Source organism: Novosphingobium sp. PhB55, from assembly GCF_004368805.1.
Lineage (GTDB): Bacteria > Pseudomonadota > Alphaproteobacteria > Sphingomonadales > Sphingomonadaceae > Novosphingobium.
Map to the genome: position 1 here is coordinate 346030 of NZ_SODQ01000004.1, position 115343 is coordinate 461372.

The 115343-nt window shown below is 65.4% G+C and carries 95 protein-coding genes (2 of these 95 only partly in view); 43 read left to right on the top strand and 52 right to left on the bottom strand.

Annotation, left to right across the window (positions count from 1 at the left end):
- From EDF57_RS11740 to EDF57_RS11750, 3 genes are all read left to right on the top strand, one after another.
- Positions 1-74: the final stretch of a TonB-dependent receptor gene (locus EDF57_RS11740; RefSeq protein WP_243841021.1), read on the top strand. 3103 nt of this gene lie to the left of the window's left edge; only the last 74 of its 3177 coding nucleotides appear in the window; its start codon lies beyond the left edge, outside the window; it ends in the stop codon at positions 72-74.
- Positions 75-141: 67 nt separating this feature from the next.
- The gene (locus EDF57_RS11745) at positions 142-1140 is read left to right on the top strand and encodes a nuclease (protein WP_134094390.1); all 999 of its coding nucleotides are present in this window, start codon (positions 142-144) and stop codon (positions 1138-1140) included.
- A gap of 35 nt (positions 1141-1175) precedes the next feature.
- A complete protein-coding gene (locus EDF57_RS11750) occupies positions 1176-2720 on the top strand; it encodes an alkaline phosphatase D family protein (RefSeq protein ID WP_134094391.1) in 1545 nt (514 codons plus the stop codon).
- A gap of 34 nt (positions 2721-2754) precedes the next feature.
- Here EDF57_RS11750 and EDF57_RS11755 read toward each other — a convergent pair whose 3' ends face one another.
- The 8 genes from EDF57_RS11755 to EDF57_RS11790 all read right to left on the bottom strand — a co-directional run bounded on the left by EDF57_RS11755 (position 2755) and on the right by EDF57_RS11790 (position 10189).
- Complete coding sequence (locus EDF57_RS11755) at positions 2755-3822, bottom strand: putative sulfate exporter family transporter (protein ID WP_134094392.1); 1068 nt, start codon at positions 3820-3822, stop codon at positions 2755-2757.
- 208 nt (positions 3823-4030) lie between these two features.
- The gene (locus tag EDF57_RS11760; protein WP_134094393.1) at positions 4031-4921 is read right to left on the bottom strand and encodes a LysR family transcriptional regulator; all 891 of its coding nucleotides are present in this window, start codon (positions 4919-4921) and stop codon (positions 4031-4033) included.
- A gap of 145 nt (positions 4922-5066) precedes the next feature.
- On the bottom strand, positions 5067-6845 hold the full coding sequence (locus EDF57_RS11765; protein ID WP_134094394.1) for an IlvD/Edd family dehydratase: 1779 nt from the start codon (positions 6843-6845) through the stop codon (positions 5067-5069).
- A gap of 131 nt (positions 6846-6976) precedes the next feature.
- Positions 6977-7741: a DNA-binding domain-containing protein gene (locus EDF57_RS11770; RefSeq protein WP_134094395.1), complete on the bottom strand. Its 765-nt coding sequence runs from the start codon at positions 7739-7741 to the stop codon at positions 6977-6979.
- Complete coding sequence (locus EDF57_RS11775; RefSeq protein ID WP_134094396.1) at positions 7738-8580, bottom strand: DUF692 domain-containing protein; 843 nt, start codon at positions 8578-8580, stop codon at positions 7738-7740. Before EDF57_RS11775 ends, EDF57_RS11770 begins: the two co-directional genes overlap by 4 nt.
- 75 nt (positions 8581-8655) lie before the next feature.
- Positions 8656-8925 carry a hypothetical protein gene (locus EDF57_RS11780; RefSeq protein ID WP_132266749.1) on the bottom strand — a complete coding sequence of 90 codons (270 nt, stop codon included), beginning with the start codon at positions 8923-8925 and terminating at the stop codon, positions 8656-8658.
- A gap of 86 nt (positions 8926-9011) precedes the next feature.
- Positions 9012-9653, bottom strand: a complete 642-nt coding sequence (locus EDF57_RS11785; RefSeq protein ID WP_134094397.1) for a DUF1109 domain-containing protein — start codon at positions 9651-9653, stop codon at positions 9012-9014.
- A complete protein-coding gene (locus EDF57_RS11790) occupies positions 9650-10189 on the bottom strand; it encodes a sigma-70 family RNA polymerase sigma factor (protein ID WP_134094398.1) in 540 nt (179 codons plus the stop codon). Before EDF57_RS11790 ends, EDF57_RS11785 begins: the two co-directional genes overlap by 4 nt.
- A 159-nt stretch (positions 10190-10348) precedes the next feature.
- Between EDF57_RS11790 and EDF57_RS11795 the strand changes: the two genes are divergently transcribed.
- On the top strand, positions 10349-10612 hold the full coding sequence (locus EDF57_RS11795) for a DUF2282 domain-containing protein (RefSeq protein ID WP_134094399.1): 264 nt from the start codon (positions 10349-10351) through the stop codon (positions 10610-10612).
- A 92-nt stretch (positions 10613-10704) separates the two neighbouring features.
- Positions 10705-11190 (top strand): DoxX family protein, encoded by a 486-nt coding sequence (locus EDF57_RS11800; RefSeq protein ID WP_134094400.1) that lies wholly within the window; start codon positions 10705-10707, stop codon positions 11188-11190.
- On the opposite strand, the gene EDF57_RS11805 is transcribed toward EDF57_RS11800, so the two are convergent.
- Positions 11162-13501, bottom strand: coding sequence for a GH92 family glycosyl hydrolase (locus tag EDF57_RS11805; RefSeq protein ID WP_134094401.1), 2340 nt, complete (start codon positions 13499-13501; stop codon positions 11162-11164). The genes EDF57_RS11800 and EDF57_RS11805 overlap by 29 nt on opposite strands.
- A 145-nt stretch (positions 13502-13646) precedes the next feature.
- Positions 13647-13874, bottom strand: coding sequence for a hypothetical protein (locus EDF57_RS11810; RefSeq protein WP_243841022.1), 228 nt, complete (start codon positions 13872-13874; stop codon positions 13647-13649).
- 254 nt (positions 13875-14128) lie between these two features.
- Here EDF57_RS11810 and EDF57_RS11815 point away from each other — a divergent pair, with 254 nt between their 5' ends.
- Together EDF57_RS11815 and EDF57_RS11820 are read left to right on the top strand one after the other, a co-directional pair.
- Positions 14129-14584: a DUF4126 domain-containing protein gene (locus tag EDF57_RS11815; RefSeq protein ID WP_134094402.1), complete on the top strand. Its 456-nt coding sequence runs from the start codon at positions 14129-14131 to the stop codon at positions 14582-14584.
- On the top strand, positions 14581-15966 hold the full coding sequence (locus EDF57_RS11820) for an FAD-containing oxidoreductase (protein ID WP_134094403.1): 1386 nt from the start codon (positions 14581-14583) through the stop codon (positions 15964-15966). The genes EDF57_RS11815 and EDF57_RS11820 overlap by 4 nt, the downstream gene beginning before the upstream one ends.
- A 116-nt stretch (positions 15967-16082) precedes the next feature.
- Here EDF57_RS11820 and EDF57_RS11825 read toward each other — a convergent pair whose 3' ends face one another.
- The 4 genes from EDF57_RS11825 to EDF57_RS11840 form a co-directional block, all read right to left on the bottom strand.
- Entirely contained in the window at positions 16083-18239 is a 2157-nt protein-coding gene (locus EDF57_RS11825; protein ID WP_134094404.1) for a TonB-dependent siderophore receptor, read from the bottom strand.
- Positions 18240-18454: 215 nt separating this feature from the next.
- Complete coding sequence (locus EDF57_RS11830) at positions 18455-19171, bottom strand: NAD-dependent deacylase (RefSeq protein WP_134094405.1); 717 nt, start codon at positions 19169-19171, stop codon at positions 18455-18457.
- A gap of 51 nt (positions 19172-19222) precedes the next feature.
- Entirely contained in the window at positions 19223-20185 is a 963-nt protein-coding gene (dmeF, locus tag EDF57_RS11835) for a CDF family Co(II)/Ni(II) efflux transporter DmeF (RefSeq protein ID WP_134094406.1), read from the bottom strand.
- 17 nt (positions 20186-20202) lie between these two features.
- On the bottom strand, positions 20203-20478 hold the full coding sequence (locus tag EDF57_RS11840; RefSeq protein ID WP_134094407.1) for a metal/formaldehyde-sensitive transcriptional repressor: 276 nt from the start codon (positions 20476-20478) through the stop codon (positions 20203-20205).
- Positions 20479-20688: 210 nt separating this feature from the next.
- Between EDF57_RS11840 and EDF57_RS11845 the strand changes: the two genes are divergently transcribed.
- A complete protein-coding gene (locus EDF57_RS11845; RefSeq protein WP_134094408.1) occupies positions 20689-22809 on the top strand; it encodes an ATP-binding protein in 2121 nt (706 codons plus the stop codon).
- Between the two features lie 57 nt (positions 22810-22866).
- Here the strand turns inward: EDF57_RS11845 and EDF57_RS11850 are convergent, their stop codons facing one another.
- On the bottom strand, positions 22867-24228 hold the full coding sequence (locus EDF57_RS11850; RefSeq protein WP_134094409.1) for a PLP-dependent aminotransferase family protein: 1362 nt from the start codon (positions 24226-24228) through the stop codon (positions 22867-22869).
- A gap of 154 nt (positions 24229-24382) precedes the next feature.
- On the opposite strand from EDF57_RS11850, the gene EDF57_RS11855 reads away from it, so the two are divergent.
- Positions 24383-25243 (top strand): DMT family transporter, encoded by an 861-nt coding sequence (locus EDF57_RS11855; protein WP_134094410.1) that lies wholly within the window; start codon positions 24383-24385, stop codon positions 25241-25243.
- 128 nt (positions 25244-25371) lie between these two features.
- Here EDF57_RS11855 and EDF57_RS11860 read toward each other — a convergent pair whose 3' ends face one another.
- From EDF57_RS11860 to EDF57_RS11880, 5 genes are all read right to left on the bottom strand, one after another.
- Positions 25372-25770, bottom strand: coding sequence for a hypothetical protein (locus tag EDF57_RS11860; RefSeq protein WP_243841023.1), 399 nt, complete (start codon positions 25768-25770; stop codon positions 25372-25374).
- 270 nt (positions 25771-26040) lie between these two features.
- Positions 26041-27039, bottom strand: a complete 999-nt coding sequence (locus tag EDF57_RS11865; protein WP_134094412.1) for a FecR domain-containing protein — start codon at positions 27037-27039, stop codon at positions 26041-26043.
- Complete coding sequence (locus EDF57_RS11870) at positions 27032-27565, bottom strand: sigma-70 family RNA polymerase sigma factor (protein ID WP_243841024.1); 534 nt, start codon at positions 27563-27565, stop codon at positions 27032-27034. The genes EDF57_RS11865 and EDF57_RS11870 overlap by 8 nt, the downstream gene beginning before the upstream one ends.
- Before the next feature lie 103 nt (positions 27566-27668).
- Complete coding sequence (locus tag EDF57_RS11875) at positions 27669-30560, bottom strand: TonB-dependent receptor (protein ID WP_166675253.1); 2892 nt, start codon at positions 30558-30560, stop codon at positions 27669-27671.
- 244 nt (positions 30561-30804) lie between these two features.
- Positions 30805-33537, bottom strand: coding sequence for a TonB-dependent receptor (locus EDF57_RS11880; protein ID WP_134094414.1), 2733 nt, complete (start codon positions 33535-33537; stop codon positions 30805-30807).
- Positions 33538-34047: 510 nt separating this feature from the next.
- Here EDF57_RS11880 and EDF57_RS11885 point away from each other — a divergent pair.
- Positions 34048-36423, top strand: coding sequence for a DUF3772 domain-containing protein (locus tag EDF57_RS11885; RefSeq protein WP_243841025.1), 2376 nt, complete (start codon positions 34048-34050; stop codon positions 36421-36423).
- A 45-nt stretch (positions 36424-36468) separates the two neighbouring features.
- On the opposite strand, the gene EDF57_RS11890 is transcribed toward EDF57_RS11885, so the two are convergent.
- The 3 genes from EDF57_RS11890 to EDF57_RS11900 are packed head-to-tail and all read right to left on the bottom strand — an operon-like array spanning position 36469 to position 40413.
- Positions 36469-38064: a HAMP domain-containing sensor histidine kinase gene (locus EDF57_RS11890; protein WP_134094415.1), complete on the bottom strand. Its 1596-nt coding sequence runs from the start codon at positions 38062-38064 to the stop codon at positions 36469-36471.
- Positions 38061-38798, bottom strand: a complete 738-nt coding sequence (locus EDF57_RS11895; RefSeq protein ID WP_243841026.1) for a response regulator transcription factor — start codon at positions 38796-38798, stop codon at positions 38061-38063. Before EDF57_RS11895 ends, EDF57_RS11890 begins: the two co-directional genes overlap by 4 nt.
- Before the next feature lie 16 nt (positions 38799-38814).
- Complete coding sequence (locus tag EDF57_RS11900) at positions 38815-40413, bottom strand: DUF4173 domain-containing protein (RefSeq protein ID WP_134094416.1); 1599 nt, start codon at positions 40411-40413, stop codon at positions 38815-38817.
- A gap of 115 nt (positions 40414-40528) precedes the next feature.
- Between EDF57_RS11900 and EDF57_RS11905 the strand changes: the two genes are divergently transcribed.
- Positions 40529-42256 (top strand): von Willebrand factor type A domain-containing protein, encoded by a 1728-nt coding sequence (locus EDF57_RS11905; protein ID WP_243841027.1) that lies wholly within the window; start codon positions 40529-40531, stop codon positions 42254-42256.
- Here the strand turns inward: EDF57_RS11905 and EDF57_RS11910 are convergent.
- Both EDF57_RS11910 and EDF57_RS11915 read right to left on the bottom strand, forming a co-directional pair.
- Positions 42238-43656: a HAMP domain-containing sensor histidine kinase gene (locus EDF57_RS11910; protein ID WP_134094417.1), complete on the bottom strand. Its 1419-nt coding sequence runs from the start codon at positions 43654-43656 to the stop codon at positions 42238-42240. The genes EDF57_RS11905 and EDF57_RS11910 overlap by 19 nt on opposite strands.
- A complete protein-coding gene (locus tag EDF57_RS11915) occupies positions 43653-44321 on the bottom strand; it encodes a response regulator transcription factor (RefSeq protein WP_207912989.1) in 669 nt (222 codons plus the stop codon). Before EDF57_RS11915 ends, EDF57_RS11910 begins: the two co-directional genes overlap by 4 nt.
- Positions 44322-44673: 352 nt before the next feature.
- On the opposite strand from EDF57_RS11915, the gene EDF57_RS11920 reads away from it, so the two are divergent.
- The 4 genes from EDF57_RS11920 (at position 44674) to EDF57_RS11935 (ending at position 48360) form a co-directional block, all read left to right on the top strand.
- The gene (locus tag EDF57_RS11920; RefSeq protein ID WP_208324853.1) at positions 44674-45390 is read left to right on the top strand and encodes a hypothetical protein; all 717 of its coding nucleotides are present in this window, start codon (positions 44674-44676) and stop codon (positions 45388-45390) included.
- A gap of 71 nt (positions 45391-45461) precedes the next feature.
- Complete coding sequence (locus EDF57_RS11925) at positions 45462-46190, top strand: nucleoside triphosphate hydrolase (protein ID WP_134094418.1); 729 nt, start codon at positions 45462-45464, stop codon at positions 46188-46190.
- Positions 46190-47542 (top strand): lipopolysaccharide biosynthesis protein, encoded by a 1353-nt coding sequence (locus EDF57_RS11930; protein ID WP_243841028.1) that lies wholly within the window; start codon positions 46190-46192, stop codon positions 47540-47542. Before EDF57_RS11925 ends, EDF57_RS11930 begins: the two co-directional genes overlap by 1 nt.
- Positions 47539-48360, top strand: a complete 822-nt coding sequence (locus EDF57_RS11935; protein WP_134094419.1) for a hypothetical protein — start codon at positions 47539-47541, stop codon at positions 48358-48360. Before EDF57_RS11930 ends, EDF57_RS11935 begins: the two co-directional genes overlap by 4 nt.
- Positions 48361-48433: 73 nt before the next feature.
- Here the strand turns inward: EDF57_RS11935 and EDF57_RS11940 are convergent, their stop codons facing one another.
- Positions 48434-49243, bottom strand: a complete 810-nt coding sequence (locus EDF57_RS11940; protein WP_134094420.1) for a hypothetical protein — start codon at positions 49241-49243, stop codon at positions 48434-48436.
- Positions 49240-49737 carry an RNA polymerase sigma factor gene (locus EDF57_RS11945; protein WP_134094421.1) on the bottom strand — a complete coding sequence of 166 codons (498 nt, stop codon included), beginning with the start codon at positions 49735-49737 and terminating at the stop codon, positions 49240-49242. Before EDF57_RS11945 ends, EDF57_RS11940 begins: the two co-directional genes overlap by 4 nt.
- Before the next feature lie 86 nt (positions 49738-49823).
- On the opposite strand from EDF57_RS11945, the gene EDF57_RS11950 reads away from it, so the two are divergent.
- From EDF57_RS11950 to EDF57_RS11960, 3 genes are all read left to right on the top strand, one after another.
- A complete protein-coding gene (locus EDF57_RS11950) occupies positions 49824-51083 on the top strand; it encodes a S8 family serine peptidase (protein WP_134094422.1) in 1260 nt (419 codons plus the stop codon).
- Between the two features lie 128 nt (positions 51084-51211).
- Positions 51212-52072: a hypothetical protein gene (locus EDF57_RS11955; RefSeq protein ID WP_243841029.1), complete on the top strand. Its 861-nt coding sequence runs from the start codon at positions 51212-51214 to the stop codon at positions 52070-52072.
- Between the two features lie 288 nt (positions 52073-52360).
- Complete coding sequence (locus tag EDF57_RS11960) at positions 52361-53326, top strand: sensor domain-containing diguanylate cyclase (RefSeq protein WP_243841030.1); 966 nt, start codon at positions 52361-52363, stop codon at positions 53324-53326.
- Positions 53327-53391: 65 nt separating this feature from the next.
- Here EDF57_RS11960 and EDF57_RS11965 read toward each other — a convergent pair whose 3' ends face one another.
- The 8 genes from EDF57_RS11965 to EDF57_RS12000 all read right to left on the bottom strand — a co-directional run bounded on the left by EDF57_RS11965 (position 53392) and on the right by EDF57_RS12000 (position 62792).
- Positions 53392-53637 carry a helix-turn-helix transcriptional regulator gene (locus tag EDF57_RS11965; protein ID WP_166675254.1) on the bottom strand — a complete coding sequence of 82 codons (246 nt, stop codon included), beginning with the start codon at positions 53635-53637 and terminating at the stop codon, positions 53392-53394.
- Positions 53638-53786: 149 nt separating this feature from the next.
- Positions 53787-54875: a nuclear transport factor 2 family protein gene (locus EDF57_RS11970; protein WP_134094425.1), complete on the bottom strand. Its 1089-nt coding sequence runs from the start codon at positions 54873-54875 to the stop codon at positions 53787-53789.
- Entirely contained in the window at positions 54872-55630 is a 759-nt protein-coding gene (locus EDF57_RS11975; protein WP_134094426.1) for an SDR family oxidoreductase, read from the bottom strand. Before EDF57_RS11975 ends, EDF57_RS11970 begins: the two co-directional genes overlap by 4 nt.
- A gap of 24 nt (positions 55631-55654) precedes the next feature.
- Positions 55655-57988 carry a TonB-dependent receptor gene (locus EDF57_RS11980; protein ID WP_134094427.1) on the bottom strand — a complete coding sequence of 778 codons (2334 nt, stop codon included), beginning with the start codon at positions 57986-57988 and terminating at the stop codon, positions 55655-55657.
- 157 nt (positions 57989-58145) lie between these two features.
- The gene (locus EDF57_RS11985; protein WP_134094428.1) at positions 58146-59483 is read right to left on the bottom strand and encodes an aromatic ring-hydroxylating dioxygenase subunit alpha; all 1338 of its coding nucleotides are present in this window, start codon (positions 59481-59483) and stop codon (positions 58146-58148) included.
- A gap of 157 nt (positions 59484-59640) precedes the next feature.
- Positions 59641-60309 (bottom strand): TetR family transcriptional regulator, encoded by a 669-nt coding sequence (locus EDF57_RS11990; protein ID WP_134094429.1) that lies wholly within the window; start codon positions 60307-60309, stop codon positions 59641-59643.
- Between the two features lie 276 nt (positions 60310-60585).
- Positions 60586-61878 carry a DUF2264 domain-containing protein gene (locus EDF57_RS11995; RefSeq protein WP_134094430.1) on the bottom strand — a complete coding sequence of 431 codons (1293 nt, stop codon included), beginning with the start codon at positions 61876-61878 and terminating at the stop codon, positions 60586-60588.
- A 2-nt stretch (positions 61879-61880) separates the two neighbouring features.
- Positions 61881-62792: a DUF4861 family protein gene (locus tag EDF57_RS12000; protein WP_243654259.1), complete on the bottom strand. Its 912-nt coding sequence runs from the start codon at positions 62790-62792 to the stop codon at positions 61881-61883.
- Between the two features lie 175 nt (positions 62793-62967).
- On the opposite strand from EDF57_RS12000, the gene EDF57_RS12005 reads away from it, so the two are divergent.
- From EDF57_RS12005 to EDF57_RS12030, 6 genes are all read left to right on the top strand, one after another.
- On the top strand, positions 62968-63702 hold the full coding sequence (locus EDF57_RS12005; protein ID WP_134094431.1) for a FadR/GntR family transcriptional regulator: 735 nt from the start codon (positions 62968-62970) through the stop codon (positions 63700-63702).
- A gap of 78 nt (positions 63703-63780) precedes the next feature.
- Entirely contained in the window at positions 63781-66639 is a 2859-nt protein-coding gene (locus EDF57_RS12010; RefSeq protein WP_134094432.1) for a TonB-dependent receptor, read from the top strand.
- A 152-nt stretch (positions 66640-66791) separates the two neighbouring features.
- Positions 66792-66917, top strand: coding sequence for a hypothetical protein (locus EDF57_RS26220; protein WP_279587443.1), 126 nt, complete (start codon positions 66792-66794; stop codon positions 66915-66917).
- Positions 66918-66939: 22 nt separating this feature from the next.
- Positions 66940-68082, top strand: a complete 1143-nt coding sequence (locus EDF57_RS12020; RefSeq protein ID WP_243841031.1) for a glycoside hydrolase family 88 protein — start codon at positions 66940-66942, stop codon at positions 68080-68082.
- Between the two features lie 12 nt (positions 68083-68094).
- The gene (gene kduI, locus EDF57_RS12025; protein ID WP_134094434.1) at positions 68095-68931 is read left to right on the top strand and encodes a 5-dehydro-4-deoxy-D-glucuronate isomerase; all 837 of its coding nucleotides are present in this window, start codon (positions 68095-68097) and stop codon (positions 68929-68931) included.
- 74 nt (positions 68932-69005) lie between these two features.
- Positions 69006-72179: a glycoside hydrolase family 2 TIM barrel-domain containing protein gene (locus EDF57_RS12030; protein ID WP_243841032.1), complete on the top strand. Its 3174-nt coding sequence runs from the start codon at positions 69006-69008 to the stop codon at positions 72177-72179.
- 103 nt (positions 72180-72282) lie between these two features.
- Here the strand turns inward: EDF57_RS12030 and EDF57_RS12035 are convergent, their stop codons facing one another.
- From EDF57_RS12035 to EDF57_RS12080, 10 genes are all read right to left on the bottom strand, one after another.
- A complete protein-coding gene (locus tag EDF57_RS12035) occupies positions 72283-73221 on the bottom strand; it encodes a metallophosphoesterase (RefSeq protein WP_134094436.1) in 939 nt (312 codons plus the stop codon).
- Positions 73222-73301: 80 nt separating this feature from the next.
- The gene (locus EDF57_RS12040; protein WP_134094437.1) at positions 73302-75794 is read right to left on the bottom strand and encodes a TonB-dependent receptor; all 2493 of its coding nucleotides are present in this window, start codon (positions 75792-75794) and stop codon (positions 73302-73304) included.
- 105 nt (positions 75795-75899) lie between these two features.
- A complete protein-coding gene (locus EDF57_RS12045) occupies positions 75900-76856 on the bottom strand; it encodes a DUF4880 domain-containing protein (protein ID WP_134094438.1) in 957 nt (318 codons plus the stop codon).
- Positions 76814-77386, bottom strand: coding sequence for an RNA polymerase sigma factor (locus EDF57_RS12050; protein ID WP_132266628.1), 573 nt, complete (start codon positions 77384-77386; stop codon positions 76814-76816). The genes EDF57_RS12045 and EDF57_RS12050 overlap by 43 nt, the downstream gene beginning before the upstream one ends.
- A 175-nt stretch (positions 77387-77561) precedes the next feature.
- A complete protein-coding gene (locus EDF57_RS12055) occupies positions 77562-79976 on the bottom strand; it encodes a glycoside hydrolase family 2 TIM barrel-domain containing protein (protein ID WP_134094439.1) in 2415 nt (804 codons plus the stop codon).
- A 145-nt stretch (positions 79977-80121) separates the two neighbouring features.
- A complete protein-coding gene (locus tag EDF57_RS12060; RefSeq protein WP_134094440.1) occupies positions 80122-80793 on the bottom strand; it encodes a GAP family protein in 672 nt (223 codons plus the stop codon).
- 70 nt (positions 80794-80863) lie between these two features.
- Positions 80864-82378: an arylsulfatase gene (locus tag EDF57_RS12065; RefSeq protein ID WP_134094441.1), complete on the bottom strand. Its 1515-nt coding sequence runs from the start codon at positions 82376-82378 to the stop codon at positions 80864-80866.
- A gap of 115 nt (positions 82379-82493) precedes the next feature.
- Positions 82494-83354, bottom strand: a complete 861-nt coding sequence (locus EDF57_RS12070; protein ID WP_134094442.1) for a Na+-dependent transporter — start codon at positions 83352-83354, stop codon at positions 82494-82496.
- A 175-nt stretch (positions 83355-83529) separates the two neighbouring features.
- Positions 83530-84930: a DUF1254 domain-containing protein gene (locus EDF57_RS12075; protein WP_134094443.1), complete on the bottom strand. Its 1401-nt coding sequence runs from the start codon at positions 84928-84930 to the stop codon at positions 83530-83532.
- Positions 84927-86324: a DUF1254 domain-containing protein gene (locus EDF57_RS12080; protein WP_134094444.1), complete on the bottom strand. Its 1398-nt coding sequence runs from the start codon at positions 86322-86324 to the stop codon at positions 84927-84929. The genes EDF57_RS12075 and EDF57_RS12080 overlap by 4 nt, the downstream gene beginning before the upstream one ends.
- A 354-nt stretch (positions 86325-86678) precedes the next feature.
- Here EDF57_RS12080 and EDF57_RS12085 point away from each other — a divergent pair, with 354 nt between their 5' ends.
- The gene (locus EDF57_RS12085) at positions 86679-87323 is read left to right on the top strand and encodes a response regulator transcription factor (protein WP_166675256.1); all 645 of its coding nucleotides are present in this window, start codon (positions 86679-86681) and stop codon (positions 87321-87323) included.
- A 145-nt stretch (positions 87324-87468) separates the two neighbouring features.
- On the opposite strand, the gene EDF57_RS12090 is transcribed toward EDF57_RS12085, so the two are convergent.
- Entirely contained in the window at positions 87469-87918 is a 450-nt protein-coding gene (locus tag EDF57_RS12090) for a GFA family protein (RefSeq protein WP_347876951.1), read from the bottom strand.
- A 66-nt stretch (positions 87919-87984) separates the two neighbouring features.
- Complete coding sequence (locus EDF57_RS12095) at positions 87985-88539, bottom strand: TetR/AcrR family transcriptional regulator (protein WP_166675257.1); 555 nt, start codon at positions 88537-88539, stop codon at positions 87985-87987.
- A gap of 231 nt (positions 88540-88770) precedes the next feature.
- Between EDF57_RS12095 and EDF57_RS12100 the strand changes: the two genes are divergently transcribed.
- The 6 genes from EDF57_RS12100 to EDF57_RS12125 all read left to right on the top strand — a co-directional run bounded on the left by EDF57_RS12100 (position 88771) and on the right by EDF57_RS12125 (position 96542).
- Complete coding sequence (locus EDF57_RS12100; RefSeq protein ID WP_134094447.1) at positions 88771-91290, top strand: TonB-dependent receptor; 2520 nt, start codon at positions 88771-88773, stop codon at positions 91288-91290.
- A gap of 150 nt (positions 91291-91440) precedes the next feature.
- Positions 91441-92712, top strand: a complete 1272-nt coding sequence (locus EDF57_RS12105) for a cytochrome P450 (protein WP_134094448.1) — start codon at positions 91441-91443, stop codon at positions 92710-92712.
- 13 nt (positions 92713-92725) lie between these two features.
- Complete coding sequence (locus EDF57_RS12110; RefSeq protein ID WP_134094449.1) at positions 92726-93487, top strand: SDR family NAD(P)-dependent oxidoreductase; 762 nt, start codon at positions 92726-92728, stop codon at positions 93485-93487.
- A gap of 107 nt (positions 93488-93594) precedes the next feature.
- Positions 93595-94449, top strand: a complete 855-nt coding sequence (locus EDF57_RS12115; RefSeq protein ID WP_134094450.1) for an SDR family NAD(P)-dependent oxidoreductase — start codon at positions 93595-93597, stop codon at positions 94447-94449.
- A 118-nt stretch (positions 94450-94567) separates the two neighbouring features.
- Complete coding sequence (locus tag EDF57_RS12120) at positions 94568-95782, top strand: Xaa-Pro peptidase family protein (protein ID WP_134094565.1); 1215 nt, start codon at positions 94568-94570, stop codon at positions 95780-95782.
- A 307-nt stretch (positions 95783-96089) separates the two neighbouring features.
- Positions 96090-96542 (top strand): hypothetical protein, encoded by a 453-nt coding sequence (locus EDF57_RS12125; RefSeq protein WP_134094451.1) that lies wholly within the window; start codon positions 96090-96092, stop codon positions 96540-96542.
- Between the two features lie 72 nt (positions 96543-96614).
- On the opposite strand, the gene EDF57_RS12130 is transcribed toward EDF57_RS12125, so the two are convergent.
- Complete coding sequence (locus tag EDF57_RS12130; RefSeq protein ID WP_243841033.1) at positions 96615-97544, bottom strand: AraC family transcriptional regulator; 930 nt, start codon at positions 97542-97544, stop codon at positions 96615-96617.
- A 150-nt stretch (positions 97545-97694) separates the two neighbouring features.
- Here EDF57_RS12130 and EDF57_RS12135 point away from each other — a divergent pair, with 150 nt between their 5' ends.
- A complete protein-coding gene (locus tag EDF57_RS12135) occupies positions 97695-98663 on the top strand; it encodes an SDR family NAD(P)-dependent oxidoreductase (RefSeq protein WP_134094452.1) in 969 nt (322 codons plus the stop codon).
- A 29-nt stretch (positions 98664-98692) separates the two neighbouring features.
- A complete protein-coding gene (locus tag EDF57_RS12140) occupies positions 98693-99685 on the top strand; it encodes an aldo/keto reductase (RefSeq protein WP_134094453.1) in 993 nt (330 codons plus the stop codon).
- Between the two features lie 98 nt (positions 99686-99783).
- Here EDF57_RS12140 and EDF57_RS12145 read toward each other — a convergent pair whose 3' ends face one another.
- Both EDF57_RS12145 and EDF57_RS12150 read right to left on the bottom strand, forming a co-directional pair.
- Positions 99784-100680, bottom strand: a complete 897-nt coding sequence (locus EDF57_RS12145) for a bestrophin family protein (protein WP_134094454.1) — start codon at positions 100678-100680, stop codon at positions 99784-99786.
- Positions 100681-100890: 210 nt separating this feature from the next.
- On the bottom strand, positions 100891-102177 hold the full coding sequence (locus tag EDF57_RS12150) for a DUF6683 family protein (RefSeq protein WP_134094455.1): 1287 nt from the start codon (positions 102175-102177) through the stop codon (positions 100891-100893).
- 243 nt (positions 102178-102420) lie between these two features.
- Here EDF57_RS12150 and EDF57_RS12155 point away from each other — a divergent pair, with 243 nt between their 5' ends.
- Complete coding sequence (locus EDF57_RS12155; protein ID WP_134094456.1) at positions 102421-103299, top strand: pirin family protein; 879 nt, start codon at positions 102421-102423, stop codon at positions 103297-103299.
- Between the two features lie 404 nt (positions 103300-103703).
- Here EDF57_RS12155 and EDF57_RS12160 read toward each other — a convergent pair whose 3' ends face one another.
- Together EDF57_RS12160 and EDF57_RS12165 are read right to left on the bottom strand one after the other, a co-directional pair.
- Positions 103704-104399: a peroxiredoxin-like family protein gene (locus tag EDF57_RS12160; RefSeq protein ID WP_134094457.1), complete on the bottom strand. Its 696-nt coding sequence runs from the start codon at positions 104397-104399 to the stop codon at positions 103704-103706.
- Between the two features lie 109 nt (positions 104400-104508).
- Positions 104509-105342, bottom strand: coding sequence for a LysR substrate-binding domain-containing protein (locus EDF57_RS12165; RefSeq protein WP_132266573.1), 834 nt, complete (start codon positions 105340-105342; stop codon positions 104509-104511).
- A 276-nt stretch (positions 105343-105618) separates the two neighbouring features.
- Between EDF57_RS12165 and EDF57_RS12170 the strand changes: the two genes are divergently transcribed.
- The 9 genes from EDF57_RS12170 to EDF57_RS12210 all read left to right on the top strand — a co-directional run.
- The gene (locus EDF57_RS12170) at positions 105619-106425 is read left to right on the top strand and encodes an ABC transporter permease (RefSeq protein WP_134094458.1); all 807 of its coding nucleotides are present in this window, start codon (positions 105619-105621) and stop codon (positions 106423-106425) included.
- A 35-nt stretch (positions 106426-106460) separates the two neighbouring features.
- On the top strand, positions 106461-107258 hold the full coding sequence (locus EDF57_RS12175) for an ABC transporter ATP-binding protein (protein WP_134094459.1): 798 nt from the start codon (positions 106461-106463) through the stop codon (positions 107256-107258).
- Complete coding sequence (locus EDF57_RS12180) at positions 107255-107875, top strand: cysteine dioxygenase (RefSeq protein WP_134094460.1); 621 nt, start codon at positions 107255-107257, stop codon at positions 107873-107875. The genes EDF57_RS12175 and EDF57_RS12180 overlap by 4 nt, the downstream gene beginning before the upstream one ends.
- On the top strand, positions 107872-109104 hold the full coding sequence (locus EDF57_RS12185; protein WP_134094461.1) for a rhodanese-like domain-containing protein: 1233 nt from the start codon (positions 107872-107874) through the stop codon (positions 109102-109104). The genes EDF57_RS12180 and EDF57_RS12185 overlap by 4 nt, the downstream gene beginning before the upstream one ends.
- A gap of 26 nt (positions 109105-109130) precedes the next feature.
- The gene (locus tag EDF57_RS12190; protein ID WP_134094462.1) at positions 109131-110222 is read left to right on the top strand and encodes an LLM class flavin-dependent oxidoreductase; all 1092 of its coding nucleotides are present in this window, start codon (positions 109131-109133) and stop codon (positions 110220-110222) included.
- Between the two features lie 106 nt (positions 110223-110328).
- Complete coding sequence (locus EDF57_RS12195; protein ID WP_134094463.1) at positions 110329-111663, top strand: LLM class flavin-dependent oxidoreductase; 1335 nt, start codon at positions 110329-110331, stop codon at positions 111661-111663.
- Between the two features lie 23 nt (positions 111664-111686).
- Positions 111687-112547 (top strand): TauD/TfdA family dioxygenase, encoded by an 861-nt coding sequence (locus tag EDF57_RS12200; protein ID WP_132266554.1) that lies wholly within the window; start codon positions 111687-111689, stop codon positions 112545-112547.
- Between the two features lie 3 nt (positions 112548-112550).
- Positions 112551-113489, top strand: coding sequence for an ABC transporter substrate-binding protein (locus tag EDF57_RS12205; RefSeq protein ID WP_134094464.1), 939 nt, complete (start codon positions 112551-112553; stop codon positions 113487-113489).
- 96 nt (positions 113490-113585) lie between these two features.
- On the top strand, positions 113586-115343 hold the 5' portion of the coding sequence (locus tag EDF57_RS12210; RefSeq protein WP_134094465.1) for a TonB-dependent receptor. The gene runs 765 nt beyond the window's last position; only the first 1758 of its 2523 coding nucleotides appear in the window; it begins with the start codon at positions 113586-113588; the stop codon falls past the right edge of the window.

The window sequence follows — 115343 nt, forward strand, 5'->3', positions numbered from 1 at the left end:
ACACCAAGGACCGCCTGACCAGCTCGGTCTACTCGGGTCGCCGCGCTTACGTCGGCATCTCGTACAACTTCTGACATTCCGGCCGGCCCGGCGCTGCAGGCGCCGGCCGGCCCTTTGCCTTTCTTGCGGAAACCTTCTCCCATGCGCAGACTTGCCTTTGCCGCCCTTTCGTTGCTTGCGACCGTGTACGCTCCCGCCGCTCTCGCCTGGGGCGGGCGGGGCCACGCGGTGATCGACCAGGCCGCGCTCGATACGCTGCCGGACGACGGCCCGGTGTTCCTGCGCCGATATGCCGAATATATCGGCGAAGAGGCGGGGGCGCCGGATACCTGGCGGTCTTCCTCGGAGCCGTTCTCCAAGATCGACGAGGATCCCAACCATACCTGGTTCGTCGAGCGGCTCCGTTTCCTCGATCCGGTGCCGCGCTCCCGCTATGCCTTCGTGCTGGCGCTCCACCGCGAGCATGAGCGGGTGGTCAAGACCGACCCCAAGGCCGCCGAGCGCCTCAACGTGCGCTGGACGGGCACGATGCCTTATGCCGTGATGGAAGGCTACGGCCGCATCGTGGCCGGGATGCGGAGCCTGCGGTCCAAGCGTTCGAAGGGGGAACCGACCGCGCATATCGAGCAGACGCTGGCATTCTACACCGCCTGGATGTCGCACTATATTGCCGATGGCACCAACCCGCACCACGTCAGCATCCATTGCGAGGGCTGGTTCGGCGACAATCCCAGGAACTACAATCGCAGCGGCGGCATCCATGGCCATTTCGAGATCGGCTATGCGGATTCCATCGATCTGCAACCGGCCGATTTCGAAAAGCGCATCGGCGTGCCGCAGCGGCAGGAAGGTGACCTCTTCACCCACGTCCTCACGTTCCTGAACGAGAGCAGCCGGGACGTGGAGACGATCTTCGCGCTCGACAAGCGCGGGGTGCTGGCAGACCCGGCGAGCCGCGAGGGCCGCGAATTCGTCTACCGCCGCAGCGCGGCAGGCGCCGCCATGCTGCGTGACCTGCTGACCCGCGCCTGGAAGGAAAGCGCCCGGCCGGGAGAGGGCGATCCGCGCCCGCAGGATCCCGCAGGTCCGCACTACGACCCGGAAACAGGATCGGCACCCGCGCCGCTCACTGCCCCTTGACCAGGAGAACCCCCATGCTTTCGTTCTCCCCTTTCATGAGCCTGGATCGCCGCACCCTGATGAGGGCCGGCGGCGGCCTGGCGCTTCTGGCGGGCGTGCCTGCCTCCGCCGCGGTACTGACCCGCCCGCTCGGCGCCGATCCTTTCACGCTGGGCGTGGCTTCGGGCGATCCCTGGCCGGACGGCTTCGTGATCTGGACCCGGCTGGCCCCGCGCCCGCTCGATGAGCACGGGGGGATGCCGCAGGCTGCCGTGCCGGTGGGCTGGGAAGTGGCCGAAGACGCGGGCTTCCGCCGGGTCGTGAAGAAGGGGCAGGCACTGGCGCGGCCCGAACTGGGGCATTCGGTTAACGTCGAACTGTTCGGCCTGCAGCCCCATCGCCACTACTGGTACCGCTTCACGGCGGCCGGCAGCGATACCAGCCCAGTCGGCATGGCCCGCACGGCGCCCGCCGCGCAAGCCGCCGTCGATCGCCTGCGCATCGGCGTGGCGGGGTGCCAGCACTGGGAGGCGGGCTTCTTCGACGCCTGGGGCGCCCTGGCGCAGGAGCCGGACCTCGACCTCGTATTCCACTATGGCGACTACATCTACGAAGGCCGCGGCAACCCGAAGGCCGTTCGGCAACATGCGGGCGACGAGATCTACAGCCTCGACGACTATCGTCGCCGCTACGCGCAGTACAAGGCCGACCCGCACCTCAAGGCGGCGCACCAGGCCTGCGCTTTCGCGGCCTCGTTCGACGATCACGAAGTGGACAACAACTGGGCGGGCGACTTCGATCAGGACGGCACGCCGCCCGAAGTGTTCCTGCTGCGCCGCATGGCGGCCATGCAGGCCTGGTACGAGAACATGCCGGTGCGCCGCGCGATGTTCCCCGGGACGCAGGGCATCACGGCCTATCGCCGGCTCGACTACGGGCAATTGCTGCGCACCCATGTGCTGGATACGCGGACCTTTCGCACCGACCAGTCCTGCGGCGATGTGGCGCGTTCGGATGCCTGTACGCCGGAGGCCCATGCCAGCCCGCAGATGCTGGGTCATGCGCAGGAAGCGTGGCTGGACGAGGGGCTTTCACGGCCCTCGACATGGAACCTGCTGGCCCAGCAGGTCATCGTCATGCCGCTTGACGTGCGCGCGGCGGGGGCCGGCAAGCCCACGTTCGAGACGGATCTCTGGGATGGCTATCGCCCGGCCAGGGCGCGCCTCGTGGAAAGCATCCGCAAAAACGGGCTGACCAATGTCGTGATCGCCACGGGCGATCATCACAAGCACGCGGCCGGCATCGTGCCGGAGCGCGACGAGGCGCCGGACGGCAAGGCCGTCGCGGTCGAGTTCCTGGCGACCTCGATCTCGTCCGGGGGCAACGGCCATGGCGAGGCCGGGCTGGCGCACGTTCTCGACAACAATCCCAACCTCGATCTCTACACCGATCGCAGGGGCTATCAGGTGTTCGATGTGACGCCGCGGCTTTGGACCACGCATGTGAAGGTGATGGACGACGTGGAAAAGCCGGACGGCACCGTGCGGACGCTGATGCGCTACGAAGTGGCGCCCGATGCTGCGGCGCTGCACCGGGCCTGACGGGCAACCTGTCTCCGGTCAGGCATGCAAGGGGTCAGGCCATGTGAAGGGTCAGGACCAGCGCCAGGCTCATCGCGCCCAGCACCAGCAGTGAAAGGACCACGGCGGCCGTGACCCGGCCGCCGGCGGACGCCACCGTGCGGACATCGACGCCCAGTCCGAGCGCTGCCATCGACACGACGGTCAGGCAGGTCGCCGTAGTCTCGGCGGGCGCGATCAGGCGCTCCGGCACGAGGCCGAACGAGCGCAGCGCGATCAGGGCCAGGAACCCGACGATGAACCAGGGCACAAGGTGATGAAGCGCCGGTCTCGCGCTGGCGGGGCGATCTCCGGCGGGGTCGCGAGGCGAGGTTCCTCCCGTTTCGTTGCAGAGACGCGGTGCGGCGAAGGAGAGCAGCAGGCACACCGGCCCGAGCATCAGCACCCGCACGAGCTTCACCAGCGTGCCCATCTGCACGGCCACCGAGCCCAGCGGCGCCGCAGCGGCGAGGACTTGCGGCACGGCATAGACGGTGAGCCCCGCGAGCGCGCCGTACTGCAAGCCGCCAAGGTGCAGGGCCGCTCCGAACAGCGGCAGCACGAGAACGACGACGACGCCCAGTACGGCGGTAAAGCCGATCGAGGCCGCCACATCGTCACTTTCGGCGCCGATCACGGGGGCAACCGCGGCAATGGCCGAGTTTCCGCAGATCGAATTTCCGCAAGCGACGAGCAAGGCCATGCGCGCGGGCAGATGAAGCAGGCGTCCGACCACGAAGCTTGCGGCAATGGCCAGCACCACTACCGCCGCGATGCCGAGCAGCAGGGCCGGTCCTGCCGCCAGGATCGTCGCGGCACTGACGGAAACGCCGAGCAGGACCACTGCCGCCTCCAGCAGGAACCGCGCGCTGAAGGCGATCCCCGCCTGCCAGCGCGGATCCGGCGTCCAGATGGAGCGCAAGGCCGTGCCGATCACGATCGCCAGCACGAGCGCCTCCAGCCAGGCTTCCCCCAGAAGCGCCTGCTCGGCGCGTTGGCAGAGGTAAGCCGCGCCGGTGACGGCCAGGCAAAGCGCAAGGCCGGGGATCAGGCGGATCGCTCCGGTGCGCAGGGTCGGTGTCACGGCTGTCTCCTTGGGTCAGGAAACAGATGCTCTGCGAAGACCGATCGTACTAATGGCGAGTTGTTGTCGTTCCAATCTGTCGGAGAGATTGATCGCGCGCCTTGGATCGGCGGTCCTGGCAGCCTAAGGCTTGCGCGAGACGTGTAAGCTGGCCGGCGTCTCCATCGGTACGATCGCTTCGGTCGATCGATTCAGGCCTGCTCGCGGATCAGATGATCCAGTCGGGCTGCGCTTCGTGGTCGCGGATGATGTCGAGCAAGGCATCGGCCGCCTTGCTGCGATAGCGCTCCTTCTGCCGCAGCCCGAAGAAAGGCCGCCGTGGCAGGTGAAACGGCAGGGCATGAAGGGAGCGGGCCGCCAGCGCGGTATCGACGACCAGCTTGGAGAGGACGCCGTAACCCGCGCCGGTCAGAACGGCGGCGAGGACCGCTTCGTTGGACGGCAGCGTCAGCACCACGTCGAGCGCGCCGGGATCGAGACCGCGATCGCGGACCGCCGCTTCGAACGTCGAGCGGGTGCCCGAGCCTTCCTCGCGCATGACCCAGGGCGCTTTCGCAAGCCAGTCGTTGGTGACCGCCTCTACCGGCTCCCGGCCGACCATGACCATCTGGTCGGCGCCGACCGGCCAGCGTGCCAGCGCCGGATCGTCGACGGCGCCTTCGATGAAGCCCAGTTCGGCATCGCCCAGATGGACGGCGCGGGCGCTCGCCTCGGTATTGGCGATGGCGACCGACAGCGCGATCCCCGGATAGCGGCGCTTGAATGCGGCAAGGCGCGCGGGCAGCCAGTAGCCGGCGATGGTCTGGCTGGCGACGAGGCGCAATGTCCCGCGCTTGAGGCCGCCATATTCCGCCAGGGCCAGTTCGGCGCTGGCGGCACGGGCGACGACGGCGCGGGCTTCGTCCAGGAACATCCGGCCGGCGTCGGTAAGCTCGATCCCGCGACCGACGCGGTTGAACAGCTTCACGTCGTGGCGGATTTCCAGCGCTGCAATCGCGCCGCTTGCGGCCGACTGGGTGACGTTGAGCGCCCTGGCCGCCCGAGTGACATGCTCCCGTTCGGCGACCGCGATGAAGATGCGCAGCTGTTCAAGCGTCATCCTGGCGATGTGCCCCGCGCCTTGGCGGTTGGCAAGGCGCGGGTGCAGGAAGGTGTTCGATATTCGGCGCGGCGGGGGATCGCTCCCCGCCCGGTGTTCGCCAATGGCGATACTCAGTGATTTGGCGCTCAGTGATTATGGGCGCTCAATGATTGTGACGGGGCGTTTTTTCGGCGATGCGGCGGTACTTGACGGCCATCTCCATCACCGCGCCGTCAGCCATCTGTCCGGTCTTTTCGCGGAACAGTTCCTCCCACGGCGTATGGCTCTCGGGGATCGGCGGCGGCCCCTCGGCTTTGCGGGCGGCGATCTCGGCCTCGTCCACCAGGGCGTTGCAGGTGCCGGCGCGAATGTCGATGCGGATGGTGTCACCGGTGCGCAGCCACGACAGCCCGCCCCCGGCGGCGCTCTCGGGCGAGCAGTTGAGGATCGAGGGGCTGTCCGAAGTGCCCGACTGGCGGCCGTCGCCCAGGGTTGGCAGCCACTGCACGCCCAGCTTGATCAGGGCATCTGGCGGCTGCATGTTGACGACTTCTGCCGAGCCGGGCCAGCCTTGCGGACCGGCGCCGCGCATGACCAGAATGCAGTCCGCATCGATCTGCAGCGCGGGATCGTTGATGCGGTGGTGGTAGTCCTCGCCCCCTTCGAATACGATCGCCCGCGCCTCGAACGCGCCTTCCGAGCCGGGGCGGGAGAGGTAGCGGTCGTGGAATTCGGCGCTGATCACCGAAGTCTTCATGATGCCGAAGTCGAACAGGTTGCCCGAAAGCACCAGGAAGCCGGCCTTTTCGCGCAAGGGCGAGGCGAAGGGCCGGATGACCTCGCGGTCGCGCGCTTCGCGGCCCTGGAGATTGTCGGCCAGGGTTTCGCCGGTCACGGTCAGGCACTGGTCGGCGAGGACGCCGGCCTGCTGCAGTTCCCACATGATCGCAGGGACGCCGCCGGCACGGTGGAACCGTTCGCCCAGGAAACGTCCGGCGGGCTGCATGTCGAGGATCAGCGGCAGGTCGTAGCCATGTTCGGTCCAGTCGGCCGCGGTCAATTCGACGTCGGCATGTCGGGCCATCGCCATGATGTGCGGCTGCGCATTGCTCGATCCGCCGATGGCGCTGACCACGCGGATGGCGTTGAGGAAGCTGTCGCGCGTCAGGATCCGCGAGGGGCGCAAGTCCTCGTGCGCCATTTCGACGATGCGGCGCCCGGTTTCATAGGCGTATTGGCCGCGTTCGCGATAGGGCGCCGGGATGGCGGCGCAGCCCGGCAGCGAGAGGCCGAGCGCCTCGGCGACGGCGTTCATCGTCGAAGCCGTGCCCATGGTGTTGCAGTGCCCGGCCGAAGGTGCGCTGTCGCAGGCACGCTGGAGGAATTCCTCCTCGTCGATATCGCCCGCCGCCAGCTTGCGGCGGCTGCGCCAGATGACGGTGCCGGAACCGACGAGATCGCCTTCGTGCCACCCGTCCAGCATCGGCCCGCCGGACAGGACGATGGCGGGAATGTCCACCGTGGAAGCGGCCATGACTTGCGAAGGCGTGGTCTTGTCGCAGCCGGTGGTCAGGACCACGGCGTCGATCGGATAACCGTAGAGGATCTCCACCAGCCCCATGTAGGCCAGGTTGCGGTCAAGCGCGGCGGTCGGGCGGCGGCAGTTCTCGAATATGGGATGAACGGGGAACTCCATCGCGATCCCGCCCGCATCGCGAATGCCGTCGCGCACTCGCTTCGCGAGGTCCAGGTGGATGCGGTTGCAGGGCGACAGGTCGCTGCCCGATTGCGCAATGCCGATGATCGGGCGGCCGGAGCGCAATTCGTTGGGGGTGATGCCGTAGTTCATGAAGCGCTCGAGATAGAGAGCCACCATGTCCGACCGCGCAGGATCGGCGAACCAGTCCTGCGAGCGGAAACGGCGTTCGGGAATAGCGGTCATGGTCTTCATCCTCTCTCGGCACTGCCGCTGGACACCTAGCACATCCTGGCGGCCCCAATGCAAGGGCCCCGGCGACCGCGGGGGAAGAATGGACGATGACTTGCGGATGGCGGGCCTGCCGGGCCCCGTCGTTACGCGGTGGTCGAAGGCGGGGCCGCGCCGATGATGAGGCCGTCGCCTATCCATTTGCCCAGAAGGGCGGCGGCGCGGGCCATGCCGGGTTCCTCGCCCAGCGTCTCGGCCAGCGACGCGCAGAGCGCCGTGAAATCCTGCCCCGCGGCGCAGAGGGCGATGGCCTGCTCTTCTAGGGCATCGATGGTGCGAAAGGTGGGGGCGAAGTCCTGCCGCCACACCAGAAGCGCGGCGGTTTCCGGCAAGAGCGCGGCTGCGGGCGGCGTTTCGCCGGCAGCCAGAGTCGACCAGATCGCGGCCGCATTCGTCGTGGCGGGAAGGATCTGCAGGCTGGGCGCGAAGTGGAGGACGGCAGTGTCCCAGTCGACCGCCGCGAGATCGGTCAGTGACATCGGCACGGCATCGGGCGCCGTGAACGCGCGGGACAGCGCCCATTCCAGCGCCGCCAGTTCGGACACTTCCGCATCACCGGGATAGAGGCGGGCCAGCGTCTCGGCAAAGCCGGCGGGATAGACGTCCAGCGTCCAGGCATGCGGCGGCACCGCGTCGATATGAGCGATGGAAGCGGCGAGAAACGCTTCGTCGCCCAGCCAGGCATGGGTGTGCCCCAGCGTTTCGGCCAGGCATGTGACCAGCTGCGTGCGATAGTTGTTCTGATAGACCGACAGGCCGGGCCGGGCGGCCGGGCCGATGCGGCGCGCCGCATGCTCGGAAGCTTCGACCAGCCATCCGCGAAAATCGCCCTGAAGTGCCGCGAGGTTCATGCCGCCGCCTTTCGCCGGGCCGCCGTACCGATGCGGCGCGCCGTCCCCAGTTCGGCCAGCAGCTCGTCCAGCGGGGGGATGGCGTCGTCCCGCTCGATCATCGTCGCCACCGGGCCGAGGCGGCTCATGGCATGTTCGTAAAGGGTCCAGACCGGGGTCGGGACGGGGCGGTCATGCGTGTCGATCAGCATGTCCTCGCCCTGGCTGTGCCCCGCGAGATGGACCTGGCGCACCCGCGCGGCGGGGATGCCGTCCAGATAGGCGACCGGATCGAAGCCGTGGTTCACGGCGCTGACGTGGATATTGTTGACGTCCAGCAGCAGGTGGCAGCCGGTGCGCTGGCACATGGCATCGATGAAGGCCCATTCGCTCATCGTCGATCCGTCGAAGGCGACGTAGCTGGAGGGGTTCTCCACCAGCATCGCGCGGCCCAGCACATCCTGCGCCAGGTCGATGTTCGCGCAGACCACGTCGAGCGCTTCGGCGGTATAGGGCAGGGGGAGCAGGTCGTGGGAATTGAAGCCTTCGAAACGCGACCAGCTGAGGTGGTCGGACACGAACAGCGGCTCGATCTCGTCGACGAGTGCCTTCAGCCTTTCGAGATAGGCGCGGTCGAGGCCGTCGGCCGAGCCGATCGACATCGAGACGCCGTGCAGCGCCACCGGGTGGCGTTCCCGCACGCGCCGCAGGATGTCGCGAGGGCGGCCGCCATCGACCATGAAGTTTTCCGAGATCACTTCCACGAAGTCGACGTCGACCTCGGTTTCGAGAAAGTCGCGGTAGTGCTCCCTGCGAAGGCCGAGGCCATAGCCGGAAAAAGTCGGGACGGATGCGTTCATGGTCATGCTCGCGGCAGGTTGGCGGGGGGAAGGCGGGCCCGGGCGGAAGCGAAACCGCCCGGGCCGTCCTGCACGTTACTTGGCCTCGGTGGTGCGGCCGCCGGCAGCGGCGCAGGCCTTGGCGGTCATTTCCTTGAAGCCGTGGCCCTTGCACACGTTCATGCCCTTGCAGTCGTTCTGGGCGGTCTTGCAGTCCGAAGTGCCCTTGCAGCTGTTGACGCCGTAGCAGTGGATGGCTTCGGCCTTCGCGTCCTGGGCGCTCGCGGGCACGGCATTGGCAGCGGCGCCGAGAGCGAGCAGGGCGGCCGTGGCGGCGAAAGTGATGCTGGTGGACTTGGCGTTCATGGATCGATCTCCCGACGGGTAGTGCCGGTTTGGCCCTTCCAGTTCGGCGCGGAGCGGGCCGAGGTTACAGCGCCGACGATTTCTTTTTACCAGCGCAGCACGCGAGGCCCCAGCAGGGCCCCGGCGCCCGCCGCCAGCGCGATGCCCAGCGTATACCACGTCAGCACGAAGATCGCCGAGACTTCCGGGCAGTGCAGGCAATAGAGGGTCGCCGCGCAGGACCCTGCGGCAAGCCCCGCTGCCGCCCCCGCCGCACGCAGCCGCGTGGGCGCCAGTCGGCGGAACGACCAGAGCAGGCCGACGAAGATCGGCGCGGCCAGCATCAGCACCAGCGAAGAACAGACCTTCCAGCTATGCCCCAGCCACATCGCCAGCCATTCCGCCTGCGGAACATGGGCCATCTCTACCACGCCGATAACGGCGAGCAGGCAGACCTGTACGGGCAGCAGCCATAGCCAGCGCGACGCGGACCTGCCCGGCCGCGCCAGTCGGGCGACCAGGATCAGCGCGCAGACCGTCAGCGAGAGCGTGTAGAGCCACTTCACCCAGAACGAATAGCCGCGCATCGCCAGGCCCAGATCGGGCCGGATGCCCAGGCCGATGGCGATCAGGATGGCGGTGGCCGCGCCGCCCATAAGCAGGCCCAGCGCGATCCGCCGGGCTACAGCGTGGCGGCGCACCGGCTTCACGTCGGCCGAGAGCGTGTCGATGAGAGTCTCGACGTTCATCGCCGCTCTCCCGCGATACGGGCGGCCAGCGCCTTGAGGCCCCGATGGACCGAGACTTTCACGTCCGACGCGCCAAGGCCCGCGCGGTCGGCGGTTTCGGTGATGCTGAGGCCGTCGATCCGAGTGGCGCGGATGGATTCCGCCTGCTTGGGCGGCAGGTCCGCAAGCAGGCGGTCCAGGTCCATGCGGGCGTTGCTGGCATCCTCGAAACCTTCGGCAACCAGGATTTCCTCCAATCCCTCGATAGGGCAATTGCGGCGGCGGAGCCGGAAGTGGTCGATCATCTTGTAGCGCGCGACCGCAAAGAGCCATGGGGTGAACAGGCGGTTACGGTCGTAAGTGGCGCGCCGGGTATGCACGGCGATCAGCGTTTCCTGCACGAGGTCCTCGATATCGTCTTCGCCGCCCTGCATGCGGCGGCGATAGAAAGCGCGGAGCAGGGGGACAAGCGCACGCAGCAACGCGGCATGAGACGGCGCGTGACCATTCAGCCCGCCGACCATCATCGCCCTCAGTTCGTCTTCGCTTGCCTGCATCGATGCTCCTCACCCCCATTCGGGAAAGCGGCCGCAAAGGTTACAGGTCTGTCTAGAATAAATTTCGGCGCCGCGCACTGTAACCTTCGTCGGCATCGGTCCGAACTGGCTTTCATGAAGCGGCCGAATGACCGGCCTGCACGAAAGGTGACTTCCGCCATGAACAAGACCCCCGCCGCGCTCGCCGCCGCCCTTGCCCTGTCCGTCGCCGGCCATGCCGCCGCGGCGCCCGCCGCCCCCATGGAAAAGTGCTACGGCGTCTCGCTCGCCGGAAAGAACGATTGCAAGGCCGGTGCGGGCACCAGCTGCGCCGGTACTTCGAAGACCGATTACCAGGGCAATGCCTGGAAGCTGGTGAAGGGCGGTTCGTGCGAGAAGATCAAGACGCCCAAGGGCCACGGCTCGCTGACGCCCAAGGCCTGAACCTTTCAGCGAACCCGTTCAGCCCGCATCCGGCCGGTGCCGTGATCGGCCCTGGCTCCGGATGCGGGCGCTCTTTCACGGAACACCGAGCCATGCCCAAGCTCCAAGCCTTTTCCGATCGCGCCGCCGCGCTGGCGGCCCGCCTCCTGCCCGAGGATCTGCTCCTGCTGATCGCCCGGCTGGGCATAGCGGCGGTCTTCTTCCAGTCCGGCCGCACCAAGGTGGAGGGCATCCTTACCATCACCCCCAGCACCTTCGAGCTGTTCCGCAGCGAATATGCGCTGCCGCTCGTATCGCCCGAATTCGCGGCCAGAGCGGCGGCCTATTCCGAACATGTCTTCCCGATCCTGCTGGTGCTGGGGCTGTGCACCCGGCCGGCCGCAGCCGCCCTGCTGGGCATGACCGCCGTCATCGAGATATTCGTCTATCCCGATGCCTGGCCGACGCATCTCAGTTGGGCTGCGATCCTGCTGCCGCTCATCGCGCGCGGCGGCGGAGCATGGTCGCTCGATGCGCTGATTAGAAACATGCCGGGGGCGGGGCGGACGGTCAGTGCGCCGACATCGAGAAGGGCCTGACCCCGCGACCTGAGCCCCAGGCCTTGTCGGGCCGGGCCTGCATCACGAAGCGAAGCGTGCCGCCGCCGCGTATTTCGGCATCGGAGATCCATGCGCGGTCGAGCGGGCGTCCGTTCAGTTCCACTTTGCCGACATAGAGATTGGCCTCGGAGAAGTTGTCGGTCTCGATGGTGAAGGTCTTGCCGCCGGGCAGCGTGATGGCGGCATGGCTCACAAAGGGGCGGCCGATCACATACTGGTTGGATCCGGGCGTCACCGGATAGAAGCCAAGTCCCGTGAAGACCAGCCAGGCCGACATCTGGCCCAGGTCGTCGTTGCCGGACAGGCCGTCCGGCGTGGGCTTGTACTGGCTCTCGACGATCTGCTTCAACCGCTCCTGCGTGCGCCACGGCGCGCCGGCATGGGCGTAGAGGTAGGCGACGTGATGGCTCGGCTCGTTGCCGTGGATATATTGACCGATCAGGCCGGAAATGTCCTCGGCATGGCTATAGTCCAGTTTCGAATTGTCGAAGTCGAACATGGCGTCCAGCCGGGCGATGACCTTGCCGTCGCCGCCGAGCATGCGGAACAGCCCGGCCTGGTCCTGCGGCACGAACCAGCTATATTGCCAGGCGTTGCCCTCGGTATAGTCCGAACCGTAGTTGATCGCGGTGGGATCGAACGGCGTGCGGAAAGTGCCGTCGCTCTTGCGGGCGCGCAGCCAGCCGCTCTTCGCGTCGAAGGAATTGCGCCAGTATCCGGCGCGCTTTGCGAACCGCGCGGCCTGGTCCTTGCGGCCCATGGCCTGCGCCATGCGGGCGATCGTCCAGTCGTCGTAAGCGTATTCGACCGTCTTCGATGCCGCCTCGGGTTCCTTGTCGATCGGCACGTAGCCGCGCTGGATATATTCGGCCAGGCCGCCGTAGGGCGCATAGTCGGCGCTGGCGACCATCGCGTCGAGCGCCCTGGCCGCATCGAACCCGCCGAGGCCCTTGAGATAGGCATCGGCGATCACCGGCGCGGCATGATAGCCGATCATTGTCCAGGTTTCGCGCCCGGCGAATTGCCACACCGGCAGGATGCCCCAGGGACTGTACTCGCGGCTGGCGACCAGCGAATTGACGATGTCGGACGTGGTCCTTTCCGGCTGTACCAGGGTCAGCAGCGGGTGCTCGGCGCGGAACGTGTCCCAAAGCGAAAAAGTCGAGCGGAACGTGAAATCGCGTGCGATGTGGACCTGATCGTCGGGACCGCGATAGCGCCCGTCGGTGTCGCTCCATACGCTGGGTGCGAGCAGGCTGTGATAGAGTGCGGTATAGAGACTGGTCCGCATCTTCGGCGGTGCGTCCATGCTGAGCCGGGCCAGGGCTTCGCGCCACTGCCCCTCGGTGCGGCGGCGCACGGTCTCGAAATCGGCGCCCTCGGCATCGAGATTGGCGATGGCGCCTTGCTCGTCCACCCCGGACAGCGCGACGCGCACTTCCAGCGGCCGGTCCAGCGAGCCGAAGTCCAGCCGGGCCTCCAGCGCCTTGCCCAGCTTCTCGGCCACGCCGTCCGCGCTCCGGCCCGGCAGCGCCTGCGGTGCGCGGAAGCCCTTGTAGGGAACGTGCTCGTCACGGTCGATGAAGGCGTGGTCTTTCAACGGCGCGGAAAAGCGCATCGCGAAGAACAGCTTGCGGCCCGGCGCCCAGCCGCGCGTCTCGCGAAAACCGGTGATCGTGCCGTCCTGGTGCACGTGCAGGCCCGACCACAGGATCTTGCCGGGATAATCGTAGAGGCTGCTGCGCAAGTCGATCACCAGGTGCGCGTCCGTGCCCCTGGGGAAGGCATAGCGATGGATGCCGACGCGGGTTCCGGCGGTCAGTTCCGCACGCACGCCGCTGTCGGCCAGGGTCACGGCATAGTAGCCCGCGCTGGCCACTTCGGTCCCGTGCGAGAAGCGCTGGCGATAGCCGGAACCGGGCCGGTCGGCGCTGCCGGGATCGAGCTTCACGGCGCTGGCCGGGCCGATGGCGGGCATCACCAGCAGGTCGCCCAGGTCCGAGTGCCCGGCTCCTGAAAAGTGCGTGTGGCTGAAGCCCTGGATCGTGCTGTCGTGATAGCTGTAGCCGGCGGCATGGGCGTAGCAATCGCGTATCTGGCAGGTCGCGTCGGTATCGGGTGAGAGCTGCACCATGCCGAACGGCGCGCTGGCGCCCGGGAAGGTATGTCCTTCGGGGCCGGTGCCGATCATCGGGTCCACCCAGCGCAGCACGTCGTCGTCCGGCGCCGCGGCCAGCGGTTGCACGAGAAGGGCGCTGGTCAGCAGAGCGACCGAAAGGAGAAGTTTCATCGCCGCATGATAAGCCGAGCCATGACGGCTGTTCAACCGCGCGGCGAACCTTCCTGGACGGCTTGCGAGGCGGTTCTGCTCATCGGCGGCGGTTCAGCAGGCAGGCAACCGCGCCGGTGGCCGCGATCGGCCCCATCCAGTCCACCTACTGATCGAGCTTCGGCCATACCCGCAGGTCCATCGGCGCCCACCACGGCATATTCGCCCTCAGCCCATGTCCGTAGACTTCGATCCAGCGATACTCCGCCTGCGCCACCTCACGCCCCAGGAAATAGGCCGAGGCCGCCACGGCCCCGCTCCACCAGTTTCCGGTGAGAAACCGAAACAGGCCCTGGATCGCCAGGGCCGCGAGGGTGTGTTCGAGAAGGCTCATCCGTGCCGTCTAGACCGATCGGACGGCCTGCGCATACGGTTCTTGAGCGAAACAGCCGAGGCCGCAGGATGCACATGGCGCCAGTCTGGATCTATCCATGATCTCCCGGCCTTGGCCTTTGGTGGAATGCCGGTATAGCTTTCGAACCGGCAGCGGCCCAAGCGATGTGCCGTCTTCTCCTGCCATGCCGCCGGCCAGAGTGATCCGCAGACGCGTTAAAGAAAAAGCGAAACAACCCATAAGGAGTTCGACTTATGCTCGTGCTGGCCTTTCTGATCGGGATCGTTGCGGGCCTGCGGTCGATGACCGCTCCGGCCGCAGCCGCTTTCGCGGCGCGTTTCGGCGGCCTGCATGTGGCCGATACGCCGCTCGCGTTCATGGGCTATGCCTTCACGCCCTGGATCCTCGGCGTCCTGGCCCTCGGCGAACTCGTCACCGACAAGCTTCCCTCAACGCCCAGCCGCAAGGTGCCGGTGCAGTTCGGGGGCCGTATCCTGACCGGCGGGCTCTCCGGGGCGACCATCGGCGCCGGCAGCGGCAGTCTGATCGCCGGACTTCTGCTGGGCGCGCTCGGAGCCCTCGTCGGCACGCTTGGCGGCGCGGCGGCGCGCGGGGCGCTGGCAAGGGCCTTCGGAAGCGACCGCCCGGCGGCCCTTCTGGAAGATGTCGTGGCAATCGCGGCGGCCGTCATGATCGTGAGCCAGATATGACCGAGCATTTCGACACCATCATCGTCGGCGCCGGTCAGGCCGGTCCGGCGCTGGCGGGGCGCTTGACGGCTGCCGGAATGACCGTCGCGCTCATCGAACGCCGCCATGTCGGGGGAACCTGCGTCAACACCGGCTGCAGACCCACCAAGACGATGGTGGCCAGTGCCTATGCCGCCCACCTCGCCCGCCGCGGTGCCGATTTCGGCGTGAGCAGCGGTCCGGTTTCGGTCGATATGGCCAAAGTGGCGGAGCGGGCACGCCGGATCATCCTCGATGCCCGTCACGGCAACGAGGATTGGCTTCAGGGCATGCCGGGGCTTGAGCTGGTTCGCGGCCATGCGGCCTTCCTCGGCCCGGGGCTCATGGCGGTGGGTGAGCGCCGTCTGTCGGCGCCCCGGATTTTCCTCAATGTCGGCGGCCGTCCGGCTATCCCCGATCTGCCGGGCGTCAAGGATGTCGCCTTCCTGACCAATGCCGATCTGATCGCGACCGACAGTCTGCCCCAGCATCTCGTGGTCATCGGCGGCAGCTACATCGGTCTGGAATTCGCGCAGATGTTCCGCCGCTTCGGCAGCCGGGTCAGCGTGGTGGAAATGGGACCCCGCCTGATCGCCCGTGAAGACGAGGACGTTTCCGAGGAAATCCGCAGTATCCTTGAAGCCGACGGCATCGAGGTGCGCACTTCGGCCACTTGCATCAGCCTGGCCCCGCACGAAGCGGGCGTCTCCGTTGGGGTGGACTGCCAGACCGGCGCGCCGTCGATCCATGGCAGCCATGTCCTGCTGGCCACGGGACGGCGACCCAACACCGACGACCTCGGCCTCGACAAGGCGGGGATCGCCACCGACGCCCGCGGTTACATCACGGTCGACGATCAGCTCGCCACTACATGCGAAGGCGTCTGGGCCCTCGGCGACTGTAACGGCAAGGGGGCTTTCACCCACACCGCGTGGAACGATTACGAGATCGTCGCTGCCAATCTGCTCGACGGCGAGGCGCGCCGCGTCAGTGCGCGGATCCCTGGCTATGCGCTCTACATCGATCCGCCACTCGGCCGTGTCGGCATGACCGAGAGCCAAGCCCGCGCCAGCGGCCGATCGTTGCTCGTGGCCAAGCGTCCGATGTCCCGGGTCGGCCGCGCCGTGGAGAAGGCGGAAACGCTGGGTTTCATGAAGCTTGTCGCCGATGCCGAAACGCGTGAAATCCTCGGCGCCGCCATTCTCGGCACGTCGGGCGACGAGGCGATCAGCGGCGTGCTCGACCTGATGAACGCAGGCGCTTCGATCGACACGCTGCGCTGGGCCGTGCCCATTCATCCCACGGTAGCCGAATTGCTCCCCACACTTGCCCTGGACGCGAAGCCGGATGGCGGCGCGTCATGATTGCCAGCGGGCGGGCATTTGGTAAGGCCGTGGGTCGGGCAGGGGCGCGGAAGGACGGCTCCTGACGGAACCGTCCTTCCCATTCGATCAGGCAGGAGACCTGGGGCGGCCTCGGATCACAGGCTTGCGCGCAGCGATGCGGTGAAGGCCCGCGGCGAACCGTAGCGCGCGCTGCCGATGAACAGGCCCGAATAGTAGGTCTTGTCGAACAGGTTATCGAGATGCACCGCCAGCGACAGCCGCTGCGAGAAGCGATAGCTTGCCAGAAGGTCGACAATCGCGAAGCTGCCTTGCGTATAGATCTCGCCGTTGGGGCCTTCGCCGTCTGCCGTCGTCTTGCCCTGCCACGTCAGGTTACCGCCCAGCGTCAAGCCGTCGAGGTCGCCGGGCAGGCGATATGTCGTGAACATCTTGAAGCTGTTCTTCGCGACTTGCGGCAGCTGGCGCACGCCGTCGCGATCCTTCGCCCGGGCGTTGGCGAAACCGCCCGCCACGCGCCAGCCGGGCAGCACCTCGCCAGTGACTTCCAGTTCGAAGCCCTTCGACTTCATGCCCGACACTGCGTGATAGGCCGTGCTGCCGTCCGGCGCGAAAATGCCGGCGCCGTCGGCCAGGGCATAATTGTCCTGCTTCATGCGGAAGACCGCCGCACTGGCGCTCAGCTTGCCGTCGAGGAAATCGGCCTTGAGACCGGCCTCGTAAGTATTGCCTTCAAGCGGCGCGATGATGTCTCCGTCCACCGTGCGCTTGGTCTGCGGTTCGAACACGCTGGCGTAGCTGACATAGGCGGAGATGGTCTTCGTGAAGTCCAGCACGATACCCGCATAAGGCGTGAAGACGGCTTTCTCGTGCGTGCCCGGCGTCCAGATCCGGGCTGCGCCTTCGTCCTGCGAATAGCTGTCCTGCTTCCACCATGTCAGGCGTCCGCCGGCGATGATGGAAAGCGGCGCAATCGGCTTCAGCCGCGCCACGCCTGCCGCGCTGGTGGTCCGAACGCGATTGCCGCCAAGGGCGCCCGTCGCCGTCAGGTCGGGCTTGGGGTAGCTTCCGGTCTCGAAGAACTCGTAGGCGTTGATGGAGGAGTTCATGTATTCCGGGCCGTCCCACCAGCCGGGGTAGAGCGTCTGGTCGTCGTCGAACTCGGCGTGGCTCAGGTTCAGGGCGATATGCTGTTCCTGGCCGAGTACTTCGAAGCTGCCGCGCAAGTTGGCATAGACGGCGTCCAGCGTCAGGTCCGATGCCCAGCGCGTGGAATAGAGCGTGCCGCCAAGGCCGGTATCCTTGTCGATCGACGAGCCGAAGAAGTACCCGATCGTCTCGTCGTAAGAGCCGGACTTGTGCTCGGCGCTGACCTCCAGATGCCAGTCGCTGCTGAAATCATGGGCCAAGGACGCGAAGAGATTGACGCTCTTGCGGTGGAAGTCCGACCAGTCCGTGCCGCCATTGGTCGACCGCGCGAAATGCGTCTTGGTGCCATCGGTGAAGTAGAGCGGGACCCCGCCGCGCGAGGCAGCTTCGTTGCGGAAGTTCTGGTATTCCACGCCGGCGGTAAGGAGCGTGTTGGGGGTGAGGTCGGCTTCCACCACGCCGTAGAGCGCCTGGCGCTTGACGTGTTCGCGGTCGATGAAAGTGTCGTTTTCCTGCAGGGCCCCGGCCACGCGGGCCCGCACTTTTCCGTCGGACGTCAGCGCTCCGCCAACGTCGCCCTCGAGCCGGTACATGTCCCAGGAGCCGACCGTTGCGGCGGCGGTGGCGCGGGTGGTCGTGCCGGGGCGCTTGCGGACCATGTTGATCGCCGCGGAGGGCTGGCCGGTGCCGGTCATCATGCCTGCCGAACCGCGGATGACCTCTATCCGGTCGTAGGCGATCATGTCGGCCGTGTCTTCGGTGAAGCCATAGATATTGATGGGCCGGGCCACCCCGTCGACGAGGTAGTTCTGCACCGCGAAGCCGCGCGCGGTGTAGTTGGTGCCGTCCGTTCCCAAGGCGCTGGAGCGGTTGGACTGGATGCCGACGATCTGCTCCATCACTTCGGAAATGTCGTAAAGGCCCTGTTCTTCCATGCGGGCGCTGTCGAGAACCGTCACCGACTGCGGCGTCTCGCGAGAGGAGAGGCTGAGACCGGTCGTTTCCGTGGCCCCGGTGACGACGATGGCGTCAGGTTCGGGATCTTCCGCAGTGTCTTCCGCACGGGCGGCGGTGGCGGTCAGCAGACCTATCACCAGCATGGATGGAACGGAATAACGGGCGCGGATCGTGCTTCGAACGGACATCTTTTAGCCTCCCCTGGCTATGGCTCAGGCGGGAAGCTCCCTGCCTCCCCATCTGCGGGCGGCGGACTAATGCGAATGAGTTGCAGATGCAATATCAGCTAAGCATTTATTTTGTAAGGGACAGGAAACCGTTGCGAAACGAAGAGGCTCGCATTGTCGCTGGCTTTGCCGGGGACTGACGGACGTGCCGCTTGACTGGGACCGGTGTGACGAGGTCAGCCTTCCGCGCCGGTCTCGATCGTCAGGTAATCGACCAGCGCCGGAACCTCGCGCGTTGCCGGACCTTCGAAAAAGCGGCGGAAGTCCGGGCTGTCCGAGCGCCGCAGATTGACCTCGATCGTGATCGCGCGGTTGCTACGGGCGTGCTTCACCAGCCCGGCGGCCGGGTGCACCGTCGCTGAAGTCCCGATGGCGATGAACAGGTTTGCGCGAGCCGACAGCTCTTCGCTGCGCTGCCGGTGATAGGGGGTTTCTCCGAAAAGGACGACGTCCGGTCGCAGCGCCGGTTCGTCGCAGGCCGGGCAATCTTCGCGAACGGCGAGACTGCCGGTCCAGGGGAAGCTGCGGTGGCAGCTTTCGCACCGCGCCGCGTCCAATTCGCCGTGCATGTGCAGGACTTGCCGGCTTCCCGCACGCTCGTGGAGATTGTCGATGTTCTGCGTGATGAGCGTGAATTCACCCCGGTTCTCGCGCTGCCAGTGGCGTTCGAGGCGGGCGAGGGCGAGGTGGGCGGCATTGGGCTCCACTTGCGCCAGCTGGGCCCTTCTGGCGTCGTAGAGATCATGCGCTTTGTATCGGTCCGCCGCGAAGCCCTCGGCCGAGCAAAGTGCTTCACGTGCGCGATCGTCCCAGCGCGGGGTGGAGCTTCGGAACGTGACAATGCCGCTTTCGGCGGAAATCCCGGCTCCCGTGAGGATGACGATGTTGGTCAAGCTGTCCCGCGCTGGTTTCGAGGTTCAGGTCGCTGTCCGATCTGCCGCACGTCAGACGTGTGCGACTTCGACCGTCAGGTGTTGCAGCTCGTGAACCGGCACCAGCCGGCGACGGATTTCGGCGGCGTCGATGCCCGGCCTGGCCGCCACGCTGACGATCGCCGAGTGGGCTTCGGGGCCGACCTTCCAGACGTGGAGGTCGGTGATCTGTGCGTCGCCGGGCGTCTCGATCAGTTCCCGTGCTTCCTCTGCGACGTGATCGTCGGTCCGGTCGAGCAGGATCGTCGCCGTGTCGCGCATCAGCGACCACGACCACCGTGCGATCACGACCGCGCCGACGATGCCCATGACGGGGTCCATCCACACCCACCCCAGGTAGCGGCCAGCGAGAAGCGCTGCGATGGCCAGCACCGATGTCAGGGCGTCGGCGAGCACATGGACGTAAGCCGAGCGCAAGTTGTTGTCGCCGCCGTGGCCATGATGATGCCCGTGCTCATGGTGGTGGCCGTGCCCGTGATGGTGGCCATGTCCGTGATGGTGACCATGATCATGACCGCCGGAAAGAAGGAAGGCGGAGGCGATGTTGACCGCGAGGCCGAGGACCGCGATCCACGTCGCTTCGGCAAATGCGACCGTGATCGGCTCGAACAGGCGCAGGAGCGATTCCGCGCCGATCGCAAAGGCGACAATGCCCAGCACGAGCGCCGAGGCGAAGCCAGCCAGGTCGCCCACTTTGCCGGTGCCGAAGCTGAAGGCGCTGCTGCGCGCGTGGCGCTTCGCGTAAGCATAGGCGGCGGCCGCCACGCCGAGCGCCCCGGCATGCGTGGCCATGTGGAAGCCGTCTGCCAGGAGCGCCATCGATCCGGTTGCGTAGCCGGCGATGATCTCGCCCACCATCATCGCCGCCGTGAGTGCCACCACCCAGCGCGTCCGCCGCGCATTCTCGTCATGCGCAGCGCCCAGGAAGACGTGCTCATGGGTGAGGTGCGTGAAATTGCCCAAGGGGGCGGCCATGGGGGGTGCTTGTCCGCTCACTTCGTATACCTCCGGATCACGGTCGCCAGATCCTCCGCGCCCTTGTGACGCTCCTCCTCGGACAGGCCCGGCGCCGCGACATGCGCTTCGAGATGGTCGACGATGACTTCGTCCAGCAGGCCGTTCACGGCCCCGCGCACCGCAGCGACGACGTGGAGGACTTCGCTGCAGTCGGCGTCCCCGGCGATCGCCCGTTCGACCGCCGCAATCTGCCCGGCGATTCGCTTGACCCGTGCCAGCAGTGCGTCGCGGTTTTCGCTGATGTGCGCCATTTCTTCCTCAGGTTTCCACTTTCGCCACCGGAATCGTCGATCCGGTCATGGCGAGCCAGATAGCCTAGGGGGGTATGGTATGCAAGCCTTCGGACCCGCTCCTGCGCTCGGCACGTCCGGGCTCGCTATCGGGCAAGAGGCCGAACCGGCTGCATTTCCCCGTCGCACCGGGCCGGACACTATGTTAGCTGTGCGGACTGAAAGGCGTTCATGACCTACAGCCACGCTCCCTCGCCGCAGTCCACGAATTCGCAGTCTTTTCTGATCGAGGCCAGCGAGCGCCTGGCGACGGCCCGGTCCATGGCCGCGGTTGTCGACATCCTGCGCGATACGGCGCGGAGTGCCGTGGGGGCCGAAGGGATCGCGGTCGTGCTGAAGGACGGTGATCTATGCCACTATGTGGCGGAGGACGCCGCTGCGCCTTTGTGGAGCGGCAACAGGTTCGATGCGAAGCTCTGTATCTCCGGCTGGGCGATGCAGCACGTCGAGACAGTGTCGATTGCCGATGTCCGCAACGATCCGCGCATTCCGCAGGCAGCCTATGCGCCGACGTTCGTTCGCAGCCTTGCGATAGCACCGATCGGCCGGCCCGAAGCCATCGCGGCGCTCGGCGCCTATTGGTCGAAACCGGAGCCGCCGGACGCGGCCAGCGTGGCGCGCCTGGAAAGCCTTGCCGCGCTGGCCGGGATTGCGGTCGAGAACGCGCGGCTGCTCGATCGCAACCGGGAAGACGCCCGCCTCAAGGCCATCATGCTGGCGGCGGGGCGAATGGGAACCTGGTCGTTCGACGTCGTTTCGGGCACGCTCGATGCTTCCGAAACCTGCCGCAAGAATTTCGGACGCGATCCCGCCCTGCCATTCACGTACGAGGACCTCCATGCCTCGATCCACCCTGACGACAGCGCCTGGGTCAATGCCGCCATCGGCACGAGCCTGAAGACGGGCTGCGATTACGATGTCGAATACCGGGTCCTGACGCAGTCCGGCGAGACTCGCTGGATCGGCGTCCGGGGGCAGCCCGCGTTCCGGCCGGACGGTTCTCCCATCGGCCTGTCCGGCGTGTCGATCGACATCACCGAGCGCAAGCGCATGGAAGAGGCGCTGAAGACTTCGGCCGCCACGCTGGAGCACCTTGTCGAGGAGCGCACGCGGGAACTCGTCCGGACGCAGGAAGCCCTTCGCCAGTCGCAGAAACTGGAAGCGATGGGGCAGCTGACCGGCGGCGTCGCGCATGACTTCAACAATCTGCTGACGCCGATCATCGGCAGCCTCGACATGCTGCATCGCCGGAAAGTCGGCGGCGAGCGCGAGCAGCGCCTGATCAATGGCGCCTTGCAGTCGGCGGACAAGGCCCGAACCCTCGTCCAACGCCTGCTGGCCTTCGCCCGGCGCCAGCCGTTGAAGCCCGAGCCGGTGGACATGACCGCGCTGATCATCGGGATGTCCGAGCTGATCGGCACGACGATGGGCCCGCAGATCCAGCTAAGGCTCGATCTGGCTGCGGATCTGCCGATGGCGAACGCCGATCCCCATCAGGTCGAGATGGCCTTGCTGAACCTGTCGGTCAACGCGCGCGATGCGATGCCCCAGGGCGGCGGGCTGGTCATCACCGCGCAGCTTTGCGATTCCGCGCAATCCGTGGCCGCGGGCATGGACGGGGCTGCCTATGTGGTGATCCGCGTCTCGGATTCGGGTCATGGCATGGACGAAGAGACTCAGCAGCGCGCGATCGAACCGTTCTTCTCCACCAAGGGCGTAGGACAGGGAACCGGGCTGGGCCTGTCCATGGCGCATGGATTGGCGCGGCAATTGGGAGGCGCCCTCACGATCGACAGCGCGCTCGGCACCGGCACGACGATCGCGCTCTGGTTTCCGGCGACCTCGGCGCCGCAAGCGCCTCTCGATGCGGTGCCCGTGCGGCAGGTCCGCGCTGCGGGCGTCGCGCTTCTCGTCGACGATGAGGACCTGGTCCGGGCGAGCACGGCCGATATGCTCGTCGATCTCGGTTTCGAGGTCGTCGAGGCCGGTTCCGGCGCCGAAGCCCTGGCGCTCGTGCAAACGGACGCGCGGATATGCGTCATGGTGACCGATCACCTGATGCCGGCGATGACCGGCGTCGAACTGGCAAGAGCATGCCTGGCACTCAGGCCCCTGATGCCGGTGCTGATCACCTCCGGCTACTCCGATGCGGTGGGCCTTGCATCGGATCTGCCGCGGCTGGAAAAGCCTTTCCGGCAGGCCGAACTCTCCGAAGCGCTGGAAAAGATCATGCCGGCCATCGAAGCCGAACCGATCGCCTTCACCCTGATCGAGCCTCCCCCGGCCGAGTGATGGCTCGGTTCCGCGGGCGGCTCGGCAGGGCGCTCCGGTCCGCGCGCCATGCTGCACCTACCCGCTTTCATCGATGGCGGCGCGAAGGGTGTCTTCGACACGCTGACTGTCGGATTGCGCGACGTTGAAGCGGAGATAGGGCGCGGCCGACTGGGACACGCTGAAGACGTTCCCCGGCGCCAGCACCACGCCCTTTCTCAGGCATCGGTTTGCAATGTCCGCCGAATCCAGCCCGTCTGGAAGCCGGCACCAGAGATAGAAGCCGCCTCGCGGCATGGTCCAGGGCGTGATCCCAAGTCTGTCCAGCCGCGTCGCCGTCCGGTCCATGGACACGGCCAGCCGCTGGCGAAGCTCGCTCATGTGCTTGCGATAGCTGCCGCCGGCCAGCACACTGGCAATCAGTTCCGTCGCCACGGGGCTGGGGCCGCCGAAACTCGTCGCGACCTGAAGGTCGATCAACCCCTCGATCCAGTCCGCCCGGGCGGCGATGTAGCCGCAGCGGACCGACCCTGACAGCGTCTTGGAGAAGCTGCCAATCCGAATGACGCGGTCGAAACCGTCCAGCACGGCCAGCCTCGCCGAGGCAGAGGGCTCGAAATCGGTGAAGATGTCATCCTCGACCACGATAAGATCGTGCGCGGCCGCCGCGCTCAGAAGCCGGTGTGCCGTCTGCGGCGACATGGTCGCCCCGGTCGGGTTATGGAGGGTTGAATTGGTGATGTAGAGGCGGGGCTTGTACGCTTTCAGCGCGGCCTCGAACGCGGCCGTATCGGGGCCCGTCTGGGTATAGGGAACCCCCACCAGCTCGACCCGATGCGCGCGCAGCAGAGCCTGGAAATTGAAGTAGCCGGGATCGTCCACCAGCACGGTGTCGCCCGGTCGCAGCAGAAAGCGGCAGATCAGGTCGATGGCCTGCGTTCCCGAGCCGGTAAGCAGCAGTTGATCGGCGCCGGCTTCGATCCCCTCATCGGCGAAGCGGCCGAGAAGCAGCCGTCGAAGCGCCAGCGATCCTCGCGTGCCGCCATAGTCCGTCAGAATGGAGGCCTGCCCGCGGGCGAGGCTGCGCAGCCCTTTGCGCAAGGCCTCGTTCGGCATCCACTCGGCGGGGAGCCATCCGCAACCGGGCTTTGCCATGGTGTCATCGGCGTCCAGCGATTGCCGCGATACCCAGAAAGGATCGACGGCGCGATCGCGGCGCGGCCCGAGTTCGCCGATGGCGAGCGGCGGCATGTTCGATCCGGTGACGTAGAAGCCGGACCCCCGCTTGGCCCGGATCACGCCTTCGGCGGCGAGACGGTCGTATGCCTCCACGACCGTCGAAGGCGAAACGCCCATGGTGTCGGCAAAGCTGCGCACCGAGGGCAGGCGGTCGCCCGGGCCGAGCACCCGGCTCGCTATCCGCGTTCGAATGGCATCCATCAGCCCTCGGGTCCGAGATCCTGCAAGCTGTCGTTCGATCGTATCGGACATTTGTATGGGCACCTTCAGGCATACAATTATGCCATTTTGTAAGGTTCTGTTCCTGTTTGAGCCAGCGAATTCGTTCTACCCGGATCGCGAAAGCGAGGGATCTATGGAACGCAGTACCGCCGGTTGGGGCAGTGGCCTTCTGGGCGTTATCATCTTCAGCGGTTCGCTGCCGGCCACGCGCGTGGCCGTATCGGATATGAGCCCCCTGTTCGTGACATCGGCGCGCGCGGTCGTCGCCGCGCTGCTGGGCGCGTTCTTCCTGGCCGTCCTTCGTCAAAGCAGGCCCGCGCGGGAGGACGTGCCATCTCTCGCCATTGTCGCGACCGGGGTGGTCGCCGGCTTTCCGCTGCTCACGGGCCTGGCTCTCCAGCACATAACCGCGGCGCATTCCGTCGTCTTCGTCGGCATGTTGCCGCTTTCGACGGCGATCTTCGGCGTCCTTCGCGGCGGCGAACGGCCCAAGCCCGCCTTCTGGCTATTCTCCACGATGGGCGGGGCGGCGATAGCCGGTTTCGCGCTTCGCAGCGGTGGAGGCGGGTCCGGAACCGGTGACTTGCTGATGGTGGCCGCGATCGTGCTGTGCGGCCTGGGGTATGCGGAAGGGGCAAGGCTGGCGAGGCGGCTGGGCGGCTGGCAGGTCATCAGTTGGGCGCTGCTGATCGCGCTGCCGATCATGGCTCTCGTCGCTGTCGCGGCAAGACCGGCCAGTTGGTCCGGGATCGGCTTCAGCGCCTGGCTCGGCTTCGGCTATGTCGCTGTCTTCTCCATGATGCTGGGCTTCGTATTCTGGTATCGCGGGCTGGCGCTGGGCGGAATTGCAGGCGTCGGCCAACTTCAACTGCTCCAACCGTTCCTGGGCCTGGTCCTTGCAGGCGCGGTGCTGGGAGAGACGGTGGGCTGGCCCATGATTGCCTCCGCCGCGTTCGTCATTCTCTGCGTAGTCGGCGCAAAGCGGTTCGCCTGATTTCGATCGGGCTCTGGCCGGAGGGCCGTGACCTTGGCGATGCGAGCAGCGTCCCGGCTTGAACCGAACCCGGATTGCTAGACGACCCGCGCTGCTTCAGCCGGTCATTGCCCTCCGAAGGGCGCCTCTCACTTGGCCGGGGGGCACTTCACGCGCGTCAAGGTGTAGTCCGCGAAAGGCTGCTCGGCCTTCCTGGCTTCACGCGCGACGATGCTCCAGTGGATGTGATCTGCCTGAACCTCCCAATGGTTCACGAATTGCGCATCCGCATAGGCATAAGTGATGTCGAAGCCGCCGACCTGGCTGGTGCCGGTTCCGGTCGACGTCATGGCGCCCCCGAAGCTGTCGGCCCAATAGCCCGTGATGTCGTTCCTGCTGCCGGGCAGCACCATCGTGCCGCCAAAAACGAGATGTGCGGCGTAGCGGTCGGCGGTATCGTCCCTGGCCGTGCTTTCCGTGTCGACGGAGAACATGGCGCCAAGGAGGATCGAGCGTCCCTCCAGCGTGGTCTTGACGGGTTTTCCCATGACTTCGCCGGTGCCAGCCCAGCAACCGGAAAGCGCCGTGACAGAGGGCGGCGCAGCAGGATTTCCAGGTTCGCCCGCCTGGGCAGTGCCTGTGGCGAGCGCCAGAGACGCGCCGATTGCGATCCAAAGTTGATGCACGATTTCCCCCCGACATGCCGATCCGCTGCCTGACCGAGCGCGGCCCATCCTGCAACTGGAAAGACGAATCGTGAGCCGATTCAAGGCGCCGGGAAAAGTCGCCCCCGGCCGGTCGGCATGACTTCCGGAAACCTACACAAGGTAGAGCGCGTCCTTCCGCTGCATCAGTTTCAGGCCGAACAGGGCGCCGATCAGTTCGAGCGACTGGCGCGGGTTGTCCAGGCGGAAGCGGCCGCTGAACGTGAGGCTGGCGAATTTCGGATCGGCGATCCGCACGGGCGCGGGGCTGTAGCGGGCCAGGCGCTGGACGGCGAAGCCCAGCGGCATGGCGTCGGCGTCCAGCCAGTCGCTCTGCCAGTCGGGATGCGTGGCGGGATCGAACGAGCCGGTCGAGAAGGAGGCGCCGTGCACAAGGGCCCAGCGGTCGGCGGGCACGACGCGGGCGGCCTGGCCCGCCACGTCAAGGCGCACGCGGCCGGAAAAGACGCGCAGTTCGCTGGCTTCGGCCAGATGATCGACGCTGAAGCTGGTGCCCAGCGCGACCATGCCGGCATGCGGCGTGCGGACTTCGAAAGGCCGCAAGGGATCGTGGTGAACGTCGAAGCGCGCGGCGCCTTGTTCCAGGCGGACATGGCGGCGCCCTTCCGAGAAATCGACCGCAACCCGCGATGCCGCGTCCAGCAGCAGGCCGGACCCGTCTGGCAGCTGGAAGCGCCGCCGTTCGCCTGTGCGGGTGGCAAAGCGCAGGCTGGGGGACGTTTCCGCAGCCTGCTCTCTCGCGAACCAGAGACCAGCGAAGGGCAGGGCGAGGGCACCGGCAAGTCCGGCCGCAATGGCCTGACGTCGGCCGACCAGCGGTCCGCGCCGATCGGAGCGGCCGTATTGGCGCGTTCCCGCGCCCGAACGCAGTTGCTGCAGCAGCGGCAAGTCCTGAGTAGGGGTATCTTCGCCATCAAGCGCATCGATCAATGCGGGATCGCCCAGCAGCCGGCGCATCCGGGCAAAGGCGGCGGCATTCTTCGGCGTTTCTCCCAGCCAGCGCGCCAGTTCACGGCGCTCGTCGGCGGTCAATTCATCGAAGCGGTCAGCCCAGTCGGCGGCGAGTTCGAGCGTGGTCAGCTTGTCATCCATTGTTTTTGTGCCCCTCTCCGGCCGTGTCCAGATCGCCCTCCAAGGCTTGCGTCAGGTCTGCCATGGCGCGCACGAGGTGCTTCTTCACGGTCTCCAGGTTCAGCCCGAGTTCCGAGGCGATCTCCTGCCGGGATTTTCCATCGACATGGCGCAGGCGGAAGACCCTGCGCCGCATCGGGGTCAGCCGGGCAAGCGCGGCTTCGAAGCGGGCGAAACGCTCCCGGTAGTCCAGCACCTCGTCTGCCAGCGGCATGTCGCAAACGAGTTCCAGCAGGTCGAGTTCGCCGCCCGGCCGGTTTGCCTGGCCGCTCTTGCGCACATCGGCGAGGATTACCGAATCCGCCACGCGAAAGGCATAGGCCAGCGGATGTTCGATGGCCTGCCGCTGTTCCTGTTCCATCACCCGGGCAAGGGTTTCCTGCACAACGTCCTCCACACCGTCGGGATCGCGCATGCGCTTGCGCACATAGCTTTTCAACCGGCCTACCCCGGCCAGCAGTGGGCTGGTGGCATTGCTCATGAACATGCGCGGCATCCCGGTCGAAAGAAGCGCGGCAGAGAAAAACCGCCGCGCTCGAAGTGTAGAGGCATGAGAGTGCCCGGCGGGGACAGGAGCGATTTTTGCGTCATCAGAACGTGCAGCGCATGCCAAGCGAGAAGACCCGGCCGGAGCGGGTCCGCGCCAGCAGGCGTTTGGCCTCCCGGTCGGTATATTGCGTGATCGGCGCGTCAGTGAGGTTGCGGGCCTCGAACATGGCCTGCAGGTTCCCCGTGAGCTTGGCGTGAGCCGCGAAATCCAGCGTCATCGCGCCCTCGATCCATTCGCCGATGTTGCCGTTGTTGCCGATGTCGATGCGATAGGTGCCGCGCCATGCCGCTGCCACGCGGGCGTCCCAGGTCCGGCCGGTGTAGTAGAGCGTGGCATTGCCCGACCAGCGCGAGAGGTCGATCAACGGCAGCTCCATCGCAGTTCCGTCGTAGATCACCTCGCTGTGGCCCGCGGCATATGTCAGGTTGGCCTGGATACCCAGCCGGTCGAAGGGCGCGGGCAGGAAGCGCAAATCGCGCTGGACCGCCGCTTCGGCACCGACGATGGAGGCGCCCTGGCCGTTCAGGGGCCGCACCACGTTGTAGAGTGCCGATCCGTCCAGCCCATCATAGAGGAAGGACAGCGGCAGCCCGGTCTCGGCATAAGCCATGACCGTGGTTTCGGAAGTGATGAAGGACGCCATGCGCTTGTAGAACAGGCCGAGCGAGGCATAGCCATCGTGCCCCATGTAGCGTTCCAGCGAGAGATCCAGCGCGGTCGCCGCGAAAGGCTTGAGCGCGGGGTTGCCCGTTTCGACCGTGCCGCCGAACGGGGTCGAGTTGACCGACGCAGCGGCGCGCACGTCGGCGACGTCGGGCTGGTTCAGGTTGCGGCTGGCGGAAAGGCGCAGGCGCACGTCGGGCGCCAGGTCAAGCCTCGCCTGAAGCGAAGGCAGCCACGCCGAATGGCGGCTGCGCTGCCCTACGGCGATCAGCGTCGTATCGTCGCTCGCTTCGCCCGAGGACAGGGTGTCCATCCGCAGGTACTGAAGGCCGAGTTCTGCCTCCACCGGGACCGTGCCCAGCGCGAAGTCGAACTGACCGAGGGCGAAGACGGCGTAACCATTCTCGCGCACGCGGTAGGCCGTGCCGGGAAGGTTGGAGGTGGCGGTGAGGTCGCGGGCCTGGCCGAGCGCGGCGAAAGTGGCGTCAAGATCGGCGACGACGTAGCGCGCGAGAGAGCGCGCGTGGATCAGGGCGGTGGCCGCCTGTTCGGCCTCGCCGCGATAATCGGCGGTAACGCGGCGTTCGTAGCCGCTATTGCCGAAAAACCGGTAGCTGCCGCCCATGCGCAGTTCGACATGCGCGCCGAGCCGCCGAACCAGTTCGACCCGGGCCGTTGCATTCTGGTTGAGGATGGCATCCTCGCGCACATCGGCGCGCATGAGGTTCCAGTTCGCCGCTTCGGCAATGTCGAAGCCATAAGCATTTCGCGGATGCGCGCCAGTGGCGACATAGGCGAAATCCTGGCCCGGGGCTTCCAGGAACACCTTGTCGAACACCGGTTCCTCGAAGTCCGATCGGGCATAGCCGGCGCGAACCTCGATGCGGGTCGAAGCGCCGAGCGGGCGCTGCAGGGAAAGCACGGCCTGGTTGAAGTCGGTGTGATCCTCGGTGATCTTGCGCTCGGTCCGCATGTCGATGCCGCTGAAATCCGCTGCGACCATCGTGTTGCCGACGATCTTCACCGAATTGAGCACTTGCGTTCCGTCCACGGTGCCGCTTGTGAGGCCATTGGTGCCGGCCGCCGCCAGCGAATATTCGCCGCGGTGGTTGGACAGGCGCGCGTGGATCAGGTCGAGCGTGACATGCAGGCCATCGTCGCTCTCATGCTCCAGCGATCCGACAAGGTTCAGGCGGTCGAAGCGGTTGGTCCATGTCGAGTAGGTCTGGCCCCGCGACATGTAGACGGGATCGCCGTCGCCGGTCAGTCGCGCCCGGTCTGCGGCGCCGACGCCGGGGCCGATGTTCGCCGTCCTGAACGTCACGGGCACCCAGTCCCAGTTGCGATAGCCGTATTCGGTCACCGCGTTGCGGCTGTAGGAGGCGGCGAACAGCGCGCCCCAATTGTCGCCCCGGCGCGAGATTTCGGCCGTGATCTGCGGGGTGACGGCGCTATCGTTCCCCGATTTGCGGGCCTGGACCGAAAGCAGGGTTACATCGCCCGGCCGGTCGAACGGCCGCAACGTGTGGAGCGCAACGGTACCGCCGATGCCTCCGGCGTCGAGATCGGCGGACCAGGTCTTGCGCACTTCCACCCCGGAAAACAGCCCGGCATCGAAAACCGAATAGTCGAAGCGCCGCTGGCGGCTGGCGGAGCCGCGATTGTCCATGCCGGAAGCGGTCGTCGCCAGCGCTTCGATCCCGTTCAGCGTGGTGCGGGTGAACAGCGGGCCCAGCCCGCGCAGCGAGATCTGCCGTCCTTCGCCGTTGTCCCGGCTGATGGCGATGCCCGGCAGGCGCTGCAGGGCATCGGCGGCGTTGTGATCGGGAAAGGCGGCAATGTCCTCCGCGCGCGTCACTTCCAGGGTGGAGCGGGCGGCGCGTTTCACGGCGACGGCCTGGCGCAGGCTTTCGCGGTAGCCGGTGACGACGATCGGTTCTGCGGGAGGTTCCTGCACGACCAGCTGGCCTGGCCCCGGCAGGGGCACGGTGACGGGCAAGGGCGCGGGAGCCGGGGTAACCAGATAGCCGCCCGGCACTTGCCTGACCGTGACGGGCAGCCTGTCGGTCACTTGCCGGATCGCCTCTGCCACCCCGAAGCGCCCCCGCACCGGGTGCGTGGTGCGCAGGTCGGCGGGTACCGAGGTGACGATCTGCACGCCGGAGCGGCGCGAAATCTCCGCCAGGGCGTCGGCAAGGCGGAGCACCGGGACGTGGAGCGAAACTTGTGCTTCGCGCGCCTCGGCGGCCACCGGGACGATGGCAAGCACGAGGCATGAGGCAGCAAGGCGGCGCGACCGGGCACCGGGGAGGAGCGAAGACACGGGGAGCGCCCTTTCGAGGGCGCGCCTAGCGCGGTCAGATGACAGTCATGTGAAATGGATGTGACTGAAAACCGGGAAGCGAGGCTCGATGAAAGCCGGCCCGGACGCGGCGGGGTCCGGGCCGGAAACGACAGGCAGTTCCGGGTGAGCGGCCTGTCTGTCGGGTGGGCTGTTACAAGGGCATAGGCGATCAGAATTCGAAGCGCACGCCGCCCATGATCGTGGTGCCCGAACGGGTGTTGACGTAGAGGCGCTTGGTGCTGTCCGAGTATTGCCTCTCGTGCTGGTTGGTGAGGTTGATCGCGTCGAGCGTGAGCTGGACGCCCTCCATTACCTTGTAGTGAGCCGAGGCATCGACATAGATCGTCGCGGCATAGCCGGAGAGATCCTGGTCCAGGCCCAGCGTGCTGGTGATCGGCGCCGCGCTGTAGACGTAGCTGCTGCGATAGTTGGCCGATCCGCGAATGTCGAACTTGGCATCCTGGTAGTAGAGCGTGATATTGCCGTTGTACTTGCTCAGGCCCTCCAGCGTGGTGTTGGCGCCGCCGGTGTACATCGTCGAATAGTCGTACTTCGAATTGACGTAGGTGAAGTTCACCGCCGTACCGAAGTGGTCGAAGGGCGCGGGCAGGAACGTGAAGTCGGTCTGCGCGGCCAGTTCCAGGCCCCAGAGGTCGGTCTTGCCCAGGTTCACCGGGCGCGAGAACGAGGTGACGACGGTGCTGCCCGTCACGCCCGAGACGAGGTCGGTCGAAAGTCCGGTCTCGCTGTAGGGCACGTCGTTGACGGTCTGGGTGGTGATGAAACCGTCCAGCGTCTTGTAGAACAGCGCCGCGCTGACCGATCCGACTTTGCCGAAGTAATATTCGAGCGAAAGGTCGAGGTCGGTGGACTTGTAGGGCTTCAGCGCCGGGTTGCCGACCGAGACGGACAGTTCGCCGTTGTCACCCACGGAAACGGTGCCATTGACCGCCAGCGAGCCGAGCGAAGGCCGGTTGATGTTGCGCGCGGCGGAGGCACGGACCACGAGGTTCTTCGTCGCGTCGAAGATCAGGTTCATGGCGGGCAGGAAGCCCTGGTAGCTCGAAGAGACGGCGATCGGGGTATCGGTTCCGCCCACCGTGCCGATGCCCGCGGAAAGGATGTCGGTGTGGTAGTAACGGCCGCCGACATTGCCGCGGAACGGCAGGTTTCCGAGCATGTGGTTCCAGTCATACTGGACATAGCCGGCAGCAGTACGCTCTTCCACCGCGAAGACGCTGTTCTTGGTGGTCAGATAGTCGCTACGGTCGATGCCGAGCACGTCGAGCGCCTTGTCGTAATCGACGATCACCCAGTCCTGGCCCTTGTAACCGGTATAGACCTTCGAATAATCGCTGATATCGGCGCTGACAGTGCCGTTCTTGAATGCGGTCAGCAGCGCGTCGTTGTAGGTGCGCTTGTAGCCCGAGTTCTTGAAGCGCCGCCATTCCCCGCCAATCGAGATCTTGTCGTCCGGGGTGATCTCATAGGCCAGCGCGCCCTTGACGTTGTCGAAGGCGGTGTCCTGGAAGCTCTGGTTCATGTCGATTTCGTGCGCGTGGTAATTCGCCGCGTCGCCCGTGTCCCAGCCATAAGTGTTGACCAGCGAGTAGTTGCCGCCGCGATAGTCGGAGATCACGTCGCCATAGGCTTCGGTATAGAAGTGGTCGTCCACCGGCATGTCGTAGCTGGAGCGCTCGATGCCGCCCAGGAACGTGGCTTTCAGGCCGGGCACGATCTCGGCATCGCCGCTGAGGACAAGCTGTTTGAAGGTGTTGGTGGTCTTCTGGATGCGCGTTTCCGTGGCCGTCTGGGCGCCGGACACATCGAGGTAGGTCACCTCGTTCTGCTCGTTCCATTCGATGTCGTTGATGGTGGAGTTGGGGTAGGTCACGCCGGCGAAAGTCTGACTACCGCCGAGCCAGGTCGAACCGCCGCCGCCGCGCGAGGCGAGGTGGGTTTCGAAACGGTCGGCCTTGTACTTGCCGTAAAGGCCGTCCAGCGTCAGGTGGACGGTATCGGCCGGGTTCCACTGCGCCGACGCGGTCACGCCAAGGCGGTCCTGCGTGCTGTCCCAGACCGACTGGCGGTTGCCGCGCGCGAAGCGCAGTTCGCCGGAATTGATCTTGTCCTGCTCCTCCTGCGTCAGGGCCGAAATGTTCGAGCCGTTGGCCTTGTTCAGGCGCCAGCGATACGTGTCGACGCCGGTTTCGCGGGTCTGGCGGTGGCTATAGGCAGCCGAGACGAGGATGCCGAAATCGCCCCAGTTCTTGGAGACGAGGCCGGTGAGGCGCGGCTGGAAGTCCTTGGTCAGCGTATTGGTGCCGCCCGAGGCGGAGAAGGCGACCTTGGTGCCCGAATAGTCGAACGGACGCGCGGTATAGAGACCCACGGTGCCGGCCAGCCCGCCTTCGGTCTGCTCGGCCGAGAACGACTTGCGCACATCCACGCGGTTGAAGAGTTCGGCGGCGAAGATGTTGAAGTCGAACGCGCGGTCGCGGGTGCCCTGGCCGCGGCTGTCCTGCGGGGAGTCGACGTTGCCCAGCACTTCCATGCCGTTCAGCTGGACGCGGGTGAAGTCCGGTCCCAGGCCGCGCAGACTGACGCGGCGGCCTTCGCCGGCTTCGCGGTTGATGGCGACGCCCGGCAGGCGCTGGAGCGCTTCGGCGAGGTTGAGGTCCGGGAAAGCGGCGATGTCGTCGGCGACGATCGAGTCCTGGATGATCGTGGCATTGCGCTTTACGTCGCGGGCACCCTGGAGGCTGGCGCGGAAGCCGGTGACGACGATGCTGCCATCGTCCTGCGTGGGAGCGGTCGCCCCCGTTTCAGCCTCCGCCAACGCGGGCTGCGCCGCGAAGGCGAGAGCTGTCGATACCAGCCAGAGACTGCGCCTGTTCCACATTGTCGTTTCCCTCATCTTCCATTGTTCGAAACCGCGGCCCGGATCGGGTCCGCAATCGAGGGTGAAGAGAGGGATGGGGTGGAGACGGGGACAAAAGAATTTTGTGAAAGTTCAAAGACTATTTATGACATTTCTGTGAAATTAATAAGGTTTGAGGTTGGTCGGGTGTGACAGTTGAAAAACCAACTAGATGTTTCGGGGTGCGTAGATGAGTTAGTGGTCATTGCTGGAGAATATTTTGTGAAAAACCGCGTCTCGGCGGAAACGAGCTTGCCAAGAGATGGCTGAGAACTTTCCACTTCGCCTGAGCAGCTGACGCCAATAAATGCCGAACGAACTGGCTGTGAGGTGATCGAGGAGCGTCTCCTGCCATCGGCAGATTCTGTCCGCCGAGCATCACACTCCATTGCCCGCTTCCGCGATTGTGTCCGATAGGGCGCCCAGCCTACATAGCGCCGGCGTTGCCGGCCCATGCGGTGCCGGGACTGCAGGAAAACGGAGATCGCTCGAATGCTCGCGAAAAGGCTCGCGCTGATGTTCGTCATGTTTGCGCTGTTGATGCCCGCCGCGGCCACGCCAGTTCTTGCGCAATCGGAGCCTTTGGCTGCGCTTTCGCAGGACCTTGCGGCGGCAGAGAGCGACATCCGGTCGGTCGACAGGTCGATGGATGCGCGCATGAGCGACAGCGATCAGAAGCTGGCCTGGGCCAAGGTTCTGGCCGCCAAGTCTTCGGCCACCGATACGAGCGCCAAGCTCCAGGAACAGATCACGCTGCTCGATGCCAAGCTCGAAGGGCTGGGGCCGCAGCCGAGCAGCGGAGAGGCCCCTGACATCCAGCGGCAGCGAGCGAGCCTGGCAAAGCAGCGCTCTGCCATCGACTCCGCGATCAAGCGCGGGAACCTGCTCGCCGTCGAGGCGCAGCAGCTTGCCGATGAGATTTCGGAGAGCCAGGCCCAGGAACTGGGCGAAAAGCTGTCTACACGCTCGCCTTCTCCGCTGGCGCCCGGTTTCTGGAGTGCGCTCGCTCACGCCTGGCCGCGCGACAGCAGGCGCGCCGCGATGTTCGTCCAGCAGGGGCGGTCCCAGATTGCCTACAGTTTCGATCACGGCACGCCCTGGCTCGCGCTGCTCGGCCTGATCGTGGGATTCCTCATCCTGGTTCCTCTGCGTTCGTTCGTGCGAAGCACCGGGCGAAAGATGCTCACCGAAGGTTTCCCGGCACGCTCGGTCCGCCGCTCGGCCAATGCCTTGTGGCGGGTGCTGGTCGGCACCCTGGCGCCGCTGCTGGCGGGGCTCGCCTTCGTTCAGGGGCTGCGCTGGGCATCCATGGTTCCGCCGAGCTGGAATGCGCTGCTGGGCACCTTCGTTGCCGCTGCGGCGTTCTCTGGCTTCACCATGTCCGTCCTGGGCGCGCTGCTCATGCGGAGTCAGCCCTCATGGAGAATAGCCCGGCTGAGCGACCAGGCCGCTTCTCGGCTGCGGCCCTATACCGTCGTACTCGGGTGTCTTGCCTTTTGCGCGATCATGTCGAACGCGCTCAATCTGACGCTGGGTACGAGCGCGACGGCCACGGCCTGCACCCAGGCCATTCTCGCGCTCTGCCATATCCTCCTGATCGGGGCGAGCCTGGTCACGCTCGGCCGGCTTCGCTCCGCGCAGGCCAGCGAGGGGAGCGGGCAGGTCGCTGCCGGGCTGGGCCTTGTCAATCTGCTGGCCTGGGTGGCGGTTGGGGGCGCTTTCCTGGCCCTGCTCACCGGCTATTTCGGGTTCAGTCTGTTCGTGCTGCAGATGATCGCCTGGGCGGTCGTGCTGGGCGCCGGCGTCTACCTGCTGATGGCAGCGATCGACGATGTCGCCTCGACGGTGTTCGACCGTTCGAGTCCCTTCGGGGATGCACTGGTTCGCAGCCTGGGCCTGCGCGGCAGTGCGATCGACCAGTTCGGCGTCCTGCTGTCAGGAATCCTGCGCGTCACGGTGGTGATCCTGGCACTCGGGATGCTGCTCTCGCCGTTCGGTGCGGGCAATGTCGACAGCCTGTTCGGGCGCCTTGGCCTTCTTGCGCAAGGTTTCGAAGTCGGCGGCGTCAGCGTTTCGCCCGGTGCGCTGGTGCGCGGAGGGCTGGTCCTGTTCGTCGGGCTGGCGCTTGTCAGGGCCTTCATGCGCTGGCTCGATCACCGATACCTGCCTGCCACGGATCTGGACGGAAGCGGGCGCAATTCGGTCAGCCTCGTCGCGCGCTATGTCGGCGTGGCCCTCGCGGTAATCTGGGGGCTGGCTTCGCTCGGGATCGGTGTCGAGCGTATTGCGATATTGCTTTCGGCGCTCTCGGTCGGGATCGGTTTCGGCCTTCAGGCGATCACGCAGAATTTCGTGTCGGGCCTCATCCTGCTTGCCGAGCGGCCCATAAAGATCGGCGATCTCGTCCGCGTCGGCACCGACGAGGGCGACGTCAAGCGGATCAGCGTCCGGTCGACCGAAATCGAACTGGCCGATCATTCCACCCTGATCGTGCCGAATTCCGAGCTGATCACGAAAACGGTCCTCAACAAGACACTGGCCAGCCCACTGGGCCGCCTGCAGATCCAGTTCTCCGTACCGATCGATGTCGACGCAGACGCAGTTCGCAAGATCGTGCTGGAAACTTACGCGGCCGAGGAAAGCGTGCTCAGCGAGCCCGCACCTTCCGTGTTCATCGATTCCATTGCCGATGGGCGGATATTCTTCAACAGTTTCGCCCACGTAGCCACGCCCCGCGCGGCCTACGGAGCGCGCAGCAATTCGTTCGCCACTCTCCTCCGCCGGTTCCGCCAGGACGGAATCGCGATCGGCACGGTCCCGCAGCGGCTCGAACTGGTAGGGGCCTTGCCCGGCGACAGAGATAGCTGACCGGCGGCGGGCAACGCGGACCTTTCGGGCGCCGCGCGATCGGCGCTACCTGCCAGGGCATGTGATCCGAAAATGCGCTCCGCGCTCCGAAGGGATGAGCTCCAGTTCGCCGCCGTACGCCTGGAGCAACGAACGCGCGATCGGCAGACCCAGTCCAGTGCCGCCCAGTTCGCGCTTGCTGGTGAAGAAAGGCGCGAAGATGCGCAGATGGTCCGCCTCGGGAATGCCCGGCCCGTCATCGACGAGATCGATATGGACTACGCCAGGCGCTGGGTGAAGGGCGATATCGAGGCGCCTCGCGCCTGCTTGCCGCGCATTTTCGGCCAGCGTGGTCAGCACGGTTTCCAGGGCATCGCCGTCGATGGAGACATGGGTTTCGTGCTCAGGCAGGTCCACGGCAATTGCGAAGTCTTCGGCCGAGAGTGCATCGGCCACCGCCATCAGCACGGCTCCGGGGCGGACCGCCGCATCGGCGGCACCTATCAGCACATCGGCGCGGGCGAGTTCCATCAACCGGCCGACCAGGCGGGACAGGCGCCGGGCATCGGCGGCCATGTTGGCCAGGAACCGTTCGCTCTCCGCGGGTGACATCTGGGCTCCGTGATCCTGCAGCAGCTCGATGGCGCCGGAAATCCCGGCGAGCGGCGTCTTGAATTCGTGGCTCAGCGAGGAGGAGAAATCGCGCAGATAGCGGGAGCGTTTTTCAATCGCGTCTGCCATTTGCTCGAAATCTTCGTAGAGCGCCCGGATCTCGATGACTTGCAGGGTGGGTTGCGGCGCGGATATGCGCGCACCGGAAGCGAGGGCGCGGGTGGCGCGGCTCAATCCTTCGATCGGGCGCACGATGGCGCGGGAAAGCACGGCCGAGAGCATCAACAGCATAGCGAAGATCGCCGCAACGCCCAGGGCGATCTTGCCCCGATCCTCATAGATGCCCAGTGCCAGCGCGCGCGGCGAGCGCGACAGCAGCAGCACACCCGCGACTTTGCCGTCGATCACGATAGGGCGTGCATGGTGAAGGCGGATGTTTGCGGCGCGGCTTAGCCAGTCGAGCGCATGATGGGCCGGGTGGCCCTCGTTCTCGCGCAGGGTGGTGGTTGGCATACCGGCGAGTGCGGCGCGGACCTCGGGCAAGGCTGCGAGGCTGCCGCCCGCCTCCCGGCCGTTGAGCAGGATGCCTTTCCGATCCAGGATAAGGATGGAGGCGAGAGTGGTGATCTTGGTCTGCTGGAAGGCGGGCATCATCCGCCCTGCCAGCGCCATCGCGGCGGGATCGGGCTGGCTCGCGGCGGGTTGGGCATGGGGGCGGGGCGCCAGGATCGGCGAGGAGCGCAAGTCCACTTCCGTCACGCGGTCATGATAGCGCTCTGGCGGGGCGGGCGGCGGGCCCGGGCGCGCGCCGGGCAGGGCGATGGCGCTGCCGACGACTGCGGCGCTGGCGGCAAGCGCGGCGCCTTGGGCGACCAGTTCCGCTTCGGTTCGTCGCACCAGGGCGTTTTCGTAGATCCGCAGGAAGATTGCCCCGAAGCCCGGCAGCGCGGCGACGAACACCATCGTTCCCAGCAGGATGGTGCGCAGACGCAGGATCGGCCAGTGCCGGACGACGGTGGCCCGGATTTGATCCCAGAGCTTGTCGATCATCCCTGCGCCGTCGCGCCGGTGCAGGTCCCGAGGCGGTAGCCGATCCCCGCGCGGGTCTCGATCAGGTCGCTGCCGCCCGCTTCGGCAAATTTGCGGCGCAAGTTGCGGACATGGCTGTCGATCGTGCGATCGGTGAGCGCGAAGCCCGGGCCGCGGAGGCGGTCGATAATCTGGTCGCGCGAGAAGATGCGGGTGGGCCCGGCCAGCAAGGTGCGCAGGATGGTGAACTCGGTCACGGTAAGGCCGACCTCGTGGCCGTGCCACTGCGCGGTCCAGCTCTCTGGATCGAGACTGAGCAGACCGTGACGCAGCACTGTGACCGTGTCGGCCGGGCTTGCCGAGGATCCGCTCCGCGAGCCGGTGCGGCGAAGGATCGCCATCGATCGGGCCACGACTTCGCGCGGGGAGAACGGCTTCACCACATAGTCGTCGCCGCCCAGTTCGATGCCCAGCACACGGTCGATCTCGTCATCGCGCGAGGACAGGAAGAATATCGGCACCTCGCTCGTGGCGCGTAGGCGGCGGCAGACTTCAAGACCGTCCATGCGCGGCATATTGATGTCAAGGATCACCAGATCGGGGGCGTGGCGTTCGACTTGCGCCAGCGCTTCCTCTCCGTCCCCGGCTTCGAGCGTGCCGAAACCGGCCTTGCCGAAGGCGAAGACGAGCAACTGGCGGATATGGGGATCGTCGTCGACGAGGAGGATCGTGCCGGGCATGGTGGAGATGTTCATGTCCACAGGGCCCCTGTCAATGCGGCGAAGGGGGCTGTGATGGGGATTGCGGCGTTGCAGGCAGCGGTGTCGGCGGGCTGGGCGGGGCCGGCGGCAAGGCTGCGGCAGGCTCGGGTATCCGCGAGCCGTCGCATTCACGCGGGCCTTCTCCCATGTCCATCCGTGGCAAGCCCGCGGCGAGGGCATCAGCCTGGGCACGTCGGCTTGCGTGGAGGAGGCCGCCGTTCATCGGATCGCCGCGTTCCACTCGCTTGCGGACGGCGTGCACGCGCATTCGAAATTCGGGCTGAAGCTCGCGGCGTCCTTCGAGTTCGAGCAGGGGAAGAAGGGCGGAATCGCCTTGCTGGCCAAGATAGCACAAGTCCAGAACCGCCCCGGCGCCGCCGACCTCGCGGGCGTGACGTACATTCCAGGTTGCCGCTACCGTACCGAAGTCGATGAAGCTGGCTATGGTCAGCATCAGGGCGGTAATCGCGAGATTGACGTTGACCAGCCAGGCCGAACTGCGATCGCGCAGCAGGCGCCAGCAGATCGTGGCAAGGCCGAAAGCAACGAGCACCATCCAGGCCAGCGCCGCGATCCGCAAGCAGGTGAGCGAATAGGCTTCGACATAATCGACCGTGCGCTGGATCGATGAGGCGACGAGGACGATGTTCTGCGCGATCCACAAGGTCACCAGCCATCGGATCATGGGCGAACCGGCGGTCTCGGAACCCGGACGCAGCGCGATCAGCACGAAGAAGGCTGCCAGCACTGCCGTGGCGATCAGCGGGTAGGCACCGCGGTGCGCATAGTCGGCCAGCGTCATGCCTTCGGGCAAGGATGCCATGCCCCACAGATAGGCCGCGTCGAGCAGGTTCTGCACGGCGAAGATCGCGTTGAAGACCACCAGCGAGATCATGATCGACGCAGGCGAGAATCCCGGCAGGCGGGTATCTCCCCGTCCTTCGAACAGAGGGTGGGGGCGTTTCAGCAGGCTGGGACGCAGCAGGCTCCAGAGCATGGCGAAGAACAAAGACCACAAGAAGGCCCGGCAGATCGTGAGGAAACTCGTGTCGATCGCCAGCAGTGCGGAGGCAGCCCGCGCCAGTATGGGATTGGCGGCGCAGAACAGCGCTGCAATAATCGTCCCTCCCAGCAAGGGGATCGTGAGCAGGGAAGCGGCCCGGCGTATGCCGATCCGCTTGCCGTGGCCAGCCCTGCGGACTCGCGCGATGCGCCGCAGGTCGATAAAGGGCCCGAACGGCGTGCGCAGCCCCTGCCACAAAAGACGCTGCGCCCATTGCCAGCCGTCATCGAAGCGGCCAGCCTGCGGCAGCAGGGCCGCCATGCCTGCTGCAAGCCAGAACAGCATCACCGACAGCAGGCTGGCATCCCAGGCCAGAGCGAGCGCGAAAACGGTCGCTGCCATGACTGCCAGCAGAGCCGCGCCGCTCCGCCGCACGGCCGGCCTTCCAACCAGCAGGCCGGCGAGCAGGGCGAGTGCGAGGACGCCGGGCGCTCCGCCGATCGGTCCGCGTTGATAGAAGAGCCAGTCACCCAGTCCGGCGAAAGCCAGGCCCATCGCCGGCTTCCATCGAAAGCTGGAGCCCAAGCGCGATCTAGCGAGTTGCATTCGTGTATCTCCCTGAAAGACGGGAGTTATCATGAGCGGCCAACTGCGCAGCCGGTAATGGCATGGTGGTCAATTCTTGGCGCAAGGACTGTGCAGAACCCGTGCAGAGCGAGTGATGCTTCCCGGTAATCGGCCGTTATCCGCTATCGTGATGTGTTCGACTTGGATGCAGGATTTGAAACTGCGTGTTCACGCCCCTTGTCTGAATGCAGTTCGAGAAACTACCTCGGCTCCACCAGTAAAGTGGAGAACATACATGCGTTTTCGTGCGATCATGTCCATTCCATTGATCTCAGGGCTCATGCTATCGGCCTGTGGCGGCGAGAGGTCCCCGGGAGACGGGGGATACGAAAATGTGACGGCAGGCAACGGTGGCACTGAGCGCTATGACGGAAAGACGGTCAGCCCGATCCACCGCGTGGTCAGCGAACCCGTCTCGACATTTGCCGTCGACGTCGACACGGGCTCCTACACCAATGTCCGGCGCATGTTGATGGGCGGGCAACCCGTGCCGGAAGAAGCTGTGCGGACAGAGGAAATGATCAACTACTTCCGGTACGACTATCCACTGGCGACCGATCGCACGGCGCCGTTCAGCGTGACGACGGACGTCACCACCACGCCATGGGACAGGCGGACCCGGCTTCTGCGCATCGGCCTGCGCGGCTATGACGTGGCACGGTCCGAACGTCCGGCGGCGAACCTGGTCTTCATGGTGGACGTGTCCGGGTCCATGGACGCACCGGACAAGCTGCCGCTGGTGAAGCAGGCGCTGTCGATCCTAGCTGACGGACTGCGGGCGGAGGACAGCATTTCCATCATCACGTATTCGGGCTCGGTGGCGACATTGGTCGATGGCAGCCACGACGCTGCTGCGGTCAAGGCGGCGCTGTCCGGGCTGGAGGCAGGCGGCGGCACGGCCGGAGGCCCGGCGTTGTCGATGGCGTACGACCTTGCGCGGGCGCATCGCATTCCGGGCGGAATCAACCGGATCGTCATGGCGACCGATGGGGACTTCAACCTCGGTTTGTCCGATCAGGCGGGGCTCGAGGCCATGGTCCGGCAGAACCGCGAGGACGGCATCACGCTGACGACGCTTGGCTTCGGCCAGGGCAACTACAACGATGCGATGATGGAAGCGGTCGCCGATCTCGGCAACGGCAACCACGCCTACATCGACAACCTGATGGAGGCGCGCAAGGTGCTGGACGAGGAATTGTCGTCCACGTTGTTCACCATTGCCAAGGACGTAAAGATGCAAGTCGAATTCAACCCGGCCGTTGTCGGCGAATATCGCCTGATCGGCTATGAGAACCGCGCGCTGCGGGAGGAGGACTTCGTCGATGACAAGGTGGACGCCGGCGAGATCGGAGCAGGGCACCAGGTTACTGCGATCTACGAGATCGTGCCCGCGGGGCAGTTGGGATGGCTGCCTGCCCGAAAATACGCTGCAAACACCGCGACTGCGTCGGCCGCGGCTGCGAATCCCGTTGAGGCTGCAACCGTGCGGCTTCGCTACAAGCTTCCGGACGAAACGGAAAGCCGGCTTCTCGAAGCGCCAGTCGCTGCCGGCCGCCTTGGCGCCGCAACGGCGCCGGTAGGCGATGCCGCATTCGCCATCGCGGTGGCCGCGTTCGGGCAGAAGCTGCGCCGGGACAGCCGGCTGGCAGACTTCGGCTACGCCGATATTGCGCGTCTCGCCGGGCACCCGGCGAATTACTGGCGACAGGAATTCGTGGCGATGACCAATTTGGCGGCACGTTCCGACGGCCAGACGGAGCGGGGCCGCGCCGGGCTTTCCGCCTCAGACCCCAATGGTGCGGGTTATGCGCTTAGGCCATGATCGATTGCGGCGGGCAGGCTGAGGACCACGAGCAGTCCGCCGCCGTCCTGGCGATCTTCGAGCCGGACCGTCCCGCCTGCCAGCTTCATCGCTTTCACAGCGATGGACAGGCCGAGGCCGCTGCCCGCTTCGTTCGCGGTGCCGCGCTCGAAGCGGCGCAGCAGGCGGTCGCGATCGGCCGGGGGCACGCCGCGGCCCCGGTCGCCCACGGTAATGGCAAGGCGATCGGAACTGCGGACGATGGCGATGTCCACTTGTCCGCCGTCCCGCGCATGGACCGTCGCATTGCCGATCACGGCCGAGAGTGCGATCTGCAGCGAGGAGGGGTCGCAGCGCCAGCGCACGATGTGATCGGGCGTGACGGAGAACTCCATCGTTTCAGGCGGCAGATGGATCAGCGTTTCGGCCACGACGTCCGCCACCAGTGCATGGACGTCCACCGAGCGGGTGGACACCGCCGTCGCGTTCAGACGGGCAAGGGTGAGCATCCCGTCGATCAGGTCGCCGGCCCGGTCCACTACCGCGAGCAGCCGGTTCGTTTCCTCCTGCTGCGGGGCGGGCACGCTCTTGCGCAGGAGCTGCGCCTGGGCGCGGATCGCCGCCAGCGGCGTACGCAGTTCATGCGCGACATCGTCGGTAAAGGCCTGTTCCAACTCGTAGGCCTGGTCGAGGCGAACGAACAGCTTGTTCAGCGCGACGATCAGCGGGCCGAGGTCGCGCGACCAGTCGCCGCGCGCCAGCGGCGTCAGGTCCGCCAATGAGCGGGCGTTCAGCGTGCTTGCCAGCCGCTCGACTTCGGACAGGCTCTTGCGCAGGGTCCACCAGAGCACGAGCATGCTGGCCGCGATCAGCAGCAGGAGCGGCAGGGCCAGCTTGCGCAGTACCGGAACCATCGAGAATTCGCGCATGGTGTCGCGTTCCGCCACCACCACCAGCAGGCGGGGGTCGCGGCCAGGCAGTCCGTAACTGCGCCAATGATCGCCCACGGCGATGAAATCGTGCAGTCCGGGTTGGCGCGGCACGAGGCTGACCGGCGCGCCCCAGCCGGACTGGGCGACCGGCTGGCCCTCCCAGAAGACCGCGAACATGCACCAGTCGTAGGAGGCGTGAAAGGCCTTGCGCTCCTCGTCCGACAGCAGAGGATCATCGTCGAGTTTCTGCGGCTCCCGTGCCTGATCCTGGCCTTGATTTTGGCCGCGGGCGGCGAGCACGCCTGCGGTCAGCTCGTCCTGCATCATCATGTAGAGCAGGCGCGAGGCGTTCACCAGCTGCGCATCGGAGGCGCGGCCGATCTCCCGGTTGGTGACGGAATAGAGGATCGCGCCCATGCCCAGGCCCGTCAGCGCCAGCAGGATCAGCACGCGGCGATAGAGCCGGCTGGAAAGCGACGAGCGCTTCATGCGTGCGGCCCGCCCACCATGTAGCCGAGCCCGCGCGCGGTGCGGATGAAGTCGCGCCCGAACTTGCGGCGCAGCGCGGATATGGCGACTTCGACGGTGTTCGATTCCACCCAGTGCTCCTGGTCGTAGAGTTCGCCTTCGAGGTCGGCCTTGGAGACGAAGCGCCGGGCGCGTCGCATCAGCAGGGCGAGCACGCGAAATTCCTTGGCGGTCAGCGCCACCACCTCGCCCTCCAGCGAGGCGACGTGGCCGGAGAAATCCAGCGTCACTTCGCCCACGCTCACGCTGTCGGCCGAGCGGCCGTCCTTACGCCGAAGCTGCGAGCGGATGCGCGCGGCCAGTTCCTCCAGGTCCACGGGCTTGACCACATAGTCGTCGGCGCCGGCGTCCAGCCCGGCCACGCGCTGGCGGGTACGGTCGAAGGCGGTCACGACGATGACAGGCGTTGCATTGCCCTCTGCGCGGAGCTGGCGCAGCACCTCCAGCCCGCCCATGCGCGGCATGCCGAGGTCCAGCAGGATCACATCGTAAGCGTTCACGCTGGCCGCTTCGAGGACGTCGTCGCCCCGCGCGAAGAGATCGACCACATAGCCGTCCAGCTCCAGCGCGCGCTTCATCGCCGGGCCGAGGTCGGCATCGTCTTCGGCAACCAGCAGACGGGGCAAGGGCCAGGCTCCCAGAGCAAGTGAGCGGCACGGATCCGCCGCGGCAAGCCTTTCGCCTATGCCAGCTTTCGGGGGCCGTCAAACGGGCGAAATATCTTTTTCGCGCCATCAGCCTCGCATCAGCTTCGGGGTCTAGGGCCTGTGGATCGACCTGAATTCAGGCGGCGCTTTTGCAGGAACCCCCCTCCGCCACACCCGGCAAAGACCGGCAGGCGGAGCCATCACGGCCCATTCGAATATGACCATCCACCAGTCTCCGCGCGATCTCGCATCCGGGATCGTAACCCGTCCCTCCCATGGCCCGGCCTTTCCGGTCTCGCGACGGAAGGCGCGAAACCCCCTCGCACCCTGCGTGGCGCTGATCGGCCTGGACGGGTCGGGAAAGTCCACCCTGGCCAGCGATCTCGTTTCGCTGCTCGACCGCCGCTCGCCCACCCGCTCGATCTACCTCGGGCTCGGCACCGGCGATCTCGGGCGCCGGATCGGCGGGATTCCCGTGATTGGCCGACTGGCGGAGCGCTTCCTGACCGGCAAGGCGAAGAAGGCGCATGACGGCAAGGCGCATGACGGCAAGGCGCGTGACGGCAAGGCGGGGCCGGAGCGGGAGAAGCGCCTGCCCGGCCTGGCGACGGCGCTGGCGATGTTCGGCTTTTCGCTGGCGCGCAGGCGGCGCTTCCGCAAGGTGCTCGATTTCCGCCGGCATGGCGTGCAGGTCATAACCGACCGCTATCCGCAGGCCGAAGTGCCCGGCAGCTTCGATGGCCCCGGTCTGTCCTGGATGCGCAAGGGTTCGGCGCTGGTCCAGCGCCTGGCCTCGCGCGAGCGCGCGCTTTACGCCGAGATGGCCGCCTATCGCCCGACACTGGTGATCCGGCTCAACGTCGATGTCGACACGGCACTGGCGCGCAAATCCGATCACCAGCGCGACATGCTGGAGAAGAAGCTCGCAGTGGTGCCCACCTTGCGCTTCGGCGGGGCGCAGATCGTCGACGTCGATGCCACCCGCCCTTACCGCGAAGTGCTCGAAAGCGTGCTGGCCGTGCTGCGCCGCCATGGCCTCGAGGCCTGAAGCTTCGCGTTCCGGTCTTCCCCTGCGGCAACACGATCGAGCCGCCGCCCCATCGATTTTCAGGTTTCCAGATGATCCGTAATTCCCTTCCTCCCCTCATCGCCGTCGTCGGTTGCGACGGTTCCGGCAAGTCGACCGTCACCGAGGCGCTGCGCCTCTGGATGAGCGCGCGCCAGCCCACGCGGATCTGCCATCTCGGCAAGCAGTCCGGCAATATCGGCCGCCGCATCGCGCGCCTGCCGCTGCTGGGCGGAAAGCTCGACAAGTCGATTCACGCCAAGGCGCAGAAGGCCCAGACCGACAAGGGGCCGGGCGTCCTGGCGGCTATGGTGATCTACATGTTCTCGATGCGGCGCGTGCGCCGGTTCGGGCGCATGATGAAGCTGTGGGAAGGGGGCCATGCGATCATCGCCGACCGCTTCCCCCAACTGGGCGTGCCGGGGCCGATGGATGGCCTCGGCCTGGCCGGTGCGGGCGGGGGCGGGGGCGGTCTCGTGGGCTGGCTGGCACGCTCGGAGCGTCGCCGTTACGCGGCGATGGTGGTCAATGCGCCCGATCTGGTGCTGCGGCTCAACGTCTCGCTGGAGGTGGCCCTGGCGCGCAAGCCCGATCACCGCGCTTCCTCGCTGGCGCGCAAGGTGGCCGACGTGCCGCGACTCACTTTCGAGGGCGCGCCCATCGTCGAGATCGACGCGGATCTGCCGCTCGAACAGGTCCTGGCGCAGGCCAGGGCCGCGATCGAGCGCCGCCTGGCGGAGATCGAAGCGCGGGACCTTGCCTCCGACAGGAAGGCGGCGTGATGAAGTCTCTCTCCATGAAGCACTGGTTTGCCGACGGGGTGTTCCGCACGATCGTGCGCAATGCCTCCTACCTCGGATCGAGCAAGCTGGTCGGGGCGCTGCTGGGCCTGATCGCGCTGGCCTGCGCCGGGCGCGGACTGACGCCGGCCCTGTTCGGCACGCTGGTCATCATCCACTCCTATGCCAATGGCGTCGGCGCGCTGGTCAAGTTCCAGACCTGGCAGTTCATCGTGCGCTATGGCACCCCGGCACTCGGACGCGGTGACCTTGGCGAATTTCGCGACGTCACCGGCTTCGCTTTCGGGTTGGACCTTGCCAGCGGACTGGTGGGCCTGGCGGGGGGACTCGTCCTGCTGCCGTTCCTGGCCGCCTGGTTCGGTATTCCCGCCGAAGACGTGCAGCTCGCGATGCTCTACTGCACGCTGATCCCGACGATGACGGCGGCAACGCCGACCGGCATCCTGCGCGTGCTGGACCGGTTCGACCAGATCGCCGTCCAGCAGATGGTCACCCCGGCACTGCGCGCGCTGGGCGGCGTGATCTCCTATTTCGGCGGCTTCGGTTTCGCCGGCTTCGTCATCACCTGGTATCTGGCCGACCTGCTGGGCGACTTGTGCCTCTGGGCGATGTCGGTGCAGGAACTGCGCCGCAAGGGCATTCGCGGCGCGCTGCGTCCCGGGCTGGCGGGACCGGGGCGGCGGCTGTCGGGCGCGTGGGACTTCGTGTGGACCACCAATTTCGCCCATTCGATCTGGGCGGCCTGGGGCCCGGTGAGCAACCTGATCGTCGGCGCCTTGCTCGGGCCGACCAGCGCGGGCCTGTTCAAGATCGCGGCGACCTTCTTCGATTCCGCCAGCAAGCCCGCGGATCTCATGTCGCGCAGCTTCTATCCGGAGATCATGCGCCTCGACCCTGCGACGCGCCATCCCTGGCAGCTTGCCATCCGCAGCGCGCTGATTTCCGGCGGGATCGGCTTCGTGATCCTGCTGGCGGTGATCCTGGGGGGCGAACCCGTGATCGGGCTGGTGTTCGGCAAACGCTATGTCGAAGCCTATGACCTGCTTCAGCTCATGACCGCCTCGCTGATCGTGACGATGGCCAGCTTCCCGCTGGAATCGCTGCTCTACATGGCAGGACGCCAGCGTTCGGCGCTGGTGGCGGAAGGCGCGGCGGCGGCGGGCTATGCGGTGCTGCTTTTCGTACTGATCCATATGTTCGGCATCACGGGCGCGGGGCTGGCCTATGTCGCGGGGGTGTGCCTCAAGGCACTGTTCATGTTCATGCCCACGCTCTGGGCCTATCGGGCACGCGGGACGCTTTCGCATATCATGGCGCAGGAGGCGCACGCATGAGCAGGCATTTCCCGCAGGAAACGCTTGGCGCGCTGTTCGACGCCATCGAGATAGACGACGTGGTGGACCCGGTGGTCAGGCTGCCCGATCCGATCACGGTCGAATGCTCGCAGGAGGAGATGGCTCGCTGCCTGGACCTGTGCCGCCAGTTTTGGCGGGAACGGGCAAGTCAGGCGGAGATGCGCGCGCTTGTCGACACGCTGCTGCTGACCGGCGACCTGCCGCAGGACGCCCGCGCGCGCTACAAGCATATCCGCGCGGCCTACAAGCAACTGCGCTTCGCCCTGGTGCTCTATGGCCGCCCGCACAAGGCGCCGCTGCTGTTCCGCGCGACGGTGGCGATCATGGGGCATCTGCAGGACGCGTTCCGCAACCGCCGGCGCGCGGCGATCCTGGGTTTCGCGCTCATGCTCCGCGTGCTGCTGGCCCGGCCGGCCTGGGCGGCGGTGCGGCGCGAGGTGGGCAAGGTGCGACTGGACGATGCGCAGGGCTTCCTCGCCTTCCGCAAGGCGGAGTTTCGCAAGCTGAGGAGCTGGCTCAGGGACGGGGCGCTGACCGGGCACCGCTTCCACATGATCCGCAAGGTCGTCAGCCGCCAGGTCTCGTTCTACGACACCTTGCGGACGCTGGAACCCGACGAGCACGCCTATCGCATGTCGCGCTTCCTCAGCGCCATCAACGGGCTGATGGGCAGCATGCACGACGATCTCGTGGAACAGGCCGGCAAAGGGCACCGCGACTACCACCGCGACGATGTCCCCATGCCGGAAGACATTCTGGTCCGCCTGCAGGCCCTGACATCGGCCTATCCGGCATGATGGGCCGTCAGGATCGGCACCGGCATCGGCATTGGAGTCGGGCGCGGAGCGGCCCCGCCGTCACCCCGACCGTTTAACGCCATCCTTTCTCGATCGCTGCCCGTTCCTGGGCGGCATCGAGAGGATCGCCGCGCATCATGTCCTGTGCGGCGGCGAGCATGTCGCCCTGCACCGAACCGGCCTGCCGGTAATCGCTCGATGGCCCGCCGCCGCCCGCCATGGTGCGTTCGAGCAGCCAGGTGCCCTCCCGTCGGCAGGCGATGCCCGAAGTCGCCGTGCCTGCGAACACGCGGCAATAGTCGCCGCCCTGCCGCCTGAAACTGGCGAGCATGCGGAGGCCGTCGACATCGCCTGCGGATGCCAGCTGACGATCCAGCGTTCGCGCCAGCGAACCCGAAGCGGCCAGCCCCGCGCGCGTCTGGGTGACCGGGCCTTCGCGGTGCAACTGGCTGCCGAGCATCAGCCCGAGCACCAGAGAGGCGGCGATGGCGAAGGCCATGCGGCGATCCGCGAAAATCGGCACGTTCGGGCGCCTGGCTGCGCGATCGCGCGCCTTTTCGGCTTCCTTGCGCCGGGTACGGGCCGCAGCAAGATCGACGACTTCGGCGGGAGAGGGGGCGGGAGCGGGGGCGACCTTGTCGGTCGTGGCCTGTCCGGCATCCGCGGCGGCGGCGCGGGCGATGAGGTCGGTCAGCGCAAGAGGTACCGGCTCCTGCGCAACCGGATCGAGGCGGGCGCGCAGCGCGGCGCGCAGACCGCGCTCTGCCTCCAGCCGCCGGGCGAGGACGGGATCCGCAGCGATTGCGGCTTCCACGCGCGCGGCCTCTTCGCCGGACAGTTCACCATCGGCCAAGGCCATGAGCTCTTCGGGGGTCACGCTCATGCGGTTTCTCCAAGTTCCTTCAAAAGCGCCTCGCGGCCGCGGCCGAGGCGGGAGGTCAGGGTGCCCTGCGGAATGCCGATGATCTCGGCCGCTTCCTTGTAGGCAAAGCCCTCGACCAGGATGAGCACCACGGCTTCGCGCTGGTCGGCGGGAAGGCGCGCCAGCGCCCGGTCGACATTGCCAAGCTCGACGCGGTTTTCCGCATCGCGGTCTCCTGCGATGCCCACGTTCATGCCCTCGTCCTCGTGCACGAACGTCCGTGCGCGGCGGCTGCGCGATCTCGTCTCGTCAATCCACTGGTTGCGCATGATCCGGTACACCCAGGCATCGAGCCGCGTGCCTTCCTGCCACTGGCCGCGGGCCACCAGAGCGCGTTCGACGGTGGACTGGCACAAGTCGTCGGCATCCGCCGCGTTCTGTGTCAGGCCACGCGCGAAGCGGCGCAGGCGGGGCAGCAATGCCGTCAGTTGGTCGCAGAAGTCGTGCGTTCTCATCGAAATATCGTTTCCGTGAGGATGAAACGTTCCGATGGCACCGTTTCATCCTTGAGCGCCACCGATTTTTGCTGTGGGAACGAGGAATGGGTCGAAGGTCTGAAATGCGCGCGGGGCTGGCCGCGCTGATACTGGCCGCGCTGGCGGCCCCCGCCGCCGCGCAACTGGGATTGCCGGGCGGGTTGGATCCCCTCGGCACGATCGATCGCACGCGGTCGGCGGTTTCGGGCGCTGCCGAGAATGTCGTCGACCGTTCGGTTTCGGGGCTCTCCACGATTGCCGGCAATGCCGGCCAACTGGCGCAGGACCGGCTCGGGCGGCTGCGCGATTTCGTTGCGGCCCGGCGCGGCAGCGTCGACTGGGACGAACGCCACGAACCGGCCCGCGCCGGCGAACTGCTGCTGCTCGATCCCGATGCGGACAGCCTCGCACGGGCGGCGGAGAAGGGCTTCGCGCTGATAGAACAAGCCGGGATCGCGGACCTCGGCATCGCCTATGCCCGCCTTTCCACCCCGAAAGGCGAGCCGCTGGCCCGGGCCATTGCCGACTTGCGCCGCATCCTGCCGGGCCGGGAGATCACGGCAGACCATTTGCACTTTCCCTCAGGCGCTGCCTCGGGGAAGAGCGGTGCAAGCGCGGCGGCAACCGCGCTGCCCAAGGGCGGCACGGTGGGCGTGATCGATGGCGGGGTCGCCGGATCGGACCGACTGGCCGCGCAAGGCGCCTTTGCGGCCGGGGCACCGAAAGCGAGCGACCATGCCTCGGCCATCGCCTCCTTGCTCAAGGGGGCGGGCACGACACGGATCTACGGTGCGGATGTCTACGGCACCGATCCTGCGGGCGGCAATGCCCTGGCGATCGCGCGCGCCCTCGGCTGGATGGCGGCGCAGCGGGTGCCGGTGGTCTCGATCAGCCTGGTCGGGCCTGCCAATCCGCTGCTGGCCCGGGCGGTGGCGGCGGCGCGGGCCAGGGGCATCGTTGTGGTGGCGGCCGTGGGCAATGACGGCGCGGCGGCGCCCCCGGCCTTTCCCGCCTCCTATCTGGGTGTCGTCGCGGTCACGGGCGTCGACGGGCGCGGGCGCGTGCTGATCGAGGCAGGCAGGGCCGCGCATCTCGACTATGCGGCGCCCGGCGCCGACATGACGGCGCTGGTGCCGGGCAAAGGGCGCATCGGTCTGCGCGGCACCTCATTTGCAGCGCCGCTTGCCGCTGCCCGGATGGCCGCGCGGATGGGCCCTGACCGCGACGTCGCGGCGGTCTTGCGGGCGACCAACACCGAAGCCCTGGCCCCTTCACGGCGGACCGGCCGCGGCGTGCTCTGCACGGTCTGCCGGACCGGCGGCTGATCGCGTTTTCGGTTTTTCGGCATGCCGAGGGATGAAACCGGCAAGGCCATCCGTTTCTCTCCCAGACCCTTCGCCAAGCGTTTCGGCGCGGCGGCGGACAGGACGAGAAGAGGAAAGGAACCGGAACGATGAAGATCATCCCTGTGAACAAGACGCGCGGCGTGAAGACTCTCTCCAAGGCCAATCTCGGCGCGGCGCTGGCGGCTGTCGCCATCGCCATGGCTCCCGGTGCAGCGCAGGCCCAGCTTCTCGGCGGTGGCGGCGGCCTCGGCGGCAGTGTGGGCGGGGCGCTGGGCGGTTCCTTCGGGGGCAGCATCGGTTCTGTCGGCAATTCGATCGAAGGCATGGGCAGCGGCGCCGGCGACATGAGCGTCACGCGCAGTGCCCGTTCGGCGAGCGGATCGGCTTCGGGAAGCGGCCGCGGCAGCGCCAGCAAGAAGGTCACGGCGCCCGCTGTGTCCGCGCCCGACACCTCCGGCGCCAGCGCGGCCGTTTCCAACGCACGCGGCTCGACCAGCGGACTTGCCGGATCGGCCGTTTCGGGCGTGACATCGCGGGCCGGATCGGCCCCGGATACGCTCGGTTCGCTCGCCGGCAACACGGCGGCTTCGGGCAGCGGTGCCGTCTCCGGTGCGGCGAGCCATTCCGCGTCGGGAACCGGCGCAAACGGCTCCGCCACGGGTAATGGCGCATCGAGCGGCAACCTGACCGCCCCGGCACTGCCCGATGCCACCGGTACAGCCAGCGGCGCCGCCTCCCGCCTTGCAGGGACCGTGGGATCGGCCCGCGACATGACAGCCAGCCGCGCATCGGACGCAGCTTCTTCGGCGCAGAACACGGCTTCGACTGCAAATGCGCAAGGCTCCGGCACTGGCGAGGGCATGGTTTCGGCCGGAAAGCACGATGCCTCGGCCGCGGGCGCAGCTTCGGGCTCGGGTTCGGCCAGCGGCGGCTCCGTCAGCCTGAGTGCCTCGGCAAACGGGACCTGAACCGGAAACCCCAGAAGCGAAAGCAGGAAACCGTACTGTCAGGACAGGACGGAGGAAACGAAACCCGCGAAAGCTCACCACGGCTTCCGCGGGTTTCGATGTCGCTGCGCAAGCCTCGCCCGATGCTGACCGATGAGGCTACGAAGGCTACAGACTTTCCGCGCAGGGTGCGCTGGCAGGTGGGTTTAACGATATGGAAATCTGCCACCAGCAAGTAATGGTGTGAGGCGATTCCGCGCCGATGCTTTTGAAACGATTTATGGGGCCAGACCTTCGATGACTCCCACCATGGCTGTTAACGACCTGGCGAGCGCTGCGGCGCCGGGGATGGAAGTCGATCCGGCGGTCTACAAGACCCTGCTGGAATCGACATTGGCCATTCCATGGAAGATCGACTGGGCGACGATGCGCTTCGCATACATCGGCCCGCAGATCGAACCGCTGCTTGGCTGGTCGCAGGAAAGCTGGATCTCGGTAGAGGACTGGGCGTCCCGTATCCATCCGGACGATCGCGAACATGTGGTCAATTTCTGCGTCTCGCAGTCGGTCGCAGGCAAGGACCACGAAGCGGACTACCGGGCGTTGACCAAGGATGACGGCTATGTCTGGATCCGCGACGTCGTGCATGTGGTGCGCGGCGAAGGCGGGGAGGTCGATAGCCTGGTCGGCTTCATGTTCGATATCAGCGAGCGGAAACGCATCGAGCACGAACTCATCAAGATGCAGAAGAAGCTCGAGGCGCTCTCGTTCGAGGATGGCCTGACCGGAACGTCCAACCGGCGCCATTATGACGAGCGGCTCAAGGCGGAGTGGAAAGGCGCGCAGACCGGCCAGCATCCGCTTTCGCTGATCCTGCTCGATATCGACCACTTCAAGGATTACAACGACTTCTACGGCCACATTCAGGGCGACGAATGCCTGGTCAGAATAGCGAACGCGCTGAAGGAGATCGGAATCCGTCCTCGCGACGTGGTCGCTCGATGCGGGGGCGAGGAGTTCGTCCTCCTGCTGCCGGAAACGAACGAAGCTGCCGCGGCCGTACTGGCAGAGCGTTGCCGCGCGGCGATCGAAGGGCTGCATATCCGGCACGAACGGTCCAGTTGCAGCGCATTCGTGACCGCGAGCGTGGGCGTCGGGACGGTCATTCCGCCTTTCGACAGTGATGCGCTCCATTTCTGCGATGCCGTGGACAAGTTGCTCTATGCGGCCAAGCAGGAAGGTCGCAATCGGGTCAGATCGACAGTCTCGGCATAATTGCGGCTGCCGTCGGATGTGATGATCCGGGGGCGGACCCACTGCGGGCATTGGCTCGGGGACGGTCATCCGGCATCGTCGTTGAGGACGCGTTCGAACACGCCCAGATTGAAGGCGAGGTAGATGGCATGCCTTCGGTTGATCGCCTTGAGCTTCAGGCAGGCATTTCTTAAGTGAAACCGCACCGTCGTGTGGCTTATCCCCAATGACCTGGCGATCACGGCATCGGTTTCACCTTCCGCGCTGAGCAACAGGATCTCGAATTCTCTGGAAGAAAGGAGCGGTTTCTCATCATGGGAATTCGCATCCATCTGGAGTGCTCCGGCGCGCATGGCCTAATGTCGCGCGAAACCATTCGGTGCTGATCGGGTAGCCGAATGGCCAGGCGGGGGATTTTCAGGGCGCCGCATATCCCGCGTCGACGTGAAGGGCATCGCCGTGTCCATGCCGATCTCCATGTTCAATCCGTTCGTTGGCTCAGGAAGGCATAGACGGGATCGTCCTTGCCCCGACAGCCGTGGAGATCGAGCGCCGCGTACATTCCGCCCGTCATGTCGCGCGTGCTGGGTTCGCTGCGCGCCCAATCGAGTACGAACGTACGGTCGGCTATGGCCCAGCGCCCGTCGCGGCGTTCGAAACGGTCGACATAGCGGCCGCCCGTGAGGGTATCGGTCTTCTCGTCGCCGCGGCTGGTGGACACGGCGATGACGTAGGTTTCCCCGACTGCCCCGTCGCCTTCCACCTCGATCCACTGATTGGCGATCGAATGGAAGGTCTGCTCGTAAGCACTCTCGACCAGCCTACAGATCTCGGAGGCGAAGTCGCGGCCATTGCCGTTGAACACACCGCTGACCACGGAGGCGTCCTCATGGAACACCTCCGACAGCAAGTGCGGGTCCGCGCGGTCCACGCCGCGGCAGTAGGCCATGGTCACATCCGCGATCTGCTGTCGAGAGATCACTGCATCGATCGCCTGTTCGCTGTGTGTCATCGGCTTTGATCCTTTTGTCCTGTTCCTTGCATAAGCCTGGGCAAGCAGCGCGATGCCGGCGTCGGCGGCCCCATGCCCGCCTGTCGGCAACTGGCTGCCGAGCGAGCCCACGCCCGGCAGAGGCAATCCCCCGTCCCAGTTGAGGCTGGTGTCCAGCACGTAATTGCGCTGCGTCAGGCGCCAATGGCCGGAGCGTTTCTCGTGCCGATCGAGGTAACGACCGCAGATCAGGTGCTGCGTGGCCGGTCCCTGCGCGCCGGCGCTCGATGCATAGGCCATGACATAGCTTTCGGAGATCGCCCGCTCGCCGTCCGTCTCGGTCCACATCTGGCCGGTTCGGTGCAGGGTGACCGGGCCGGCTTTCTGGGCCTCTGAAAGAATGGCCACGAATTCGGATGCCGCGCCCGTGAAGAAGCGGTAGTCCACGAATGCATCGTCATGATAGCAACTTGCCAGCAGACCCGCGTCCGCACGGTCCACGCCCCGGCTGTGACGGGCGAGCACGTTTGCGATGTCCTGGCGATCGGCCAGCCAGCCAATGTCCCGGGCGCCGGTCATCGCAGGGTCTCCCCGTTGTCGATGACGATATGAGTGCCCGTGATCTGGCGCGATTCCTCCGAAGCCAGGAAAAGCACGAGGTTGGCAACGTCATCGGGACGCCCTTGGCCATGCGCATGGACCTGATCGAGCCCGGCGTCGTCCTGCGGCAATTGATCGAGCGCCTGCCGGGTCATCGGCGTATCGTGGGCGCCGGGCGCGACGGCGTTGACGCGGATGCCGTAGCCCATGTCCTGGCAGTGTACCGCGACGCTGCGGGTCAGGGCGATGATACCTGCCTTGGCCGCGCTATAGGCCGGGATCGCGGCAATGCCCTTGAGCGCGGCCACTGACGCGACATTCACGATCGAACCGCCCCAGGGTCCGTCGGCCCTCTTGGTCATGTGCGGCAGCGCGGACTTGCAGCCCAGGAAGCAGCCCTCGACCATGACCTGCATCTGAAGCCGGAAGGTCTCCAGCTCGCATTCCTCGACATGGCCGAAACGGACCAGCCCGGCATTGTTGACCAGCACGTCGAGCCGTCCGAAACGGGCCATCGTCTTCGCCACGACGTTGCGCCATTGGTCCTCCTCGCGGACGTCGTGCTGAAGGAACATGGCGCCCGGTATCGAGGCGGCGACCGTGCGGCCGCGATCGACCTGGACGTCCGTGATGACGACACTGGCGCCCTCAGCCGCCAGGAGCCGTGCATCGGCCTCGCCAAGGCCGGAAGCGCCTCCGGTAACGAGCGCGACTTTGCCTGCTACGCGGTTCATCCTGCTCTCCTTCCCATGCGCATGTCAGAAATCGAAGCTGACCGAGCCGCCCCACTGGCGCGGCGGGGCATAGCCGGCCAGCCCGGCATAGCCCGGACTGTCGTAGACGGTCGAAAGATAGCGCGAATCCAGCAGGTTGGTCGCCCATAGCCCGATGGACCAGACGCCGCCGCGCGGCTTGTAGGTCAAGGAGGCGTCGACAAGGTGGGTGGGCTGGATTTTCGAGCGCGGGGTGTCGAGGATCGCCGTGTAATACTTGGAACTGGTGTAGGTATAGCTCACGTCGCTGACCAGATCGGCATCGTCGCCCAGCGGGATCACGAAGTTCGCGCCGAAGCTGGCGTTCCACTTGGGCGCGTTCTGAAGCCGGTAGCCTTCCAGGTCGAGCGTCTCCCCGCTGAGGGGATCGCCATAGAGGAAGGTCTTGTACTTCGCGTCGAGATAGGCGAGCGAGGCGCGCAGGGTCATGCCGTCTACCGGGGCCGCGGTGGTTTCCAGCTCGAATCCCTTGATTTCGGACTTGCCGGCATTGAGGATGCGGTTGCCCTGGGTATTGGTGTCGGTGTCGAAGTAGATCTGCGCCACCTGCATGTCGCGATAATTGGTGTAGAACGCCGCAAGGTTGACGCGCAGGCGGTGATCCAGGAAGTCGGCCTTCACGCCGGCTTCGAAAGTATCGACTTTCTCGGGATCGTATGGATTCTCGCCGTCGGCGGGCACCCCGACGCGTGCCGTGAAGCCGCCCGACTTGAAGCCGCGCGCCCAACTGGCATAGAGCAGGGTGTCGTCGGCGATTTCATAGTCGGCGCCCAGCTTCCAGCCGACATTGTCCCAGCTCTTGCTGCCGCCCACGGTGAAGCTGTCGATGACGGTATTGCCCTCGCCGGTGTAGTTCGATCCTGCGGCCGCGCCGATGCTGGTGATGAGGCTGGGGGCCGATTCCGTCCGCTCGTGCGTGTAGCGGATGCCTGCCTGAAGCTTGAGCCGGTCGGTCACTTCCCAATAGGCCTGCGCGAAGCCGGAAATGGAGTAGTTGTCCTGATCCTGCAAGTTGGTCTGGAGCAAGCCCGGCGCCGCGAATTGCAGGCGGTAGGCCTGGATATGATCGTAATGGTCCTTGAGGTAGAAGCCGCCCACCAGCACGTTCAGCCTGTCCGAGAGTTCCAGATTGGTGCGCAGCTCCTGGCTGAACTGCCAGCCCACGGTTCGGCGGTACGTATCGTTGAGGAACAGGGGGGTACCGTCCTGATCGGTATATTCGCGGAGCTTGAAGCGCTTGTATCCGGTTATCGCGGTCCAGTCGCCCAGGCCGGTGTTGCGCCAGTTCATCGTCAGCGTGCCCGAATAAGTGTCCATGTTGGACTGATCGGGAACGGAGTTGTTGGCGCCGTAATATTTGTCTGGCGCTATGCACATGCCGTTCGTGGCGCAGGGGCTGACGTACATTCCCTCGGTGCCGGGGGCGACGTAGAGCACTTCGCCGGGCCGCGCGCCGTTGATGACGATGGGCGATCCATTGCGGGCATTGACGTATTCGCCCTGAAGCGTCGCATCGAAATTGGCGCTGGGCGTGAAGCGCAGGTAGGCCCGCACCGCGTCGAGGTTCTTGCGCCCGAGGTCCGATCCGTCGACCACGTTCGTCACCCAGCCCTTGCGCTGGGTATGAATGCCCGCAACCTTGAGCGAGAGCACGTCATCGACCAGCGGCGCTTCGATGGAGCCGGTGAGATCCATGCGGTTGTAATTGCCGTAGACCGCCTTGACGTGACCGCCGAACTTGCCCGTGGGCTGGGCGGTGACCACGTTGATGACGCCGCCGGTGGTATTGGCGCCGAACAGCGTGCCCTGGGGGCCGCGCAGCACTTCGATGCGGTCCACGTCGTAAAGGTCGAGCAGCGCGCCCATCGAGAAGAACTGCGGGACGCCGTCGACCACGATCGACACCGTATTGCCGGCGTATGGGTCGGGTTCGATGACGCCGATGCCGCGCACGGTGAAGACGGCGCTCTGCGGGGTATTGGCGAAGTTGTCGATCTGGACGTTGGGAATCTGGCCCTGAAGCGCCTGAAGCGAAATGCCCTGGGTGCTGGCCAGTGCTTCGCCGCCCACCGCCGTGATCGAGATCGGCACGTCCTGCAGGTTCTCGGCCTTCTTCTGCGCCGTGACGACGATCTCCTGAATGCCCACCGGCATCCTGCTTTCGGGCTGGCTGGTCTCGGTCGGGGCGAGTTGCCGATCATCCTGGGCGCTGTTCTGGGCGCTATTCTGGGCGCTGTTATGGGCGGGGGCCGCCTGCGGCAGGATCATCGCCCCGGCAGCAAGAGCGAGGGGTGAGCTTGCATTGAGCCAGTTCTTCATCTTCCTACTCCCAACTGTTCTGTTTTTTATGGTTGAAGGTCGTTTCCCCGAACATGGCGGGCCAGCCGCCGAAGGTGGCAGCGGAACGCCGGGATCGGCTTGCCGCAAGATGCGTCGCTCATGGTTGGCGGTCCCCGGTGCCGGGACCGGAGCGCCTTCAGCGGCGGCCTTCGAGGTAGTCGTTCAGCACTTCATGGAAGAAGCGCACCCGGGTTTCCTGCGCGGCCAGATAGGCGTCCTGGTACCCGCGGGAGTGCATTCCCCGTTGCTGGCCTTCCGCCAGGAGCATGTCCTGATAGACGATCTGGTCCCTGATCTCGGGTACGCCGCGGCCATTGTCGAAGGCGCGGCGCTGCATCTCCGCCTCGCGCAGGGGCTGGGGACCGGCCATGACCGATTCCACCACGCTCTGCCCCGCAACGGGGAAGGCCATGCACCACAAGTCGAACGTGCATTTGTTCGGATCGGTCGGATGCGGTTCGGTCCGGAAGAACACCAGATTGTCCGGCAGGAAGCTGATCGTGACATTGGGGAAGATCACCGTGTGCGGGCTGTCGGTGATCTCCTCGTCGTCCATGTTCTCGTAGTGGACGTAGCCGCGCTCCTTCCAGAGCCGCTTTTTCGCAGCCTTGAGATCGAGCCAGCCCTGCATCGCCTTGGTTTCGAAATCGGGATAAGACTGCGGATCGATGTCCCAGGCCTGCAGGATCGCATCGAAGGGATGGTCCACGCCCTCGGGCAGGCGGTCCGAGAGGGAAGGGCGCATGGGCTGGACGGTGCGGCCATGGCCCCCCGGCCACATCTCGTGCCGGGCGGTATCGACATCCTGGTCGATCCATGGCGGCACTTGCGGATGGGCGGTGCGGGTGTGGTAGCTTTCCGAGAAGTTGTCGGTGGCGAACTTCCAGTTGGTGTCGAGGTCGATCTTCATCCAGAACACGCGGACGGCGGTGTCCATCGGATAATGGCGATAGAGGTACGGCATCGGTGCCAGGAAATCCAGAAGTTCCGGGGCCTCTTCGTCCATCGTGTACCACACGAAACCGCCCCAGGTGGCGCAGCGCAGTTCCTTCAGCCTGAGCTTGCCGCAGGGATTGCCCTGGGGAAAATCCTCCGGGTCCTGCGCCTTTGCCAGCACGCCGTCCTTGCCCCAGACCCACCCGTGATAGGGGCACTGGAAGGATTCCTGGGAGCTTGAATTCCAGACGAGGCGTTGCCCGCGGTGACCGCAGGTGTTGTAGAACGCCTTGATCGTGCCGTCCTCCTGGAGAACGCAGAACACGGATTCGTTCATGAAGTCATGGACGATGTAGTCGCCGGGTTCCTCCAGTTCGGCAGTGCGGCCGGCGACATGCCAGATGCGGGTCCACATGTGGTCCCATTCGCGCTGCATGAAGGCGGGGGAGGTGTAGCGATCGCCCGTGATCGGATCGCCCCTGAGGTTCGCAGCGTCGCGCCCATCCAGCGTGGACGCAAGGGTGCCTTGCCTTCCCATCTCGTTTTCCTTCCGGCATGTGCCCGATCCGGCCCGTCCGTTGTCAGGACCTTGGCCGGCGCCTCTCTCCTGGCGCACCGCTTTGCCCGAAAGCCTGCAGCCGCCTGTCGAGGAGAAGAATAACGAATTTGGTCGGTCGACCTACCTGTTAAAACAATCAGGCCTGCAGGCTGACGAGGCCCGCCGTGAAGAACCGCAGGGCGGGCTGCGCGATGTCCTCAAGTTTACGGGCGGAAAAGTGGCCATCGGTCAGATCGTCCAGAAACCCGGGATCCTGCACCATGAAGATCAGGGCCGCCTCGATCAGATAGACGGCGGCAAGAAGGTCGCTCTCGGCCATGGCCGGCAGGTGGATCCGCAACCGTTCCGTGAGCATGCCGGAAATAACCGACAGCTTGGCCAGGATCGGTCGCAATTCCGGCATGCGATACGCGCTCATCAGGTGCGAGGTCATGACGATGTAATTGCGCAGAGGATCGGCCTCGCACGAGGCGGCGGTGAGGAACGGCAGAATGAAGGCGGTCACGATTTCGCGCGGCCCGAATTCGCCTTCAGCCGCTTCAGCAAGCTCGAAGCTTGCCGCGATCCTGCCTTGCAACAACGGCAGCTTGCGTTCCAATGCCGCATCGAGAATGAGGTGCTTGTTGCCGAAGTGATAGTGGACCACGCCCATTCGGACACCCGCTTGCGCCGCAATATCGCGAAGGGAGGTTCCCAGATAGCCGTTTTGCGCAAAAAGCACTTCGCAGGCATCTAGAATCGCATGGCGCGTTGCCTCCCCCTTGGTGGAGGGCCGTGCGGAATGCGGAATGGCTGGCGTCGACATGTGACAGGTCATCGCTTCTAAACGGCCGTACAGCAACCCGATCTCGCATTAAATCCGCCGGCTTCCCTCTTCCAGGCCCGGTGCCAACCGGGCACCGGGCCTGGAAGGCCATGTTACGGGACACATCCTCGTCGCTCAGAGTGAGGAACGTGCGCAGCAAAGCCAAGGATGGAGAGATCGTCGGATTCCGGCTTTCCAGTTCGACGGCGGACCGCGCATCAGGCAGCCAGGCCTTGCAAGGCAAAGCGCAACGGCAGGGATGGGCGGCTTGCGGCGTCAGACCTCGATGTAATAGTCCTTGGGAAAGTCCGCTCCGCCATAAGCCTTGCGCATGGTCCACGGCTGCGCCTCCGCTTGCCAATAGCTGTCGCTGGCTGGCAGCCCGAGCGCCAGCAGGCTTTCTGCGGCGATATACATGCTGCCGGCATTTGAATAGACATCGCCCAGGCTGGGCTGGTGCCGCGCGAAACCGATCGTCAGGAAGCCCTTGGCGTCGAAATTGCTGGGATCGGTGAAGATACGGCGCTGCGTTGCCACCGTGGCAGCCCGCACCTGACCTTCGGGCAGCTTGGCGTGAAGCAGCTTCTTCCACGCGAGATAGGCCAGCGGCTGGTGGACGGCCGTACGGTAAGTGAGCGACCGGCCGACCGGCGGAAATGCGCCATCCGGGCCGATCATGCGCTCCAACACCTCACCGAAGCGCTGCATCCGCTTCACTTGCGTTGCCAGGCGCTCTGCGGGGTCCAGCTTGTTGAACTTGACACCGGTGCGGACCAGCACATCCAGGATCTGCGTGAGCATCGGATGGATGACGTAGCTGTTGTACATGTCGAAGTGGAAGTGCTCGCCGTCGCCGTACCAGCCGTCTCCGACATACCATTCGCCGAACTTGCGGAGGGCAAGGTCGATGCGGATCGGGTCCCACTGGGCGCCGACAGAGAGCAGGAAGGCCTCGTTCATGGCGGCGAACAGCAGCCAGTTCGTGTAGGGCGGCGTTACGTGCCTCAAGCCCTGGATCTCGGCGATGATCCGGGTCTTGGTGGCCGCGTCCAGCGGGTCCCACAGGGTTTTCGGCGCGCGCAGGAGGGCGCTCGTGAAATAGGCCGAATCCACCAGCGGCTGGCCTTCCGCGCTCCACAGCAGGTAGTCCGGGCTCTTGGGATCGACGCTGTGGACGTAGCTTGCCAGCGCCTGCTCCCGCAATTGGGCGCGCAGGCGCGATTCCGCGCTGTTGTCATCGGGCAGGGCGAGCCAGGGCGTAATGCCGTCGATCAACCGGCCGAATGCCTCCAGATAGGCGACCTTGGGGTTCCGGCCATCCCAGCTTGGGCTGAGTTCCGGAGACCAGTCCTGCTGAAGACGTCCCTGCGCCATGCGGGAGAGCACCGGCGTCGCCATGCGTTCCAGCAGGCCCAGCATATAGGCGCGGTCATCCGTTCCCGCATGAAGCCCGGCCTGGCCGAGTGGCTTTTGCCCGGCAACGCGGGCAGCGGCGGCGCCGGTCGAAAGCGCTGCGGTGCCCGCCACGGCGCCAGCCAGCAGCGCGCGGCGATCCAGATTCATGGTCATGTTCAGTCCTTTGGAATCGAGAAGTCGAGCGTTTGGGAAGCAGCGTAGGCGTCCCACGCCTGCCGCGTCGCGAACATGTCCTGTCCCTTGCTCCACGCGCTGCCCGAATAGTAGACAAAGGGCTTGCCGGGCAGAACCTTGAGCAGGACGAGGTAATTGTCCGCATCCTGTTTCACCTCGGCAATCATGCCGGGGTCGACGCGGACGGCGATCGCCATGTGGCCATGCGCACCGTCTTCGGGTCCCCACCAGGAGATCAGGCCCTTGGCGCGATCGATCGTCGCCTCGCCATCGCGCGCGCCGGTCGTGCGCTTGCCGATGCCGATCCCGACCACCAGCGGTGCCGGGGAATCCGATTGCAGCGTCGAGACCATCCGCGTGAAATGCGTGCCGAGCGGGAGTGTGAAGCGGCGTGTCTCCCAGACCTTGCGATCCACATCCACCGGCCAGGGCGCGTAATCCACGCTGAAATCCGCCTCCTTTCCGCCGGACTTCAGGATACGCGCGCGCAGGTAATTGCGGGAGGTCCACAGCTTGTTGTCCTGCCAGATGCCCAGCCCACCCGCGCCGCGCCCGGTACCCACGTTGTAGAAGTCCAAACCTTCGCCGTGATAGCCGTGCTGGTCGCCGCTGCTCAGCTGCCGGTCGGCGAAGGGCCAGGCGACGTTCTTGCCCCAGCTGTCGATGCCCGACCCCGATGGCGGTTCGGCCGCTTCCAGCGCGCGGCCATAGATGCGGTGCGCGGTCTTGTCGTTTTCCCAGAGAAGGTCATCATAGCGATAGGGGGCGAACTGGGCGACGGCGGCCGGTGTCTTGCTTTTGGGCGGAGGAAGCGGCTTTTCCACCTTGAGCTGCGCGTCATCCTGCCGCTGGGCGTACAGGCTGGCCGGCGCGCAAGCGATCGCTATTGCCAATCCCGCTGCGATCCTGCTGCGCGCGGATCTGTGAAGCTGCCCCATGTCCTCTCCAAGACTATGTGTCAAAGTTGTATGCCAACCTGATAAATTGCTATCTGTCGTTTGCCAAGCGCTTCGTGTAGGAATGGAACCGTTCGGGAGGTTTTCTCCCGTCAACGACGAAAGACTGCCCATGGTGAAAGCCGCCTCCCTGGCCGATATCCTCTACGCGAAGCTGGAGGAGGAGATCATCTCCGGGGTCATTCCCGCCGGCTCCAAGCTGCCCGCCCAGAAGGATATCGCCGAGCGCGAGGAAGTGAGTCGGACCGTGGTGCGGGAGGCTGTGGCCCGGCTGGAGGCGCAGGGCTTTGCGGTCGCCCGGCAGGGGTCGGGTGTCTATGTCTCCGAAACGGCGCAGTACCGCGCCTTTCAGGTCACGAAAGAAGAGCTTTCCGAGCTTTCCGACGTCATCAAGCTACTGGAAATGCGGCAGGCGATCGAGGCTGAAATGGCCGGTCTTGCGGCGGCCCGGCGCACGCAGGCGGATATTGCCGAGATGCGCGCGGCGCTGCGGCGCATGCGCGAGGTCGGTGACGATCCCGCCGCTTCGGCACAGGTCGATAGCGAGTTCCATCTGGCCATCGCCCGGGCGACGCAAAACGATTATTTCGTGCGATTCATCCAGTTCCTGGGCGTGAGGCTGGTTCCGCCGCGCAGTCTCTATCTGCGCGATCAGTCCGAAGACGTGCATCAGGCCTATGTCGGCAAGGTCAGTGACGAGCACGAGGCCTTGCTGGAGGCCATCATTCGCATGGACATCGAGGGCGCGCGCCTGGCAGCACGGCTGCACATGCAGGAGAGTCTGATCAGGCACTCCGAACTGAGCGACGCTATCGCCAGCGGCAATGACGGATCGAGGCCCAAGTAGTCCGACAATTGACAAGCATACAAAGTTATATGACAACTCTCTTATCGCGCGACGAATCGCGGATGAGGGAGGATGATCATGAGGGTGGTTACAGCCGCAGTCTCCACGGTGAGCGCTTTGGCAATTCTGGCAGCCTGCAACGCAGCCTCCGCGCAGGAGGCTGCCCCATCTCGAACCTCGGGTGAGGAGCCGAAAGCGGCGCCGGCAACCGAGGAAATTGTCGTCACCGGATTTCGCAAAAGTCTTCAGCAAGGGATCGAGCTTAAGCGCGAAGCCATCGGCGTGCGGGATTCCATCGTCGCGGAGGATATCGGCAAGTTCCCCGAGGCCAACGTCGCGGATTCGCTGCAGCGCATTCCCGGCGTGTTCCTGTCGAGGGACGGCGCCTCGAACGAAGGCCAGCGCATCAGCATCCGCGGTCTGGGCTCGGAATTCACCGTCACCACCATCAACAGCGCGCCCGTTCACACCACGTCATCGCAGAACGTCGGATCCTCGACGCGTGATTTCAACTACGACGTCTTTCCATCCGAACTGTTCGGCCGGGTGGACGTCTACAAGTCGCCGCTGGCCAACCTTGAGGAAGGCGGCATCGGCGGCAATGTCGACCTGCAGACGCCGCGTCCGTTCGACAGCGCGGGCCGGGTGATCCGCTATACCGCGCAGGCCAACTACAATACCCAGTCGAAGAAGTGGCAGCCGCGCGGATCGCTGCTGTTCAGCGATACCTGGGGCGATTTCGGCGTCCTGGTGGGCGCGGCCTATGCCAAGAACGTCAACGAGCGTTCGGGCTTCCAGTCGACCGGCGGCTACAATTCCTCCGCGATCGGGTCGCTGGCCTATCGAGGGCCGACGACCGTGGGCGGGCCTTTCCAGTTCCAGATGGACCTCGACAATCCGCTGGCGAACTATGGCGATCTGACCCGGGATCAGATCAACAACGCTTACTTGCCGCGCTTCTATCGGGTGTTCACATCCAACAATACACGCGAACGCATCGGCCTGGTGGGGTCTATCCAGTACAAGACCGATCGCCTGGACGTCAGCGTGGACGGCATATTCTCCGAACTGAAGGATGAGGCGGACGAATTCACCTTCGGCGCGGCAGTCCGCAATTCGCGCACGGTGCCCGGCACCACGAGTGCCCCCGGGGTCGGCACGAATTCGGGCATCATCCCGCTCGACGTGAAGATCGACGAATTTAACAATCTCTACGGCACTTTCGGCAACACCAGCTTCATCCAGGAAAGCTTCTTCCGAAACGCCCGCACCCGTTTCAAGTACGGCATCGTGCGCGCGGTCTACGACCTGACCGACACCATGAAACTGTCGGCGCAGGGCAATCTCAGCGACAGCAATGCGCGCTACACCGCCAATCGTATCACCAGCAATCTCTACGGGATCACCAGCACGTTCGACCCGACGGGCAACGTCACTTATCCCACGATCAGTTCGCCGGTCGATTTCACCGACCCCGCCAACTTCACCGCGCCGGGCCTCGGCTTTTCGCTCAATCGGGAGATCGACAAGGAAAAGACCGCCCGCGCGGTCCTGGACTGGGATCTGGTCGACGGTGGTGACCGCACGTTCGCCGTCAAGCTGGGCGGCAGCTATGTGGACACCGGCAAGGAAATCTCGCAGCAGGACGGCAGCAGCATCGCTTCCGCCCAACTCGCCGGGATGGACGTGTTTTCGAACATGGACCCGTACATCCAGTTCGGCCAGATCCGCGACGGTGGTAACCCGGGCTATCCTTCGCAGTTTGCCACGTTCCCGCGCTCTTTCGTGATGGATGATCTGGATGCCAATGCCGCCAACGCGGCGGCGCCGGTCAATCTCAATGGCGCGTTCAAAGCCAACGAGATCGTCAAGACGGCGTTCTTCGAAGCGAACTTCACGCTGCCGGTCTTCGGCAAGGAACTGCGCGGCAACGTGGGCATGCGCTATTCCGACACCTCCACGATCATTCACAACTACCAGAGTGCCGGCGCCGGCGTGTTCCTGCCGCAGCGGCGCGAGGGCGGCTATGACAACTGGCTGCCATCGGCGAGCCTTGCCTATGACGTCACTGACAAGGTCGTCGTGCGTGCCTCGGCCGGCAAGACGATCACCCGCGCGGCACTGACGGCGATTGCCGGCGGCACCGTCGTGCCCAACGTGTTCAATGCCGACGTCACGGTCGGTAATCCGAACCTGCGCCCGCAGATGGCGACGCAATTCGACGCGGGCGTGGAATGGTACTTCGCGCCGGGCGGGCTGCTCAGCATCGGGGCCTTCAAGAAGGACATCGTCGACCGTGCGATGGCCGTGCAGGACTTCGTGACCTTCGGCTCGCTCGGCTTGCCGGACAGCGCCTTCAATGCCGTCTCGCTGGGCTTCCCGGGCGGCGACATTCCCGATGATTTCCTGATCCGTCGGACCCAGTACGTCAATCAGGGCGAACTGAAGCTGAAGGGGCTGGAATTCGCCTATCAGCAGAACTTCACGTTCCTGCCCAAGCCGTTCGACGGGCTGGGCTTTACCGGAAGCCTGACCCTGATCGACCAGAAGGGCGACGACTTCGTCACGACGGAAGGTACCCGCGTGCCGATCCAGTTCGTGCCCAAGTATTCCTACAGCGCCACGGCGTTCTATGAAAAGGGACCTTTTGCGGTGCGCGCATCCTACAACTACCGCGCGAAGACGGGCATCACGTCGCAGAACACGGGGAACGACCAGATCCCCTATACGGCACCGCAGGGCTTCCTGGACGGCACGATCAGCTACAAGCTGAACGACATGATCGAACTGCGGATCGATGCGCTGAACATTACCAACGAGAACGTCTATATCTATTACTCCGACCCCGACGGTCCGAAGGGCAATGGCCAGTCGCGGCGCGATAACTCGTTCTTCAATGGCACGACCGTCTCGTTCGGCGTTCGCGGCAAATTCTGAGCCACTCCCGGCCAAGCGCGCGGGCGGATGTCCCGGGTGCTCTCTCTTTCGCGAGAGGATGACCATGCAGCAGGTGCCGCAAACCGTCGTGGAGGAGGGGGCAAGGGCAGGCGTGCCGCAAAGTCGGATACCCTTGCCGGACCATCGGCGGAATGCCGATCGCCACGTTCGTCGGCACCGTTCTGCAATTGACCGGCAGCCATTCCTTGATCTTCATGGCGCAGGATGCGCCACTCTCATCGCCCTTGCGGCGCTTCACCTCATCAGCCCCCGCCTGACCCCGACAGGAGAACTCGCCTCGTGAATATCCGAAACCTGTTCCCCGCTGCACTGATCTGCGCGGCCTTCGCTACGCCCGCCCTTGCGGCGCCGACGGCACAGTCGCCCGTTGCGGCGGCGGTCAAGCTGGCCGACTGGCAGCTGGCCCATCTCGATGACCTGTCGCACATTCCCCGCGCCACGGAGGAGACCCGCAAGACCCGCGGGTGGGAGCAGGCCGTGTTCTGGGTGGGCATGACCGCGCTGGCCGATGCGGGCGCGCCGCCCCGCATTACCGAGGCGGTGCTGGCGATGGGCCGGCGCAACGCCTGGCGCCCGGGCGACAACCTCTATTTCGCCGACGATCAGGCCATCGCCCAGGCCTATGTCTGGGCGGCCGGCCACGGCGCGGGCGCGGCGGCGCTGGCACCGACGAAGGCGGCGTTCGACACGGTGGTGGACAAGCCGGCGGTCACCACGCTGGCCTTCGCCATCCCGCCCGAAGGCTATGGCGCGACCGAGTGCCTGAAGCGCTGGTGCTGGTGCGACGCGCTGTTCATGGCGCCGCCCGCCTTCGCCGAACTCTCCCGCCAGACCGGCGACGATCGCTACCTGAGGTTCGCGATGAAGGAGTTCTGGGCGACGACGGACTTCCTCTACGACCCGGCCGAGCACCTCTACTATCGCGACAGCCGTTTCTTCGAGCGGCGCGACAACGGGCGCAAGGTGTTCTGGGCGCGGGGCAACGGCTGGGTGTTCGGCGGCATGGCGCGGGTGATCCCGCTGCTTGGCGCCGGCAGCGCCGACCGCACCCGGATGGAGGCGCTGTTCAAGGACATGGCAGCGAAGGTGAAGAGCCTGCAGAAGCCGGACGGTTACTGGGCGCCCTCGCTGCTTGCGCCGGAAAATTCGCCGCCGGAGACCAGCGGCACGGCGTTCTATACTTACGGCCTTGCCTGGGGAATCCATCAGGGCCTCTTGCCAAGGGCCGAGTATGAACCCGCGGTGCGCAAGGGCTGGGCGGCGCTGGAACGGGCGATCCAGCCGGACGGCCGCCTCGGCTGGGTGCAGCAGGTGGGCGATCGCCCCGACCAGGTCCTGCCCAGCGATACCCAGTACTTCGGCGTCGGCGCCTTCCTGCTCGCCGCGACGGCAGTGGCGGAACTCGACCGCAAGCCGCGCTGACGGAGACGATCCTTGTTTGAAAAGACCTATTACGGGGTCCACCCCGACATGATGCAGGGGGCAAGCAACGAAGACCTGCGCGAGCGCCATCTCGTCTCCGGCCTGTTCCGGCCGGGCGAGATCGTGCTGACTTACTCGCACGGTGAGCGTTTCATCATCGGCGGCGCGGTGCCGGGGCGCGAGCCGCTGGTGTTGCCGTGCCAGAGCGAACCCGAAAGCGCCGCCGGGCACCCCCTGCTGGAACGCCGCGAGCTAGCGGTGGTCAACATCGGGGCGGGCGTGGGGGTGGTCACGGCCGGGGGGCAGGCATTCTCGCTGGCGAAGCATGAGGCGCTTTACGTGCCGATGGGCACCGATGCGGTCAGTTTCGCGGGCGAGGGCGCGCGTTTCTATCTGCTGAGCGTGCCCGCGCACGCTCCGTTCCCCTTGCGCAAGGTGGGCATGGCCGATGCCAATGTGATGCGGCGCGGCAGCCTGGAGAATTCCAACGAGCGCACGATCTACCAGCTGATCCTGCCGCATACCTGCCAGAGCGCGTCGATCTGCCTGGGTCTCACCCGGCTGGAGCCGGGAAGCGTGTGGAACACGATGCCGCCTCACGTCCATGAGCGCCGCTCTGAAATTTATCTCTATTTCGATCTGGATCAGGACGATCGGGTGTTCCACTACATGGGGCGGCCCGAAGACTTGCGCCATATCGTGATGGAGAACGAAGACGTGGTGATCTCTCCGCCTTGGTCAGTCCACATGGGCGCCGGGACGCAAAACTACAGCTTCATCTGGGCGATGGCGGGCGAGAACCTGGATTACGAGGACATGGACGTCCTCGACATCTGCCAGCTGCGATAACGGGAGGGAATCAGGTGTCTCGCATGGGGAAATGGCGCGCGGCGGCGGCCGGAATCGGATTTTTGACGGCCACCATGGCGCAGGCACAGGCGCCGCAAGTGCAGCCGGTGCAGGTCGACCCATCCCGCCCGGACTGGGAAAATCCGGCGGTCAACGCCATCGGCAAGCTGCCTGCCCGGGCGACCGGATTCCCCTTCGAGAGCCGCGAACGCGCCATTGCCGGTCATCGCACCCATTCGTCCCGGTTCCTGTTGCTGAGCGGGGAGTGGAAATTCGCGCTCTCCCCCAGAGCCGATGCGCTGCCTGTGGGTTTCGAGCAGCCCGGCTATGACGTGTCGGGCTGGAAATCGATCAAGGTTCCTGCCGACTGGCAGGCCGAAGGATTCGACCAGCCGCGCTACAACAACATCACTTATCCCTTTCCCGCCAATCGGCCGCTGATCCCTCACGCGACCAATCCGGTCGGATCGTATCGCCGCGATGTGGAAGTTCCCGCGGGATGGAGCGGAGAGGACGTGATCCTGCACATCGGGGCGGCGGGATCGGCCTACTCTGTCTGGGTGAACGGCCGGAAGGTCGGCTACTCGGAAGACAGCAAGCTGCCGTCCGAATTCGATGTGACGGGCTTCGTCCATCCGGGCCGCAATACGGTGGCCATCCAGGTGTTCCGCTGGTCGGACGGATCCTATCTTGAGGATCAGGATTTCTGGCGCGTATCGGGCATCGAGCGCGAAGTTTTCCTGATGGCGGCGCCGAAGACGCGTATCCGCGACTTCTTCGTCCACGCCGGGCTGGACGACAGCTTTGCCACCGGCACGCTGGCGATCGACCTCGCGGTCACCCCCGGCGCCGCCACGAGCGCGCGCTACGTGCTGATGGACGGCGACCGAACGGTTCTGGAAGGGCGGCAGGCGGTCAGCGCCGGGCAGGCCGAGCGCAACGTCACGCTCACCGGCCGCTTGCCCGGCGTGAAGCCGTGGACGGCGGAAACGCCTCATCTCTATTTCCTGCTGGTCGAACTCTACGACGCCAAGGGGCGTATCCTCCAGTCCACTTACGCGCGCGTCGGTTTCCGCGATGTGGCGATCCGGGACGGTCTCGTCACCGTGAACGGCAAGCCGATCACCATCCGCGGCGTCAATCGGCACGAGCACGATCCGGAAACTTTCCACGTCGTGTCGCTGGAGTCGATGGAGCGCGATATCCAGCTGATGAAGCGCAACAATATCAATGCGATCCGCACGTCGCATTATCCCAACGATCCGCGCCTCTACGAACTTGCCGACCGCTATGGCCTCTATGTCATGGATGAGGCGAACCTCGAGAGCCATGCCTACATGGACTATGCCAACAAGCATCCGGAACGGCGGGCGGAATTCCAGCTGGGCTTCGATCCGGCGTGGAAGGACGCGCATGTCAGCCGCGCGGTGAACATGGTGGAGCGGGACAAGAACCACCCTTCGGTGATCTTCTGGTCGCTGGGGAACGAGGCGGGCATCGGTCCGAACTTCGCGGCGGCAGCGGCGGCGGTAAAGGCCCGCGATCCGGACCGGCTCATAAGTTACCTGGGCTGGGGCACCTGGGACGGGGTCAGCGACCATCGCCCCAACTGGTACGCGGACATCTACGCGCCGATGTACGATCCCGTTGAGAAGCTGGTCGACTATGCCAGGAACTGGAACTTCAAGCAGCCGATGATCCAGTGCGAATATGGCCACATGATGGGCAATTCGGGCGGCAACCTGAAGGAATACTGGGACACGATCTACGCCTACCCGGAAAAGCTGCAAGGCGGCTTCCTGTGGGACTGGGTGGACCAGTCGATGTACCGCTATACCAAGGACGGGCGCCGATACTGGGGTGACGGCGGAGAATATGGCCCCAATCCGGGCGGCGATATCGAATTCGGCGATGGCTTGCTGCAATCGGATCGGACCCCCAATCCGGCATTGTTCGAAGTGCGCAAGGTCTATGCGCCGATCCAGTTCGACGGGTTCGATCCGGCGACCGGCCGGGTTACCGTGCGCAACCGGCACGATTTCACCGACCTTTCCGGCTACACCTTCGATTGGGAACTGCTGGAAAACGGCGTTGCCACGGCGCATGGCACATTGCCGGCACCCAGCGTGGCGGCCCATCACGCCGGTATTCTCACCCTTCCGGTGGAGACGTTTCCGCGCCGCGCCGGGGCGGAGTATTTCGTGACCGTCCGCGCCGATGCCAAAGCGGGCAGTGTGCCGGCGGTCGGGGAGGGACAGGTGATCGGCTGGGAGCAGTTCGCGCTCGATCCGGGCGCGCGCGTCATGGCCTCAGCCGTGGCGGGGCCGGTGGCGACCTCGGAAAGAGGCGGGGTCATCGAACTCTCGGCGAGCGGCGCCAGCCTGACGGTCGATCGGGCCACTGGCCTGGTGCGATCCTATGCCCGCAACGGGCAAATGCTGGCCTCGGGCGGCACGCCCAATTTCTGGCGCGCGGTGACCGACAACGACATCGGCATCGGCACTGACCGCCAACTCGCCGTGTGGAAGGCGATGAGCCACGAACGCAAGCTCGTCGGCGTCACCATGCACACGCTTGACGAAGGGGCGCGCGAAATTGCCGTGACCTACGAACTGGGCAAGGCAGACGCCCGTTTCGCGCTTCATTACCGCATGGCGGGGGATGGCACTCTGGCGGTTTCGGGCGAGTTCACGCCGCTCAATACCGACCTGCCGCCGCCTTTCCGCGTAGGCCTGGAGTTCAGCCTGCCGACCGATCTGGATACGGTGGAATGGTACGGACGCGGGCCGCACGAGAGCTATGTGGATCGCAAGACCTCGGCCCCCATCGGTCTCTGGCGCGGCCCTCTGGCGGCGCAGAACCACGATTACATCCGCCCGCAGGAGACCGGAAACAAGGTCGACGTGCGCTGGATCGAAGTATCGGGCGCGGGCAGGGGGCTGAGGGTGGAGGGCGAGGCGCCGATCATGGCGAACGCCCTGGCGTTCCCATACGAGGATCTCGACCGGCATGCCCCCGGAACGTGGAAATCCACCGATATCCACCCGCACGATCATGGCACCCTGCTGATCGACGCGGCACAATGGGGCGTGGGCGGCGATACGCAGTGGAGCGAATTCGGCAAGCCCATGCTCCCCTATCGCACTCGTCTGGAACCCATGCGCTTCACGTTCCGGATCAGCACGTTCGACGGCGCCGGAACCGCGCCGGACAGCGCAAAGCCGGCGAACAATGCGGAACATGAATGATGCGAGCGGCAGCAGACACATTGGTTGCAGGGAGGATGGCCCTACAGGTCCGTTCGTCTAGGCGGCCGGTGGCGCTGAGGCTCTGGCCGGGGGCGGGACATCGTCAGATCGGCACGTCTTCGCGATCGGGCGTGACGAAGCCGTAAGTGCGATACCTGCTGGTGAGGCTCTGCCCGTCGATCGTGATCTCGGTATAGCCTTCCGGCGTGCCGAGGAAGGCGCCGCGCCAGTCCGCGCCTGCCACGGCGCCGGTCGACAGGAAGCGCAGCCCGTTCAGCTCGATCTGCTCGTAGACATGGCTATGCCCCTGCAGCACGGCGAGAACGTTGTAGCCGCGCAAGATGCGCAGGACTTCGCGGCCGTTGACGACGAATGTCCAGTTGTGCGGGGTATCGAGCCAGGACTCGGGTTCATAGCACTGCATGGCCGTGACGAGGGGGATGTGCGTCACCACGACGATGCGCTGGCCATGGGGCAGGGCGGCAAGGTCGGCGCGGAGCCATTCGAGCTGTTCCTGATCGACGCGCCCTTCGTAGTTGCGGTCGGCGGTCAGCCCGATGGAATCCAGCACGACGAAGTGAACGCCCTTGTGGTCGAAGGTGTAGTACCGCGGCCCGAAGCGATCGATGTAGAACTGCTTCCCGTAGTCGCGCTCGTCCGGCGCCACACCGCTCCTGGGAAAGACGCCAAGGCAATCGTGGTTGCCAAGGACGTGGCGGACCGGCTTGCGCAGATGGGCTTTTTCCGTGCGCTGGTAGAGGTCCATCAGCATCGCGGCGCGTGCGCGGCCGGTTTCCAGGGCGTCCTCGACGTGATCGCCGCCGTGGATGACGAAGTCGCTATCGCTGGCGGAAATCTGCTCGAAACACATCGCGCAGGCCCGGTCTGCTTCCAGTGCCGGGCGGATGTGCGTGTCACTGAGGAAGGCGAAGCTGAAGCGCTGGCCGCTGGAACGGGGCGCGGCAGCAGTCGGGGCGGCGACCAGGTTGATCGGCATCAGGGACGTGCCCAGAGCGACTTTCAGGAGATTGCGGCGGTCCATGCTGGTCCTTTCCGGGATGTGTTCGGGACGTGCCTCGCGCCGGGCGAGCGCACGTCCCGGTCAGGGATTTTCGGCAGGGGTCAGAAATGCAGGCCGATGGTGGCAAAGACCTGCCGCGGTGCCGCCGGTTGGAGCGTGGTGTAAGTGCCGGCCGGATCCGAGGTCACGAAACCGGCCGTACCGGTAGAGGCGATGTAGCGCTTGTCGAACAGGTTGGTGACATTGACCTGGAAATCGATGGCGCTGCTGAGGCGATAGCCGGCGGAAAGGTTGACGTTGACCGCTCCCGGCAGCACCGCGTCGTTGAGGTAGCTGTAATAGCGGCGGCTGCGGTAATGGGCGGAAAGCTGGCCCCAGAGCTTGCCGTCGTCGTAGTTCAGCTCCGCGCTGGCGACGTTCTTGGGCGAGGCGACGACCTGCTTGCCTTTCGTTGCGATCACCGCGCCGCCCTCGGGCTGCACGTTGTCGTCATAGGTCGCATCGTTGTAGGCATAACTGCCGTAGAGCGACCAGTGCGGCGCGAACTTCCAGTTTGCCGCTGCCTCGACACCGCGCGAAGAAACGCTGCCGACGTTCTGGAGCACGTTCTGGTTGCCCACGATCGTTGCGCTGATCGAGGAGGCGAGCAGGCGATTGGTGAACTTCACATAGTAACCGGTCAGCGAGAGCTGCAGGGCACGATTGTGGAAGCGGTAGCCCGCCTCGAAAGTGTTGGTCATCTCCGGCTTCAGGTTGGCGCGGATATAGTCGAACCCGGCCTGCGAACTGCTGGAGAAGGGTCCGCTGGAGGCAGAGGCGACGAAGGCGGCCATGTTGCGCGTGTAGTCGGCGAAGAATTCGCTGGTGTCGTCCAGTTGGTAAAGCAGTCCGGCCGTGGGCAGGAACCAGTTCTCGGCCTTGATCGAACCGTCGATCGGCTTGCTGCTGGTGATCGTGTTCGCGGTGCTCTTGGAGACGACGCCTTTCACTCCGGCGTTCAGGCGCAGCCGGTCGGTGGCCTGCCAGGTGTCGCCGATATCGAGCTGAACCGTGTCGGTGGCGAACTGGTAGTGCCAGTTGGTGGTGAAGGGATTGGTGTAGAACTTCTGGAAGTTCTTCGGTGTCACGCCTTCTTCCAGGCCGTAGAGGTAGGAGCCCTGCTCGAAGGCATTGTGCTCATACCAGATGCCGCCCTCGATCTTGTGGTCCCCGGCCTGGAACATCAGGCGCGAGATGCCGCCCTTGCGGTTGACGTTGTAGCGCAGCGCCGAAACGGAGATCGGCGAGCCGCCATAGGCCTCGGGCGTGGGGTCGTAGGGGTCGGCCCAGGTGCCGATGCCCTTGTCGAGATGGATGTAGGCGGTGGTGAAGCCGGAGAGGCGCGGGCCCAACTGGTATTCGAGCTTCTCGTAAGCCAGCAGGTCGCGCCGCACGCCGCCGCCGTTGTAGACGGCATCGTCGGCATTCACGTAAGGCGCCGGAGCCGTACCGCCGTTCTGGACGATGCGGGCGAGATCCTCGGCCGTCTGGAAGCTCTCGATATTGTCGAAGTTCCAGCCGTACTGCTTGATCTTGGCCAGCGAGAGGTCGTTATAATCGTCCTCGCGGCGGTCGATCAGGTTGAGAAAGGTGGTCGAGGTTACGGCATCGCCCAGCGGCTGCACGTATTTGGCGTTGAGCTGGTCCTGTTCCTGCTTGCCCCATCCGCGCCATTTGCCCTGCCGGTCATGCGCGTAGGAAATGGCGAGCCGTCCGCCCCATGCAAGGTCGCCGCTGTTCATCCGCACGAAGGAACGCCAGGAGTCCTCGCTGCCGTAGCTCTGCTGCAGGTCGAGCCCGAACTTCGCCGTGGGTTCGATGGAGGTGAAGTCGACCGTGCCGCCGATGTTGCTGGTGGACGCCGTTCCCAGCGCGCCGCTGCCCTGGGACAGCGTGGCGCCGCCGTTGTTCTCGCTGAGAAGCGCGCGGTTGATCGATAGGCCGTTGTTGTTGCGGTACTGCATGTTGCCCAGCGGCACGCCGTCCAGGGTATAGCCCATCTGGTCGGTAATGAAGCCGCGGATCGAAAGCTGCGTGGCGGCCTCGTAAGTTCCGTGCGCGTCCGAGGAATCGAAGTTCACGCCGGGCAGGCGGCCCAGCGAACGCAGCGGGGAGGTGCCGGCCGTCGTCTTCTCCATCGCTGCCATGGACACGGTCTGGACCTGGCGCGATTGCCCCTGTCCCAGGACGACGATGTCCTGGCCGGTGGCGCCCGCGTCCGCCACGGCCACAGGCGCGGCATCGCGTGTCTCGGTGGGCGAGACCTTGAGGGAGATCATGCTCGGGGTCTCGCTGGCCACGACCAGTCCCTGCCCGGCGATCAGGCGGCGCAGGGCCTCGGCGCGGGTGAAGCGGCCGCGCAGCGCGGCGACCCGGCGATTGGCTACGGCGTCATAGGGAAACACCAGATGCACGCCCGCCTGGTTGGCGAAGCGGTTGAGTGCGGTGGCCGTATCCGAGGCCTGGATGTCGAACTGGATCGGTGCCTGCTGCGCCAAGGCGGCAGCCGGCATCGCGGCCGCCACGATGGCGGTCGTCGTCAGATACTTGAACATGGAATTTCCCCGCTGGATGCGATTGTCGGGGCAAGGATGGATGGGGGCGAAAAAACCGCTATCCGGCGGCAGAAATTTTTTCAGCGACCTGGGTCAGGGGGTGAGTCAGGCATGAGTGAGCACGATGTTTCCATCGGCCCCGGCAGTGGCCTTCACGCCGAAAGACGTGCGCAGTGCCTCCAGGAATTCGGTGGGATTGGTGGTGGCGAACGTGCCGCCGATGCGCAGGCGCGAGAGGTCGGGATCGCCGATGACGATCTTGCCGCGCAAGTACCGGTTCATTTCCGCCAGTGCGTAATCGAGGCTTTCGCCGTTCAGCACCAGCGTATCGCGGCGCCAGGCGGTGATGCGGGTGAGGTCTGTCTCGCGCTGTCGTACGTTCGCCTGCCCGGCCGTGGCCAGAGCGACGTCGCCGGGCTGGAAGGGGCGGGCCGCATCGCCCAGCGTGCCGCTTCCCGAAAGCACCGCAAGTTCGCAGCTGGAGCCGCGAAGGCGGGCGTTATAGTCGCCCGGCGCCAGATGGAACGTACCGCCCGGCGTCATCAGGCTGAGCCGCCGGCCCGGATCGAGCTGAATGCCGATCTCTCCGCGCTCCAGCCAGAGCCGGGGTGACTTGCCGTCTTTCCAGTAGATGCTGCTGTCGGTGTTGAGGTTCACCGAGAGGCCCGGCACCTCGGATATCGCGCGGCGCTCTCCGATCCGGGTCTCGGCGCTGTTGCGGGCGGCCGCACGCATGGCGAACCCGCCGCCTGCGAGGGCCATCGCGCCCGCCGCCGCGGCGATGCGCAGCATGCGCCGGCGGGTCGGTTGCTTGTCCGGGGCAGGCGCGGGCGCATCGTCCGACACTGCTGGCTTGGGATCGCCCGAAATCCGCGCCAGTTCGCTCATGTCCCGCCAGGTGCTCGCCACTTCGGCGAACGCGACGGCATGACGCACGTCTTCCGCCCGCCACGCCTCGAACGCGCGCCGGTCAGCCGTTCCGGCGTCGAGCGAAGCCAGCCACCCGGCCGCGATGTCGGTCAGGTCAGCGGCTGGTTCAGGGATTTCGGAACGGTCGGACACAGTTCCTCCGCTTGGGCGACACGCTCGCGGCGTGCCTTCGTGATGAGGGAAAGCCCCTTAGCGATATGCTTTTCAACGGTCGATAGCGATATGCAAAGTTCTTCGGCGATGCGCGGCGGCGACATCTGCTGGATCTTGCGCATGTGCAGTACCCGCCCGCACTGGGGCGGCAGTTCCTCGATCAGGCGCAGGAGAAGCTGCAGTTCGGACCGTCCGGAACTGACGGCGAAGGCGTCGGGCGACGGGTCGGCCACGTCCAGCATGTCGAGCGAGGCGAGAAAGTCGATCCGCACCACGTTGGCCCGGCGAAGCCGCTCCAGGGCGAGATTGCGGACCACGGTGAGCACGAAGCCGCGCGGCGAGGCGATGTCCCGGTAGTCGGGCGCGGCGAGCACGCGTGCATAGGCTTCCTGAACCAGGTCGTCCGCCTCGTCCCGGCCGCAGAAGTGTGCGGCTCTGGCGCGATAGGCCGCTGCGTGAGGCAGCACTTCGACCATGAACCACCGGTCGATTTCACGTAGCCAGCTCAAGGCGCACTCCGGATTGCTGGAGGCGCCCTAGGCGGCGGGTCTTACAGTTATGCGTCACCTGAGGCGATTTTCGTCGGCTCTCGCTCAACGCACCTGGATTGCGGCCGGTGATGACCGTGCATGGCGACAGTCCTCGGCAATGCCGAGGGCAGAGCTGTTCGCCTTTATCCCGTCGTCATTCGGTTGCGGACAGATCGACGGAGCCGCCTTTCAGGCCCTCTGCCGTGGCGGTCACGGTGAAGCGGCCTCGGCCCGCACCTCGCACCAGAGCGACGGCCAGGCCGTCCTGTGCCGTGCGGTCGGGTGAAGGGAAGGGCGTATGATCGACCGAGGAGCCGTTGTCGGTTGCGATCAGCTGCCCTTTGCCTTTGACCGCGAAATGCAGGCGCTGGGCGGCGGAAGGCACGGTGACGCCGTTCGCATCGACAACCCGCGCGCGAACGTAGACCATGTCGTCAAACGTGGAGCCGACGGTCGGCGTATCCGGTGTCAACGCGATGCGAACCGGCTTGCCCGCTGTCCGCAAACTGTCGGATACGGCCGCGCTGCCGGCATCGCGGCAGGTGGCCCGCATTTCGCCCGGCGCATAGCGCACGGCCCAGCGCCGCGGAGAAGCATCGGCATTGATCGGCAGCGTGCCGAGCGAATGGCCGTTGAGGAAGGCCTCGACCTGCCGGCAATTGCTGTAGACCTCGATCGTTTCGTCATGCGGCGTGCGATCCTGCGGCGTCCAGTCGTCGAACAGCGCGACTTTGGGCTTGGGCGTCGCGACGGCGATCATGGTGGGCAGGACAGGCTGGTTCGGACCGCCCGCACCATCGGTAGACGGGCCAGCCGCCGCCGGATCGGCATTGCGCACGACATGCACCACCGGCCGGTCGGACCACCAGCTTTCGCGCTCCATGCCGCTGATCTTCTGCCGCCCGGTGCGATCAAGCAGCCCGGCCGGGTTCTGGATATTGGGCCAGCCGGACCGGTTCGCCTCGCCCAGATAGTCCACGCCGGTCCAGAGGAACATGCCGGAGAAGGGCGCGTAGTCCCGCACGGGCACCCAGTTGCTGCGGTTATGGGCGTTCTCGGTGCCGACGATGCTGCGCTTCGGATTCTGCTTGCTGGCCGCGATCAGCTCGTTTTCGCGGTAGTTCTGGCCCACCACATCCAGCATGTCGGCCAGGCCGTTGTCATAGTCCTTCGTCACGTTCGGGCGGAACAGCGCCATCGTTACCGGGCGCGAGGGATCGGCGGCATGGACGATGTCGAGGATACTGCGCAGCGCTGCCTTGGCCTGCACCGGATAGGCGGTGTCATGGATCTCGTTGCCGGCGCTCCAGAGCACGATGCTGGGGTGGTTGCGGTCCCTGCGCACCATGTCCAGCGTATCGCGCTTGTGCCAGTCTCCGAAGAAGAGGTGATAGTCCTCCGGCGTCTTGGCGACGTTCCACTGGTCGAACAGCTCATCCATCACGATCAGCCCCAGCTCGTCGGCCAGGTCGAGGAATTCGGGGCTGGGCACGTTATGGGCAGTGCGGATCGCGTTGACACCCTCGGCCTTGAGCGTGGTCAGTCGCTGGCGCCACACGGCAAGCGGCACGGCGGCCCCCACCGCGCCGCCGTCATGATGCAGCGCCACGCCTTTCAGCTTGAAGTTGCGGCCGTTCAGCCAGAATCCGGTTGCGGGATCGAACCGGGCTTCGCGTATGCCGAAGCGGACATCCTCATTGTCCAGCAGCGTGCCGTCGGCGGAGAGCACGCGGACGGCGGCGCGATAGAGCGCGGGATCGGTCGTGTCCCACCGGCGCGGACGGGGCAGGGCGATCCGGACCGGCAGGATACTGGTCCGCCCGGCGGCGATGCTGGTGGCCGGAGTGACAGTCCGTGCGACTTCGTGCCCGTCGGGGTCGGTCAGCAGCAGTTCGACCTTCACCCCGGCCGCGGCCGGGCTGTCGTTCTGCACTTCGGCGGTGGCTTCGATCGTTGCCTGGTCATCGCCGATGGCTGCCGCGCGCACATAGAGGCCGCCCTGCGGGATATGCACGTCATCCGTCTCGATCAGGCGGACGTGGCGGTAGATGCCCGACCCGGTGTACCAGCGCGACGAGGGGGCGGCGGACGTGTCGGACCGCGCGGCGATCACGTTGGGTCCATCCGTGCGCAGATGGCGCGTTATGTCGTAGCGCTGGCTGACATAACCCATCGGCCGATAGCCGACGTGATGGCCGTTCACCCAGACGCCGCTGCGCTCCATGATGCCGTCGAATTCCATGAAATAGCGTCGTCCGGGCCGCGGCTGCAGATCCAGCGTCCTGCGATACCAGCCGACCCCGCTCGGCAGGAAGCCGTTCTCGCCTGCGGCCTTGGCATTGGGATCGAAAGGACCGGCAATGGCCCAGTCATGCGGAACGCTGACGACCCGCCAGGACGAATCGTCCAGCGTGGTCGTTTCCGCGCCTTCCGGATCGGCCTGGATGAAGCGCCAGCCATCGGGGAGTGGGGTGACCGCACGCGGCGCGGCCTGAGCTGCGCCGATCGACGCCAAGGCTGTCGTCAGCGCATAGAATATCGCCCTGCTGCCCGTCTTGCGCACCCGCATGTCCTCTCCTGCCGTAGCTTATTCCCCCTTGGCCTAAATGAAATCCCGCTATTTGCAATATGGTTTCATCATGCGGCAATGGAGGGCTTGGCCGTGCCATTGGAGGAGGGCAGTCGAGGTAGCGTTAATCGCTGGCCTGGGTGCTCTAGGAGGTTAGAGCCGCGATGCCCTTGCCCAGCATCATGGCGCTCACGACGAGCAGCAGCACCGCCATGACCGCCGTATTGTGCTGGGTGAGCCATTCGCGCATTTCGTCGAGCCAGGGTTGGACACGCTGCCGCGCGGACCAGAAGGCGACGACCGGAACAAGGATGGTGCTCGCCGCGGTGAGCACGAAGATCGCGGCCACGGCAATCGCCGGGCCCGGCGGCAGATGGGCGCTGCCGAAGGCGACGCCGGAAGCAATGCCCATAGTCAGATTCTTGGGATTGGCGGCATAGATGCCGAAACCGAGCAGGCCTGCCGAAAGCGGGCGCATGTCCTTCACCGCTTCCAGCCAGTGGGGCAGGGTGGCCGTCTCACCCGGCTTGGGCCGCGCCCGCCATTCCCGTACGGCCAGGTAGAGCAGCCCCGCGCCCAGCGCCAGCTTGACGATGGCAGCGATATTACCGGCCCCGCCGCTGCCGAAACCAAGTTTGGACAAATAGGCGAAGACCAGCAGGGCCGTGGAGATGGAAGCGATCCAGCCCAGCAGAAAGGCAGGCGTGGAACGGCCTGCCTGTGGGGACATCAGCAGCACGATCAAGGCGATGATGGGCAGCGGGCTGATCGAGATTCCCACTGCAAGCGGCAAAAGTTCTCCGGCTGCCTCCAGCATCCCCCGCCTTTCGTCCGGACAGAGCCTTCAGGAGGGAAACGGGCCTGTCGCCAGGCCTGACCCCGTACCGTCAGTCGCGTCCCTTGCTCATGAACTGTTCGACCACGTTCGACATGTCGAAGCTCTTGCCGCCCTGTACTGGCGGATATTTCGCCAGCGTCATCAGGTGGTCCTTCATCATCTCGCCCATCGGGCTTGTCTGCCATGAGACTTTCTGGATCAGGTGGCCGTAGGAGTCGCTGTTGTCGTAGCTTTCGAAGGGGTCCATCCGGATGTTGAACACCAGCGGCTTGCTGCGGCCGACGATGTTTCCGTAATAGTCCTCCGCGGTCGAGAAGTGCCACTTCCATGGGCCCATGCGCACCGCCGTGAGCTTGGATTCGTTGTAGTGGAAGATGTGGTTGCGCGAGGAATCCTCCGCCTTGCCGAGCCAGTAGTCGAGGTTGTTCACGCCGTCGATATACTGGTTCTTTTCCGCAAGGACCTTGTCGTTGACGTCTTCCACGCCGGCCGCGGCGGCCAGTGTGGTGAACATGTCCTGGTGCGCCTGGATGCCGTTCTTGAGCTGGAGCGGCTCGATCATGCCGGGCCATTTCAGCATGGAGATCACGCGCACGCCGCCTTCGTAGGTGGTCATCTTCTCGCCGCGCCAGGGCGTGGTCGCGCCGTGGGGCCAAGAGGAATGCTCGGGACCGTTGTCGGTAGAATACCAGACGATGGTGTCTTCATCGAGGCCCTGCTCCTTCAGGAAGTCCAGCACCAGCCCCACATCGTGGTCGTGTTGGAGCATTCCCGAGCCGTGAAGGTCGGCTTCCGAGGTATATTTCTCCGCCGCATAGCGCCACTTGTCGTTGAGGCGGGTATAGAGGTGCATGCGGCTGGTGTTCAGCCAGACGAAGAAGGGCTTGTCCTCGGCCTGGGCGTTCTTCATGAAGTCCAGCGCCTTGGGGATGAACTCGGCCGCATCCACGTCATGCATGCGTTCCTGGTGGAGCGGGCCGGTGTCCTCTATCTTCTGCTTGCCCACTTTGCCGAAGCGCGGATCCTCGGTGGGATCTTCCGTGTCCGTGGCAAAGCTGTGAATCACGCCGCGGGCGCCGAACTTCTTTTCGTATTCCTCAAGGCTGCCGGAATAGGCCTTGGCGAAGTTCTGGTAGTCCCGCTGCTCGTCCTCCTCGGAGACATTGAGGTGGTAGAGGTTGCCGAAGAATTCCTCGAACCCGTGGTTGGTGGGCAAATGCTCGTTGCGATCGCCCAGGTGACTCTTGCCGAAATGGCCGGTGCGATAGCCGGCTTCCTTCAAGACTTCGGCCAGGCAGGGCGAAGCCGGTTGGAGGCCCAGCGGATCGCCGGGCTGGCCCACGGTGACCATGCCCGAACGGATCGGATATTGTCCCGTGATGAAAGCCGCACGCCCGGCGGTGCAGGACTGCTGGGCGTAGTGATCGGTGAAACGGATGCCCTCATAGCCGATGCTGTCGATATTGGGCGTGGTGTAGCCCATCGTGCCGAGACCATAGGCGCTGACATTCTGCCAGCCGATGTCGTCTCCCCAGATCACCAGGATATTGGGCCGCTTGGACATTTTGTATCTCCGTTGGGAACTTGGGACGTTGGACGTGCAATCTAGCGGCCGAGATGGAGAGGGCCGATCCGGATTATCCGGGAGTTCGGTCAGGGACATTGCCGATGCCGGCCGTTCAGGCGGAGGGCTTTGCGGTGGCTTTTCCCAGCAGGTGCAGCAGGGGCATGGAGAGCACGGCGCTCAGGATGAAGAACAGCAGGATAGCGGCAGGTGCGAGCTTCTCGTCAGGGAAGTTCACTGCCGCGATGCCCATGGCGATGCCCGGATGGCGCGCTGCGGCGGCGAGCGAGAGGGCTGCCCTGTCTTCCGGTGTGGGTCCGGCCAAAAGGTAGCCCGCTGCCAGTCCGGCCAGAATCATGGCAAAGATCGCCACGATCGTCCCGTTGCCGATCACGGCCCAGAGCGCCGGGGCAATGACAAAGAGCAGTACGAGCGCGCAGGCGGCCAGCAGCAGCACGGCGAAATGCCCGAGCGTGGGGGCGAAGCTGCGGGCACTCTCTCCGAACAGGCGCTGGGCGAGGAGCCCCAGCGCCAGCGGCACGGCGATGAGCATTCCCAGCGTCTTGACGATGCCGGCCACCGAAACATGAGTCTCGATGCCGAAGATGTGGCCCGCCAGCGCGATGCCTACCGGCGCGGCGACAAGCGAGGCGAGCGAGGCGCCCACCATCAGGCCCGTGGTGTAGGACGCGGCGCCTCCGGCCTTGATCTGCTTTTTCGGCAGCAGCGGGGGCACCGGCGAGAACGCGAGCGCGATGAGGGCGATTTCCACCGCCGGTTTCAGCTCGAAGGCATAGGCGATGAAGATGGCCACCGCGGGCACCACCACGAACATCGCGATGAACGCCCGCAGACCCAGCCGCCATTCGCGGAAGAGATAGAACACATCGTCCGCCCGCGCGCGCAGCGCCAGGGCCAGAACGCTCAGGAAGATGCTGGCGACCAGGGCCAGCTTCAGGGCACTGAGCAGAGTCATTGCTTGCGCAGGAGCATTTTCATCTCTGCCTCATGATCGATCGCGGCCGTGCCGCTGACATCCACGGGATCCGTGCTGGGTGCCGAGAAGAGTGCGCAGCGGCCGCGGCGACCGGGTATCGGGAGAACACTCCAGATCGGCGGATATTTTCCCAAGACATGTGCCGCGCCCCGCGTCACGACGCGGTGATGTCCGGCAGCTTCCAGCTGGCGTCGAAATAGGGCTGCAGCGGTGCGTAGAGCCGGAAATAGGCGAACCAGGCGCGGCCGGGGGCGGTGGGGATCCAGTTGCTTTCGGGAGACCCGGTCGGCGGCTCGGGCGCGAAGACCAGGGTGACCGAACCGTCCGGGTCGGCGGCCAGATGGCTGCGCGATCCGATTTCGGCCTTGTCGTATTTCGTGTCGATGAAGCAGCGCGTCTCGATATCGTAGAGCGCGACCGACCACCACTGGCCGGCGGGCACTTCCGGCGGAACGCGCAGCGAATAAGCCTTGCCGCCATCGAACCACTGGTCCTGGGCGTCGCGATAGGCGGAAAGATAGGCCTGGCCCTCGCCCGGCGTGTGAGTGGTCATCCCCTCCGACAGGCCCACCGCCTCGTAGAACCACGAGGCGCGCTCATCGAGCTGCGAATAGAACTCGGCCTGCTGGCTCATGCCGACGTTCACCGCGCGGTCCCAATGCCCGGCATAGCGCGCGGTTTCGAAGCGCTTGTCGAACGAATTGGCCATCGCCATCAGCTGGCCGATCTGCGCTCCGTCCGTGAGGGCGCGGACCTGATCGGCCGCCGGATGGAAGGGCTTGTCCTTCTCGATGCCCAGCGGCTTGAGCATCGCCATGAACAGCCGGTCTTCCTCCTTCACCGGCTCCACCTGCAGGATTTCGTGCAGACGCTGCCAATAGGCCATGCCGGCAGGCTGGGTGCCGCTCCAGGGCCGGCCATCGGGCGTGACGATGCGGGTCTTGCGCGGGTTTGCGGCCTCGCTCGCCGGATAGACCTGATAGGCGTGCAGGATGCGCTCCGCCTCGGCGGGGTCGGTGGTGAGGATGCGGAAGGCATGGAAAACGTTGAACGTCTGGCTCCGGACGACGAAATCGGCTTCCACGCCGGCAGGCGCATCCTGCCCCGGACCGAGCAGGAGGTAGCGGCCGCCCTTGCCCTTGTCGGGGCCGGTCAGGCCGAAGTCGCTGCTGGAATGCTCCCAGAAATCGCCGGCGCCGCCCGCCGTTTCCCCGGCCGGAAAGTCCACGATCAAGGGACCGGTCTTCGCGGTATCGGCAAAGCCCAGGACATAAGGCGTGGTGGCGTTGGCCGTGATGAGCCCGAGCTTGTCGCGCACCGAGACATATTGGACGACATCGCCGTCCTTCGCGCCGAACACGGTCTCATGCTGGTTCTGCCACTGGGCATAGCTGACGATCGGCAGCGCCCAGAGATAGCATTGGCAGGCGCGCTGGAAATCGCGCTGGGCATAGAGCGTGTCGATCGCCGCCTGGTCCGGCAATCCCTGGCGGTCGAGCGAGAGCGCGCCGATGCGGGTTTCCGTGGCGGTGTAGCCGTCCGGGATCTTGCTCATCGTCCGGATACCTTTTCGATGTCGGGCAGCACCCATGTCTTTTCGAAGAACCGCTTTTGCGGGCCATAGAGACGGAACAGCACTTCGAAGCCGCGGCCGGGCCGGGTGGGGACCCAGTTGGCCTCCTTGCCTGCGGGCGCCTCGGGGCCGAAGAACAGGGTGACCGATCCATCGGCATTGCTGCCGATGCCGTGGCTGCTCGATGCGCGGCTGGCGCGCGGCACGCCCTGGATGAGCGCATGGGTCGCGCGGTCGTAGGCGGTGGCCGACCAGTAGAGATCGACCGGGGCGTCTGCCGGTACTCGCAGTGTGTAATGCGCCTCGCCATCCAGCGGCTCGCCATCCCGGTCGCGGATCGCCATGAGATAGAACTGCCCGGCGCCGAGATGCTTGGCGCTGAAATAGGCCATCGAATACGTCACGCCCCGGCCGTCGACCGGATAGGAATCGGGATCGGCGAAAAAGCTGGGCATGCCCTCCACGACTTCCTTCAGCGCAGGCAGGGACCATCGCCCGCCGGTATAGAAGGGCGGATCGAACGCGGCCTCGTAAAGCCCGTCCAGGCAGGCCAGCGCCTCGTCGGCGGCTTTGTCGAGCAGGTCGGCGGTGTCGGCGTCCGGCGCGAAGACGGCGCCCTTGGCAATGCCCAGCGAGCGGAGCGGATCGATCATCGCCTTGTCGCGCGTGAGCCAGGGTTCCCGATCCACTATGCGGGCAAGCGAATGGAAGAACCGTGCGTCATAGGGGATCGTGGCGTCGAAGGGGATGCCCGCCAGGTCGACGAACCGGGTCTCCGGCGGGTTTCCGGCGTCTGCCAGCGGATGGAAGCGGATGCGCCGCCCATAGGCAACGGCCCTGGCGACATCCGCCTCGCCGCTGCTCTTGACGTTGGAGCGAAGTATGGCGAAGCCCTGATAGGTATCCGAGCGGAGCGCGATATAGCCTTCGGGCACGGCGCCTTCATGATCCGGCGGCAGGATCAGGTATTTGCCGCCCTCGCCCTTGTCGAACCCCGCCGGGCCGACATCCTCGATCGCATTCTGCCAGCAATCGTCCACGCTGCCGATGATCGAACCGCCTTCCGCCGGCGGAATTTCCAGCACCATCGGCCCATTCCGCGTGTCGTAGAAGGGGTTGAGGTAGATCGTGTCGGGGTTCGGCGTCAGGGTCTGGTTTTTGTCATCGAGCAGTCTGGACCAATAGGCCACCTGGTTCGCCGCGCCGCCTGCCGCGATGAAGGCCTGGAGCATCAGGTCGAAATTCACTGCGGGCATGCCCCAGATCACCGCCTCGACCGCGCGGCGATAGACGGTTCGCCGGGCGATCTCCTTCGGCGAGTAAGCCGCGGCCGGCTCGCCGAGAGCCTTGCGCGACGCGACATTGTTTTCTGACATGCCTGCGCTCCATTGGAAAACGCCAGCCTATTGGGAACGGTTCGGCATTGTATCCGGGAAGACCCTTGCAAATTCCGGCGGTATCCGGGGCCTGGCCCTGATCTTCGTGGAACTTCGCGGTCACGCAGTGGGGCGAGGACAGGAGGCGGCTCATCGGTTTCGATGCCGATAACCATTTTTCTCTAAATTCGTCCTTTGCCTGCAATCTTTACCTTGTACATCAAAGACAACCAGCTATCGGGGTTTTTCCGGATAGAGAAACCTTACTCCACTCTCCTAGGTAATATCCCTAGAGAATCGGGGCCGCCAATAATCATCCCTAGTTTTGCAACTCGCGATATGACGAGGTGGATTATGGCGACGAAGCTATCGAGCGTGATGGTCGTCGATCAGCAGGAAGTTTTTCGTTTAGGCGTGAAGACTCTGCTTGAACGCAAGGAGCAATGGAAGGTTGTCGCCGATGCAGCGGATGGCCGGGAAGCCCTGAATTTGGCGGCAACGATTCAGCCCGATCTGGTGATCCTTGATCACACCCTGCCCTCGCTCAACGGCATCGATCTCTCGCGATGCCTGCGGGAGAGATTGCCGGCGCTGAACATCATATTGTTTACATCGTTCATCACGGACGATCTGGTGATGGACTATATCAGCGCCGGCGTGCGCGCGATCGTGCTCAAGACCGACAGCTTCGATCAACTCGTTGCCGCGGCCCGCAACGTTCAGCTCGGGAAGGCCTATATTTCCTCATCCATGTCCGAATTCGTGGCGGAAAAGCTCTTCCAGCCTGTAAATCTCCGGCAGCAGACACTGACCTGCCGCGAGCGGCAGGTGGTCCAGCTCGTCGCCGAAGGGCAGATGAACAAGCAAGTCGCCCATATCCTGGGTGTGAGCGCCAAGACCGTCGAAACCCACCGCGCAGCTGCGATGAACAAGCTGAACTTCGTTTCGGTATCCCAGCTGGTTCGATACGCGGTCAGGAACAACCTGGTTTCGATATAGAAATACGAAAATCAATGGCTTGATCGGCGTCGCGATTTCGGCGCAGCGGGGAGGTGTCCGGATTGTCCTGGGCGCCCCCCGTTACAGCATCGGCGACATTCCCGAGCCATCATCCCGGTCCGTGCAGAGGGGGCGAGGGGGGCGGCTACTCCGGCAGGCCAGCCAGTCTTGGAACATCGGCCATCCGGTCCTCCCAGCTTGCCCGGCTGGAGAGGCAGATATGGGCATCCGGGGAGATGACGACTTCGTCATCGAGGCACCCCGCGGGCACTACGAGCAAGGCGCCGTCCATCTGGACGTTCGGCAGGCCGGATCCGCAGATCGCGCAGAAGCTCCTGGCATGGCGCGTTCCGGGAATGCGATAGTGCACGATCCGATCGTTTCCGCCATGCCACACTATTGTTGCCTTTGACGAAAACAGGTTCGACGCATGCGCTGACCCCGTGTCCTTTCGGCAGCGACTGCAGTGGCAGAGATAGAAGTTCTCGAAAGGCCCGTGGATGGCGAACCGGACCGCGCCGCATTGACAGGAACCGGATGTCACTGACGTCATCGCTGTCTCTCCATTCGGTCGGGAGTTCGAAAGGCAAGGCATAATGTGTCAGAGCATGCCGGAGAAGGCGATCCCCGAGGATCCTCCCGCCAGTCTGCCAGCTCCCGCTCATTTCCGGGGTTGGGAAAGCGCCGCCACCATGTCCAGAAGCATCTCGGCGAGCGTGGCGGGGCTGAGGCGCTCGGCTTCGGGCTGGTGAAGCCACCACGAAATCGTCTCCACGATCAATGTCACCGTGCAGACCGCCGCCAGATCGGCAGGCAGCCGGGTTTCGCCCAGCCCGCCCTTGCTGACCAGCGCGCGGGACACGGCGAGCAGTTCCTCGCGCATCGCGCCCGCAGCGCCCCCGTTCAGCAGAGCTGTCCACAATGCGCTGTTTTCTTCGACGTAGAGGCAAAGCGCTGTAAAACCAGCTAAATTATGACCGACCGGCAACGTCATGGCGACAAGCCGGTCGATTTGCTCCCGCGCGATCTGATCCAGAAGTGCTTCTTTGCTTTCGTATCGGCGAAAGAATGTTGCCTTGTGAATTCCGGCTGTCCGACAGATTTCGATGATCGTGATCTGGTCGAACGGACTTTGAATCAAAAGAGTCAGCAGAGCCTGTTCCAGCGCCTCGTCCGTGCGGGCCAGGCGTGGGTCTTTCCGGGTTGACGACGTCATTCGCACCTCGTTATGCGACCAGTAGTCGCAAAGCGACAATGAGTCGCATAGACGACTCATGTGGGGAGAGAAAGGGAACTTCGGGAATTTCCGATGGGACGTTTCGATTGGCGTCGCAGCGGCACGATCCGCGGCGCATGGCCGCCCGGGAAAATGCAGATTCCAGAAGGGACGAGACCGGCCGAGACTGGTGAGCACACCGATAAAAAACAAAACGGGATGGGATCACTGATGACAAAGAAGCGCTATTTCGCATTGATAGCTTCCACTTCGCTCGCCTCGGTGCTGGCACCGAACGCTGGCGCTCAGGAGGCCGCTGGCCGGAACGTCTCCACCGCGAATGCAGATATCATCGTCACTGCCCGCCGGGTGGAGGAGCGTTTGCAGGACGTTCCCATCTCGATCACCGTTTTCAATCAGCAGGCGATCTCCCGGGCCAACATCGTCAATGCGGAGGATCTGGCCAAACTCACGCCCTCCCTTTCGGCGAACACCAGTTTCGGCAGCGAGAATTCCACCTTCGCCATTCGCGGCTTCGTTCAGGATATCGGCACCGCGCCGTCCGTGGGCAACTATTTCGCAGATGTGGTGGCGCCGCGCGGCGGCAGTCCCAGCATTCCATCAGGAGACGGCGCGGGGCCGGGCAGCTTCTTCGATCTGCAGAACGTGCAGGTGCTGAAAGGGCCGCAGGGAACGCTCTTCGGCCGCAACACCACCGGCGGTGCGGTGCTGCTCGTGCCGCAAAAGCCCACTTCCGCTTTCGAGGGCTACGTCGAGGGCACTCTGGGCAATTACGACCAGCGGCGTTTGCAGGCCGTGGTAAACATCCCCGTGGCGGAAACCTTCCGGGTGAGGCTGGGCGTGGACCGGCAGAAGCGGGACGGCTGGCTGCGCAACACCAGCGGCATCGGGCCATCCCGCTTCAACGACATCGATTATCTGGCGGCCCGCGCCAGCATCGTGGCGGACCTGACTCCGAACCTCGAAAACTACATGATCGCCTCCTACACCAAGTCGGACACGAGCGGCCCGCTCCAGAAACTGATCGCCTGCAACCCCGGCGTTGCGCTTGGCGATTTCGCTTGCGCCCAGCTCGCGGATGCCGCGGCCAAGGCCGAGGGCTTCTATACGGCGCGAAGCGATGTGGAGGGCGCCAAGTCCAAGACCGAGACCTGGCAGGTCATCAATACGACCACATGGCAGGCATCGGACCACCTGACGGTCAAGAACATCGCCAGCTATGCCCAGTTGAAGCAGACGCTGCGCTCCGCGCTGTTCGGCACCCAGTTCTCCACCCCGGCAATCCCCGGCTTCCTGCCCAGCGTGCCGTTCAACTTCGCAACCGTGATCCCGGCGCCCAATGCAAAGGGGCTCAGCAATCAATCGACCTTCACCGAAGAATTCCAGTTGCAGGGCAATTCGGGCGATGGGCGGCTCACCTGGCAGGCCGGCGTCTACTACGAGCGATCGGCACCGCTGAGCCTGACCGGATCGCAGTCTCCCAATACGATCAACTGCACGGATATCGCGCAGTTGCAGTGTACGGATATTCTCGGTTTCCTGGCGAACCTCAATCCGAACGTGACGCCGCTGGTGGTGGCGGGGATCATTCCGCCGATCCAGGCCGGCAGCGTCAACTACACCGTGGGCCGCCTTACCACGCGCAGCATCGGCACATATGCGCAGGCCAATTATGCGCTGACCGATCAGCTCAAGCTGACCGCAGGCATCCGTTACACCTGGGACCGGCAGCAGAGCGACACCGCGCAGATCAGCTACCTGTTCCCCACTTTCCCGGTGCCGGTCGGACCGCCGACCGCCAGTTGCACGCGGGGTAACACCAGCCTTCCCGATTGCGCGCTGCAGCTCTCGCAGAAATCCTCGGCGCCGACCTGGCTGGTCGGGCTGGATTTCAAGCCGGTGGAAGACCTGCTGCTCTACGCCAAGTACGCGCGCGGCTACCGCACGGGCGGCATCAAGTCGGACGCGCCGGTCGCTTTCTCGGTATTCCGTCCCGAGAAAGTCGATGCTTACGAGATCGGCCTGAAGTCCAGCTTCCGCGGCCCGGTGAGAGGCAACTTCAACGTCGCTGCGTTCTACAACGATTTCTCCGATCAGCAGCTTCAGGTCGGCTTCGCGGACAATCCCGCCGTCAACGGCGGCGTCTCCGCCACGGCAGGCCCGGTGAACGCGGGCCGCTCGCGCATCTATGGCGTGGAAGTGGAAGCGGGCCTCAATCCGTTCGACGGCTTGTCGCTCAACGCGAGCTACGCCTACCTCAATACCAGGATCAAGTCGGTCGATCTTCCGCAGCTGCCCCCGACAGACCCCTACATCGTTTCCTCGACCGTGCTGCCCGGGGACCAACTGGCCCTGGCGCCCAAGCACAAGATGGTCCTGGCGGCGAACTACATGCTGCCACTGGGCGAGGGCGTGGGTGCTGTTTCGGTGGGCGCGACGTACAGCCACACCGGCAAGCAGCGGGTCAATTACGCCGCGCGCGATGCCGCCAGCATCGCCGCCAACGGCGGGCGGGACATCGGCGTGCTTGCGCCCATCGACCTGCTCAACCTGAATTTCGATTGGCGCCGGATTGCCGGGTCGCCGGTCGACTTGTCGCTCTTCATGACCAACGTGACGAAGGAGCGTTACTACACCTTCACCCCGGGCCTGTTCGCAGTGGCCGGGTTCGAGGTGGCGAACCTGGGGGAGCCGCAAACGTACGGCGCGCGTCTCCGGTACAGCTTCTAGTCCGGTGGAGGGCGGCGCGTTTTCATGACTCTACCTCCAGACTGCGCCGCCCTTCTTTTTCCTTTCGAACCGCCCTCCGGCTGCATCGCGCAGGGGCCGGTTCACCCGGCCGGGACGCCAGGATCCACCTGAACAACGGGAGAGTTTCCCATGACTCAGCTCGCCGAACGTGATTACTTCACCGACCACGATATTCTCCTCGATCCCTACGCCTACTTCGAAGCGGCGCGCGAGCGGGGCCCCGTCTACCGCCTTCCCGGCCGCGACATCGTGCTGGTCACGGGGTTCGAGGAGGCGCTGGAAGTTCTGAAGAACACGGATGACTATTCTTCGGTCATTGCGCCGCAGGGGCCTGCCGCGCCCTTGCCGTTCGAGGCCGGGGGCGACGACCTCTCGCCCCTGATCGAGGCCCATCGCGGCGGCTTCGTGGGCGGCGACCTGCTGGTCGCCTACGACGGCGAGCAGCACACGTTCTCGCGCTCGATCCTCAGCCGCCTGTTCACGCCATCGAAGCTGCGGGCCAACGAAGCGTTCATATCCCAGCTGGCGGGCCAGCTGGTCGGGGACGCGGTCGCGGCCGGGCGCTGCGAACTCATCAAGGACATCGCGACGCCTTTCGTGACCCTCGTGATCGCGGATCTGCTGGGCGTTCCGGCCGACGACCGGCAGGTGTTCATGGACGCCATCGACGCCGGTCCGCCTCCGGGCAGTCTCGATCCCGACGATCTCGCGGCCCAGAACCAGCCGCTGGTCCTCATGGGCATGTATTTCGCGCAGTACGTGGCTGACCGGCGCCAGTCTCCGCGCGGGGACGTTCTCAGCGAACTCTCCTCCGCCGCCTATCCGGACGGATCGCAGCCCGACCTGATGGAGATCGTGCGCCTTGCGACGTTCCTGTTCGGCGCCGGGCAGGACACCAGCGCCAAGCTGCTTGGTAATGCCATGCGCCATCTGGTCGACATGCCGGCGCTGCAGCAACGGCTCCGCGCCGATCCGGCGCTCATTCCCGATTTCCTTGAGGAAGTGCTGCGCCTCGAAGGATCCACGAAGATGACCGCGCGGCTGGTGAAGAAGCCCGCGCAGATCGCCGGCTTCGATGTGCGTCCGGGAGAAAAGGTCTTCATCGCCCTCGCCGCCGCGAACCGCGATCCCCGGCGGTGGGAGGATCCCGGGAAACTCATCCTCGGCCGCCCGCGCATCAAGGAACACCTCGCTTTCGGGCGCGGCGCGCACGTCTGCGCCGGGGCGCCGCTGGCGCGGGTGGAAGTCCGCGCGATTTTCGAGGAATTCCTGTCCCGCACCAGCGACATCGACCTCGACGAAACGATCCACGGGCCAAGAGGCGCGCGCAAGCTGGAATACGAACCCAGCTTCATCATTCGCGGTCTGGCCGCGCTGAACCTCAAGCTCACTCCGGCCTGAACGGGATAGGATCATGACCAGGGAAACGAACAAGGATCGCGTCGTCGTCGTCACCGGCGGCGCATCGGGAATGGGGCTCGGCATCTGCCGGCTCTTTGCAAGGAATGGCCATCCCGTGGCGATGCTCGACCGGAAGGAAGAGGCGTTGGAGCGCGAAGCGGGCCTGCTTCGGGCCGAGGGGGCGAACGTGCTGCCGCTTCGCGCGGACGTGAGCAACCGGAACGATATGGCCGCCGCTTACGATGCGGTGAGACGCAGCCTCGGCCCGATCAGCATCGTCATCGCCAATGCGGGCATTTCCGCCTCGGCAGACTTCCTCACGATGTCGGTCGAGACCTGGCAGCGGATGATCGATGTGAACCTCAACGGCGTGTTCCACACGGTCCAGCTTGCCGCGCCGGACATGGTGGCGCGCAAGTGGGGCAGGATCGTGACGATCTCCTCGCAGGCGGCGCAGTCGGGCGCGCAGGACCGTGCGCATTACGCGGCCTCGAAAGGCGGGGTGATCGGGCTTACCCGTTCGCTGGCGCGCGAACTCGCCGTTCACGGCATCACGGCCAACACGATCCCCCCGTCGCTGGTCGATACGCCGCTGGCCCGCGCCGGGGTGAATTCGGGAGAAGTGCCCCCGCTGGAGGTGATTGCCCAGGCCATCCCGATTGCCCGCCCAGGCACGCCCGAGGACATCGCGAACGCCTGCGAATTCCTGTGCTCCGACAAGGCAAGCTACATCACGGGCCAGGAAATCAACGTGAACGGCGGGACGTGGATGTAGCCCTTGGCAGGCCGGCAGGCGACCTTGCCGCGACCCGCACGACCATAATTCCGCCGAAAGCCGCCGCGCGCTTCGGCCCGGATCGATCCATCTCAGGAAAGAGCGCAATGACCGACGAACTGAAGGGCTGCACGGCTGTAGTGACAGGGGCGGGTTCCGGGTTCGGCGCGGCGCTGGTGGACCGGTTTCGCGAAGCGGGCATGAAGATCGCGGCTCTCGATATCGACGGCAGCGCCGCGCAGCAGGTGGCGGACCGCGTTGGCGCGCAAGGCGGGGAGGCGATGGGCCTGCGTGTCGATGTCGCCGATGCGGGCGCCGTACAGGCTGCGGCCGCTACTGTGGCGGATCGCTTCGGGAACTGCTCGATCCTGTGCGCGAACGTGGGCGTGCAGCAGTTCGGCCCGCTGGAGCGGCTGACGGAACAGGAATGGCGCTGGGTGCTCGACGTCAACGTCATGGGCACCATTCATACGGTCCAGTCCTTCCTGCCCCTCATCCGCCGCTCGAAGGGCCTGAAGCGTATTCTCGTCACGTCTTCGTCGGCGGCGTTGACGCCCGGCATCCGCATGGGAGCCTACACCGCTTCCAAATACGCGGTGACCGGCTATGCCGAGACCTTGCGGATGGAACTGGCCGAGGAGGGCATCGGCGTTTCGATAGCGTTCCCCGCGGGCATGGCGACCCGGCATCTGGAAAGCAGCGCCCTGGCGCGGCCTCGGGAGATGGGCGAGATGGAGATCAGGCGAGACGATATCGACGCGATGATGAAGAGCAGGGGCATGACCTCGTCGGACCATGTGGCAACGGCCGAACATGCGGCGCGCAATATCCTCCCCGATCTGCTGGCGAACGAGCGCTACATCGTGACTCATGGCGCTTATCGTGCCCAGCTGGAAGAGACCTTCGACGCCCTGCTCAAGGCGCATGACCGAGGGCAGGACGGTCCATCGCCCGGCACCTGAACCGCACGGCACTGCCGGCTTGACGGCTATCGATCCTGTGCCATGATTTCGCATGAGCACTTCTCTTCGATCCGATCGCCGCGGCCTGATCCTTGGTGGAGGCGCGCTGGCGATCTCCATGCTGCTGCCCGGCCCGTTGCTGGCCGACATCGACACCAGCGATCTGCGCAAGATCACCTCCGATGCGGTTCCCATCTCGCGCTCCGAACGCGAAGGGCGCCTCGAACGCGCCCGAAGGCTGATGCGGGAGCATGAGATCGATGCCATCCTGATCGAACCTGGCGCGAGCCTGGCCTATTTCACCGGCATCGAATGGTGGCGCAGCGAACGCCTGACGGCAGCGCTGCTTTTCCAGAAGGGCGAGCCGGTGATCGTCACTCCGTTCTTCGAGGAACCCTCGGTGCGCGAGACCCTGGCGATCCCCGCGGACGTCCGCGTCTGGCAGGAAGACGAGGATCCGATTGCGCTCATCGCCGCTACGCTGAAGGAGCGCGGTCTTTCCAGCGGCACGGTGGCCGTCGAGGAAACGGTCCGCTTCTTTGCCAGCGACGGTCTCTCCAGACGCGCGCCGGGAACCAGGATCGTTTCCGCGAACCCGGTCGTGCGCGGCTGCCGCATGATCAAGACGCCCGCCGAGATCGCGCTGATGACGAAGGCGACCGAAGTGACGATCGCGGCCTATCGCTGGGTCTGGCCCCGCATAAAAACGGGCATGACCCCGCACGAGATCGGCGCACTGATGGATGCGGCGACGGTGAAGCTGGGCGGCACGCCGGAATTTTCGCTGGTCCTGCTGGGCGAGGCCTCGGCTTATCCGCACGGGTCGCATAAACCGCAGACCGTGCGGGAGGGCGAGGTGATCCTGATGGACTGCGGTTGTACCGTCGAAGGGTACCAGTCGGACGTCTCGCGCACTTTCGTTCTCGGAAAGGCGCCTTCCGAGGTCCGCGCGATATGGGATACCGTCCACGAAGGTCAGCGGATTGCTTTCGATGCCGCGCAAGTGGGACTGCCTGCGGGCCGTGTCGACGATGCCGTTCGCGCTTTCTACGAGAAGCGCGGCTTCGGTCCCCGCTATCGGCTGCCCGGCCTCTCGCATCGCACTGGCCACGGCATCGGCCTCGATGGCCATGAGCCGGTCAACCTGGTTCACAACGAAACGACGGCGCTGGCCCCGGGCATGTGTTTCTCGAATGAGCCGGGCCTCTATTTGCCCGGAAAGTTCGGCGTGAGGCTCGAAGACTGCTTCCACATGACGACCAACGGCCCCGCCTGGTTTTCCAACCCGCCCATGTCGTTGGAGCAACCAATCGGAACTGTGGTGCCAAAATAGACGACCGGCGCTCGACTGCCTGAAAGACCGGACCCCCTTACGCGACTGAAAGGCGCCACGCCACGCTTCGTCTCATCTGCTTCTTGCCAAAAAACCTGGACCTGTCCTGACGCGAGAGTATCGCGCTCGGCGTCGAATTCCAGCAACTGGCCCCGCTGCGAGTGCGCAGGGCCTTTTCTCAAGATTAGGGAGTTTTACCGTGACTAGACCTTTCGGCCTCGGGCGATATTCCGTTTTGACGTGCGCCGCGGCGACCCTCGCGCTTCTGGGTACGGGCCAGGCCTCTTTCGCCGAGACCCAGACGGACATGACCGAGGCGATGGCCCAGGCGAAAAGCGGTTGCTCGCAAAAGGAATTCGTTCAGTTCCTCGACGCTTTCATCGCCTCGCCGGCGGTGCGTGCGAAATACACTGCGCCGGCCGTCGAACAGCGCGCGCTTCGCCAGCCCGCCAAGGCGTCTGGTACGAACCTTCCCGCCAGCAATTACCGGATCTTCAACGTTTCGCATGTCGACTGGCAATTCGCCGACACGGCATCCGTCAAGCGCTGGGAAGCCGATCCGAGCCAGCCCTACACCGCGCTGGATGTGAAATTCGAGGACCTGCCCGACGGCAGTTACAGGTTCACCTATCAGCCTGCGATCCTGCGGGACGATGAAGAGGGTGACGGTTGGACGGTCGAGCGGCACATTGGCAAGCCGGCCGGCTATCTGTTCGCATGGCAGAACGGCTGCTGGCAGCTCACGCAGGATCTTCGCTGAATGAAAGCGCGGCGAGCGAGCAGGCAACCGTTCGGAGAGCGGCCGGGCTTGCTGTCACGCCGAGGCTGGAAATCAGGTCAGATCGAACCGCTCGGAGGTCGCCTCGCGCATCCGGGCGGCGTCCCGCGTCGGCGGCGACCCGAACTGGCGGGCATATTCGCGGCTGAACTGCGAGGCGCTCTCGTAGCCGACGGCGAATGCCGCGCGCGCGGCGTCCGGGCTGGCCGTGAGCAGGCGCCGGGCGGTCTGGAGGCGCAAGCTCTTCTGGTATTGCAACGGGCTCATGCCCGTGGCGGCCTTGAAGTGCCGATGAAACGAAGGAACGCTCATCCCGGCAATTTCGGCGAGCGCTTCGGTGCGCAGCGGCTGGTCGAAATTGCGACGAATGCATTCGATTGCGCGGCGCGTGCGCGAGAGGCGGCTATCCTCGCGCCCGATCTGGCGCAGCATTCCGCCATGGCCGCTCTGGAGCAGGCGGTAGAGCACCTCGCGTTCGCGGGCCGGACCGAGGATCGGGATGTCGGCCGGACTGTCGAGAAGGGCCAGAAGCTGCTCCCAGGCATCCAGGATTTCGCGGGTCACGGGTGCCACGCCGAAGCCCGCCAGCGGACCTGCCGGTTCCGACGGCCCGGACGAGCGCGGCAGTTCGGCAAGCAGCTCGGCCAGAACCTCGCGGTTGAGTGCAAGGGTCGTGACGATATAGGGGCGCTCGCGCGATGCCTCGGTCACGCAACCGACGGCGGCGACCTCAACCGACGTCACGAAGCAAGTTGCGGCATCGTAGCGTAGCACGCGATTGCCGATGGTCACTTGCTTGGCGCCGCGCAGGACCAGGCAGATCATCGGTTCATACCGGCTGCTGATCGTTCCCCCGGCTTCGCATGCCATGTGAACGCGAAGGCGCGGCACCGGCATGTCTGCGGGCATATCGCGGTACGGCCCGGGAATATGGCGCTCCACGCGCCGGCACATGCGATTGAGCGTGTCCTGCATGAACGTCATTATCGGGCTGCCCGCGGGGTGATGCAACCGCGCTGATAGGATTGGGCAAGGCGTTGAGACGATCGGGCACCCTGGGCAAGGGGCCGCGCCCTATATCCGCCTCCTGGCCTCACCGTCTCAAGTGGTGAGCGCCACGAACCGGAGACAATCATGACCCATCCTTTCGGAGAGACTTCGACCGCCGACGAGGTGCTTGGCGGGATCGACCTTCGCGGCAAGCGCGTGCTCGTGACGGGCGCTTCTGCCGGCATCGGCATAGAGACCTGCCGCGCGCTGGTGGCCCACGGTGCCGAAGTGGTCGGCGCGGTGCGCGATCTGGCCAAGGCCGAGCGGGCGACCCAGCAGGTGCGTGCGGCAGCCGAGACCGGCGGCGGCAGCTTCAGCCTGGTCGAGCTGGACCTGGCATCCCTTGCGAGCGTGCGCGCCTGTGCGGACGGCCTGAATGAGGCGGGACAGCCGTTCGACATCGTCATCGCCAACGCGGGCGTGATGGCGCCGCCTTTCGGGCAGACTGCGGATGGGTTCGAAACCCAGTTCGGCACCAATCACCTGGGCCATTTCGTGCTGGTGAACCGCATTGCTCCCTTGCTGCGCGAGGGGGGCAGGCTGGTGAACCTGTCCTCGGCCGGGCACCGCTATGGCAACGTCGACCTGGAGGACCCGAACTTCGAGCGCGGCGACTACGATCCCTGGCTCGGCTACGGACGCTCGAAGACGGCGAACATCCTATTCGCCGTGGAGTTCGACAGGCGGCATCGCGACAGGGGCATACGCGCCGTGGCCGTCCATCCGGGTGTGATCTGGGATACGGAGCTGTCCCGCCACATGACGCAGGACGAAAAGGAGGCGCTCGTCGCCTCGATCGGCGCGAGCCTGGAAGCGGCGGGCGCGTCTGCGCTGGTCTACAAGTCGATACCGCAAGGCGCGGCTACCACGCTCTGGTCTGCGGTGGTTGCCGAACCATCGCAGATCGGGGGGCGCTACTGCGAGGACTGCCGGGTCGCGGAAGTCCAGGAGAGCGAAGGCCTGCGCGGCGGCGTGCAGCCTTATGCGCTCGATCCGGACAATGCGAAGGCGCTCTGGGCGAAAAGCGAAGAGATGGTCGGCGAGCGTTTCTGACGCCGGGCCCGAACAGAGGAGAGGACAACATGAAGTACCGCACTCTTGGCCAAGGCCTGAAGGTATCCGCGATCGGTGTCGGCTGCATGCCGATGATCCGCGAAGGCAACATCAACTATGGCCTCGCCGATGACGCGGTTTCGACCCGCACCATCCACGAGGCGATCGACCTTGGCATCACGTTCTTCGACACGGCCGAGATGTATGGGCCGTTCCGCAACGAGGAACTGGTCGGCGCTGCCATCAAGGGCAGGCGCGAAGGGCTGGTCATCGCCACCAAGTTCGCCATGCGCTGGGATGGCGATACGCCGACCCACGTCGATGGCAGCCCCGAAAACGCGCGGCGCGCCTGCGAGGGATCGCTGAAGCGCCTGGGCATCGACACCATCGACTTGTTCTACCAGCACCGCGTCGATCCGAACGTCCCCATCGAGGAGACCATCGGCGGCATGGCCGAACTGGTGAAGGAGGGGAAGGTGCGCCACATCGGCCTGTCCGAAGCGGCCGCCGATACGGTGCGCCGGGCCGCCAGGGTGCATCCGATTGCAGCGCTGCAAAGCGAATATTCGATCTGGGAGCGCGACGTGGAAGGGGAGATCCTCGATGCCTGCCGTGAGAACGGCGTCGGCTTCGTGCCTTACAGCCCGCTGGGGCGGGGTTTCCTGGCCGGCGGCATTCGCAGCCTGGACGATCTTCCGGCGGGCGATTGGCGGCGCAACGATCCGCGCTACTCGCCCGAGAACATGCCGAAGAACCTTGCGATCGTCGATGCGGTCCGCTCGGTGGCCCAGCGGCACGGTGTCTCCAATGCCCAGGTCGCGCTGGCGTGGTTGCTGGCGCAAGGAGACGATATCGTCCCGATCCCGGGGTTCAAGCGCAGCGAAACTCTGCGCGACAGCGCGGGAGCCCCCGACGTGACGCTCACTGCCGAGGATCTGGCCGTGATCGAGGCTGCGGCACCCAGCGGCCGAACGGCCGGCCCGCGCTACAACGAAGCAGGGATGGCACGCGTCAAGCTCTGACCGATCGCGCGAACCGGAAAGCAGGACAGGCCGGCAACGATCGCCGGCCTGCCCTCGCGCGAAAAGCGGGCTGAAAGCGGTGCAACCCTGCCCGGCAATCAGCGCAGCACGTAGTTCGCCGGGGAGACCGGATCGGGCAGGTCGGTCATTCCCAGGGCCGACAGCATCTCGCGCTCGACGGTGCGCACCATGGCGTCGAGCGGGAGGTCGTTGGGTTCGAGGCCGAAGGGATCCTCGAGCTGATCGCCCAGTGCATCCAGTCCGAAGAAGGTGTAGCTGACCAGCAGGACCGGAAGGAGTGTCCACCAACCCAGCGAACCGGCCAGCGCGAAGGGCAGCGCCAGGCAGAATATATATGCGGTGCGGTGCAGCAGCAGCGAATAGCTGAAGGGAACAGGGGTGAGGGCAATGCGCTCGCAGCCGGCCTGGACTTGCGCCAGCAGGTGAAGCTGTTCCTCGATGAGCGAATGGTGGATCGCGCCGACCCGTCCGTCCCTCGCCAGTTCCAGGCCGTGACGGCCCAGTTCGCGAAGCAGGCTGTCACTGGGATTGACGGCATCGTCCCATGGCCCGCTGCCGCAGCGCCTGGCGATTTCTTCCGTTTCCCCGCTTCCGCGCAGCCGGGCGGCAAGGCCCGCCGTAAAGCCGCACATGCCGATCAGCAACCTGCGTTGATCGGCATGTTCGAGAGTGACGACGCGGCGCGCAAGTGAGCGGCCGGCGATCACGAGCGAGCCCCAGAGCTTGCGCCCCTCCCACCAGCGATCGTAGCAGGCATTGTTGCGAAAGCTCATGAAGATCGAAAGCGCGATGCCGATCAGCGTGAAAGGCGTGGTGCCGATCCGGGAAAACAGGTCCGGCCGCTGTCCGGCGGCCATGACGGCCAGACAGCTGACGGCAGCGATCGTCACCAACCTGCCGACGATACGGGGAAGGATCGATCCCCTGATAGCGAAAGCGACATCCCAAAGGCCCGGTTTGGGGCGAACGATCATAGGGAAATCTCGGCAGCATTCGCGGCGGGACCATGCGCGGCCACGACATGCGGGGGCTTGCCGTCACGCTGGTAGCGGGTTGCGCAAGCCTGGGTTTCGATCAGCATGGCATGGCTCTAATCCAAGCCGCCGACCAGCCGCAAGAGCCACTTTCGCAGGGATCCTTGCAGCGGTTGCAAGGCATTCGCATGGTGGGTGCGCCTTGCCGGCCTAGTCCGTGACGAAAGTATCGCCGCCGATGAAGACCATGTCCTTCGAAGGGTGTGCAGGCCGCCCGGTCGCGCCGTAAGCGAAGCTCGTCCGCTTTACCCGCCCGTCGGCATATGTGAGTTCCAGCGTGGTGCCGGACAGCCGGTAACGCCCGCTGCCACCAGTGTTGCGCCCGGCGTAAACGCCGCTGCCCATCGCGCCCATGTTGGATCCCTCCACGAACTGCCCGTCCGGCGTGAAGCGGATCTTGTCCACGAACAGTGCCACGGTCGTTCCGCCGCCTTGCAGCCCGCTGGAGCTGGTGCGTGAATAGGCACCGGAGAGTGTTGCCCCGCCCTGGGCGCTGGAGAAGGCCGGAAAGAAGTTGCCGGAGGGAAGCGTGTAGTCGTTCGAATGGCCGTCGCTGCCGGTCAGACGAAAGCCTCCGCCTGCCTGCTGCCAACGCCCCCAGCGGTGCGGCTCGCGCGCCTTGGACTCTGCGACGTTCAACTCGTCGAGCGGCGTGGCGCCGATCTCCCAGTATTCGCCGTTGCCGAAGAATGCGAGCGGCTCCCAGTCGACCCCGCCGCCGCCCGAAATCGCGCGAAAATACAGGCCGGCAGCTTTGCTCGTGGCAGCCATCCCTGACGCCCGCACGGGTGTTGGGGCAGGGGGCGGCGGGGCGGTTCCCGCTGCCGATGGTGCGCCTTGTCCGGCGAAGCCCTTCGCCGTCAGCGTCATGCGGCGCATGTCCACCTTGAGCAGAGCGGCGGCCTGCGCCTGGACGGCGTCACTCACCTGCCGTTTCATCGCGGCGCCCTGCGTGGCTGCGGCCTGCATCTGGATTTCGGCAAGCAGCGCCTGGAGCAGCATGGTGTCTCCGATATCCTGCCGCCCGCGGTCGTCCAGGGCGGCGAAACCGGGATTGGCGAGCATCACCTTGCGCATCTGCGCCCGCACTGCCTGCGCTGTCTCGCGATCGGGGCGGCTGTCATCGACAATGCCGTTTGCGGCCAGCCAGGCGACCATCCAGTAAGCGGAGACGAGATCCACCACGTCTTCGATATCGAAGCCGAGTTTCCCATAGGCGGGCCGGACCTTGGCGACGATATCCTCCCGGAAAAGCTTCTCCAGTTCCGCCCCGGCCTGCGGTGATTTCTGCCCGAACAAAGCGACGATCTTCGCCTCCTTCTCGGCAAGGAGCGCGGGGTCCCGGTGAAAGCGGGTGGCCGGTTCGGACTGCGCGGCGGCGGCCGGACCAGAAGCCAGCAGCAGGAGGGCAGACGGTATCAGGACGCGGGGGAGCATCGGACCTCCTTCGGGACACACCGAACCACGCTGGCCGCTGAGACATAACGCGGTCATGACAGGGGCGACAGGCCGTTCGAATGATGGGGCGAACGGTCCCTGCCGTACCGCCTGACCCTGCCATCAAGCTGCAATGGATTGCCATCACGGGTCCTCCTGCTATCCGGAGCATCAGAACCGCGTTCGGACCTCACGAAGCAAGACCAGCGCTTTGCGCCGCGTGCTTTCCAAAAAGGAATTCCCATGACCAGCCGTTCCGTTGCCGGCATCCATCCCGCCCGCCGCGACGATATCGCTGACCTCGTCACCCGGCGGCCGGTGCCGGGACCGGGGCTCGATCAGGTCGATCCGTTCCTTTTCCTCAATCATCACGGCCCGCAGGTCTATCAGCCCGGAAACAACGGCCTGCCTTTCGGTCCGCATCCGCACCGCGGCTTCGAGACGGTGACCTTCATTCTCGAAGGCAATCTCGCCCACCACGACACGGGCGGCCATGAAAGCATCATCGAAGCGGGCGGCGTGCAATGGATGACGGCAGGCTCCGGCCTGATCCACGCGGAAGTGTCGCCGCCCAGTTTCAAGCAAGCGGGCGGTGCCCTGGAAATCCTCCAGCTCTGGGTCAATCTCCCGTCGCAGCTGAAGATGTCACCTCCGCGCTACACCGGCGTTCAGGTCGACGGCATTCCCGCGATCCCGATCGCCGGAGGGCAGGGTAGCCTGAACCTGATAGCGGGCACGTATGGGGACCTCACCGGCCCTATCCCGTCGCTCACCGGCGTCTTCATGTCGACCGTGCGTCTGACCGCCGGCGCGCGGATCGACCTGCCGGCTCCCAAAGAGCGGAGCGTGTTTCTTTATGTCGTATCTGGAAGCGTCTCGGTCAGCGGCGAGGCCGTGAACGCCTGGCATCTCGTCACCGTGAGAGATGATGGCGACACCCTCTCGATCGAGGCGCAAAGCGACGCGGTACTCCTGTTCGGCCATGCCGACCCGATCCGCGAACCGGTGGTGGCCCATGGTCCCTTCGTCATGAACACCCAGGCGGAAATCGGCGAGGCCATCCGCGACTATCAGGCGGGCAAGTTCAACGGCACCGGCCCCTTGCGCGGCGTCGGGCAGTAACGGCCCCGTTCTTGCGGGGAGAGGCACTCTCCGCAAGGCTGCCTTGATGCGAGGTGTGCTGAAGAAGGGTGATGGCGGAGGGGCGCTCGGATTTACCCTGGGACCCGCCGCCTTTCCCTGCCTAATTGGCCGCCAGCGCCTTCCCCTAAAGCGGAAGGTGTTCGCGGAGGAATCGACGCCAGATTTCCGACCGATGAGGGAGCGCGCGAAGGCGCTCCGAACAAATCGGCGCCAATGGCGGTCTTGTGGCGGAAAAGCTGACCGGGCGTGAGCGATGACGGGGATCATCCTTGGGACCGCAGTGGTCACCGTGAGCGCTCAACAGGCAATGGGCAGCAACACAGAGCAGAGCCGGAATATGCGTCCGTGCTCAAGTTCGCCATTCGCTGGCCTCGGCGCGTTTTCTATAAGGATGACTGCACATCAAGCGGTTCGCCGAAATGCCCGAGGCTTGTTCCCTGGCTTGCCAGGGCGCTCAGGATCGTTTCGCTGTCAGTGCGTTGCAGCCAATCCGGGCTCGCTTCGAAGAACAGGACCTTGGCGTCCTTGCCAAGCACCAGGACGGCAGGCTGGTCGATTTCGTAACTGAACGTGCCGAGTGTCGAGCCTATCCATTCCTGGCCGGGCGCGACTTCAGGCTGTTCTTCGGGCAGGAACGTGATGCCGAGGTCTCTCGCCAGTGCATAGCCGGGGTCGCTGGCGACGGTGAAGCCAAGCTGATGGCGCTCGATCAGCGCCCGATCGACGGGGATCTGCGCGCTGACGGCAACGAGTGGAACGCCTTGCTCGCGAAGCGTGGGCCATAGCGTTTCGTTGTAATAGGGCAGGGCGATGTTGCAGGCCGGGCAGCCGCCGAAGCGGAAGAACACGAGCACCGCCGGTCCCTTTGCGAGAAGCCGGTCGCGGGTGAGTTCCCCTCCATCCTGGTCGATGAGCCTGAAAGGCGCGATCACGTCACCCGCGCGGGGCAATGTCGCGGGGTCGTGACGTCTGGCCAGTTCACGGCGCTGCGCAGCGTTTCGCTCGAGCTGCTCGGCGCTCCATGTCCGTGCGCGCTCGGCCTGAAGCTCGGTGAAACGATCCTTGAGGCTCTTCGTCATTCTTTCCCTCCGGATGGATGTCCGGGGGCAAGGCTAGGCGGGGCGCCGCGGCGGCGATAACAAGAAGCGCAGTCGCACCCTTGATAATTTTCAATAAGGGCTTGGCGGTCTACAACGCGGCCACGACTTCGCGCGCCAGGCTGGCCAGCTGGCTTGTCGGGCCGTCCAGGTTCGGTGCGGTCTGGAGAATGCAGGAGACGTTGGGAAGGGCGGGCAAGTCTCCATCTTCCAGCGGCGCGTCCCGCAGGAACAGATGCGTGCGGCAGGTCACTCCCAGCCCGGCATCGACAGCCGCCCGCAAGGCAGTGAGGTTGGGCGTCTCCACGGATATCCGGTAGGGCCGCCCGGCTTCCTCCAGAGCATGGATCGCCGCTTCGCGAAAGCGGCAGGGCGGCTCCAGCACGGCGAGCTGCACCACGGTTTTCCGGGCGAGGTCGGGGTTGCCGTACCAGGCCATGGGCGCACTGGCGATGGCGCCCGGATCGCTCGCCGCGGCAAAGCCCAGCACGATATCCAACTGACGACGTTCAAGCTGGCCCAGCAATTCCGCAGTTCCGGCGATCCGCGAATAGAGCTGCGCCTCGGGATGCAGTTCGGCGAAGCGGGCCAGAAGCCCGGAGAGCAGCATCTCGGCGAAATCCTGGACCATGCCGATTCTCGCAGGCCCGGTGAAATGGCCCGCGGTCACGGCGGCGACGGCCTCGTCATGAATGTTCAGCACCTTGCGGGCATATTCCAGCATCAGCTCACCCGAGGGGGTCAGCGTGAGCCGGCGGCCGTCGCGGTGGAACAGGGCCTGCTGGAGCAGCTCCTCCAGACGCTTGATTTGCAGGCTCAGTGCGGACTGGCTCACGAAGACCCGTTCCGCTGCGTTGAGCATCGAGCCCGTATCGACGATCGTCACGAAGCTGCGCAGCAGGTTGGTCGGCAGATTTACAGGCATGTGAGAATCACTCGCTCAGAGAGGGCATCGGCGCGAACCTAGCGGCCCGCACTATCTCAACCAAATTAGTAGAGTTTGTCCCGCTGATGGCAATGCTTGTGTGGCTGCTCAGGAAGCAGTGGGCGGCATTCACCCCGCTTGCTGCACGATTCAGCTACGAGAATCCGGGGTTTCCCTGCGTTATGAGCGCGGCTGATAGGCCTTTCGTCAAAACTCAATTGAATTAGTAGACAATGCGATGTCTCTTCCGCGGATGCCATATCCGAGAAGACACCAATGAGCGCCCGCCCATCCTCCCGCATCCTCTCGTTCGGGGCGCTGGCCCAAACGCTGCGCAGCGCACGCTGGCTGTCGCCCTTGCTGTTCCTGCTGCTGTGGGAGCTGGGATCGCGGTGTGGCCTCATTCCCGAACGCACTCTGGCGGCGCCGTCGACAGTGCTGTCGACGATGCTGGACATGGCGCTTTCCGGGGAGCTTTCGAACAACCTCTGGGTCTCGTTCCTGCGTGTGGCGATCGGACTCGCGATCGGGATCAGCATTGGCGTTGTGCTGGCGCTGGTCGCCGGGCTGTCGCGGCAAGGAGAGGTCGCGGTCGATCCGATCATGCAGATCAAGCGCACGATCCCTACGCTGGCGCTGACACCCCTGTTCATCGTCTGGTTCGGGATAGGCGAAACGCCCAAGATCGCCCTGATCGCCTTCGCCTCGATCTTTCCGGTCTATCTCAATCTGTATAGCGGCATCCGCAGCGTGGACGTGCGGCTTCTGGAGGGTGCGCGCAGCTTCGGCTTGAGCCGTGCCGAGCAGATCTGGCATGTCATTCTGCCCGGCGCGCTCCCCTCGCTGCTGGTCGGGCTGCGCTATTCCCTGTCGGTCGCCATCCTCGTGCTGGTCGTTGCCGAACAGATCAACGCTTCGGCCGGTCTCGGCTATCTCATCAACAATGCACGCGACTTCATGCGGACCGACATCATCGTGGTCTGCCTGATGGTCTACGCGGTGCTTGGTCTTGCCGCCGACGCCCTGGTGCGCGCCGTGGAAAGCCGCGCCCTGGTGTGGCGCCCCAGCATCGTCTCGCAATGACGCCCAGATCCGCACCTTATCCGGAGAACCCAGCCATGGACGCCCGAAAGATCGGTCCGCACCGCGCGACAGCGCCCGAATTCTACATGACGCCGCCGGTCGTCCGCCTGCGGGACTTCAGTCGCAGCTTCGGCGATGACACTGTCATTTCGGGGTTGAACCTCGACATCGCACCGGGGGAATTCGTGACCCTGCTTGGCCGGTCCGGCTCGGGCAAGACCACGTTGCTGCGCACTCTGGCCGGGCTCGATCCGACGACCGGGCAGGATGTCACGGTTCCAGACTCGCGCGCGGTGGTGTTTCAGGATGCGCGGCTGCTGCCGTGGAAGAAAGTATGGCGCAATGTCGCGTTGGGGCTTCGGCAGGGCGACGTGCGCCGGCGGGCTGAGGATGCCTTGCGCGAGGTGGGCCTAGAGCACCGGCTCGATGCCTGGCCGCTGACCCTTTCCGGCGGCGAGGCGCAGCGGGTTGCGCTGGCCCGCGCCCTGGTTCGCGAACCGAGCCTGCTGCTGCTGGACGAGCCTTTCGCGGCGCTGGACGCTCTGACGCGGCTGCGGATGCACGAACTCGTGCTCGCGCTCTGGACGCGGCACCGGCCGGCGGTGATGATGGTCACGCACGATGTGGACGAGGCGATCGCGCTGGCCGACCGGATCGTCCTCCTGGACCAGGGCCGCATCGTCACGGAGGAGCGGATCGAAGCGCCCCGCGGAGAGCGCGCCCATGTCGCGCGAGGGCTGCGCAGCCGCCTACTGAGTGCGCTTGGCGGGCACGTAGCCGAAGGTCCCTCGCCGGCCGAGATCATCGCGCTTCACGCCGGAGGCCTGGCATGAACGCGCCGGTTTCTCTCGTCATCCCTGCGAACGATATGGCGCCGCTGCGCCGCTTCGTGAGGGGCTTCGCGGCCTTGATCGACGGCGGCGCCGGACAGGCGGAAATCCTCGCAGACGGCGGTGACCTGCTCGCCCGCCTGGTCTCGCGCGACGATTGGCTGCCCGATGCCTTCGCCCGCCCGCATCCCGAGCGCTATCAGCAATACCTCCTGCACTGCGACAGCGCCGAGCGTTTCAGCGTGGTGTCCTTCGTCTGGGGGCCGGGCCAGGCGACCCCGATCCACGATCACCGCGTCTGGGGCCTCGTCGGCGTGCTGCGCGGAGCGGAGCGCGTGCAGAACTACCGGCGCCGCGGGGATGGCTCGCTCGTCCAGCAAGGCGGGACCGGAGACCTTCGCGAAGGTGAAGTGGAAGGGATCGATCCCCACGTCGGCGACATTCACCGCGTGGCCAATGCCTTTGCCGACCGAACCTCGATTTCGATCCACGTCTACGGGGGCAATATTGGCGCCGTCGAGCGCGCGACGTACCGCGACAGCGGCGAGGAACGCCCTTTCATCTCGGGCTATGCGAACGACGTTCTGCCCAACCTCTGGAATGGAGTGATCCGGGCATGAGTGTCTCTCCCGCCGAAGTGCGAAGCGCCTTGCTGGGCCGCCGTGAGATAGCGCTTATCGATGTACGGCAGGAGGCCCAGTTCGCGCTCGGCCACCCGCTTTTCGCGGCGCAGATTCCGTTGCAACGCATCGCCCTGGAAGCGCCCTGGCGCATCCCGCGCAAGGATACCCCGATCGTGGTCTATGACGACGGGGAGGGGCTTGCCGAACCGGCGCTGCACCAGTTCCGCGCGCTCGGATATACGCAGGTCGACCTGCTGGCAGGCGGACTGCCCGGTTGGCGTGCAGCGGGCTATGAACTGTTCGAGGACGTCAACAGCTACTCGAAGGCCTTCGGGGAACTGGTGGAGCACCGCCGCCAGACACCCTCGCTTCCAGCGCCGGACGTGCTCGCGCTGATCGAGGAAAAGGCCGATATCGCCATTCTCGACGCCCGCCGGTTCGAGGAATATGCGACCATGAGCATTCCGGGTGGCCGCAGCGTGCCGGGCGCGGAACTCGTACTGCGAGCGCCCGTTGCCGCGCCGGATCCGGATACGACGATCATCGTCAACTGCGCCGGGCGCACGCGCAGCATCATCGGCACCCAGTCGCTTATCAACGCAGGCCTGCCGAACCGCATCTTCGCCCTGCGCAACGGTACGATCGGCTGGACACTGGCCGGGCAGACGTTGGAAACCGGGCGGCAGGAAAATGTCGACAAGGGCGAAGAGGGCGGACAGGACCTTGCCCGCAAGCGGGCCCGTGACGTGGCCTACCGCGCCGGCGTGCGCCGGATCGACGGCGCGGACCTCAGGGCTTTGCTCGCCCACGACGATCGCACTCTCTATCGCTTCGACGTGCGCCAGCCCGCCGAATTTGCGGCCGGTCATCCCGCGGGGTTCCGCAATGCGCCGGGCGGGCAGCTGGTGCAGGAAACCGATCATTTCGCCCCCGTGCGCGGCGCGCGCATCGTGCTGGCCGACGACCTCGGCTCGCGGGCCGACATGACCGCTTCGTGGCTTGCCCAGCTCGGCTGGGAGGTGCTGGTGCTGGCTGACGCCTTCGACGGTCCGCTGGAAACCGGAGGCGACGGCGCCCCGGCGCCGCGCGGGGCGCATGGCCGCTACAAGCGCCCTTACGAAGGCACGGACAACCGCGAGACCGCCATGCAGGCCTATCTCGACTGGGAATACGGCCTTGTCGCCCAACTGGAGCGCGACGGCACTCACGGCTTCTTCGTCATCTGATCCCACACCTCAGGGAGAATTGCATCATGACCGTCAAGTTCATCGGCTATATCGGTTTCAACGACAGTTCGGAGATCCACCGCGGCGCGCGCTCGCGGGCGCTCGACCGGGACTATGTGGAGGCGGCCGCCCGCGCGCAGGAAGCGGGCGGGTTCGACCGGGTGCTGATCCCATTCGGCTCAAGTTCCCCGGAGAGCCAGATCGTTGCGGCCCATGCCGCCGCGATCACCACGCGTCTCGGTTTCCTGGTCGCGCATCGGCCGGGCTTCACTCAGCCGACGCTCGCTGCGCGTCAGTTGGCGACGCTGGACCAGCTCTCGGGCGGCCGCGTTGCCGTGCACATCATCACCGGCGGCGCCGATGAGGAGATGGCGCGCGATGGCGATGGGCATACGCTCAAGGCCGAGCGCTACTTGCGCAGCGACGAATATCTGGATGTGCTCAAGCGCGAATGGAGCGAGCAGGCGCCGTTCGACCATTCGGGCCGTTTCTACGACGTGCGCGGCGGCTTCAGCGCCGTGAAGCCCGATAACCTGCCGGTGTTCTTCGGCGGCTCCTCGCCCGAAGCGATCGAAGTCGCGGGGCGCCATGCCGATGTCTACGCTCTCTGGGGTGAAACGCTGGAGCAAGTGGGCGAGGCGGTGCGCGCCGTCCGCCATGCCGCCGCGCAGCACGGCCGCAACCCCGGGTTCTCGCTTTCCCTGCGTCCGGTCATCGCCGATACCGAGGAAGCGGCGTGGAAGAAGGCCGACGAGATCACCGAGAAAGTCCGCGCCCAGCGCGAGGCGGCGGGCTTGCCGACCAGCGGTCATCGTCCGCCCAATGCCGGATCGCTGCGCCTGCTCGAAACCGCCCAGACCCAGCGCCGCGACACCCGCCTCTGGACCGGCGTGGCTGCGCTCACCGGCGCGGCGGGCAATAGCACCGGCCTTGTCGGCACGCCCGAGCAGGTCGCCGATGCGCTGCTCGAATATTACGACATCGGCATCGACCACTTCCTGATCCGGGGCTTTGAACCGCTGGCAGACGCCATCGACTATGGCCGCGACCTGATCCCGGTGGTCCGCGCCAAACTCGCCGCGCGCGAGGGAGCGGACAAGGTCGCGCTGGCAAGCTGAATCCGGCCTCCCGCGCTTTGGAAATACTCACCTTCCTATCAGCCATCCGCGTTGGTTCGTCCCGGCCCACCCGCATAGCCTGACACCACGCAGAAGGAGGAAAGACATGACCACCCGTCAACTCAAACTCGGCTTCATCCTGCACGGCGTCGGTCCCGGTTGGGACGACTGGCGCCACCCGGACGCCCAGGTCGATGCCAGCACCAGCCTGTCGTTCTATACCCGGCAGGCGCAACTCGCCGAGCGCGGAAAGTTCGACTACCTCTTCGTGGCCGATAGCGTCTCGATCAACGCGCGTTCTTCTCCGCACTATCTCAACCGGTTCGAACCGCTGACGATCCTCTCGGCGGTGGCGGCGGTGACCGAACGCATCGGCCTCGTGGGCACGGCCACGGTCAGCTATACCGAGGCCTACAACCTCGCCCGCCAATTCGCTTCGCTCGACCATATCAGCGGCGGCCGGGCCGGTTGGAACGTGGTCACCTCGTGGCTGGAAGGGAGCGCGGCCAACTTCGGACGCGACAAGCACCTCGACCATGACGTGCGCTATCGCCTCGCCGAGGAATATCTCGACGTCGTCAAGGGCCTCTGGGACAGCTGGGAAGACGATGCGCTCGTCCGTGACAAAGCCAGCGGACAGTTCCTCGATCCCGACAAGCTCCACGAACTGAACCACAAGGGCGAATTTCTCTCCGTAAAGGGCCCGCTCAACATCTCGCGCTCGCCGCAGGGGCAGCCGGTGATCTTCCAGGCGGGTTCCTCGGAAGACGGCCGCAACTTCGCCGCCCGCCATGCCGAGGCGATCTTCACTCACCAGGAAGACCTTGCCGAGGGGCAGGCCTTCTACGCCGACGTCAAGGCGCGGGCGCGCGGCTTCGGCCGTGATCCCGAGCAGCTTCTGGTGCTTCCCGGCGGCCGGCCCGTGGTGGGTTCGACCGAGGAAGAGGCCGAGCGGCTCTACGGCGAACTGGCGGGCCTCGTCAGTCTGGAGAACGCGCTTCGGGCGCTCGGCCGTTCGTTCAACGACCACAATTTCAGCGTCTACGATCCTGACGGCCCGTTCCCGCATCAGGTCGCGGAAGAAGGGCGCAGGAGCAACCAGAGCGCGTCCGAGCGCGTGCTGGCCGATGCCGCCCGCGGGCTGACGCTGGGCGAAATTGCCCTGCGCGTCGCCACCCCGCGCAGCCACTTCACAGGCACTCCCGAGCAGATCGCGGACCGCTTCCAGCTCTGGCTCGAACAGCGCGGATCGGATGGCTTCAACCTGTTCGAATCCCTGCCCGGCCAGCTTGAGGTCTTCGTCGATCAAGTGGTGCCGATCCTGCAGGCGCGCGGGATCTACAAGCGCGACTACCCCGGCAGCACCTTGCGCGAAACGCTGGGGCTGGACGTTCCCGTCAACCGCAACACCGCCGCGCGCCTGCGCCGCGACGCCGCCTGACACGAAAGCAAAGGAGAAGATTCATGGCCAGCACCGCTTCCACTTTCGACGTTTCGAGCACTGACCTCGTCATCCGCCCCGTGCAGCCGACCATCGGCGCCGAAGTGGAGGGCGTGGACCTTTCCAAACCCCTGACTGACGAGCTGCGCTCATCCATCCGCGCCGCGCTTCTCAAGTGGAAGGTCCTGTTCTTCCGGGACCAATCCATCGACGACGCCCAGCAGGCGGCCTTCGCAGCGAACTTCGGCCCGCTCTACACCCATCCCACCACGCGCCACGATGCGGCGAACAAGGAAGTCCACGCCATCGCCGCGCGGGAGGACCGGGAATACGAGAAGAAGCTCGGCTACAAGCTCAGGGCCGGGGAGGCCTATCACACCGATACGAGTTGGCGGCTCGTGCCGACCTGGGGCGCGGTGCTGCGCGATGTGAACCTGCCTGAAGTGGGCGGCGACACGATCTGGGTGGACGCGAACCTGGCATACGAGACCCTCGCGCCGGAACTGAAGGAGCGCCTGGAAGGCAGGCACGTCACGCACAACTTCGTGCCCGCGCTGGAGCTTTCGGGTCACGAATACCCCATCGTCGCGCACAAGATCGTGCGCACGCATCGTGAAACCGGAGAGAAGATCCTCTGGGTCAACTTCTCGCAGCAACCGCAGATACTCGGCCTGGAACTGTCGGAGAGCCGCGAACTGCTGGAAGAAGTGCTTCGCCAGTACAAGCGGCCGGACCTTCAGGCGCGGTTCTCCTGGCGGCCGGGCACGGTCGCGTTCTGGGACAATCGTGCCACGGTGCACTTCGCCGTGCGCAACTACGGCGACTTCCCGCGCGAGCTGCATCGCATCCTGATCGCGGACGAGCCGCTCTGGACGGATCTCTGAACTATGATCGATAGACGCGGCCTGCTTGCAGGACTTGCCACGACTGCCGCCCTGGCCGCTTGCGGCCGGGGCGGCAGCGCGAATACGGACGTGCTGCGGGTAGGCAGCCAGAAGGGCGGTACGAAATCGCTCATGCTGGCTTCCGGTGCGCTCGATGGCGTCTCCTACGAAGTTGAATGGTCCGAATTCCCGGCGGCGCAGAATCTTCTTGAAGCGCTTGGCAGCAGTGCGGTCGATCTCGGATTGGTCGGCGATGCCCCATTCCAGTTCGCTTATCAGGCCGGGAGCCCGATCAAGGCCGTGAGCGCGCAGCGCACACAAAGCCGTATCGACGGTGCGCTTTCCATCCTGGTGCCGGCGCGTTCGCCAGTCCGCGACGGCAAGGGCCTGAAAGGAAAGCGGATCGCCACGACGCGCGGTAGCGTCGGGCACTACCTGGTGCTGCGATCGCTGATGGCTTCGGGCTACGGTCCGGGCGACGTCGAGCTGGCGTTCCTGTCCCCCAGCGATTCCCGCGCCGCGCTCCAGACCGGTGCGGTGGATGCCTGGTCCACCTGGATGCCCTATGTCGCGGCGGCGCAGGCCGAGGGCGATCGCATCGTCGTCGACGGCAGGGACTTCGTCCAGGGCTACGGTTTCGACGTTGCGCCGGAAAGCGCCATCGAGCGCAAGCGCGCGCAGCTGAGCGATTTCCTCGCGCGAGAGGCAAAGGCCCTGCAGTGGGCGCGGAACCATGTCGACCAATATGGCGCGGTCCTTGCCAGGGAAACCGGGCTGCCGCCGGACATCGCGCGCGCGACGGCGGAAAAGAATGTGCGTCTTCGTGTACCGATCGACGCCAGCGTGATCTCCGATCAGCAAGTCGTGCTCGATACTTTCCGCCGCTTCGGAGAGGTCAAGACTGTGCGGCCGATCGATAAAGCATTCGCGGATCACATCTGAGATAAGCAGAAATGAAATTGAATTGAGGGAATTCAATTTAAATATTAATGGCGGGGATGGGAATAAGCTCTCGTGCTTATTAATTTGGGGGCTTAAGTGAAAAATATTGTAATTGCCGGTTTCCTTGCGAGTGTTTCAATAATCGCCGTTTCTCCTGCCAGAGCAGAAGAGGTTGCCGATGCCACCGCCAGCACTGCAGCGGAGGCAGATGCCGGCGCTATCGTCGTCACCGGCGCGCGCGGCCGGATCCAGCGTTCGGTGGCGGACAGCCCCGTGCCGATCGACGTGATCAGCCCGCAGGAACTGAAGAATACCGGGCGCACCGGTCTCAAGGAGATACTCGGCAACATCATCCCCTCGCTGAGCATGCCCGCGCTGGGCGGTGGCGGGACCTCGGCCAGTGTCCGGCCGATCTCGATCCGGGGGCTTTCGGGTGACTATGTGCTCGTGCTCGTTAATGGCAAGCGGCGGCATACGACATCGCTGATCAACAATCTCTCGCGCATCTCGGGCGGATCGACGCCGGTCGACATCGACCTGATCCCGACCAGCGCGGTCGGCAGGATCGAAGTCCTGCGGGACGGTGCCGCCGCGCAATATGGATCCGACGCGATTTCCGGCGTCATCAACATCATCCTCGACAATTCTCCGCACGGCGGCGAACTGTCAGTGACCGGCGGGCAGCTTTACGAGAAAGGCGGCGCCTTGGCGCAAGTCGCGGGCTCCTATGGCGCGCCGCTGGGCGACGGCGGCTTCGCACGGTTCTCCATCGAGGCGAAATATCACGACCGCGCCGATTCCTCGGCCGAGCCCATCCCTTATGTCTATCCCCTGGTGAACGGCCAGCCCGATCCGAGGGAGGCCGATGCGGACCATCTCATCGCCGGCGGCTACGGCCGCTCCAATCGCGACAAGATCGTCGACACCAGTTACAATGCGGAATTGCCGGTCGGCGAGGATACCACGCTCTACTCGTTCTCCACGCTGAGTTACCGCAACATCAAGGATGCCCGCGGCGCATACTTCGCGGCAGCGACCGGGTATAACGGTCTCGCCAACAGTTCCGGCGCATCGGTCTTGCCCCAGCTCTATCCTGCTGGCTTCCAGGCCTACCGCCGCATCTGGGAATGGGACTGGCAGACGGCCGTGGGCCTGCGCACCCAGTTTGGGGAGTGGTCGCTGGACCTGTCGACCAGTTATGGGCGCGACAACGTGAAGCTGGGCGCCGAGAACACGCTCAATCCCTCGCTGGGGCCGGACAGCAAGAGCAGCTTTTTCATGGGCCGCCAGAAGCAGGACCTGTGGGTGAGCAATCTTGACCTCAGCCGCGAGCTGGATCTCGGTCTTGCCGGGCCGTTAAGCCTCTCCCTGGGCGCGGAGCAGCGCTGGGAGCGTTTTCAGAACATCGCAGGAGAGCCCGATTCCTACAGGGACGGTGGCTACGTGATCCCCTTGGATAGCACGCCTTTCGGCCAGCTCTATGGTGGTCGTTCGCCCTCGCCGGGACTCGTTTCCTTCACCGGCACATCGCCGGCCGACGCGACAAGCATAAGCCGCAACAACCTGGCGGCCTATGCGGACGTTTCCGCCGATGTGATGCCGGGCTGGTTTGTCGGCGTCGCCGGCCGGTTCGAACACTATTCCGACAGCGCGGGCAATACCTTCAGCGCCAAGGCGTCCACCCGCATCGAACTGGCGAAGGGACTTGCGCTGCGCGGCGGCGTCAACACCGGCTTCCGCGCGCCGTCGCTGGCGCAGACGGCGTTCTCGACCACGCAGAACACCGTCACGGTGATCGGCGACGAGCGCGTGTCGACCGTGTCCAAATTCCTGCCGGTGAACAGCGCAGCAGCG

Excerpts from the sequence above, each read along its gene's own strand:
- EDF57_RS12130 (WP_243841033.1), bottom strand. The coding sequence starts at position 97,544 with ATGACGTTCATGCAGGACACGCTCAATCGCATGTGCCGGCGCGTGGAG.
- EDF57_RS11840 (WP_134094407.1), bottom strand. The coding sequence starts at position 20,478 with ATGGCGCACATCAGCGAAAACCGCGACGCACTGCTGGCACGGGTCAAG.
- EDF57_RS11745 (WP_134094390.1), top strand. The coding sequence starts at position 142 with ATGCGCAGACTTGCCTTTGCCGCCCTTTCGTTGCTTGCGACCGTGTAC.
- EDF57_RS12065 (WP_134094441.1), bottom strand. The coding sequence starts at position 82,378 with ATGTCCAAGCGGCCCAATATCCTGGTGATCTGGGGAGACGACATCGGC.
- EDF57_RS12105 (WP_134094448.1), top strand. The coding sequence starts at position 91,441 with ATGACTCAGCTCGCCGAACGTGATTACTTCACCGACCACGATATTCTC.
- EDF57_RS12200 (WP_132266554.1), top strand. The coding sequence starts at position 111,687 with ATGGCCAGCACCGCTTCCACTTTCGACGTTTCGAGCACTGACCTCGTC.
- EDF57_RS11880 (WP_134094414.1), bottom strand. The coding sequence starts at position 33,537 with ATGTGGAACAGGCGCAGTCTCTGGCTGGTATCGACAGCTCTCGCCTTC.
- EDF57_RS12185 (WP_134094461.1), top strand. The coding sequence starts at position 107,872 with ATGAGTGTCTCTCCCGCCGAAGTGCGAAGCGCCTTGCTGGGCCGCCGT.
- EDF57_RS12135 (WP_134094452.1), top strand. The coding sequence starts at position 97,695 with ATGACCCATCCTTTCGGAGAGACTTCGACCGCCGACGAGGTGCTTGGC.
- EDF57_RS11780 (WP_132266749.1), bottom strand. The coding sequence starts at position 8,925 with ATGAACGCCAAGTCCACCAGCATCACTTTCGCCGCCACGGCCGCCCTG.
- EDF57_RS12070 (WP_134094442.1), bottom strand. The coding sequence starts at position 83,354 with ATGACTCTGCTCAGTGCCCTGAAGCTGGCCCTGGTCGCCAGCATCTTC.
- EDF57_RS11990 (WP_134094429.1), bottom strand. The coding sequence starts at position 60,309 with ATGTCGACGCCAGCCATTCCGCATTCCGCACGGCCCTCCACCAAGGGG.
- EDF57_RS26220 (WP_279587443.1), top strand. The coding sequence starts at position 66,792 with ATGCCGATCGCCACGTTCGTCGGCACCGTTCTGCAATTGACCGGCAGC.
- EDF57_RS11905 (WP_243841027.1), top strand. The coding sequence starts at position 40,529 with ATGCTTCCCGGTAATCGGCCGTTATCCGCTATCGTGATGTGTTCGACT.
- EDF57_RS11910 (WP_134094417.1), bottom strand. The coding sequence starts at position 43,656 with ATGAAGCGCTCGTCGCTTTCCAGCCGGCTCTATCGCCGCGTGCTGATC.
- EDF57_RS11845 (WP_134094408.1), top strand. The coding sequence starts at position 20,689 with ATGACCTACAGCCACGCTCCCTCGCCGCAGTCCACGAATTCGCAGTCT.
- EDF57_RS11975 (WP_134094426.1), bottom strand. The coding sequence starts at position 55,630 with ATGAACCGCGTAGCAGGCAAAGTCGCGCTCGTTACCGGAGGCGCTTCC.
- EDF57_RS11955 (WP_243841029.1), top strand. The coding sequence starts at position 51,212 with ATGAAGATCATCCCTGTGAACAAGACGCGCGGCGTGAAGACTCTCTCC.
- EDF57_RS12195 (WP_134094463.1), top strand. The coding sequence starts at position 110,329 with ATGACCACCCGTCAACTCAAACTCGGCTTCATCCTGCACGGCGTCGGT.
- EDF57_RS11760 (WP_134094393.1), bottom strand. The coding sequence starts at position 4,921 with ATGACGCTTGAACAGCTGCGCATCTTCATCGCGGTCGCCGAACGGGAG.
- EDF57_RS12165 (WP_132266573.1), bottom strand. The coding sequence starts at position 105,342 with ATGCCTGTAAATCTGCCGACCAACCTGCTGCGCAGCTTCGTGACGATC.
- EDF57_RS11930 (WP_243841028.1), top strand. The coding sequence starts at position 46,190 with ATGAAGTCTCTCTCCATGAAGCACTGGTTTGCCGACGGGGTGTTCCGC.
- EDF57_RS11985 (WP_134094428.1), bottom strand. The coding sequence starts at position 59,483 with ATGGGAAGGCAAGGCACCCTTGCGTCCACGCTGGATGGGCGCGACGCT.
- EDF57_RS11925 (WP_134094418.1), top strand. The coding sequence starts at position 45,462 with ATGATCCGTAATTCCCTTCCTCCCCTCATCGCCGTCGTCGGTTGCGAC.
- EDF57_RS12085 (WP_166675256.1), top strand. The coding sequence starts at position 86,679 with ATGGCGACGAAGCTATCGAGCGTGATGGTCGTCGATCAGCAGGAAGTT.
- EDF57_RS12120 (WP_134094565.1), top strand. The coding sequence starts at position 94,568 with ATGCTGCTGCCCGGCCCGTTGCTGGCCGACATCGACACCAGCGATCTG.
- EDF57_RS12160 (WP_134094457.1), bottom strand. The coding sequence starts at position 104,399 with ATGACGAAGAGCCTCAAGGATCGTTTCACCGAGCTTCAGGCCGAGCGC.
- EDF57_RS12100 (WP_134094447.1), top strand. The coding sequence starts at position 88,771 with ATGACAAAGAAGCGCTATTTCGCATTGATAGCTTCCACTTCGCTCGCC.
- EDF57_RS12110 (WP_134094449.1), top strand. The coding sequence starts at position 92,726 with ATGACCAGGGAAACGAACAAGGATCGCGTCGTCGTCGTCACCGGCGGC.
- EDF57_RS12150 (WP_134094455.1), bottom strand. The coding sequence starts at position 102,177 with ATGCTCCCCCGCGTCCTGATACCGTCTGCCCTCCTGCTGCTGGCTTCT.
- EDF57_RS11945 (WP_134094421.1), bottom strand. The coding sequence starts at position 49,737 with ATGAGAACGCACGACTTCTGCGACCAACTGACGGCATTGCTGCCCCGC.
- EDF57_RS11810 (WP_243841022.1), bottom strand. The coding sequence starts at position 13,874 with ATGAGCCTTCTCGAACACACCCTCGCGGCCCTGGCGATCCAGGGCCTG.
- EDF57_RS12060 (WP_134094440.1), bottom strand. The coding sequence starts at position 80,793 with ATGCTGGAGGCAGCCGGAGAACTTTTGCCGCTTGCAGTGGGAATCTCG.
- EDF57_RS12190 (WP_134094462.1), top strand. The coding sequence starts at position 109,131 with ATGACCGTCAAGTTCATCGGCTATATCGGTTTCAACGACAGTTCGGAG.
- EDF57_RS11850 (WP_134094409.1), bottom strand. The coding sequence starts at position 24,228 with ATGGATGCCATTCGAACGCGGATAGCGAGCCGGGTGCTCGGCCCGGGC.
- EDF57_RS11940 (WP_134094420.1), bottom strand. The coding sequence starts at position 49,243 with ATGAGCGTGACCCCCGAAGAGCTCATGGCCTTGGCCGATGGTGAACTG.
- EDF57_RS12090 (WP_347876951.1), bottom strand. The coding sequence starts at position 87,918 with ATGCCTTGCCTTTCGAACTCCCGACCGAATGGAGAGACAGCGATGACG.
- EDF57_RS11960 (WP_243841030.1), top strand. The coding sequence starts at position 52,361 with ATGGCTGTTAACGACCTGGCGAGCGCTGCGGCGCCGGGGATGGAAGTC.
- EDF57_RS11790 (WP_134094398.1), bottom strand. The coding sequence starts at position 10,189 with ATGCAGGCAAGCGAAGACGAACTGAGGGCGATGATGGTCGGCGGGCTG.
- EDF57_RS12205 (WP_134094464.1), top strand. The coding sequence starts at position 112,551 with ATGATCGATAGACGCGGCCTGCTTGCAGGACTTGCCACGACTGCCGCC.
- EDF57_RS12125 (WP_134094451.1), top strand. The coding sequence starts at position 96,090 with ATGACCGAGGCGATGGCCCAGGCGAAAAGCGGTTGCTCGCAAAAGGAA.
- dmeF (WP_134094406.1), bottom strand. The coding sequence starts at position 20,185 with ATGGCCGCCCCCTTGGGCAATTTCACGCACCTCACCCATGAGCACGTC.
- EDF57_RS11825 (WP_134094404.1), bottom strand. The coding sequence starts at position 18,239 with ATGTCCGTTCGAAGCACGATCCGCGCCCGTTATTCCGTTCCATCCATG.
- EDF57_RS11775 (WP_134094396.1), bottom strand. The coding sequence starts at position 8,580 with ATGAACGCATCCGTCCCGACTTTTTCCGGCTATGGCCTCGGCCTTCGC.
- EDF57_RS12040 (WP_134094437.1), bottom strand. The coding sequence starts at position 75,794 with ATGTTCAAGTATCTGACGACGACCGCCATCGTGGCGGCCGCGATGCCG.
- EDF57_RS12005 (WP_134094431.1), top strand. The coding sequence starts at position 62,968 with ATGGTGAAAGCCGCCTCCCTGGCCGATATCCTCTACGCGAAGCTGGAG.
- EDF57_RS11965 (WP_166675254.1), bottom strand. The coding sequence starts at position 53,637 with ATGGATGCGAATTCCCATGATGAGAAACCGCTCCTTTCTTCCAGAGAA.
- EDF57_RS11935 (WP_134094419.1), top strand. The coding sequence starts at position 47,539 with ATGAGCAGGCATTTCCCGCAGGAAACGCTTGGCGCGCTGTTCGACGCC.
- EDF57_RS12080 (WP_134094444.1), bottom strand. The coding sequence starts at position 86,324 with ATGTCAGAAAACAATGTCGCGTCGCGCAAGGCTCTCGGCGAGCCGGCC.
- EDF57_RS12140 (WP_134094453.1), top strand. The coding sequence starts at position 98,693 with ATGAAGTACCGCACTCTTGGCCAAGGCCTGAAGGTATCCGCGATCGGT.
- EDF57_RS12055 (WP_134094439.1), bottom strand. The coding sequence starts at position 79,976 with ATGCGGGTGCGCAAGACGGGCAGCAGGGCGATATTCTATGCGCTGACG.
- EDF57_RS12155 (WP_134094456.1), top strand. The coding sequence starts at position 102,421 with ATGACCAGCCGTTCCGTTGCCGGCATCCATCCCGCCCGCCGCGACGAT.
- EDF57_RS11870 (WP_243841024.1), bottom strand. The coding sequence starts at position 27,565 with ATGTTCATGAGCAATGCCACCAGCCCACTGCTGGCCGGGGTAGGCCGG.
- EDF57_RS11900 (WP_134094416.1), bottom strand. The coding sequence starts at position 40,413 with ATGCAACTCGCTAGATCGCGCTTGGGCTCCAGCTTTCGATGGAAGCCG.
- EDF57_RS11785 (WP_134094397.1), bottom strand. The coding sequence starts at position 9,653 with ATGAACGTCGAGACTCTCATCGACACGCTCTCGGCCGACGTGAAGCCG.
- EDF57_RS12145 (WP_134094454.1), bottom strand. The coding sequence starts at position 100,680 with ATGATCGTTCGCCCCAAACCGGGCCTTTGGGATGTCGCTTTCGCTATC.
- EDF57_RS11770 (WP_134094395.1), bottom strand. The coding sequence starts at position 7,741 with ATGAACCTCGCGGCACTTCAGGGCGATTTTCGCGGATGGCTGGTCGAA.
- EDF57_RS12030 (WP_243841032.1), top strand. The coding sequence starts at position 69,006 with ATGGCGCAGGCACAGGCGCCGCAAGTGCAGCCGGTGCAGGTCGACCCA.
- EDF57_RS11980 (WP_134094427.1), bottom strand. The coding sequence starts at position 57,988 with ATGAAGAACTGGCTCAATGCAAGCTCACCCCTCGCTCTTGCTGCCGGG.
- EDF57_RS11750 (WP_134094391.1), top strand. The coding sequence starts at position 1,176 with ATGAGCCTGGATCGCCGCACCCTGATGAGGGCCGGCGGCGGCCTGGCG.
- EDF57_RS11820 (WP_134094403.1), top strand. The coding sequence starts at position 14,581 with ATGACCGAGCATTTCGACACCATCATCGTCGGCGCCGGTCAGGCCGGT.
- EDF57_RS11815 (WP_134094402.1), top strand. The coding sequence starts at position 14,129 with ATGCTCGTGCTGGCCTTTCTGATCGGGATCGTTGCGGGCCTGCGGTCG.
- EDF57_RS12010 (WP_134094432.1), top strand. The coding sequence starts at position 63,781 with ATGAGGGTGGTTACAGCCGCAGTCTCCACGGTGAGCGCTTTGGCAATT.
- EDF57_RS11860 (WP_243841023.1), bottom strand. The coding sequence starts at position 25,770 with ATGGGAAAACCCGTCAAGACCACGCTGGAGGGACGCTCGATCCTCCTT.
- EDF57_RS11855 (WP_134094410.1), top strand. The coding sequence starts at position 24,383 with ATGGAACGCAGTACCGCCGGTTGGGGCAGTGGCCTTCTGGGCGTTATC.
- EDF57_RS12035 (WP_134094436.1), bottom strand. The coding sequence starts at position 73,221 with ATGGACCGCCGCAATCTCCTGAAAGTCGCTCTGGGCACGTCCCTGATG.
- EDF57_RS11885 (WP_243841025.1), top strand. The coding sequence starts at position 34,048 with ATGCTCGCGAAAAGGCTCGCGCTGATGTTCGTCATGTTTGCGCTGTTG.
- EDF57_RS11950 (WP_134094422.1), top strand. The coding sequence starts at position 49,824 with ATGGGTCGAAGGTCTGAAATGCGCGCGGGGCTGGCCGCGCTGATACTG.
- EDF57_RS11995 (WP_134094430.1), bottom strand. The coding sequence starts at position 61,878 with ATGACCATGAATCTGGATCGCCGCGCGCTGCTGGCTGGCGCCGTGGCG.
- EDF57_RS11805 (WP_134094401.1), bottom strand. The coding sequence starts at position 13,501 with ATGAAACTTCTCCTTTCGGTCGCTCTGCTGACCAGCGCCCTTCTCGTG.
- EDF57_RS12175 (WP_134094459.1), top strand. The coding sequence starts at position 106,461 with ATGGACGCCCGAAAGATCGGTCCGCACCGCGCGACAGCGCCCGAATTC.
- EDF57_RS12170 (WP_134094458.1), top strand. The coding sequence starts at position 105,619 with ATGAGCGCCCGCCCATCCTCCCGCATCCTCTCGTTCGGGGCGCTGGCC.
- EDF57_RS11865 (WP_134094412.1), bottom strand. The coding sequence starts at position 27,039 with ATGGATGACAAGCTGACCACGCTCGAACTCGCCGCCGACTGGGCTGAC.
- EDF57_RS11795 (WP_134094399.1), top strand. The coding sequence starts at position 10,349 with ATGAACAAGACCCCCGCCGCGCTCGCCGCCGCCCTTGCCCTGTCCGTC.
- EDF57_RS12075 (WP_134094443.1), bottom strand. The coding sequence starts at position 84,930 with ATGAGCAAGATCCCGGACGGCTACACCGCCACGGAAACCCGCATCGGC.
- EDF57_RS11895 (WP_243841026.1), bottom strand. The coding sequence starts at position 38,798 with ATGAACATCTCCACCATGCCCGGCACGATCCTCCTCGTCGACGACGAT.
- EDF57_RS11800 (WP_134094400.1), top strand. The coding sequence starts at position 10,705 with ATGCCCAAGCTCCAAGCCTTTTCCGATCGCGCCGCCGCGCTGGCGGCC.
- EDF57_RS11970 (WP_134094425.1), bottom strand. The coding sequence starts at position 54,875 with ATGACCGGCGCCCGGGACATTGGCTGGCTGGCCGATCGCCAGGACATC.
- EDF57_RS12115 (WP_134094450.1), top strand. The coding sequence starts at position 93,595 with ATGACCGACGAACTGAAGGGCTGCACGGCTGTAGTGACAGGGGCGGGT.
- EDF57_RS12095 (WP_166675257.1), bottom strand. The coding sequence starts at position 88,539 with ATGACGTCGTCAACCCGGAAAGACCCACGCCTGGCCCGCACGGACGAG.
- EDF57_RS11765 (WP_134094394.1), bottom strand. The coding sequence starts at position 6,845 with ATGACCGCTATTCCCGAACGCCGTTTCCGCTCGCAGGACTGGTTCGCC.
- EDF57_RS12180 (WP_134094460.1), top strand. The coding sequence starts at position 107,255 with ATGAACGCGCCGGTTTCTCTCGTCATCCCTGCGAACGATATGGCGCCG.
- EDF57_RS11890 (WP_134094415.1), bottom strand. The coding sequence starts at position 38,064 with ATGATCGACAAGCTCTGGGATCAAATCCGGGCCACCGTCGTCCGGCAC.